This window comes from Nonomuraea monospora, from assembly GCF_039531895.1.
In the GTDB taxonomy this organism is placed as follows: Bacteria; Actinomycetota; Actinomycetes; order Streptosporangiales; family Streptosporangiaceae; genus Nonomuraea; species Nonomuraea monospora.
Genome location: NZ_BAAAQX010000034.1, coordinates 55,778 through 141,572, shown reverse-complemented (window position 1 = coordinate 141,572; position 85,795 = coordinate 55,778). Strand labels below are relative to the sequence as shown.

At 72.2% G+C, this 85,795-nt stretch carries 75 protein-coding genes and 1 pseudogene (1 of these 76 only partly in view); 38 read left to right on the top strand and 38 right to left on the bottom strand.

The window, feature by feature from the left end; genetic code table 11:
- The 3 genes and pseudogenes from ABD331_RS45330 to ABD331_RS45320 all read left to right on the top strand — a co-directional run.
- Positions 1–209: pseudogene (locus ABD331_RS45330) on the top strand (ABC transporter ATP-binding protein); the annotation flags it as partial.
- 61 nt (positions 210–270) lie between these two features.
- Positions 271–1,203 carry a hypothetical protein gene (locus tag ABD331_RS45325; RefSeq protein WP_344489786.1) on the top strand — a complete coding sequence of 311 codons (933 nt, stop codon included), beginning with the start codon at positions 271–273 and terminating at the stop codon, positions 1,201–1,203.
- 302 nt (positions 1,204–1,505) lie between these two features.
- A complete protein-coding gene (locus ABD331_RS45320; protein WP_344489783.1) occupies positions 1,506–2,519 on the top strand; it encodes a hypothetical protein in 1,014 nt (337 codons plus the stop codon).
- Between the two features lie 176 nt (positions 2,520–2,695).
- On the opposite strand, the gene ABD331_RS45315 is transcribed toward ABD331_RS45320, so the two are convergent.
- The 4 genes from ABD331_RS45315 to ABD331_RS45300 form a co-directional block, all read right to left on the bottom strand.
- Positions 2,696–3,022, bottom strand: coding sequence for a hypothetical protein (locus ABD331_RS45315; RefSeq protein ID WP_344489779.1), 327 nt, complete (start codon positions 3,020–3,022; stop codon positions 2,696–2,698).
- Positions 3,023–3,024: 2 nt separating this feature from the next.
- Complete coding sequence (locus ABD331_RS45310) at positions 3,025–3,936, bottom strand: NBR1-Ig-like domain-containing protein (RefSeq protein ID WP_344489776.1); 912 nt, start codon at positions 3,934–3,936, stop codon at positions 3,025–3,027.
- A 441-nt stretch (positions 3,937–4,377) separates the two neighbouring features.
- A complete protein-coding gene (locus tag ABD331_RS45305; RefSeq protein WP_344489772.1) occupies positions 4,378–6,840 on the bottom strand; it encodes an NPCBM/NEW2 domain-containing protein in 2,463 nt (820 codons plus the stop codon).
- A gap of 198 nt (positions 6,841–7,038) precedes the next feature.
- Positions 7,039–7,350: an EthD family reductase gene (locus tag ABD331_RS45300; protein ID WP_344489769.1), complete on the bottom strand. Its 312-nt coding sequence runs from the start codon at positions 7,348–7,350 to the stop codon at positions 7,039–7,041.
- Between the two features lie 129 nt (positions 7,351–7,479).
- On the opposite strand from ABD331_RS45300, the gene ABD331_RS45295 reads away from it, so the two are divergent.
- The gene (locus ABD331_RS45295; RefSeq protein ID WP_344489766.1) at positions 7,480–7,896 is read left to right on the top strand and encodes a hypothetical protein; all 417 of its coding nucleotides are present in this window, start codon (positions 7,480–7,482) and stop codon (positions 7,894–7,896) included.
- Here ABD331_RS45295 and ABD331_RS45290 read toward each other — a convergent pair.
- Together ABD331_RS45290 and ABD331_RS45285 are read right to left on the bottom strand one after the other, a co-directional pair.
- Positions 7,883–8,221 carry a hypothetical protein gene (locus ABD331_RS45290; protein ID WP_344489763.1) on the bottom strand — a complete coding sequence of 113 codons (339 nt, stop codon included), beginning with the start codon at positions 8,219–8,221 and terminating at the stop codon, positions 7,883–7,885. The two genes, ABD331_RS45295 and ABD331_RS45290, sit on opposite strands and share 14 nt — an antisense overlap.
- A 140-nt stretch (positions 8,222–8,361) precedes the next feature.
- Positions 8,362–9,966 (bottom strand): hypothetical protein, encoded by a 1,605-nt coding sequence (locus tag ABD331_RS45285; RefSeq protein ID WP_344489761.1) that lies wholly within the window; start codon positions 9,964–9,966, stop codon positions 8,362–8,364.
- Between the two features lie 43 nt (positions 9,967–10,009).
- Between ABD331_RS45285 and ABD331_RS45280 the strand changes: the two genes are divergently transcribed.
- Positions 10,010–10,792, top strand: a complete 783-nt coding sequence (locus ABD331_RS45280; RefSeq protein WP_344489759.1) for an SAM-dependent methyltransferase — start codon at positions 10,010–10,012, stop codon at positions 10,790–10,792.
- Positions 10,793–10,923: 131 nt separating this feature from the next.
- Here the strand turns inward: ABD331_RS45280 and ABD331_RS45275 are convergent, their stop codons facing one another.
- Genes ABD331_RS45275 through ABD331_RS45265 form a run of 3 tightly spaced genes read right to left on the bottom strand, consistent with a single transcriptional unit; the run spans position 10,924 to position 16,379 of the window.
- Complete coding sequence (locus ABD331_RS45275; protein WP_344489756.1) at positions 10,924–12,450, bottom strand: SLC13 family permease; 1,527 nt, start codon at positions 12,448–12,450, stop codon at positions 10,924–10,926.
- Between the two features lie 27 nt (positions 12,451–12,477).
- The gene (locus ABD331_RS45270) at positions 12,478–15,243 is read right to left on the bottom strand and encodes an FAD-binding and (Fe-S)-binding domain-containing protein (protein ID WP_344489753.1); all 2,766 of its coding nucleotides are present in this window, start codon (positions 15,241–15,243) and stop codon (positions 12,478–12,480) included.
- Positions 15,240–16,379: a pyridoxal-phosphate-dependent aminotransferase family protein gene (locus ABD331_RS45265; protein ID WP_344489750.1), complete on the bottom strand. Its 1,140-nt coding sequence runs from the start codon at positions 16,377–16,379 to the stop codon at positions 15,240–15,242. The genes ABD331_RS45270 and ABD331_RS45265 overlap by 4 nt, the downstream gene beginning before the upstream one ends.
- A gap of 88 nt (positions 16,380–16,467) precedes the next feature.
- Between ABD331_RS45265 and ABD331_RS45260 the strand changes: the two genes are divergently transcribed.
- A complete protein-coding gene (locus tag ABD331_RS45260; protein ID WP_344489747.1) occupies positions 16,468–17,178 on the top strand; it encodes an IclR family transcriptional regulator in 711 nt (236 codons plus the stop codon).
- 81 nt (positions 17,179–17,259) lie between these two features.
- On the opposite strand, the gene ABD331_RS45255 is transcribed toward ABD331_RS45260, so the two are convergent.
- Complete coding sequence (locus ABD331_RS45255) at positions 17,260–17,793, bottom strand: hypothetical protein (protein WP_344489744.1); 534 nt, start codon at positions 17,791–17,793, stop codon at positions 17,260–17,262.
- Positions 17,794–17,934: 141 nt separating this feature from the next.
- Here ABD331_RS45255 and ABD331_RS45250 point away from each other — a divergent pair, with 141 nt between their 5' ends.
- On the top strand, positions 17,935–19,263 hold the full coding sequence (locus ABD331_RS45250) for an MFS transporter (RefSeq protein WP_344489741.1): 1,329 nt from the start codon (positions 17,935–17,937) through the stop codon (positions 19,261–19,263).
- 49 nt (positions 19,264–19,312) lie between these two features.
- Here the strand turns inward: ABD331_RS45250 and ABD331_RS45245 are convergent, their stop codons facing one another.
- From ABD331_RS45245 to ABD331_RS45230, 4 genes are read right to left on the bottom strand one after another with little or no spacing between them, the layout of a single operon-like run.
- The gene (locus ABD331_RS45245) at positions 19,313–19,972 is read right to left on the bottom strand and encodes a GntR family transcriptional regulator (protein WP_344489738.1); all 660 of its coding nucleotides are present in this window, start codon (positions 19,970–19,972) and stop codon (positions 19,313–19,315) included.
- Between the two features lie 42 nt (positions 19,973–20,014).
- Positions 20,015–20,776, bottom strand: coding sequence for a fumarylacetoacetate hydrolase family protein (locus ABD331_RS45240; protein WP_344489735.1), 762 nt, complete (start codon positions 20,774–20,776; stop codon positions 20,015–20,017).
- An 8-nt stretch (positions 20,777–20,784) separates the two neighbouring features.
- Positions 20,785–20,979, bottom strand: coding sequence for a hypothetical protein (locus ABD331_RS45235; RefSeq protein WP_344489732.1), 195 nt, complete (start codon positions 20,977–20,979; stop codon positions 20,785–20,787).
- 52 nt (positions 20,980–21,031) lie between these two features.
- Entirely contained in the window at positions 21,032–21,388 is a 357-nt protein-coding gene (locus tag ABD331_RS45230; RefSeq protein ID WP_344489729.1) for a DoxX family protein, read from the bottom strand.
- A gap of 7 nt (positions 21,389–21,395) precedes the next feature.
- Between ABD331_RS45230 and ABD331_RS45225 the strand changes: the two genes are divergently transcribed.
- Positions 21,396–21,668 carry a winged helix-turn-helix transcriptional regulator gene (locus ABD331_RS45225; RefSeq protein ID WP_344489726.1) on the top strand — a complete coding sequence of 91 codons (273 nt, stop codon included), beginning with the start codon at positions 21,396–21,398 and terminating at the stop codon, positions 21,666–21,668.
- Here ABD331_RS45225 and ABD331_RS45220 read toward each other — a convergent pair.
- Together ABD331_RS45220 and ABD331_RS45215 are read right to left on the bottom strand one after the other, a co-directional pair.
- Positions 21,607–21,801, bottom strand: coding sequence for an ATP-binding cassette domain-containing protein (locus ABD331_RS45220; protein WP_344489723.1), 195 nt, complete (start codon positions 21,799–21,801; stop codon positions 21,607–21,609). The genes ABD331_RS45225 and ABD331_RS45220 overlap by 62 nt on opposite strands.
- Positions 21,802–21,834: 33 nt before the next feature.
- A complete protein-coding gene (locus ABD331_RS45215) occupies positions 21,835–22,713 on the bottom strand; it encodes an alpha/beta fold hydrolase (RefSeq protein ID WP_344489720.1) in 879 nt (292 codons plus the stop codon).
- A 127-nt stretch (positions 22,714–22,840) separates the two neighbouring features.
- Between ABD331_RS45215 and ABD331_RS45210 the strand changes: the two genes are divergently transcribed.
- The 7 genes from ABD331_RS45210 (at position 22,841) to ABD331_RS45180 (ending at position 35,411) form a co-directional block, all read left to right on the top strand.
- Positions 22,841–26,905, top strand: coding sequence for an ATP-binding protein (locus ABD331_RS45210; protein WP_344489717.1), 4,065 nt, complete (start codon positions 22,841–22,843; stop codon positions 26,903–26,905).
- A gap of 335 nt (positions 26,906–27,240) precedes the next feature.
- Entirely contained in the window at positions 27,241–29,598 is a 2,358-nt protein-coding gene (locus ABD331_RS45205) for a beta-xylosidase/alpha-l-arabinosidase (protein ID WP_344489714.1), read from the top strand.
- Positions 29,595–30,581 carry an ABC transporter permease gene (locus ABD331_RS45200; RefSeq protein ID WP_344489711.1) on the top strand — a complete coding sequence of 329 codons (987 nt, stop codon included), beginning with the start codon at positions 29,595–29,597 and terminating at the stop codon, positions 30,579–30,581. Before ABD331_RS45205 ends, ABD331_RS45200 begins: the two co-directional genes overlap by 4 nt.
- Positions 30,578–31,456, top strand: a complete 879-nt coding sequence (locus tag ABD331_RS45195) for a carbohydrate ABC transporter permease (RefSeq protein WP_262379883.1) — start codon at positions 30,578–30,580, stop codon at positions 31,454–31,456. Before ABD331_RS45200 ends, ABD331_RS45195 begins: the two co-directional genes overlap by 4 nt.
- A gap of 38 nt (positions 31,457–31,494) precedes the next feature.
- Positions 31,495–33,135, top strand: coding sequence for an ABC transporter substrate-binding protein (locus ABD331_RS45190; RefSeq protein ID WP_344489706.1), 1,641 nt, complete (start codon positions 31,495–31,497; stop codon positions 33,133–33,135).
- A gap of 75 nt (positions 33,136–33,210) precedes the next feature.
- Positions 33,211–34,710 carry a GH39 family glycosyl hydrolase gene (locus ABD331_RS45185; RefSeq protein ID WP_344489703.1) on the top strand — a complete coding sequence of 500 codons (1,500 nt, stop codon included), beginning with the start codon at positions 33,211–33,213 and terminating at the stop codon, positions 34,708–34,710.
- Between the two features lie 8 nt (positions 34,711–34,718).
- On the top strand, positions 34,719–35,411 hold the full coding sequence (locus ABD331_RS45180) for a DUF624 domain-containing protein (protein ID WP_344489700.1): 693 nt from the start codon (positions 34,719–34,721) through the stop codon (positions 35,409–35,411).
- A gap of 45 nt (positions 35,412–35,456) precedes the next feature.
- Here ABD331_RS45180 and ABD331_RS45175 read toward each other — a convergent pair whose 3' ends face one another.
- The 5 genes from ABD331_RS45175 to ABD331_RS45155 form a co-directional block, all read right to left on the bottom strand.
- Positions 35,457–37,562 carry an alpha-glucuronidase gene (locus ABD331_RS45175; RefSeq protein WP_344489697.1) on the bottom strand — a complete coding sequence of 702 codons (2,106 nt, stop codon included), beginning with the start codon at positions 37,560–37,562 and terminating at the stop codon, positions 35,457–35,459.
- A gap of 249 nt (positions 37,563–37,811) precedes the next feature.
- Positions 37,812–38,444, bottom strand: coding sequence for a response regulator transcription factor (locus tag ABD331_RS45170; protein WP_344489694.1), 633 nt, complete (start codon positions 38,442–38,444; stop codon positions 37,812–37,814).
- A 31-nt stretch (positions 38,445–38,475) separates the two neighbouring features.
- A complete protein-coding gene (locus tag ABD331_RS45165; RefSeq protein ID WP_344489691.1) occupies positions 38,476–39,606 on the bottom strand; it encodes a sensor histidine kinase in 1,131 nt (376 codons plus the stop codon).
- 3 nt (positions 39,607–39,609) lie between these two features.
- Entirely contained in the window at positions 39,610–39,780 is a 171-nt protein-coding gene (locus ABD331_RS45160) for a hypothetical protein (protein ID WP_344489688.1), read from the bottom strand.
- Between the two features lie 84 nt (positions 39,781–39,864).
- Positions 39,865–40,446 carry a hypothetical protein gene (locus tag ABD331_RS45155; RefSeq protein ID WP_344489685.1) on the bottom strand — a complete coding sequence of 194 codons (582 nt, stop codon included), beginning with the start codon at positions 40,444–40,446 and terminating at the stop codon, positions 39,865–39,867.
- 221 nt (positions 40,447–40,667) lie between these two features.
- Between ABD331_RS45155 and ABD331_RS45150 the strand changes: the two genes are divergently transcribed.
- The 5 genes from ABD331_RS45150 to ABD331_RS45130 all read left to right on the top strand — a co-directional run bounded on the left by ABD331_RS45150 (position 40,668) and on the right by ABD331_RS45130 (position 45,004).
- Positions 40,668–41,237, top strand: coding sequence for an RNA polymerase sigma factor (locus ABD331_RS45150; RefSeq protein ID WP_344489682.1), 570 nt, complete (start codon positions 40,668–40,670; stop codon positions 41,235–41,237).
- Positions 41,230–42,399: a hypothetical protein gene (locus ABD331_RS45145; RefSeq protein ID WP_344489679.1), complete on the top strand. Its 1,170-nt coding sequence runs from the start codon at positions 41,230–41,232 to the stop codon at positions 42,397–42,399. Before ABD331_RS45150 ends, ABD331_RS45145 begins: the two co-directional genes overlap by 8 nt.
- On the top strand, positions 42,396–43,271 hold the full coding sequence (locus tag ABD331_RS45140) for a hypothetical protein (RefSeq protein WP_344489676.1): 876 nt from the start codon (positions 42,396–42,398) through the stop codon (positions 43,269–43,271). Before ABD331_RS45145 ends, ABD331_RS45140 begins: the two co-directional genes overlap by 4 nt.
- Before the next feature lie 104 nt (positions 43,272–43,375).
- Entirely contained in the window at positions 43,376–44,383 is a 1,008-nt protein-coding gene (locus ABD331_RS45135; protein WP_344489673.1) for a LacI family DNA-binding transcriptional regulator, read from the top strand.
- 72 nt (positions 44,384–44,455) lie between these two features.
- The gene (locus tag ABD331_RS45130; protein ID WP_344489670.1) at positions 44,456–45,004 is read left to right on the top strand and encodes an isochorismatase family protein; all 549 of its coding nucleotides are present in this window, start codon (positions 44,456–44,458) and stop codon (positions 45,002–45,004) included.
- 53 nt (positions 45,005–45,057) lie between these two features.
- On the opposite strand, the gene ABD331_RS45125 is transcribed toward ABD331_RS45130, so the two are convergent.
- The 8 genes from ABD331_RS45125 to ABD331_RS45090 form a co-directional block, all read right to left on the bottom strand.
- A complete protein-coding gene (locus ABD331_RS45125) occupies positions 45,058–45,621 on the bottom strand; it encodes a hypothetical protein (RefSeq protein ID WP_344489667.1) in 564 nt (187 codons plus the stop codon).
- 14 nt (positions 45,622–45,635) lie between these two features.
- A complete protein-coding gene (locus ABD331_RS45120; protein ID WP_344489664.1) occupies positions 45,636–46,070 on the bottom strand; it encodes a hypothetical protein in 435 nt (144 codons plus the stop codon).
- A gap of 23 nt (positions 46,071–46,093) precedes the next feature.
- Positions 46,094–46,882, bottom strand: coding sequence for a hypothetical protein (locus tag ABD331_RS45115; RefSeq protein ID WP_344489661.1), 789 nt, complete (start codon positions 46,880–46,882; stop codon positions 46,094–46,096).
- 12 nt (positions 46,883–46,894) lie between these two features.
- On the bottom strand, positions 46,895–47,446 hold the full coding sequence (locus ABD331_RS45110; protein WP_344489658.1) for a hypothetical protein: 552 nt from the start codon (positions 47,444–47,446) through the stop codon (positions 46,895–46,897).
- A 21-nt stretch (positions 47,447–47,467) separates the two neighbouring features.
- Positions 47,468–49,003, bottom strand: a complete 1,536-nt coding sequence (locus ABD331_RS45105) for a phenylacetate--CoA ligase family protein (protein WP_344489655.1) — start codon at positions 49,001–49,003, stop codon at positions 47,468–47,470.
- Positions 49,000–50,502 carry a pyridoxal phosphate-dependent decarboxylase family protein gene (locus ABD331_RS45100; RefSeq protein WP_344489653.1) on the bottom strand — a complete coding sequence of 501 codons (1,503 nt, stop codon included), beginning with the start codon at positions 50,500–50,502 and terminating at the stop codon, positions 49,000–49,002. The genes ABD331_RS45105 and ABD331_RS45100 overlap by 4 nt, the downstream gene beginning before the upstream one ends.
- Positions 50,503–50,976: 474 nt before the next feature.
- Positions 50,977–52,890, bottom strand: a complete 1,914-nt coding sequence (locus ABD331_RS45095; protein ID WP_344489650.1) for a primary-amine oxidase — start codon at positions 52,888–52,890, stop codon at positions 50,977–50,979.
- Positions 52,891–53,035: 145 nt separating this feature from the next.
- Complete coding sequence (locus tag ABD331_RS45090; protein WP_344489647.1) at positions 53,036–53,644, bottom strand: TetR family transcriptional regulator; 609 nt, start codon at positions 53,642–53,644, stop codon at positions 53,036–53,038.
- Between the two features lie 245 nt (positions 53,645–53,889).
- Here ABD331_RS45090 and ABD331_RS45085 point away from each other — a divergent pair, with 245 nt between their 5' ends.
- The 3 genes from ABD331_RS45085 (at position 53,890) to ABD331_RS45075 (ending at position 56,166) form a co-directional block, all read left to right on the top strand.
- Complete coding sequence (locus ABD331_RS45085) at positions 53,890–54,915, top strand: TerC/Alx family metal homeostasis membrane protein (RefSeq protein WP_344489643.1); 1,026 nt, start codon at positions 53,890–53,892, stop codon at positions 54,913–54,915.
- Positions 54,916–55,216: 301 nt separating this feature from the next.
- Complete coding sequence (locus tag ABD331_RS45080) at positions 55,217–55,846, top strand: RNA polymerase sigma factor (protein ID WP_262379879.1); 630 nt, start codon at positions 55,217–55,219, stop codon at positions 55,844–55,846.
- Positions 55,847–55,926: 80 nt separating this feature from the next.
- On the top strand, positions 55,927–56,166 hold the full coding sequence (locus ABD331_RS45075) for an anti-sigma factor family protein (protein ID WP_344489637.1): 240 nt from the start codon (positions 55,927–55,929) through the stop codon (positions 56,164–56,166).
- On the opposite strand, the gene ABD331_RS45070 is transcribed toward ABD331_RS45075, so the two are convergent.
- On the bottom strand, positions 56,132–56,437 hold the full coding sequence (locus ABD331_RS45070) for a zf-HC2 domain-containing protein (protein ID WP_344489634.1): 306 nt from the start codon (positions 56,435–56,437) through the stop codon (positions 56,132–56,134). The two genes, ABD331_RS45075 and ABD331_RS45070, sit on opposite strands and share 35 nt — an antisense overlap.
- Positions 56,438–56,564: 127 nt before the next feature.
- Here ABD331_RS45070 and egtA point away from each other — a divergent pair, with 127 nt between their 5' ends.
- The 5 genes from egtA (at position 56,565) to ABD331_RS45045 (ending at position 62,122) form a co-directional block, all read left to right on the top strand.
- The gene (gene egtA / locus ABD331_RS45065; RefSeq protein ID WP_344489631.1) at positions 56,565–57,818 is read left to right on the top strand and encodes an ergothioneine biosynthesis glutamate--cysteine ligase EgtA; all 1,254 of its coding nucleotides are present in this window, start codon (positions 56,565–56,567) and stop codon (positions 57,816–57,818) included.
- Positions 57,819–57,845: 27 nt separating this feature from the next.
- A complete protein-coding gene (gene egtB, locus ABD331_RS45060) occupies positions 57,846–59,138 on the top strand; it encodes an ergothioneine biosynthesis protein EgtB (protein ID WP_344489628.1) in 1,293 nt (430 codons plus the stop codon).
- Between the two features lies 1 nt (position 59,139).
- Positions 59,140–59,847 (top strand): ergothioneine biosynthesis protein EgtC, encoded by a 708-nt coding sequence (egtC, locus tag ABD331_RS45055; protein WP_344489625.1) that lies wholly within the window; start codon positions 59,140–59,142, stop codon positions 59,845–59,847.
- A 17-nt stretch (positions 59,848–59,864) separates the two neighbouring features.
- Complete coding sequence (egtD, locus tag ABD331_RS45050; protein ID WP_344489622.1) at positions 59,865–60,845, top strand: L-histidine N(alpha)-methyltransferase; 981 nt, start codon at positions 59,865–59,867, stop codon at positions 60,843–60,845.
- A 71-nt stretch (positions 60,846–60,916) separates the two neighbouring features.
- Positions 60,917–62,122, top strand: a complete 1,206-nt coding sequence (locus ABD331_RS45045) for an aminotransferase class V-fold PLP-dependent enzyme (RefSeq protein ID WP_344489619.1) — start codon at positions 60,917–60,919, stop codon at positions 62,120–62,122.
- Positions 62,123–62,131: 9 nt separating this feature from the next.
- On the opposite strand, the gene ABD331_RS45040 is transcribed toward ABD331_RS45045, so the two are convergent.
- On the bottom strand, positions 62,132–62,839 hold the full coding sequence (locus tag ABD331_RS45040) for a TetR/AcrR family transcriptional regulator (RefSeq protein ID WP_344489616.1): 708 nt from the start codon (positions 62,837–62,839) through the stop codon (positions 62,132–62,134).
- A 77-nt stretch (positions 62,840–62,916) separates the two neighbouring features.
- On the opposite strand from ABD331_RS45040, the gene ABD331_RS45035 reads away from it, so the two are divergent.
- Both ABD331_RS45035 and ABD331_RS45030 read left to right on the top strand, forming a co-directional pair.
- Positions 62,917–63,600, top strand: a complete 684-nt coding sequence (locus ABD331_RS45035) for an NAD(P)-dependent oxidoreductase (protein ID WP_344489613.1) — start codon at positions 62,917–62,919, stop codon at positions 63,598–63,600.
- 58 nt (positions 63,601–63,658) lie between these two features.
- On the top strand, positions 63,659–64,894 hold the full coding sequence (locus tag ABD331_RS45030; protein ID WP_344489610.1) for a sialidase family protein: 1,236 nt from the start codon (positions 63,659–63,661) through the stop codon (positions 64,892–64,894).
- A gap of 105 nt (positions 64,895–64,999) precedes the next feature.
- Here the strand turns inward: ABD331_RS45030 and ABD331_RS45025 are convergent, their stop codons facing one another.
- Positions 65,000–66,529, bottom strand: a complete 1,530-nt coding sequence (locus ABD331_RS45025; RefSeq protein ID WP_344489607.1) for a ribosome maturation factor RimM — start codon at positions 66,527–66,529, stop codon at positions 65,000–65,002.
- A 132-nt stretch (positions 66,530–66,661) separates the two neighbouring features.
- On the opposite strand from ABD331_RS45025, the gene ABD331_RS45020 reads away from it, so the two are divergent.
- Positions 66,662–68,011, top strand: a complete 1,350-nt coding sequence (locus tag ABD331_RS45020; protein ID WP_344489604.1) for an NsdA family TPR-like regulatory protein — start codon at positions 66,662–66,664, stop codon at positions 68,009–68,011.
- A gap of 72 nt (positions 68,012–68,083) precedes the next feature.
- Here ABD331_RS45020 and ABD331_RS45015 read toward each other — a convergent pair whose 3' ends face one another.
- Both ABD331_RS45015 and ABD331_RS45010 read right to left on the bottom strand, forming a co-directional pair.
- Positions 68,084–69,979: a S41 family peptidase gene (locus tag ABD331_RS45015; RefSeq protein WP_344489601.1), complete on the bottom strand. Its 1,896-nt coding sequence runs from the start codon at positions 69,977–69,979 to the stop codon at positions 68,084–68,086.
- A gap of 112 nt (positions 69,980–70,091) precedes the next feature.
- Positions 70,092–71,627 (bottom strand): N-acyl-D-amino-acid deacylase family protein, encoded by a 1,536-nt coding sequence (locus ABD331_RS45010; protein WP_344489598.1) that lies wholly within the window; start codon positions 71,625–71,627, stop codon positions 70,092–70,094.
- A 62-nt stretch (positions 71,628–71,689) separates the two neighbouring features.
- Between ABD331_RS45010 and ABD331_RS45005 the strand changes: the two genes are divergently transcribed.
- Positions 71,690–73,315, top strand: a complete 1,626-nt coding sequence (locus ABD331_RS45005; protein WP_344489595.1) for an FUSC family protein — start codon at positions 71,690–71,692, stop codon at positions 73,313–73,315.
- A gap of 125 nt (positions 73,316–73,440) precedes the next feature.
- Entirely contained in the window at positions 73,441–73,944 is a 504-nt protein-coding gene (locus ABD331_RS45000) for a MarR family winged helix-turn-helix transcriptional regulator (RefSeq protein WP_344489592.1), read from the top strand.
- Between the two features lie 49 nt (positions 73,945–73,993).
- Here the strand turns inward: ABD331_RS45000 and ABD331_RS44995 are convergent, their stop codons facing one another.
- Together ABD331_RS44995 and ABD331_RS44990 are read right to left on the bottom strand one after the other, a co-directional pair.
- The gene (locus tag ABD331_RS44995; protein ID WP_344489589.1) at positions 73,994–74,722 is read right to left on the bottom strand and encodes a maleylpyruvate isomerase family mycothiol-dependent enzyme; all 729 of its coding nucleotides are present in this window, start codon (positions 74,720–74,722) and stop codon (positions 73,994–73,996) included.
- 36 nt (positions 74,723–74,758) lie between these two features.
- Complete coding sequence (locus ABD331_RS44990) at positions 74,759–76,222, bottom strand: carboxylesterase/lipase family protein (RefSeq protein ID WP_344489586.1); 1,464 nt, start codon at positions 76,220–76,222, stop codon at positions 74,759–74,761.
- A 186-nt stretch (positions 76,223–76,408) separates the two neighbouring features.
- Here ABD331_RS44990 and ABD331_RS44985 point away from each other — a divergent pair, with 186 nt between their 5' ends.
- From ABD331_RS44985 to ABD331_RS44975, 4 genes are all read left to right on the top strand, one after another.
- The gene (locus ABD331_RS44985; protein WP_344489583.1) at positions 76,409–77,734 is read left to right on the top strand and encodes an L-lactate MFS transporter; all 1,326 of its coding nucleotides are present in this window, start codon (positions 76,409–76,411) and stop codon (positions 77,732–77,734) included.
- Entirely contained in the window at positions 77,731–77,850 is a 120-nt protein-coding gene (locus ABD331_RS61135) for an MFS transporter small subunit (protein ID WP_425566206.1), read from the top strand. The genes ABD331_RS44985 and ABD331_RS61135 overlap by 4 nt, the downstream gene beginning before the upstream one ends.
- A 130-nt stretch (positions 77,851–77,980) precedes the next feature.
- On the top strand, positions 77,981–78,952 hold the full coding sequence (locus ABD331_RS44980) for a hypothetical protein (RefSeq protein ID WP_344489580.1): 972 nt from the start codon (positions 77,981–77,983) through the stop codon (positions 78,950–78,952).
- Between the two features lie 142 nt (positions 78,953–79,094).
- Positions 79,095–81,845: a S8 family serine peptidase gene (locus tag ABD331_RS44975; RefSeq protein ID WP_344489577.1), complete on the top strand. Its 2,751-nt coding sequence runs from the start codon at positions 79,095–79,097 to the stop codon at positions 81,843–81,845.
- A 143-nt stretch (positions 81,846–81,988) separates the two neighbouring features.
- Here the strand turns inward: ABD331_RS44975 and ABD331_RS44970 are convergent, their stop codons facing one another.
- Positions 81,989–84,220 carry an AfsR/SARP family transcriptional regulator gene (locus ABD331_RS44970; protein ID WP_344489574.1) on the bottom strand — a complete coding sequence of 744 codons (2,232 nt, stop codon included), beginning with the start codon at positions 84,218–84,220 and terminating at the stop codon, positions 81,989–81,991.
- 170 nt (positions 84,221–84,390) lie between these two features.
- The gene (locus ABD331_RS44965) at positions 84,391–85,305 is read right to left on the bottom strand and encodes an alpha/beta hydrolase (protein WP_344489571.1); all 915 of its coding nucleotides are present in this window, start codon (positions 85,303–85,305) and stop codon (positions 84,391–84,393) included.
- Between the two features lie 117 nt (positions 85,306–85,422).
- On the opposite strand from ABD331_RS44965, the gene ABD331_RS44960 reads away from it, so the two are divergent.
- Positions 85,423–85,795 carry the start of an FRG domain-containing protein gene (locus tag ABD331_RS44960; protein WP_344489568.1) on the top strand. It continues 482 nt past the right edge of the window, so only the first 373 of its 855 coding nucleotides appear in the window; its start codon is at positions 85,423–85,425; the stop codon falls past the right edge of the window.

Sequence of the window (85,795 nt, the reverse complement as noted above, 5' to 3'; positions counted from 1 at the left end):
AACACGCCCTGTTCGAACGCATCCGCCACCACGCCGACGGCCGCACCGTCCTGCTCATCACCCACCGCCTGGCCAGCGTCCGCTACGCCGACCGCATCTACGTCCTCGACCACGGCAAGGTCACCGAGCAGGGCGACCACGCCACCCTGATGGCCCTCGACGGCCTCTACGCCGACCTCTACACCCTCCAGGCCACCGCCTATCGCTGAGACCAGTTGAGTAGGGGGATACTCATGCCCTGCGGCGGCCGCCCTCCTAGCGTCACCAGGCATGAAGACCTGGACGGCCGCCCTCGCCCTCATGTCCTGCCTCGCGGTGACCGGCTGCGGCAGCGGCGCCCTCAACGGCCCCGCCTCCTCCTCTTCCGGCGGCTCCTCTTCCGGCGGCTCCTCCTCCGGTGTTGACGGCGAGGTGGCCACGGGCGGCGACGGCGAGGTGCCGGCCGGCGGCGACGGCGAAGTGGCGGGTGGCGGCGACGGCGAAGTGGTGGCCGGCGGCGGCGGCGACCCGACCCGCCCCTCCACGGGGCCCACCCGCAAGACCCAGTACGAGTTCACACTGCCGGTCGGCGAGACCTCGGTGGACGTGAACGAAGGGGAGGTCTACGCGGCGTTGTCGGAGGGCCGGTGCGACGACGCCCAGGCCCTGCTCGACCTGACCCAGGGAAACTTCCGGACCGAGCAGACCGTGCCGCTGTTCCAGGCCGGCGTTCACCTGTGCCGAGGTGACAGGGCGGCGGCCAAGGCCGCGTACGCGCGGGCGGTCTACGCGAACGAGGAGAACGTCTGGTTCATCTGCGCGTTGGATCGGGCGGTGGGGAGCGTGGTCCGCGGACGGCCCACGTCGACGCTCGGCACGTGCCCGCCGGTCATCCCACGCACCTCCACGCCAGAGCCCGAGTCTTCGCCTGAGACGTCAGCGGAGTCATCACCTGAGTCGTCACCGGAGTCGTCACCGGAGTCGTCAGGGGAGTCCTCGCCCGAGTCGTCGCCCGATTCCACGCCTGAGGCCTCTTCTGAATCTTCGCCGGATCCTGAGTCGTCGTCTGACACGGAGTCTTCGTCCAGATCGGAGTCTTCGCCTGATTCCGGGTCCTCGCCTGATTCCGGGTCGTCGTCGGAGTCCGGTGAGAGCTCGGAGTCCACGTCTGACACGGGGGCTGGGCAGGACTCCGACTCCTCTTCGGACTCCGACTCCGGATGAGCGACGAGCCGACCGTGGAAATCGCGGGAAGGCCAGCCCCTCCGAGGCCCCCTGCGGACGATGGTCGTGCGCCGCCGCTCACCGCCAACGGCCAACGTGAGCTGCCAGGGCAAGCCGCCGACCGCCCAACGCCCGCCGACCGCCCGACGGCCACCGCGTCCCTTGCGGACGCCCAGCCTGCAACGGACGCCCAGCCTGCAACGGACGGCCAGCCCGCAACAGCCGCTGACCGCCCCACCGCCGCCACGCCCCTGACGGTCGCTGAGCATCCGAGGGCGAGGTCGCTGCCCGAGCGTGACCCGTTGGCTGCCATGGCGGGCGAGGAGGACCCGTCGGCGGGCGAGGAGGCCGAGGGCGATGGCTTGGCCGGACACCCGTTGCTGCGCTGGGCCATCGGCTTGCTGGCCAATGTGACCGTACTGACCGCCCTGCTCGTCTACTTCGGCTGGCAGCGCAGCGAGATCCAGGCCCTGGAGCTGGGCCTCGACGACAGCGTCCTGGGCATGTCGCCCACGGACTACGTGCTGCGAAGCGTCCGCCAGGCCCTGACCCTGCTGCTGCTCATCGCCATCGGCGGGTTGGCATGGCTGCAACTCGACCACTTCCTCGCTCCCCGCGTGCGCAACCTCGGCACCGCGGGCCGGGAAGGCAGCACCGCCGGCCAGGAAGACGAAGTGGCGGGCCAGGAGGGCGGTCCGGCTGAGAAGGCAGGAGTTGCAGACTGCCGAGCCGGAAGCACAGGCGGCCAGACCAAGAGCACAGACCGGCTCGTCCGGTACTCGTTGCGCTTCATGTCCTGGGCATGGCTGGTGCTACCCGTCACCTTCTGGGCCCTGGGCTTCGTCGGCCCCCTGCTAGAGACAGCGTTCCTGATCTTCCCCTTCAGCATCGGCGTAGGCGCCCTGCTCACCCTGTACGGCACCCACCTCCGCTCCACCATCCCCGGCCAAACCCCGCACACCAACATGCCCCTGCGCTACGCCTTCACCGCGCTCATCGTGTGCGTATCGCTCTTCTACGGAGCAGGCAACTACGCCACCGTCCTGGGCGTCTCCCTGGCCGAGAACCTCCAGGTGGACAACCTGGCGATGGTACGCGTCTACAGCACCCAACGCCTGAACCTGGCGGCAGGCAAGGAGACGACCCTCCCCGGCTCCACTGGCAAGGACGACTACCGCTACCGCTACACGGGCCTGCGCCTGCTCCTGCACACCAGCAAGGGCTACTTCCTGGTCGCCCAGGACTGGCGACCTCAGCAAGGGGTCGTGATCATCCTTCAGGAGTCGTCCACGGTACGGCTGGAACTGGGCGGCTGAACGAGTCACCCGCGAAGTGCAGGACCAGGGAGGTGGGCGGTGGTGGCGTTCGCGGGCAAGGTGGGGCCGTAGGGGAGCGGCGTCCAGTCGTGCAGGAAGGAAGCCTTGCCGGGTTTCGAGCAGGCAGACGACCCTCAGGCGTGCCTCGGTGACGCGGCGGTGTTGCCGGTCGTCGATCAGCCCCAGCCGTCTGGCGTGCTCGTAGTCGTCCTCGTCCTTCCACACCTAGCGGGACAAGTCGGGCTCGGCGACCACCGGGCCAGCTCCCACGCACCCGAGGCGAGCTCGCGGATCGGGTGTTTCCGGTCGGCGGCGTCGCCGTTCGTGATGGTGTCGATCAGTGTGGTGGAGAGCAGGCCGCGCAGGCTGGGCCATCCGGCTACGACCAGGTAGTCGTCGGTGTCCTGGAGGACGCGGTACGGGACCGCCGTCCAGACCTCGCCCTGGCGGACGTGACGGCGCACCGCCGTGGTGCCCGGGGTGAAGCGTGGGGGAGGGTTCATGGTCAGGCGACGCTGACGTCCAGGAATATGGGTTTCTTGGCGGACAGGAGCGGGGCGCCGTGTTCGTCGGTCATCTTCCAGAAGATCTTGCAGCGGCCCGGGGAGTCGGCGGCGCGGACGCGTACGGTGATGTCGACCGACTCGCCCGGCAGGACCGGGCCGATCGCGACGTGCTTGGGCGCCTTGCACGGGGTGTCGTTCATGCGGGTGAGGTAGCGGTCCTGCCAGGGGAGGTTGCCCGAGTTGCGGATGCGCCAGGTCTTGTCGAAGGACGTGCCCGGCCGCACGACGGTGCCGTCAGGGTAGGTGACGTCCTTCTCGAAGATCGAGTCGTCGAACGGGGTGGTCGGCGGGGTCGGGCGGAGGGACGGGGCGCCTTCCGCGTCGTCCACGACGTGGGGGAGGACCCAGCCGATCAGGATGGCGCCCGCGCCGACCACGCCGCAGATCGCAGCCAGGATGGCGTGCCGCCTGCCCGATCGGGGCCGCTTGCCGGTGGGTGGTGGGTCGTCGGAGGGAGGGGGGTTGTCCGGTGTGGGTGGCTCGTCGGTGGTCGTGTGGCGGGTGTCGTACGCAGGGTGGGAGGCTTCCTTCCAGTACGTTCGCCACTCGCGTCTGACCTCGTGCTCGTCTCTGCCCAGCCGATCGACGGCCAGTACGCGGACGAACTCCCAGGTCGTCTCCCAGCTCGGCATCGTCGTGCCACGGGCTGCGGCGGCGAGGGAGGACTTGGAAGCGGCGGCTCCGAGACGGGAGGCCATATCGGCGAAGGACGGATCGCCCGCCTGCTCCTTCAGCTCCCACAGGCGGTGGGCGAAGAGCGCGACGGGGCCGGAGCCCGGGTCGGGCCGGACGGGGCGGCGGCCACGCCGCGCCCCCGTGCCCTCGTCCTGCGATCCGGGCGACTGCGCCATCCCACCTCTGCTTCGGTCGGCCGCCACGCGGCTCCCTGCCGCACGGCACCAAGACCAATGGAGGTTACCAAAGCTGACTGGGGTGTGGACCGTGAGTCACCAGGACCGGTATGGCGCGCTCGGCCGTGCGGCTCGGTGGGAGAACTTGGCCCAGGTCAAGTTGCCGGAGGAGGGCCCAGGTGGAGGGGCGGGAGGAGGGCCAGGTGGAGGGGCGGGAGGAGGGCCAGGCGGTGGGGCCAGGCGGTGGGGCCAGGCGGTGGGGCCAGGCGGTGGGGCCAGGCGGTGGGGCCAGGCGGTGGGGCCAGGCGGTGGGGCAGGTGAACGGGGGAGGGGGAGGTCGGATGGCTTGGGCCGGGCTGGAGGGAGGTCTGGGGTGAGATGCGCCATGGCGTCCGGGGCCCGTTCGTTCGGCGGGGAGCGAGCGGACGGGCCCCGGCGCGTTCACTCGGCCCTGATGTCGTCGATGAGCACCTCGCCTCCGGTGTTCAGGAACACCCACACCGCCCGGATGTCACTCCGATCGAGCGTCACCCCCACCGGACAGCTGATCTGATCGAACCGCTCGGTGACAGTCCTGCTGGAGTGCGGGTTGGTCCACGTCCACAGCCCGCCCTGGCACCAGGTGAACGACTCTCCGACCTGGACGGCGATCTCCCCGACGGTGCCGACGTCCCCCGCCTTGAGGTCGAACTTGAGCATCGTCCTGCCGGACAGGTCCACCGGCGCGGCCAGCGTCCTCCCGAACCAGTTGCCGGCGACCGGGGTGGACACCGCGAGGCCGTTCGCGCCCTGGGTGTGGAAGAGGGGTGATGGTGCGACGGTGCCGCCGTCGCCCGGGTTGGCGATGGTGAAGCCGTCGGTGCCGGATTCGAAGGAGAAGAGGGTTTGCGACTCGGGCAGCGTTGGGCTGTCGTCCGGGACGTCGCCGCAGGTCAGTATGGGGGTTGCCCAGTCGGCGTGGGTGCCGGGTGTCGGGGAGTCCGCCACCAGGCGCAGCCAGGCGGCGCCGGTCAGGTCGGCGGTGAGGGGCTTCGGGGCCTCGCCCGCGGCGACGGGGCCGCTGGTCGCGGCGGCGGTGTCGTCGGCGTACACGGTGAACGTGGCAGGGCCGCCCTGCGCCTCGTCGTCCACGCCCACGTCGGTGACCAGGCGCGAGCATCGGCCGCCGAGGTAGTAGCGCAGTTCGCTGCCGGTCGTGGTGCCCAGGCCGCGCTGGTGGACGTGGCCGGCGATGGTGATGAGGTTGCCGTCGTTCTCCAGTGCGCCGCCGTTGCTCTGGTCGGTTTCCACGGGGCCGGTGGCGTTGGCGGAGGTGACGGGGGAGATCGTGCTCAGGTGCCGGCGTCCGTCCTCGGGGGCGGTCACGACCGTGGCGATGATCTGGCTGGAGGTGGTGGCGGGGCGGTGGCGGGGGCCCCATCTGTAGGAGGCGGTGATGTCGATCGGGTAGTGGCCGGCGGGGGTGCCTGCCGGGACGTCGAGCCGCCAGGTCGTCCGCAGGGTGGCGTCCGTGGCGAGCCGGGCGCGTTCGGGAGAGGGGGTGGGGGTGGCGGTCCAGCCTTCCGGTACGTTCGCCGCGACCGACACGTCGCGGATGGCGCCGACGCCGCGGTTGGTCACGGTGGTCGTCAGCGTGCCGCCGCCGGTGGGACCCGGGACGACGGTGCCCAGTTCGGCGCCGACCGCGACCGCGGGCGCCACGCCGGCGGGGTCGCGCAGCGGACGTACGCGGTACACGACGGTCCCGTGAGCGGGCACGCCCGCCGAGATGGTGGACTTCACCTGCGTCTCGGCCCCGCTCCAAACGTCCGTCAGCCGGTACGCGCCCGCAGGCCGCAACCCGGTCAGGCCCGTCGCGACGCTCACGGTGGCCAGCGTGTCGGTGGAGTTGTACAGGGCGATGGCCCGGTCGCCGTTCGCGAGGGGCTTGTCGAGCACCATGAGCCCGTTGCCGTCCGAGACGACCGCGCCCTGCACGCCGAGCCGGTCCTGGTCGATGGCGATGAGCGCCCGGTTGCCGAGGATGGACAGCGTCTCGGCGGAGGCCGCGCGCAGGTCGGTGCCGATGATCAGCGGGGCGGCCATCATGGCCCACATGCTCAGGTGGGTGCGGTACTCGGTGGCCGTCATCCCGCCGTTCCCGATCTCCATCATGTCGGGGTCGTTCCAGTGGCCAGGCCCTGCGTACGGGGCCAGCGGCGCGTTCTGCCGGATGATCGAGCGGAGGCTGGCCCAGTTGTCGCTGATGTCACCCGTCGTACGCCACAGGTGGCCGACGCCTTTCGCCCACGTCCACGGCTGGGAGGTGCCCCACTCGCAGATGGAGTACACGATCACCCGGCCGGTCTTGTCGAGCGCCTGGCGCATGGCGGTGTAGCGCCGGATGTAGTCCTCCTGCGACCCGTCCGACTGGTTGTTGCAGTTGTCGTACTTGAGGTAGTCGACGCCCCAGTCCGCCCAGGTCTGGGCGTCGAGTTCCTCGTGTCCGAGGCTGCCGGGGTATCCGGCGCAGGTCTTGGTGCCCGCGTCGCCGTAGATGCCGAGCTTGAGGCCTTTGTCGTGGACGTAGTCCGCCACGCCCGCGATGCCGCCGGGGAACTTCGCCGGGTCCGGCACCAGCCGCCCGTCCGGGCCGCGTTCCCGCAGCGACCAGCAGTCGTCGATGTTGACGTACTGGTAGCCGGCGTCCTTGAGGCCGCTGGAGACCAGGACGTCGGCCGTCTCCTTGATCAGTCGCTCGCTGACGTCGCAGCCGAACGCGTTCCAGTTGTTGAAGCCCATGGGCGGGGTGGCCGCCGGCGCGGGAGGCGCCGCCTGGGCGGCGGCGGGGAGGGCGAGGAACGACCAGACGAGCGCCAGGGATGAGACGAGGGCCGCGACGGGCCGTCCCCGATTCCGCATCATGCGCCTCCAGAGGTGACATGCGGTCAGCGACTGTGGACGCTATAGACGCGTGTGACGGCCGTCAATATGCGGATTAACTGGTTCATCGACGCCTTGCGGCGTTGTCGAACTGTTTCGATTCGTGCGAGCTGGGCGGATCGCCGTGGGTTACGGCACCGTACGCTATGAATCGGTTAAGCGGCGACCCGCCCAGCCCGCTCAGACGACCATGCCCGCGGGGCCGGTCAGCAGCGTGACGCCCTTCCCCGCGAAGTTCGCCAGGTCGGCGACCGCCGCCTTGCCCTCCTCACTGGCAGCCGCCGCCTCGAACGCTTGCTGGTCGTCGAAGGTCAGCACCGCGACGAGGTGGTAGGGAGCCTGCTCGCCGCCGGTGGCGGCGGGCCGCATGGTCGAGTACGAACGCACGCCCGGCATGCGGGCCGCGAGCGGGGCGTGCGTCTCGTCGTAGTGCTTGTCGAACGCCGCGGCGTTCTCCGGCTGGTTGTAGAGCACGATGAGCTGGAAAGCCACTGTCGCCTCCGGGGCGGACGGGGATGTGCCCTTTGATGAAACCCCCGCCACGGCCTCGGCGATAGGGGCGGCGGCCCGGCCTTTGCCGTTCTACGGTGAACGGAGGAGACGGCCGAGTAGGGGGCGCGCATGGATCCGATCGTTCTGGCGGCAGGGACGGCTCTGGTGGCCGCCATGGCCACCGACGCCTGGCAGGCGGCCCGCGACGGCGCGGTGAACCTGTGGCGGCGGGCCAAGCCTGGCGAGGTCCAGGCCGTTGGGGCGGAGCTGGAGAGCGTACGCGGGCAGGTGCTGGAAGCGCGGGCCGACGGCGACGAGGACACCGAGCGGGCACTGGCCGGGTCCTGGCAGATCAGGCTGGCGGCGCTGCTGCGCGCGGACCCGGCGATGGCCGTGGAGATCCAGCGGGTGCTGGACGAGGTGCTGCGGCCCGCGCTGGCCACCGACGAGCAGGGGCGGGCCGGGTCCGTCGTGATGGAGGCCAAGGCGAGCGGTCAGGCCCGGATCTACCAGGCGGGGCGGGACCAGCACATCAACGAGCGCTGAGGTCGCCCCGGTCCAGCGTGAGCGGCTCGTCGTTCTCCTGCGACGCGAACGGCCCCTCCAGCTCTTCGAACCCGACGATCTCGTCCGCCGGCGGCGGTGTGATCTTCCAACGTGAGGTGAGGTCGTAGTCCCCGGCTCCCGAACTGCCCAACTCGATCGTGCCTGTGGTCCTCGTCGGCGGGAGGTCCTTGACCTTGGAGGTCTTGTCGCGGGTGGTCTCCGAGACCCGGACGCCGCGTCCCTCGGCGAACTGCTTGCGCAGGCTCTTGATCGGGTCGGGCGAGGCGTGGGCCTGGCCGGCGCCGGTGAGCACGCCGGTCGCCAAGGCTGTGGAGAGGAGCGCGGCCCGTGAGGCGCTTGTGCATGAGGGGTCCTCCGCTGTCGAGGGGACGCCGGAGCCTTCTGACCGTACGCGATCACGGACGGATCTCAGCCGGACGGGGAGCCGTGCTTGGCGGCGAGGCTTCAGTCGGACGGGGAGCCGTGTTTGGCGGCGAGGCGGAGGACGGCGGGGCGCATCAGGGCGGACGGCGGGTCCACGAGGCCCACCACGCGGGCGAACGCGATCGCGCACGACGGGTCCCGGGTGGCGGCGCGCTGGACGCGGGCCACGTACCGGCCGATCATCCGCGACAGCAGCGGCGGCTCGCCAGGCACCCCGGGGAAGGCCAGGTCGGCCTGGAGCGCGAGCTGCCAGACGGGGTCGGTGGCGCGCATCGCGGCGCGGAAGTAGCGGCGTTCGAGGTCGTCGCGGCCCTGGGCGAGCGTGTCGCGCAACGCGATGGCCTGGAGGGCGGCGGCGCTCATGCCCTGCCCGTACAGGGGATCGACGCTGCACGTCGCGTCGCCGACGGCGATCAGGCCGCGCGGTGGCCTGCGCAGCCGGTCGAAGCGGCGGCGGACCGCCTTCGGGAAGCGGGCGGGGAGGATCTCGTCCGGTAATCGGGCCGCGCGCAGGGCCGGGAGCACGTCCGGCATGGACGGCGGCACGATCGTGGCGACGTAGTCGAGGAACGCGGCCGGGTCGGTGGGCGGGTGGTCGCCGCACATGCCGCCCGCGCTGAGGATCCAGCGCTCGCCCTCGACCCGGAACAGGGCCATGCCGCGCGGGTTGGCCGGGGTGCAGCCGATGAGCACCAGGAAGTCGCCGCCCAGGGCGTCCTGCGGGAGGGTCAGGTAGCAGGTGCCGTAGCCGACGTTCACCTCGACCTCCTCCACCGGAGGGCGTTCGAGGCCCGCCTCGGTCAGCCAGGTCGCGGCTCTGCCTGCGCGGCCCATGGCGTCCACCAGGAGGTCGGCGGGCAGCGTGCGCTCCTCGCCTTGACGGCCGATCCGCGCGCCGGTGACGACGGCGTTGACGCGGGTGGTGGGGCCGGTGCGTCCGCTGGACTGGGCGGTGGTGCCGCTGGTGGAGGTGCCGGGAGGTGTAGTGGCGGTGGGGCTGGTGGCGGGGCCGGTGCGCCCGAAGGACTGGGCGCTGGTGCCGCTGGCGGAGGTGCCGGGGGGTGTAGTGGTGGCGGGGTCGGCAGGCGTGGCGGTGGTGGGGCTGGCGGCGGGACGGGTGGGGAGGGTGGTGGTGGGGTCTGTGACCGTGGGGTGGTGGGTGGTGGAGGTCGGGCTGCCGGTCCGGTCGGCGGTGAAGAGCGGGCCGATGGCGTCCCAGCCGTCGAGCAGTTCCACCGCGGGAAGCGCGAGCAGCCGCCGCCGTACGTGGTCCTCCAGGAACGGGCGGGTCAGCGCGAGGCCGCGGTCCGGCATCTCGGCGCGGCACATGCGCTGCCCGCCGAGCACCATGCGCGCTTCCTCAAGCGGCCGGTACGGCACCGCCCCCGCCGCCACCAGTTCCCCGGTCAGCCCGGGGAACAGCTCCTCGATGATCTGCTGTCCGCGAGGCAGCAGCGCGTGCGCGTGCCTGCCCTGCGGTACGCCCCGCCGGGGCCCCTCGGTGAGCCGGTCGCGCTCGACGATCGTGACCCGCTCGTACCGGTCGGCCAGCACCCGTGCGGTCAGTAGCCCCGCGAGTCCGGCTCCGAACACCACCGCGTGCTCCATCCGGACAAGATCTCTCATACAACCCGTGTCTGCCAAGACCCGATGATCTATTCTCGGCGATATGTCCGAGACTGAGCTTCCGGGAGTCGACTCGAAGACCCCGAACGCCGCGAGGATCTACAACTACTTCCTCGGCGGCAAGGACAACTTCGCCGCGGACCGGGACGCCGCCGAGGCGGTGCTGGCGATGGCGCCCGAGGTGCGCGCCGCGGCCATGGAGAACCGTGAGTTCCTGGTTCGCGCGGTCCGGTACCTGGTGGGGGAGGCGGGCGTCCGGCAGTTCGTCGACGTCGGCGCGGGGATCCCCGCCGAGCGGCCCGTTCACGAGGTGGCGCAGCGGATCGACCCGGACGCCAAGGTCGCGTACGTGGACAACGACTCCGTGGTGCTCGTGCACTCGCGGGCGCTGCTCGGCGGACGTCGGGGCACGCTCGTCGTGCCGGGGGACGCCCGGGAGCCGGAGGCGATTCTGGACTCTCCAGAGCTGGCCCTGCTGATCGATCTGGATCAGCCGGTCGCGGTGATTCTCATCGCGATCCTGCACTTCGTGCCTGATTCCGATGATCCGGCCGGGCTGGTGCGGAGGTTGCTCGATCGGTTGCCGTCGGGTAGCCACGTGGTGATCACCCATCTGTCGGACGGTGGGGTGCCGGATGATCCGCGCATCGCGCAGACGCGGGCGTTGTACAACGGTGGGCTGTACTTCCGGTCGCGCAAGGAGATCGAGGGGCTCTTCGAGGGGCTCGACATGGTGGAGCCAGGGCTGGTCGGGGTGGGGCAGTGGCGTCGTACGGCTGGGGACGACACGTCGTGGTGGCTCGGCGGGGTGGCCCGCAAGCCGTGATCGGTGGGTCGCGCTCTCAGCCCGAGCCGGCCCGGCTGTGGGCCTCGCTCTCAGCCGAGCCAGCCGGGCACGACCATTCAGCCGAGCCGGCCGGGCACGACCGCTCAGCCGAGCCGGCCGGGCACGACCATTCAGCCGAGCCAGCCCGGCACGACCAGGATGGCCCACGCGGCCAGCGGCCCCACCAGGACGATCACGCCGCCGTAGGTCAGCAGCTTGCGGTAGAAGACGTCCCGCTCCATCCCCCGCACGTTGGCCACCAGCAGCGCCCCCGTCGTCGAGAACGGGCTGACGTCCACGATCGCCGACGACACCGACAGCGCCGCGATCATCGCGATCGGCCCCAGGCTGCCCTGCGCCAGCAGCGGCACGGCCAGCGGCACCAGCGCGCCCAGGATCCCGACGGTCGAGGCGAACGCCGACACGACGCCGCCGACGTAGCAGATGAGCAGCGCCACCAGCAGCGGGATGCCGATCGCGGCCACGGCTGAGCCGACGTAGTCGACGGTGCCGATCTCTTGCAGGACGCCCACGTACGTGACGACGCCGCAGATCAGCAGCACGGTCGGCCAGGCCACCTTCTCCACGGCGCCCTTGTTGGACTTGGGGGAGGTGAGCATGAGGATGACGGCGACGGTGACGGCGGTCAGGCCGACGTCCAGCTTGAACGCCAGGACGGCCAGGCAGAGGCCGAGGATGCCGGCCAGGGTCAGGGCCTGGTGCGGGGTGAGCCGGAGACCCGCCGCGGTGGTGGAGGCCGTGGCGGGGGCGGTCTCTGTGGTGACCACGCCACCGCCCTCAGCACCGGACCCGCCGCCGGACCCGCCGCCGGACCCGCCGCCGGACGCGCCGCCGGACGCGCCGGAGGTGCGGGCTGCGGCGGGGGCGCCGGATGCGGCAGGCACGGTGCTGGACCCGCCGGTTGCGGTGGGCGTGCTGGAGGCGCCGGACGCTGCGGGCGGGGCGGTGGGCGTGCCGGACGTGGCGGGCGCGGTGCCGGGTGTGCCGGACGTGGTGGGCGTGGTGTCACCGGCCGTCGCGTGGGCGTCGCGCCCCATGAGCCGCCGCCCGCCGAACACGAAGAACACGATCAACGCCGCAGCAGCGTTGAACGCGAAACTGGACAAGAACAACACCAGACTGCTGCTGGGCAACCCAGCCTCCGCCGTGACCCCGTTGACGATGCCCCCCAGCACACTGATCGGCGAGAACGCCCCCGCCTGAGTCCCGTGCGCCACCATCAGCCCGATCAACATCGGATGGATCCGATAGTCGGCCGCGAACCCGAACGCGATCGGCGCCAGGATCGCCGCCACCGCGGGCGCGGGCGCCCCCACCGCCGTGAGCAGTGCCGAGATGACGAACACGACCACCGGGATGGCGGCCAGCCGCCCCCGTACGAGGTGCACGGCGGCCCGGACGAGCCAGTCCACGGTCCCGTTGTTGGTGGCGATGGCGAACAGCAGCGTCACCCCGACGAGGATCACGAACAGGCTGCCGGGGAAGGCGTCCAGGATGGTGTCGGTCTCCATGCCGGCGGCGAGCGTGCCGACGAGGAAGGCGCCGACGAGGGCCAGCGCGCCGAGGTTGATGGGGAAGATCGTGGCCACGACGAACATGGCGATGAGGGCGAGGATGGACAGGAGCTCTGCGGACACTGCGTTCTCCGATCTCCCCCGATGCTTTTATGGCAGGCCGGCCGCCCAGGCGATGAGTTCGACCGGATGGCGGGCGGCGCGTCCGGCGCCGTGTGCGATCTGCTGGCGGCAGGAGACCCCCGTGGCCGCGAGCAGGGTGTCGGGTGCGGATGCGGCGATCGCCGGGAAGAGCCGGAGGGCGCCGATCTTCATGGACAGGTCGTAGTGTTCGGCTTCGAAGCCGAACGATCCGGCCATGCCGCAGCAGCCGGCGTCGAGCTCCGTCACCTCCGCTCCGGGGATCCTGGTCAGCAGGGAGAGCGTGGCGGCGGTGCCGGTGACGGCCTTCTCGTGGCAGTGGCCGTGCAGCAGGATCCGGCGTCCGCGCAGGGCGTCGCCGAGCGGGAGCGAGCCGTCGTCGATGGCTTCGGCGAGGAGTTCGGGGACGAGCCGGGCGCGGGCCGCCACGGCCGCCACGCGCGGGTCGCCGGGCAGCAGGGCGGCGTACTCGTCCTTGAGTGTCAGCAGGCAGGACGGTTCCAGCCCGACGATGGGCGCGTCGGAGGCGGACAGTCGGGTGACGAGGTCGGCGGCCATCGCTCGCGCCCGGTCGAGCAGGCCCTTGGAGATGCTGGAGCGCCCGCAGCAGCCGTCGGCGGCGAGGTGGACGCGGTAGCCGGCGCGCTCCAGCAGCTCGACGGCGGCGCGCCCGATCGCGGGTTCGCTGAAGGTGGTGAAGGAGTCGGCGAGCAGGATGACGTCCCGGCGGCCCTGCTTGACGGGCCTGCGGGTGAACCAGCGGACGAGGTTGTCGCGGTGGAAGCGGGGCAGCGGGCGTTCCGTGCTGAGGCCGAGCGGGCGGCGGGCGGCGCCGGCCAGCCAGTTCGACAGGGGCGCGGTGGCGGAGCCGAGCCGGTTGAGCGTCCTGATCGCGCCGAACGCCCGCGCCCGCAGCGGCACGCCGTTGACCTGCTGGTACTGGTGGAGGAACTCGCTCTTCATGGCGGCCATGTCGACCCCGAGCGGGCACTCCGACTGGCAGGCCTTGCACTCCAGGCAGAGGTCGAGGATGCCGTGCACCCGTTCGTCGCCGAGCGCCTGCCGGGGGTCGGGTGACGACAGGGCTTTGACCAGGGCGTTGGCCCGGCCGCGGGTGGAGTGTTCCTCCTCGCGGGTGGCCATGTACGACGGGCACATGACGCCGGTGTCGTCCTTGCGGCACACGCCGACGTTCATGCACCGGTCGGCGGCGGCGTGCATGCCGCCGGCGAAGCTCAAGGTCGTCGAGAGCCGCTGCGGCGCGGGCATGGCGGGGTCGCGCAGGTGGTCGGTCATCGGCGGCGCGTCCACGATCTTGCCGGGGTTGAGCCGGTTGTGCGGGTCGAAGACCTGCTTGACCTGCCGCATCGCCTCGTAGACTGCCTCGCCGAACAGGCGCCGGTTGAACTCGGAGCGGGCCAGGCCGTCGCCGTGCTCGCTGGAGTTCACGCCGCCGTGCCGGGCGGCGAGGTCGGCGATCTCCTCGGCGACGGCCCGCATCGTGCCGATCTCGCCGGGCGAGCGCAGGTCGACGAACGGGCGTACGTGCAGGCAGCCGACCGAGCAGTGGCCGTAGAAGCCGGCCCGCAGCCCGTGCCGGTCGAGGATGCGGGCGAACTCCTCGACATAGGGCAGCAGCCGGTCGGGTGGCACGGCGGTGTCCTCGACGAACGCGAGCGGCCTGCGGCTGCCCACGCTGGAGGCCATCAGCAGGCCGAGCCCGGCCTTGCGCACCTTCAGCACGGCCGTCTGCTGCTGCCCGGTGACGGCGCGCAGCGTGTGGTAGCCGTGGCCGTTGGACTTCCAGATGGCGGCCAGCTTGTCGACCCGGTCGGCCACCTCTTCCTGGGTGTCGCCGAAGAACTCCACGAACAGCAGCGCCTCCGGGTCGCCCTCCAGGATGTCGCCGAGCCCGGCGTAGTCCACGCGCTGCCTGGACAACTGAAGGATGGCCTTGTCGAGCAGCTCGACGGAGGCGGCGTCGAAGGCGAGGGCGTCGGCGGTGGCGGCGATGGCGGCGGGGGTGGAGGTGAAGTGGCCGACGGCGATGGCCTTGGCCTTCGGCAGGTCCACCAGGCCGACCGTGGCCTCGGTCACCACGGCCAGCGTGCCCTCCGACCCGACGATCAGCTTCGTGAGGTCGCCGTGGACGGCCTGGTCGAGGCGGTAGCCGCCGGAGTGGCGCCAGAAGCGCGGGAAGCCGGACAGGTCGAGGCCGTCGAGGATGCCGGCGACCGCCGTCCGCAGCCGGGCGTCGGTGGCGAGGTCGGGGGTGGTGGCGTCGGCGAGCACCACGCGCAGCGCCTGGACGTGGTCGATGGTGGAGCCGTACAGGACGGAGTGGCTGCCGGCCGAGTTGTTGCCGATCATGCCGCCGATGGTGGCCCGGTTGCTGGTGGAGGTGTCGGGCCCGAACATCAGCCCGTGCTTGCGGGCCGCCCGGTTGAGCTGGTCCTGCACGACGCCGGGCTGCACGCGGGCGGTCCTGCCGTCGAGCTCCAGGATGCGGTTCATGTGCCGGGAGAAGTCGACGATCACTGCGGCGCCCACCGTCTGGCCCGCCAGGCTGGTGCCCGCGCCGCGCGGCAGCAGCGGCACGCCCAGCTCGCCGCACGCCACCACGAGGGCCTGCACGTCCTCGGCGTGCCGGGGGAAGGCGACGGCGAGCGGCTCGATGGCGTACATGCTGGCGTCGGAGGAGTACAGGTGCCTGGTGTACGGGTCGTCCCGGACGTCACCGGTGATCAGCGGGGCCAGCGTCCGAGCCAACGTCACTGGGTGACCTCCAGGTACGCCAGGGCCGCCCGCGCCCCGCCCTCCTTGATCGGCACCCCGGCCGCCGACAGCCCCATCTCGACCCCGCTCAGCGTGCCCGCCAGCGTGAGGTCGCCCAAGTGGCCGAGGTGGCCGATGCGGAACACCTTGCCCGCCAGCCGCCCGAGCCCGGTGCCGAGCGACATGTCGTACCGCTCCAGGATGAGCCGCCTGACGGCGTCGGCGTCGTGGCCGTCCGGCATCAGCACGGCGGTCAGCGAGCTGGAGTGCTCGCGCTCGTCGGCGCAGAGCACCTCCAGCCCCCAGCCGCGCACGGCCCGCCTGGTCGCCTCGGCGTGCCGGTCGTGCCGGGCGAAGACCGCGTCCAGGCCCTCCTCCTCCAGCATGAGGAGCGCCTCGCGCAGCCCGTACATGAGGTTGGTGGGCGGCGTGTAAGGGAAGAAACCCTGCCGGTTGGCGGCGATGATCGGCTCCCAGTCCCAGTACGACCGGGGCAGCCGCCCCCGGTGCGCCAGGGCCTTGCCGCTGACCGCGTTGAACCCCATGCCGGGCGGCAGCATCAGCCCCTTCTGGGAGCAGCCGACGGTCACGTCCACGCCCCACTCGTCGTGGCGGAAGTCCATCGAGCCCAGCGACGAGATCGTGTCCACCAGCAGCAGCGCGGGATGCCCGGCGCGGTCGAGTGCCGCGCGGATCTCGGGGACGCGGCTGCGCACGCCGGTGGAGGTCTCGTTGTGCACCACCATGACGGCGGCGACGTCCGGCGTGAGCCGGTCGGCCAGCGCGCCGGGGTCGGCGCCGTGCCGCCAGTCGCCCGGCACCACGTCCACGACCAGCCCCAGCCTGGCGGCCATCTCGCACCACAGCGAGGAGAAGTGCCCGGTCTCGAACGCCACCACCTTGTCGCCCGGCGACAGCGTGTTGACCAGCGCCGCCTCCCACGCGCCGGTGCCCGACGACGGGTAGACAACGACGGGGCCCGCGGTCTTGAAGACGGTCTTCAGCCGTTCGAGCAGCTCGCCCGCGAGCCGGGCGAACGCGGGCCCCCGGTGGTCGATCGTGGGCTGGGCGATGGCTCGCAGCACCCGATCGGGAACGTTGGTCGGCCCGGGAATCTGCAAGAAGTGCCGGCCCACTGTCTGACCACCTCCGTGCCATCACACGGCACGGCGTGCCGCTGTGCGGTTCATTAACATTAAAATCGGTCCGCAGAGGAGTCAATGCATGCAGAACGTGATCAACGCTCTCCGGGTGCTGGAAGAGGTCGCCGACCGCCAGCCGATCGGCGTCGGCGAGCTGGCGCGCGGGCTCGGCCTGCCCAAGAGCACCGTGCAGCGCTCGCTGAAGACGCTGCACGAGGCCGGGTGGATCAGGCCGGCCGGGGGCGAGGTCACGCGCTGGCAGGTGACCAGCAAGGCCTTACAGGTCGCCCGCCGCACCGAGCTGGGGCTGCGTGACGCGGCCGTGCCCGTGATGGAGGAGCTGCGCCAGCGCACCGGCGAGACCATCCACCTGATGGTGCCCGAGGGCGACGCGGTCGTGCTGATCGAGCGGCTGGAGACCGACAAGCCGCTGCGCATCGTGCTGCCGCTGGGCATCCGGCTGCCGCTGCACGCCTCCGCCAACGGCAAGGCCGTGCTGGCGCACCTGACCCGGCCGCCCGGCGAGCTGCCGGGCTACACCGACACCACGATCACCGACCCGCACGTGCTGCGGGCCGAGCTGGACGCCGTGCTCGCCCGCGGCTACGCCGACAACCGCGGTGAGTGGCGCTCCGACATCGCCGCCGTGGCCGCCGCCGTCCTCGGCCCGGCGGGCCCGGTCGCCAGCCTCAGCGTCTCGACCCCGGCCAGCCGCATGACGGAGGAGCTGCGTGCGGAGTACGGCAAGCTCGTCACCCAGGCGGCCGGAACGCTGGCCGGCATCCTGCACTGAGGGGTTTCGGCTCGGGCGTTGTCAACGTCCGTTCTTGACCGGGTTCCGCCGGCCGGTCACTCGCCAAGGGCGGGCGGCACCTCAACCCGTAGGGCTGGGCGAAGCGGTGGGCGGCGCGGTGGCGGGCGGCGCCGTCGAGGGCGCGCCCGACGGCGCGGCCGGCAGGTTGGCGAAGTGCCCGGTGCGCGTCTTGACCGGCACCAGCAGGCGCACCGGCTCGGCCTCGCGGAAGGTGAACGTCATCGGCACCACGTTGCCGCGCACCCCGTCGGCCGTGCCGATGGGCTGGTTGCCGGTGCCCACCGCCTGGTCGGGCGGCAGCGTGAGCGGCTGCCCGGAGAGCTGCACGGTGCCGCCGCCCTCCATGGTGACGCGTTCGAGCTGGTCGGGCTGCTGGGCGTCGTTGACGATCACCCCGAACAGCGCCTGCTGCGGCGGGTGCGACGCCGAGTCGGCGCCGCCCAGGAGGAAGAAGTTGCGCAGGCTCAGGCTGTCGCCCACGTTGGCGTTGGCCCCGTCGTTCTGCGGGACCCTGTTGGCCTCGTCGAACCCGGCGTTGGCACAGCCCGTGGCCGCCAGGGCCACGACCATCACAGCAGCGGCGACAGCTCGCATCACATGCCCTCCTCCCGCACCCGTAGTGGTTGCACTACCCGCCCCGGCACCGGCCCGAACCAGCGCTTTCAGCCCTGGTGACCATCGATGATGCATCATGTACCGTCACCGTTAACGCGTGACCTACCCCAGGAGCGGTAGATGGTCGATCAAGGACTCGACACGACAGGTCAGCAGAAACGACGGCAACTGGTCCGCGCGGTGGTCGCCTCCGCCGTGGGCACCTCGATCGAGTGGTACGACTTCTTCCTCTACGGCTTCGCCGCCAGCACCATCTTCGCGGAGCTGTTCTTCCCCACCACCGACCCGACGACGGGCCTCCTCCTGGCCCTCGGCACCTACTTCGGCGGCTTCGCCGCCCGCCCCATCGGTGCGGCGATCTTCGGCCATTACGGTGACCGCATCGGACGCAAGGCCACCCTCATCATCACCCTCATGACCATGGGCATCGCCACCGCACTCGTCGGCCTGGTGCCCACGTACGAGCAGATCGGCATCTGGGGCGGCATCCTGCTCACGCTCCTGCGCCTGCTCCAGGGCATCAGCGTCGGCGGCGAGTGGGGCGGCTCCGTGCTGCTGGCCACCGAGTGGGGCAAGTCCAAGGGCGGGCGGCGCGGCTTCCTCGGGAGCTGGCCGCAGTTCGGCGTGCCCGTCGGGCTCGTGCTCGGCTACCTGGCGCTGCAGGTGTTCGAGCCGATGGACCCGTACTGGGGATGGCGCATCCCGTTCCTGCTCAGCGTCGTGATGGCGGGCATCGGCCTGTACATCAGGCTCGGCATCCTGGAGACGCCGGTCTTCGCCAAGGTCGTCGCGGAGAACAGGGTCGAGCGGGTGCCCGTGCGGCAGGTGCTGGCCATGAACTGGCGGGAGATCGTGCTCAGCGCGCTGCTGCGCACCGGGCAGCAGGCGCCGTTCTACATCTTCACCGTCTTCATCCTGACCTACGCCACCAAGACGCTGGGCTTCGCGCCGAGCGACGTCTACACGTACGTGATCGCGGCCGGTGTGGTGTCGCTGTTCACCGTGCCGTTCTGGGGCTTCATGTCCGACCTGGTGGGACGCAGGCGGCTCTACATCATCGGCGCCGCCCTCATGGTGGTCTGGTCGTTCGTCTACTGGCCGCTGCTCGACACCCGCGTGCCCGCGCTGGTCTTCCTGGCCATCGTGCTGGCCGCGCCCATCCACGACATCCAGTACGGGCCGCAGGCCACGTTCATCGCCGAGAGCTTCACCGGGCGGCTGCGCTACAGCGGCGCCTCGCTCGGCTACCAGCTCGCCTCCGTCACGGCGGGCGGGCCCGCGCCGCTGATCGCGGTCTGGCTGTACGCGACGTACGGCACCTCGATGTCCATCGCGATCTACATGGCGATCTGCGCCGCGATCAGCGTCGTGGCGGCGTACCTGCTGAAGGACCGCTCGCAGCAGGACTACGCGGTCGAGTACGACGAACCGCGCGCCAAGGCCGGTTAGCCGAGCCGGCCGGTCAGGCGAGCCGTTCGAGGGCGGTCTTGGCGGCGTCTCAGGCGAGCCGTTCGAGGGCGGTCATGGTGGCGTCGAGGTGACGCAGCACGATCCGCACCGCCTCCTCGGCGCGCCGCCGCCTGAACGCCGTCACCAGCTCGCGGTGGTCGCGGTCGGCCTCGTCCCTGCGCGCGCGTTCCTGCCCGCGCAGGGACAGGCCCACGTAGACGGCGGCACCGTCACGCAGGCCCTTGAGTATCGCGCACAGCCGGGGTGAGCCGGCCGCGTCGCCGAAGACGGCGTGGAAGCGGCGGTTGAGCTCGACCCACTCCCCGGGGTCGAGCTCGTCGCGCATCTGCCGCAGCAGCCCCTCGGCCAGGTCGATCTCCTCGTCGGTGATGCGCTCGACGGCCTTGCGGATCGAGACGGGCTCCAGCATGCGGCGCAGCTCGTAGATCTCCCTGACCTCCGACAGGTCGAACTCGCGCAGCATCGCGCCCTTGTGCGCGTCGATCCTGATCAGGCCCTCGCCCGCCAGGTCGCGCAGCGCCTCGCGGACCGGCGTGATGCTCACCTTGAGCTGGGCGGCGATGTCGGCCTGCACGAGCCGGTAGCCGAGCGGCAGGTCGCCGCCGAGGATCGCGCGCCGGAGCGTTTCGTAGACGAAGGCGTGCGCGGTGCGCGCGGGCGGGCCGGGCTTGAGCACGACGGACGTCACGCTTGCCACTATAAGCGGCGCCTCACCGCCGTTCCTGCGAGGTCAGGCCTCCTCCGCCAGCACCGGATTGCTCAGCTCGCCCAGCCCCTCCACCGTCACGGTCATCGTGTCGCCCGGCTGCACCGGGCGCACCCCCGGCGGCGTGCCGGTCATGATGACGTCGCCCGGCTCCAGGGTGGAGAAGGCCGACACGTACGCGATCAGCTCGGGGATGTCGAAGATGAAGTCCCTGGTCCGGCCGTCCTGGCGCAGCTCGCCGTTGACCGCGCAGGTGACGCGCACGTCCGACGGGTCGAAGTCGGTGTCCACCCACGGGCCGAGCGGGCAGAAGGTGTCGAAGCCCTTGCCGCGCGTCCACTGCGGGTCGCTCTTCTGGATGTCGCGGGCCGTGACGTCGTTGCCGATCGTGTAGCCGAGGACCACCGACATCGCGTCCTCCGCCCGGACCCGCCGGCCCGGGCGGCCGATCACCACGACCAGCTCCGCCTCCGGGTCGAGCCGCCCCGACAGCGACGGGTAGACGACCGCGTCGCCGGGGCCGACGATCGACGACGGCGGCTTGAGGAAGATCAGCGGCTCCTTCGGCACCGGGTTGCCAAACTCCGCCGCGTGGTCGGCGTAGTTCCGGCCGACGCACACGATCTTGCTGGGGGTGACGGGCGCGCGCAGCCGCACCTCGCCGCCCACCGGGTCGCCGGGCACCAGCTCCGTGTACGGGTCTCCGGACGCGGCCCGCACCGTGCCGTCGGGATCCATCACCCCCCACCGCACCGTGCCCGCGTCGTCGTACCTGATGATGCGCATCTCGCTCCTCAGCAGCCGTTGTACTCGTTCGTCCAGAGGCGGCCCTCGGCCGCGTCTGCCTTCTCCTCCAGGATTTTCAGCCTGAGCATGACATCCAGCGTCCGCTGCACCACCGCCGGGTCGAAACACCCCTTGTCGGACAGCGCGGGGCTCTTCTCCTCGAAGACCAGGCCGATGAGCGCCGCCCTGCGCTCGCCCCTCATGCTGCGGCCTCACCGCCCGGCCCGCCCCAAGCGATGAAGCCGCGCTCCCGGCTCAGGAAGTCGCGAGCAACAAGGCCATGGTCGTTCCGGTGACCACGGCCAGCACTACGGGCGCCACGGCGTGGGAGCGATGGCGCCGGTGCGTGAAGTCGCGGGCGCGGAGGTGGAATCCCACCGCGCCGATCAACAGCAGCGTGAGACCGGCCGCGGCGGTGATGGCGAGCGGCTTGAACCAGAGGCCGGCCGCGAGCCCGAGCGCGCCGGCGATCTCCAGGGCGCCGATCGATCGCGTCATCGTCGAGCCGACGCCGAGCCTGAGCAGGTTGGCCGTCACGGGATCCCGTAACAGGACCTTCTGGACGCCGGCGAGCAGGAAGCGGACGTTCACCTGCGGTCCCGACGCGGCCATCGCCGTGATGGGAGGCACGTGGAAGGGGCTGATCCTTTTCGCGTTCCAGGATGGTCCCCTGCGCTTCGGGGAGTTGCGGCGCGCGGTGCCCGGCATCAGCGAGCGGGTGCTGATCCTGCAGTTGCGGGAGATGGAGGCCACCGGGCTGCTGCATCGTGAGGTCCATCACCAGGTCCCGCCGAAGGTGGAGTACTCGCGCACCGAGTTCGGTCACTCACTCAACACCGCGATGGCGCCGCCCGGGTCTGCGCCTCCAGGAGGCCGAACGGCTCGTCCATGAGGACGGCGTCGCTGCCGTAGACGAGCGTGCGGACGATCCCGGCCCGCTCGCGCATGCCGCCGGACAGCTCGTGGCGGTAGTGGTCCTCGAAACCCTTGAACGGCTGCGTCAGGCCGGGCAGGAGGTTGAGCACCGTGGACTTGCCGCACCCGGACGGGCCGACGGGTCAGGACGCGAGCAACCCGCGCAGCGCCTTGACCACCTCCGCCGGAGCCTCCTCGGCCATGAAGTGCCCGCACGACACCGTCCGGTGCTCCAGGTTCTCCGCCCACGCCCGCCACCTGCCGGCCGCGTCGAACCCGAGCGCCGCCCCCCAGTCCTGCTGCAACACCGTCACCGGCATGGCCAGTTTCCGGCCCGCCCGCCGATCGGCCTCGTCGTGCTCGACGTCGATGGTGGCCGTCGCCCGGTAGTCGGCCACGATCGACGGGACCGCCTCCCTGGACGCCTTCAGATAGGCGGCCCGCACGTCGGCGGGGATCGCGTTCGGGTCGTTGGCCCACAGATCCAGGAAGTACCCGAAGAAGGCGTCCGCCGCCCCGCCGATCATCGCCTCCGGCAGCCCCGGCGGCTGCGCCATCAGATACAGGTGGAACCCCACGGCCGCGGACCTGCCCTGCATCACCTCCCAGGAGTCGAGCGTCGGCAGCACGTCCAGCGCGGCCAGGTGCGTGATGACGTCCGGGTGGTCCAGCCCGGCCCGGACGGCGACCAGCGCGCCCCGGTCGTGCCCCGCCAGCGCGAACCGCTCGTGCCCCAGCGCCCTGGCCAGGGCGACGACGTCGGCGGCCATCGTGCGCTTGGAGTAGGCCTGCCCGTCGGTGTCGGCCGGCTTGTCGCTGTCGCCGTAACCACGCAGGTCGGGACAGATGACGGTGTGGTCGGCGGCCAGGTCGGCGGCCACGTGCCGCCACATGAGGTGGGTCTGCGGGAAGCCGTGCAGCAGCACGACGGGGGAGCCCGAGCCGCCTATGGCGACGTTGAGCGCCACACCGTCAGCCACGGTGATGCGGCGGCGGGCGAATCCGGTGATCTGAGGAGCCATGTCGGCATGCCCTTTCTGGTCGGTCGCGATCGTTCGGCGCCCAGCCTGCCGGGCGCCGATCAGCGCCTGATCAGCGACGACTCAGCCGCGACGGCCACCACTCACGGGCGGATAAATTGGGAGTCAAATGGTGACTTTCGGGGTGCTGGGGCCGCTGACGGCCGAGAACGAGCACGGCCCGGCACGGCTCAAGGGGCCGCGCCACCGCGCCGTCCTCGCCCGGCTGCTCATTGCCCGGGGCCGGGTCGTGCCGGTCTCGTGGCTGATCGGTGATCTCTGGGAGGCGCCACAGCCGGGCGCCCTCGGAGCGGTGCAGACCTTCGTCGGCGAGCTCCGGAAGGCCCTCGAACCCGCCCGCCCCCCTCGCACCCCGTCCCGCCTCCTCGTCACCTCCCCGCCGGGCTACGCACTGCGCGCCGACCCGGAGGCGGTGGACGCCTGGCGCTTCGAGTCCGCCCTCACGGACGCCACCCGCCTCCTCACCTCCGGCGCTCCCGACCAGGCCCACGCCCTCCTCGGCTCCGCCCTCGGTTTGTGGCGGGGGCCCGCTTACGCGGAGTTCGCCGAGCTGGACTGGGCTCGTGGGGAGGCCGCTCGCTTGGACGAACTGCGCCTGCTCGCCGTGGAACGCCGGGCCGAAGCCGCCATGGCCTGCGGCGACGCGGCCGGGTGCGTGCCCGACCTGGAGGCGCACATCGCGGAGCATCCGTTGCGGGAGGACGGGTGGCGGTTGCTCGGGCTCGCGCTTTACCGGGCGGGGCGGCAGGGGGATGCGCTGGGGCAGTTGCGGCGGGCTCGGGAGGTTCTGCGGGAGGAGCTGGGGGTGGATCCGGGGGAGGGGCTGCGGCGCCTCGAAAGCGACATCCTCACCCAAGCCCCACATCTCAACCCGCCCCCACACCCCCCGCGCCCACACCCCAGTGCGCCCCCGCACCTCAACGCGCCCTCACACCCCAGCCCGCGCCCGGACCTCAACGCATCCTCGCATCCCAATTCGCCCTCGCACCTCAGCCCGTCTGCGCCAGCTGCGCCGCAGCCCAGCCATGCCTCGCCGCCTGCTCCGTACCTCAGCTCGCCCCCGCCACCCGCCTCGCAAGCCGGGCCGTCTTCGCATGCCGGTCCGCATCCGCACGTCAGCCCGCCGCCCCCGCTTCCCGAGCGCCCGCCGGAGCCGGTGGCGTCAGCCGAGCACCCCTTCGTAGGGCGGGCCACCGAGCTGGCCGAGCTGGAGGCCGTGGCGGCGCACGTCACGGCGTCGGGACGGGCGCGGCTCGTGCTGGTGTCCGGCGCGGCGGGCGCGGGCAAGACGGCGCTGGCCAGAACGCTGACCCGGCGCCTGGAAGCCGACGGCTGGACCACCGCCTGGGGCACCAGCCCGGAAGTGCAAGGCGCCCCCTCCGCCTGGCCCTGGACCGAGCTGAGCGCCAGCCTCCCCACCACCGAGCCACCGGCCGCCATGTCAGACAATCCACGGCCCACACTGCCGGACGCGCCCTCGGCCACCCCGCTGACCACCCGCTTTAGACGCCACCGCGCCATCGCCACCCACCTGACCACCACCGCCGACCGAGCCCCCCTCCTCCTGGTCCTCGACGACCTCCACTGGGCGGACGAGGAAACCCTGGCCCTGCTCACCACCCTGGCCACCGACCTCGGCCAAGCCCCGGTGCTGCTCCTCGCCACCTACCGCTCGACGGAGATCTCCGCCGCGCTGTCCGACGCACTGGGCAGGGCCGCCCGAGCCGAGCCGGCCCGCGTCTACCTCGGCGGCCTCACCCACCAGCAGGTGCACGAGCTGGTCCAGGCCCTCACCGGCCGCCCGGCGAGCGACAGGGACGCCCGGACGATCCACACGCGCAGCGCGGGCAACCCGTTCTTCGTCCGGGAGCTCGTCCGCCTGTGGGAGAGCGAGGGCGACGCGGCCCTGCACACCGCCGTCCCAGCCGGAGTCCGCGATGTCATCCGCCACCGCCTGGCGGGCCTCACGGAGACGGCGCGCACGCACTTGCGGCAGGCCGCCGTCCTCGGCCAGGAGGTGGATCTGGACGTGCTGATCCCGCTGGCCGGCGACGAGGAGTCGGTGCTGGAGTCGGTGGAGTCGGCTCTGCTGGCGGGCTTCCTGGTGGAGCGGGACGCGGACCGGCTGCGGTTCGCGCACGCGCTGGTGCACGAGACGCTCTACGACGACGTCACGCTCGCCCGCCGTGCCCGCTGGCATGCCCGGGTCGCCGGGATCGTCGAAGGCATCCGTCCCGGTGACGTGGAGACCATCGCTCACCACTGCGTACGTGCGGAGGGCCGGGCGGGTGCCGCCCGTACCGCCCACTACACGCGGGCGGCGGCGCTGCGCGCGGAGGCCAGGTCGGCGCCGCACGAGGCGGCCCGGCTGTGGCGCGCCGCACTCACGGCCCTCGACCAGCTCCCCGGCCCTAAAGCCGCCCCCTCCCGCCGGGCACCCGGCTCGTCCGGCCCCGGATCCGGCTCGTCCGGCCCGGCATCCGACTGGTCCGGCCCGGGACCTGGCTCGTCCGGCCATGCATCCGGCTCGTTCGGCCCGGGACCCGGCTTGTCCGGCCCCGCATCCGGCTCATTTGGTTCCGGACCTGGCTGGTCTGATCCCGGACCCGGCTCGTCTGGTTCTGGGCCTGGCCCGTTCGGTCCTGGAGCCGGTTCGTCGGGCCCCGGTGGTGGGGCGGCTGCGCGGTTGGAGGCCGTTATGGGGCTGGTCAGGGCGCTGGCGGTGATCGGGGAGTTGCACGAGTCGCGGCGGTATCGGGCTGAGGCGGTGGACGCGGCGGAGGCGCTCGGTGATCCGCTGGTGACGGCCGGGGTGATCGGCTCCTTCGACGTGCCCGCCATCTGGACCACCAACGACGACCCGGCCCTGTCCGCCCGCCTCGTCGCCGCCGCCGAACGCACCCTGGCCGCCTTGCCCGCCGGGGAGGGGACGCCGGCCGGTGAGCGCACCGCTGAGGGGACGCCAGACGTCTCGCCTCCCCACATGCGCGACGCTGAGGGGGCGCCGGGCGTCTCGCCTTCCGGAGCGCGCGACGTCGGGCGGACGCTGGGCGCCTTGCCTTCCGGAGCGTGCGATGCCGAGGGTACGCCGGACAACTCGACTCCCCGCACGCACGATGCCGAGCGTGCCAGGCTCCTGATCACCATTGCCATGGAACGCCGAGCCGATCCCGGCCCGCGCGGTGACGAGGCGGCGCGAGAGGCTGAGGTGATCGCCCGTCGGCTGGGCGACCGCACGCTGCTCGCCTACGCGCTCAACGGCCGGTACATGCAGACGTTCCACCGGGCAGGGCTGGCCCTGGAGCGGGCGGTGATCGGTGAGGAGCTGGTGCGGCTGGCGGAGGGGGATGATGGGCTGGCGACGTTCGAGGTGCTCGGTCACCTGATCCTGTTGCAGTCGTCGGCGGCGCTGGCCGACCTGGAGGCTGCCGACCAGCACGCCGCCGCGGCCGATCATCTGGCGGAGCGGTATGACCTTCCGCTGGTCGGCGTGTTCACGACCTGGTATGCGGCCCTGCGCCGCACCATCACGGGGGACGGCACGGCCAGGCAGGCGTACCGTGCGGCTGCCGCCCGGTTGAGCGGCACCGGGATGCCGGGTGTGGAGGACGGCATGCTGCCGCTCGCCCTGCTGTGCCTGGAAGCGGCCCAGAACCGACCGCCGGAGGACGGCCCGTCAAGCGCCTCCTCGGCCCGGGAAGGCTCGGCGGGCACGGGTGCCGGTGCGGCTCAGGATGGGGCGGCGGGTGCGGGTGTGGCTTGGGTGGTGGGTGCTGACCTCGGCGATCTGGTGGATGCCGATTGGGGCCCCTACGAAGCCTGGGCCCGCCCCCTGATCCTCCTGGCCCAAGGCCACCGCGACGAAGCCACGGCCGCCGCCCGCGAGATCCCCGACTCCCCACACGACCTCCTGCTGGAGGCGAGAACCTGCCTGCACGCCCTGACCGCGCTGGAAACGGCGGCCGGCCACCGCACGTTGGAGCGCCTCTATGACAGGCTGCTCCCCGCCGAGGCGGAGCTGGCCGGAGCGGGCAGCGGCCTCCTCACCCTGGGCCCGGTCGCCGGGTACCTGGGCAGCCTGGCCACCGCCTTGGGCCGGCACAGCGAGGCGACGGAGCATTTCCGGCGGGCAGCGGCGCTCGCACGGAAACAGGCAGCAGGCAGCCCCATATGAGTACAAAAGCGACACGAAGCCTGCAATCGCTCCTTGCCGACCATCCCTGTAGTCTGCATGTCGACGTCCCGTCCCAGCACGGCGACCTCTCGCCCACCCTTCCGAAAGTTTCGGGAAATTTATCGCTCCGCCGAGCCGGATCAGCTCCGTGACAAGCCCGGACCGCCCATCGGCAGGATCTGCAACATAGCAGGTTGGCCCCACTCTTGACACGATTCAACCGGCCCCTTATGTTGCCGCAATATTAAACGGATCTGCTTGAAAGTTTCGGCGTCACCCCCGCGTAACACCCCCCGCTCTCGTCGCGGAGGCGCCGTCATGGCCGAAGGGATGGCATGAGGGGCCAGGAACCAATCGACACGAGCTCGACGCGCGGCGAGAGCGAGCCATGGCGGGACGCCCGGTTGTCGCCCGCCGAGCGGGCCGACGCGCTCATCCCGCTCATGACCCTGGAGGAGAAGATCGCCCAGCTCGTCGGGGTGTGGGTCGGCGCTGACGCGTCGGGCGGCGGCGTCGCGCCGCACCAGACCGACATGGGCACGGGCCCCGAGTGGGACGACGCGATCCGGCAGGGGCTGGGCCAGCTCACCCGCCCGTTCGGGACGGCCCCGGTCGATCCCGTGGCGGGGGCGCGCTCGCTGGCGGCGTCGCAGGCGGAGATCGTCAGGGCCAGCAGGTTCGGGATTCCGGCGCAGGTGCACGAGGAGTGCCTGACGGGCTTCGCGGCCTGGCGGGCGACCGTGTATCCGGCGCCGCTGAGCTGGGGCGCCTCCTTCGACCCCGAGCTGCTGGAGCAGGTGGCGGGCCAGATCGGCCGGTCGATGCGCCGCGCGGGCATCCACCAGGGCCTGGCCCCGGTGGTGGACGTGACCAGGGACTACCGCTGGGGCCGTACCGAGGAGACGATCGGCGAGGACCCGTACCTCGTCGGGACGCTGGGCGCCGCGTACGTGCGCGGCCTGGAGGGCGCGGGTCTCGTCGCCACCCTCAAGCACTTCGCCGGGTACTCCAACTCGCGCGGCGGCCGCAACCTGGCGCCGGTCGCGATGGGACGGCGTGAGCTGGCGGACGTCCTGCTGCCGCCGTTCGAGATGGCGCTGCGCCTGGGCGGCGCCCGTTCGGTGATGAACTCCTACGCCGAGATCGACGGCGTGCCGGTGGCGGCCGACGAGAGCATCCTGACGGGCCTGCTGCGCGACGAGTGGGGCTTCGAGGGCACCGTGGTCGCCGACTACTTCTCGGTCCGGTTCCTGGAGCGGCTGCACGGCGTGGCCGGCGACGGCGGGCAGGCGGCCGGGCTGGCGCTGAGGGCCGGCATCGACGTGGAGCTGCCGACGGTGGACACGTTCGGCGCCCCGCTGGTGGACGCGGTCAAGGCCGGTTCCGTGGACGAGGCGCTGATCGACCGCGCGCTGCGCCGGGTGCTGGTGCAGAAGGCCGAGCAGGGCCTGCTGGACGAGGGCTGGCAGCCGCTGCCCGGCCCCGCCGAGGACGTGCGGCTCGACGACGAGCAGAGCCAGGAGCTGGCCCTGCGGCTGGCCCGTGAGGCGATCGTGCTGCTGCGCAACGACGACGCCGTCCTGCCGCTGAGCCCCGCCGCGAAGGTGGCGCTGATCGGCCCCGTCGCCGACGACCCGATGGCGATGCTCGGCTGCTACGCCTTCCCCAACCACGTGGGCCCGCACCCGGAGCAGGGGCTCGGGCTGGACCTGCCGACGCTGCGCGAGTCGCTCGCCGAGCTGGTCCCCGGCCTGGCCTACGCCGAGGGCTGCACGATCACCGGCGCGGAGACGGGCGGCTTCGCCGAGGCGGTCGAGCTGGCGGGGAGCAGCGACGTGGTCGTGCTGGCCGTCGGCGACCGGGCCGGGCTGTTCGGGCGCGGCACCTCCGGCGAGGGCTGCGACGCCACCGACCTGCGGCTGCCCGGCGTGCAGGCCGACCTGGTGCAGGCGGTGCTGGCGACCGGCACCCCGGTGGTGCTGGTGCTGCTGGCGGGCCGCCCGTACGCGCTGGGCGACGAGGTGGCCGCGGCCAAGGCCGTGCTGTTCGGCTTCTTCCCCGGCCAGCGCGGCGGCCAGGCGCTGGCCGAGGTGCTGACCGGCGCCGTGAACCCGACGGGCCGCCTGCCTGTCGGCGTGCCGCGCGACGCGGGCGGCCTGCCGGCGACGTACCTGGCTCCGCCGCTCGGCCGCCGCTCGGACGTCTCGTCGGTGGACCCGACGCCCGCGTACCCGTTCGGGCACGGCCTGAGCTACACCGTCTGCGAGTGGAGCGACGCGAGCGTCAGCGACGCGGAGTGGGCGGTGGACGGCGAGGTGACCGTCCAGGTGACGGTCCGCAACGCCGGGACGCGCGCGGGCGCGGAGGTCGTCCAGCTCTACCTGCACGACCCGGTGGCGCAGACGACCAGGCCGGTGGTCCGCCTGATCGGGTTCGCCCGCGTCCCGCTGGAGGCGGGCGAGTCGGCGCGGGTCACCTTCACCGTCCCGGCGGACGTCACGTCGTTCACCGGGGTCAACGGCCGGCGCATCGTCGAGCCGGGCGACGTCGAGCTGCGCCTGGGCCGTTCGTGCGCGGACGCGGTGGCGACGCTGCCGCTGCGCCTGACCGGCTCAGAGCGCGAGGTCGGCCACGAGCGGCGGCTGCAGGCGCCGGCGCACATCGACCGCAACCCCCCGGAGGGCCGAGGATGAGCACACCCCAGACCCTGACCCCCACCGAGACGCAGCCGCCGGAGACGAAGCCGGCGGCGGGTCGCCGCCGGCGTCAGGGCGGCAGCTCGTGGGGGCGGGCGCTGCGCCGCGACTGGCAGCTCTACTCGCTGGCAGTCCTCCCGCTGCTGTTCTTCCTGGTCTTCCGGTACGCGCCGATGATCGGCAACATCATCGCCTTCAGGAAGTTCGAGCCCGGCGGCAACATCTTCGGTGAAGAGTGGGTGGGCCTGCGCTACGTGAAGCTGTTCCTGAACGACCCCACGTTCTGGAACGTGTTCACCAACACGCTGGTCCTCGGCGGGCTGACCCTGCTCTTCTGCTTCCCGCTGCCGATCGTGCTGGCCCTGCTGCTCAACGAGGTGCGCAAGCGCGCGCTCAAGCGGTTCCTGCAGTCGGTGACGTACCTGCCGCACTTCCTGTCGATCGTCATCGTGGCCGGTCTCGTCATGCAGATCACCTCGATCGACGGGCCGATCAACGCGCTCCTGGGTTACATCGGCAGCGAGAAGATCTCGTTCATGCAGGACCCGGACTGGTTCCGGACGATCTACGTCGGCTCGGAGGTCTGGCAGACCGTCGGCTGGGGCACGATTCTCTACCTGGCCGCGCTGACCACCATCGACGACCAGCTCTACGAGGCCGCCCGGATGGACGGCGCCGGCCGGTGGCGGCAGATCTGGCACGTGACGCTGCCGGGCATCCGGCCGACGGCGGTCACGCTGCTGATCCTCAACATCGGCACGTTCATGGCGGTGGGCTTCGAGAAGGTCTTCCTGCTGTACAACCCGCTGACGTACCCGACGGCCGACGTGATCTCGACGTACGTGTACCGGATGGGCCTGGAGGCGAGCAACTTCAGCTACGCCGCCGCGATCGGCCTGTTCGAGGCGCTGGTCGGCCTGGTGCTGATCCTCTCGGCCAATGTGATCTCCCGCCGCACAGTTGGGACGAGCCTGTGGTGACAACGCACGACATGACCCGGGGCTACCGCGTCTTCCAGTGGTTCAACGGCGTCGTCCTGGCGCTGGTCGTGGTGGTGACGCTCTACCCGTTCGCCAACATCCTGGCCCGCTCGTTCAGCTCGCAGAGCGCCATCGCCGCGGGTGAGGTGAACCTCGTTCCCAAGGGGTTCAACCTGACGACGTACAGGATCGTCGCGTCGGACCCGATGTTCTGGACGAACTATCGCAACACGGTCGTCTACACGGTCGTCGCGACGCTCATCGCGATGGTGATGACCACGTGCTACGCGTACGTGCTGGCCAAGAAGCACCTCAAGGGCCGCAAGTTCCTCGTCGGTGTCGCGGTCTTCACCATGTTCTTCTCCGGTGGCCTGATCCCGAACTACGTGCTGATCACCAGCCTCGGCATGAAGAACTCGATCTGGGCCATCGTCCTGCCCAACGCCATCAGCGTGTTCAACCTCCTGGTCATGAAGGCGTTCTTCGAGAGCCTGCCGCAGGACCTGGAGGAGGCCGCCGCCATCGACGGCCTGAACACCTACGGCATCCTGTGGCGGATCGTGCTGCCGCTGTCGAAGGCGGTCATCGCCACGATGATCCTGTTCTACGCGGTCTCGTTCTGGAACTCCTGGTTCTCGGCGTTCCTCTACATGGACCGCTCTGACCTGTTCCCCGTGACGGTCTATCTCCGCAACCTCATCGCCGGCGCGACCGGCGCGGACTCCTACGGCGCCGCAGCCGCCGAGGTGACGCAGGTGGGGGCCAACATCCAGGCGGTGACGATCGTGCTCACCGTCCTGCCGATCCTGGTCATCTACCCGTTCGTCCAGCGCTTCTTCGTCTCCGGCGTCATGCTCGGCGCGGTCAAGGGCTGACCTCCCGGCGCCTCCCAACCCCCAGAAAGGATCCCCCCATGCGCGACATCTCGCGGCGTCAGGCGATCATCGGCCTCGGTGCCTTCGCCTCCCTCGCCCTGACCGCCTGCGGCAGCGACAGCGAGACCCCTGCCAAGGCCACGGACGCGGCCAACAAGGCGGGCTCGATGGCGTCGTACGGCGTCGGCCAGCAGTTCAAGGCCACCGAGCCGCTGTCGTTCGACGTGCTCTACAACAACCACTCGTTCTACCCGAACAAGCCCGACTGGCTGTTCTGGTCGGAGCTGACCAAGCGCACCAACGTCACGTTCAAGCCGGTCGAGGTGCCGCTCAGCGACTACGAGAAGAAGCGCGGCCTGCTCATCGCCGCCGGCGACGCCCCGCTGATCATCCCGAAGACCTACCACCCGCAGGAGGAGGCGTTCGTCTCCTCCGGCGCGATCCTTCCGGTCAGCGACTACTTCAACCTGATGCCCAACTTCCAGGACAAGGTCGCCAAGTGGCAGCTCCAGCCGGAGCTGAACTCGATCATGCAGACGGACGGCAAGATCTACCTGCTGCCCGGCCTGCACGAGGCCGCCTGGGCCGACTACTCCTTCGCGGTGCGCACCGACATCCTGGAGAAGCTGAAGCTGGAAGTCCCCAAGACGCTGGACGACTTCTACAACATGCTCAAGGCGATGAAGGCCGAGTACCCGGACCTCTACCCGATGACCGACCGCTGGGGCGTGCCCACGCCCGGCGGTAACCTGATCAAGCTCATCGCGCAGGCGTACGGCACCAAGGGCGGCTGGGAGTACCAGCACGCGACGTTCGACACCGCTCAGGGCAAGTTCGTCTACACCGGCGCCATGCCGCAGTACAAGCAGGCCATCGAGTACCTGAACAAGCTGGTGAAGGAGAAGCTGCTCGACCCCGAGAGCTTCACCCAGCAGGACGAGGCCGCCAAGCAGAAGTTCATCTCCGGCAAGTCCTTCGTGATCAGCACCAACGCGCAGGTGCTGATCAACGACTACCGGGCGGCGCTGACCGAGAACGTCAAGGACGCCAAGATCGTCAAGATTCCGGTGCCGACCGGCCCGGCGGGCGACTTCAAGGTCGCCACCCGCCTGGAGAACGGCATCATGATCTCCAAGAAGGCACTGGAGAACAAGAACTTCGTCGCCATGATGCAGCTCATCGACTGGCTCTGGTACTCCGACGCCGGCCTGGAGTTCGCCAAGTGGGGCGTCGAGGGCACGACGTTCACCAAGGACGGCGACAAGTACAAGCTGGCCGACGACATCGACTACGTCGGCCTCAACCCCGGCGCGCCCAAGCACCTGCAGAAGGACTTCGGCTTCGGCAACGGCGTGTTCGCCTACGGCGGCCCCACCAAGCTGCTCCAGTCCACGTTCTCGGACGAGGAGATGGAGTTCCAGAACGTGATGAACGCCAGGAAGCAGTGGCCCGTCGAGCCCGCCGCCCCGCTCAGCGAGGAGGAGCGCGAGCAGGTCTCGCTCTGGGAGACGCCGCTGAAGGACCACGTCACCCAGAACACCCTGAAGTTCATCCTCGGCGAGCGTGACCTGGCCGAGTGGGACGCCTACGTCAAGGAGCTGGAGTCCAAGAACTCCACGCAGTACATCACCCTCGTGAACGGCGCCTACGACCGCTTCAAGAAGTCGCACGGCGGCTGATCACCCTCAGGCCGGGCCGTCTCCCTCCTGCCGGGAGGCGGCCCGGCCGCGTACTTGGCAAGGACTTCTCTTCTGATGCGTTACCCCGTACCCGCCGAGCCCTCCGGACGGCTGTCCGACGCCTGGCGCTTCTGCGTCGGCACCGGACGCTTCGACCTCGCGCTGCGGCGCGACTACCAGGACTCGCTGGCGCTCGTCCAGCGGGAGATCGGTTTCCGGCACATCAGGGGCCACGGCCTGTTCAGCGACGGCGTGGGCGTGCACCGGCCCTACGAGTACGAGGGCGCGCGGCGCGTGCTGCACTCGTTCACGTACCTGGACCAGGTCATCGACGCCTACCTGGAGCTGGGCATTCAGCCCTTCCTGGAGCTCGGCTTCATGCCGTCGGAGCTGGCCTCCGGCGAGCAGACCGTCTTCTGGTGGCGCGGCAACATCACCCCGCCCAGCTCCTGGCAGGAGTGGGCCGGCCTGGTCAGGGCCACGGTCACGCACCTCATCGACCGCTACGGCCTCGACCTGGTGCGCCGCTGGCCGATCGAGGTCTGGAACGAGCCCAACCTCGACGTCTTCTGGCTCGGCGCCGACGAGGCCGCCTACCACCGCCTCTACGAGATCACCGCCCGCACCATCAAGGACGTGGACACGTCGCTGCAGGTCGGCGGCCCGTCCATCTCGCCAGGCTCCGACGAGTGGATGCCGCGCTTCGCCGACTTCGTCACCGCCCGCGACGTGCCGTGCGACTTCCTCAGCCGCCACGCCTACACCTCGGGCCCGGCCCAGCACGTGCCCTTCGGCGTGCACCAGACGATGGGGCCCGCCTCCGGCCTGCTGGAGCAGTTCGCCACCACCCGCCGCCAGGTCGCCGGCGGCCCGCTCGCCGACCTGCCGGTGCACATCACCGAGTTCAACTCCTCCTACCGCCCCGACAACCCGATCCACGACACCGCCTTCAACGCCGCCTACCTGGCCCCCGTCCTGGCCGAGGGCGGCGAGCTGGTGGACTCCTTCTCGTACTGGACGTTCAGCGACATGTTCGAGGAGGCCGGGATCCCGACCTCGATCTTCCACGGCGGCTTCGGACTGCTCACCCACCGGCAGATCAAGAAGCCCACCTACCACCTGTACGCGTTCCTGGCCCGCATGGGCGACCAGCTCCTGACCAGGGGCGAGGACCACCTCGTGACCAGGGACGCCGCCGGCCGCGTCACCGTGCTGGCCTGGGCCCCGGTGGACGTCACGGGCGGCCCCGCCGTCTCCGGGCACACCGTGCGGCTGTCGATCCCGTTCCGCGGCGAGTCGGTGTTCATGCTGCGCTCGTCGGTCAGCGAGGAGATGGGCAACGCCTGGACGGCCTGGTCGGAAATGGGGCGTCCACGGTCACCTCATCCCAAGCAGCTCGATATCCTCCGGGAAGCGGCGGAACCGGTTCGCCGCCACCGGAGCCTGCCGGTCAACGGCGGGACGGTCGAGCTGGATCTGACGCTCGACCGGCACGAGGTCACGCTCGTCGAGCTCAGCCCGGTGGTGGACGAGACGCCGCCGTGGTGGGACGACAGCCGGATCCTCGGCCTGTAGGAGGGCAAGTGACCAGCGACGTGACGAGCACACGGAAGTTCGGCGCCGGCCCGCTCTCCCGGGCCTCCGCGCTCATCTACACCCTGCTGATCGTCGAGCTGCTGGTCCTGCTCACCGCCGTGCCAGGGCTGGCGGCGCTGGTCCTGCTCGACCGCTCCACCGGCAACGTGCCGCTGATGGCCGCCTGCCTGCTGCCCGCCGGGCCCGCGCTCTCCGCCGCCCTGTACGCCCTGCGGCACCGCAGCTCGGAGCTCACCGAACTGCACCCGGCACGGGCCTTCTGGCGCGGCTACAGGCTCAACTTCGGCGCCGCCCTGAAGATCTGGGTTCCCTGGCTCGTGGTGCTGGCCCTGGTCGGGACCAACCTGAGCAACTTCTCCGCCGCGGGCGTGCCGGGGTGGTGGGCCGCGCTCCTGGTCGTGCTGGCGGCCGGGGGGACGTTGTGGGTGGCCAACGCGCTGGTCATCACGTCGCTGTTCGCTTTCAGGGCGGTGGACGTGGCCAAGCTCGCGGCTTGGGGCCTGGGGCGGTTCCCCGGCGCCACCCTGGCGAACGCCTGCCTGCTCATCGTGGCCGGCGGGGTCACGCTGGTGGCCACCGAGGCGGGGCTGGCGCTGCTCGCCTCGGTGTTCAGCGCGACGCTGCTGTGGAACTCGCGTGCGATGGTCGGCGAGGTCGAGCGGCGCTTCACCCGCCAGTAGCAGCACAGCGCGGCGCCGCGGACCCGCGGCGCCGCGCGGCGGCCGTCAGTGGATGGGACGGCCGTGCGCGTCGGGCACCCCCGACTTGCGCAGGAAATAGGTGTTCACCTGGTCCCGCCACTCCTCAGCGCACCGGACCTGCTCGTCGAGCCGCTCCTTGACCCGCGCGTACAGCGCCTCGTCCACCGAGCCCGCCAGCTTCTCCCAGGCCAGCCGCATCGCCGCCGCCTCCTCGGCGCCCGCGAAGTGCGTGTCGTAGATGTGCTGGACGACCGTGCTGCCGCTCTGCAGCACGTGCTCGTAAGGCACGTGGTGGAAGAAGAGCAGCAGCTCGTCGGGGCACTCGGCGAGCGACTCGTACACCTCCGACCACGGCGCCGGATACTGCCCGGTGTAGCCGGTGCCGGTGGCGCGGGTGCGGTCCACGCCGACGCCGTCGCGGTCGGCGAAGTGGTAGGTGCCCCACGGCGTGTACTCGTACCCGTCCACGTCAGGGCCGTAGTGGTGGCCGGGGCGCACCATGAAGCCGACGCCGAGCGGCGCGGTGTAACGCTCGTACGTCTCCCACGAGCCGTCCATCATCTCGTGCAGCGTGGCGCGCACCAGGCCGGGGCCGCCGGGGAAGGTCAGGCCGATCCACTCGTCCAGGATCGCCGCCGGGTCGAGGTCAGGCGCCCAGGCGAGGCGGCCGAACGCGTACAGGTTGGCCTGGGCCAGCGGATGTCCCGTCCAGTACGGGTCGTCCCCCACGTTCGAGACCGCCGTCAGACCGCCGCCGGCCGCCACGTCGGCGACCGTGCGCTCGCCGGGACCCCAGAAGCGGAACCCGAGCACCTCGCTCCACATCGGGCCGAGATAGCAGACGTGCCGCTGCTGGCCCGTGTACTCCTGCGTCACCTGCAGCTCCACCGCGAGCCTGGTGCCCGGCATGGCGGCGATCACGGGGGAGACCGGCTCGCGCGTCTGGAAGTCCATCGGGCCGTACTTGACCTGCACGATCGCGTTGTCCCTGAACTGGCCGTCCAGCGGCGCGAAGTGGTCGTGGGCGGCGCGGGCGCGGTCGGTGGAGCGGTCGCGCCAGTCCTGGCGGTGGTTGTAGACGAACGCGCGCCAGAACACCACACCGCCGTGCGGGGCCAGGGCGTCGGCCAGCATGTTCGCGCCGTCGGCATGGCTGCGCCCGTACGCGAACGGCCCCGGCTGGCCCTCCGAGTCGGCCTTGACCACGTAACCACCGAAGTCCGGGATCGTCTCGTAGACGTGCGCCGTCGTGCGCGCCCACCACTCGCGCACCCCCTCGTCCAGCGGGTCGGCGCTGTCCAGGCCGCCGAGCACGATGGGGGAGGCGAAGTTCACCGACAGGTGCACGCGGATCCCGTACGGGCGCAGCTCCGCCGCGATCGCGGCGACCTCGCCGAGGCGGTCGGTCAGCAGGCGGGCCTCGGTGGCGTGCACGTTCACGTTGTTGATCGCGACCGCGTTGACGCCGGTGGCGGCCAGCAGTCGGGCGTACGCGCGGACCCGCGCCAGGTCCCCGCGCGCCGCGCCGTCCCGCCAGAAGATCGAACCGCCCGAGTAGCCGCGCTCGACCTGGCCCATCACCGGGTGGACGTCGATGTTGTCCCAGTGGTCCAGCATGCGCCGCCGCAGCGCCGGCCGGTGCGCCCTGGCCGGTCGGGCCTCGCCGAACGCGGCCTCGCCCAGCCGGACCACCTCGAACCATCCGTACAACAGGCCCGCGGGGTCGTCCGCCAGCACCACCGTGACGTCGTCATGGCGGGCCAGCACGAAACCCTCGGCGCCGATCTCCGGCTCCCGCACCGCCTGCGCCTCGGGGGGCAAGGCGTCGGCGGACGACAGCGCCAGCACCAGGTCGAACGGCTCGCCGGGCGCCACCACGGCGCCGCCGTGCCGTTCACAGGCCTCGGCCGCCTCGGCCCGCACGGTCGCGGCGAGCGCCTCGCCGCCGAGGTCTGCAACGGGGCCGGGGAGCGCCTCGCCACCGAGGTCCGCAACGGGGCCGGGGAGCGCCTCGCCGCCGAGGTCTCCAACGGGGTCGGTGAGCACGAGCACGCGGCGCGACCCGGCGGCGCGGAACGCCTCGGGAGGCAGCCAGGCCGGATGCACGCCGGGCAAGGGGGGAACGGTCACGGGGGCTCCTTCAGATTTCGGCGAGCGGGCGGGGAAACGCCGCCCGGCCACCCGCCGGCAGCGGGTGAGTGCACTCGCACGCAGCGGTTATGCACAAAATCTATCGGTTCCCGCCGAGCCGCCCCCCACCGCCTCACGCGGTCGCGTTGAACGGCGTGAGCCACAGCCTGATCGAGGCCGGAGCGTGGTCTGGATGGAGATGGACCAGTCGGCCACGTCGTCGCAGGGGTAGAGCTCGCCGAGGCCCGATCAGAGGAACCGGTCACGGACGTAGTTGGCGGCCTCGGTGCGGTTACGCACGCCGATCTTGGCGAACGCGTTGTTGATGTGCGTCTTCACCGTCGTCCCCGCGATGAACAGCCGGGCGGCCATCTCGGTGTTGCTGAGCCCGCGCGCGATCAGCCGCAGCACCTCCACCTCCCGCGCCGTCAACCCGTCCGGACATTCGGTCACCGGCTCGGCGGCACTCCGCGACAGCACCTCCACCAGCCGCTTCGCCGCCACAGGCGAGAACGTGGACTGCCCCGCGGCGGCCGAGCGCAGCGCCGCGGCGATCTCGGCCCGTCCCGCGTCCTTGGTCAGGTAACCGCGCGCCCCCGCCAGCAGCGCCGCGTCCACCGACCGATCGTCGTCGTACGTGGTCAGTACCACGACGGCCACATCCGGATACTCGCGGACGATCCGCCGCGTGGCCTCCACGCCGTCCATGACCGGCATCCGCAGATCCATCAGCACCACGTCCGGCCGAGACTCCGCCACCAGCCTCAGCGCCTCCTCACCCTGGCCGGCGTCCCCAGCGACCTCGACGCCGTCCATCAGGCCCAGCAGCGCCACGAGGCCTTCGCGCATCACCTGCTGATCGTCCACGACCAGCACCCTCACCCCGGCACCTCCGACCACAGCCTCCGCACTCTCACTCACGCACCTCCGGCAGCTCCGCCCGAACCTCCCACATTCCGCCGATCGGGCCGGCGGTCAACGTCCCGCCCGTCAGCACCACCCGCTCCCGCATCCCGGCCAGCCCGAACCTGGGCCGCTCCGCTGGATGTTCCGCCTCGTGCGCCTGGGCCGGAAGCGGGTTGCGGACCGTCAGGTGGACGGACCGCTCGCCGTAGGACAGGTCGAAGGTGACCGGCTGGGCAGGAGCGTGCTTGGCGGCGTTGGTGAGAGCCTCGCGGGCCGTGCGCAGGAGGCAGACCTCGGCCGCCGGGGTGATCGGCCGCCGCGTCCCGGTCGTCCGCAGCTCGGCTTGTACGCAGTGGTCCCGGCGATGTTCGGTCACCAGGAGGCCGAGGGCGTCCGGCAACGGGGGTACGTCCTCGCGCAGGGCCGCCACCGCCGCCCGCGCCTCCACCAGCCCCTCCCTGGCGAGCCCGCGCGAGCGGCGGATGCGGGCCGCCGCACCCGCCACGTCCCCCCGCTCGGTCAGCAGCGCCTCGGCCACGTCCAGTTGGACGCCCAGCGCTCCCAGCGAATGCGCGAGCACGTCGTGCAGCTCCCGGGCGATGCGGGCCCGCTCGTCCAGGGCCATGGCGCGGGCCCGGTCCTGCAAGGCGCGGCGGTACTGGCGGCGGTGCAGCGCGAACAGCACCACGCACACCAGCACCGCGCCCTGCACCACGATCGACGCGCGGGGCCGGTCGAACCAGGTCAGGCTTGCGGCCATCAACGCCAGGTCGATCGCGGTGACCAGGCAGATGGCCGTCATGCTCGGCGTGAGATGCGCCGCGTACAGCAGCAGCATCGCGAACAGGAACACCGTGGGCGCCGCCGACTCCGACCCCGCCACCGTGGCCGCCACGGCGGACCCGATCGCGAGCAGGGGCGTGGCGGGCGGCGAGAAGCGGCCGTCGAACAGGACGAAGGCCAGCCAGCAGGCCATCGAGACTGCCAGCGCCGACCACACCGGTGCCGCCGACCGCTCCGGCGAGGCGACCACCAGCGACCAGGCGAGCACCAGCGTCAGCAGGGCCCTGGTCAGCCGCCCCGTCTCGGGGTCGTCGGCGGCCAGCAGCCGCGTGACCCGCCCCCACACCTCGCGCATGAGCTACCGGGAGTCCCGCAGGCTGAGAATCATGTCCACCAAGATAAGGCGGAACGCCACGAACCCGATGACCACGATCACGGCCACCACGGCGACCGCGATCAGGAACTTCCCGTTCACTTTGCCTCCGTTGGCGTCCAGCAGGCGCTGCAGCAGTTGAAGCCCTTTGTCCATGCCAGGAACGCTAGGGAAGCGGGTGGGTGGAGCGGCACGTCGGAAAGGTGGAGATGGGGGTGGAGACGGCCGGCCGCCCTCCTCCTATTCGGAGTCGCCCTGGGAGCGGGCGGGGCCGTTTCCGCGGACCCTGCCCGGCGGCTGGCGGGTGCGGCTCGGAGTGACGCTCGCCGGGCTGGGGGCGACGGCCGGGGCCGGGGTCCTGTCCGGGCGGGCCGCCTGGGCTCCCTGACCGGCCGACGGTGAGACGGCCGGGCCGGGCTTCGACGCCTCACGCACGCCCGCCGACGGCGGCACCGCGCCCGCCTTGCGCACGGGGCTGCGACTGGGGCGTGGAGTGGCCTGCGAAGGGGATGGGGGAGCCGCGCCGGTGGTGGGCGCGATCGGGGCGGGGGCCGAGCGCGGGCTGGTGGGCGCGACCGGGGCGGGGGCCGAGCGCGGGCTGGTGGCGGCGACCGGGCGGCCGGTGCGGACGTCTTCGCGTGTCTCCCCGCGGGACTCCGCGCCGGCGCCCGGGGTGGGTAAGGGGTCGAACGAGGTGGAACTGCCGGGCAGGGCGATCAGGACGGCGGCGAGCGCCAGGTTCAGTACGCCCACCAGCAGGGTGGAGACCCGCAGGGCCAGCCCCCGGCGGCGGCGCCGCTCCTCGGCCTGGTCGGTCAGCACTTGCGGCACGTTCCTGCCGATGCCATGCGGGGGTGTCCTCCAGGGCGCGGGGCGGATGAGTCCCTCGATCTAGGCATGGATGGACTCGTGGGTCAAGCCCATCCTATGAAGATCACCGGCCTCGGGGCGAAGCCGGGTGTGAAAGGAATCAGGCCCTTCGGTTGAGTACAGGTGTGACTGCCAACATGACGGCTCCACGCCGGCTCACCCAACAGGGGGCGATGAGCGATGCGGAACTGCTGGAGGCGTCGTACCGCAGGCCGGAGCGGTTCGGCGAGATCTACGACCGGTACTTCGCCGAGATCCACGCCTATCTGGGGCGGCGGCTCGACCAGCAGGCGGCCGACGATCTCGCGTCCGAGGTGTTCCTCACCGCGTTCAGGAAGCGTGAGACCTTCGACGCGGAACGCGGCGAGGTACGCCCGTGGTTGTACGGCATCGCCACGAACCTGATCGGCCTGCACCGGCGCGCGGAGACGAGGAAGCTGGCGGCGCTGCGCCGCAGCTCGGCGGCCGGGGAGCGGCCCGAGCACGGCCACGAGGAGCGGGTCATCAGCCGCGTGGACGCCGAGAGCGAGCAGGCGCGGCTGGCGGCCGAGCTGGGGGCGCTGTCCGACGGCGACCGCGACGTGCTGCTGCTCAGCGCGCTGGGCGGGCTGAGCCACGACGAGGTGGCCACGGCGCTCGGCATCCCGTACGGCACCGTCGGCTCCCGCCTGTCCCGCGTACGCAGGAAGCTCCGTGCCGCCCTGGGCGGCGTCAACCCGCTGTCTGGAGGAAACGATGGATGACTACCGGGCGGTGCGCGACCTGCTGCCCGCGCCCCCCTTGGACCCCGAGGTGGAGAAGGCCGGTCGTGAGCGGCTGAACGCCGCGTTCGCCCAAGAGCGGGCGCCGGGCGGCGTGTCCGCGCAGGAGCGGGCGCTGGGCGGCGTGTCCGTGCGGAAGCGGGCGCTGGGCGGCGTGTCCGTTCGGAAGCGGGCGCTGCGCGGGAGGCGCTGGGCGGGCGCGGGGACGGCTCTGGCGGGCGCGGTCGCGGCGGCGGCCGTGGTGGTCGCCTCGGTGGTCGCCTCGGCCGCACCCGCGTCGCAGGTCGGCGAGCAGGCGGTGAAGCCGGTCGCGGTCGCGCCGCTGGGGGCGGACCGGATGTTGCTCGCGGCGGCCGAGACGGTCGCCAGGCAGCCGGACGAAGGCGCTTGGTGGGGCAGCACCCTGGTGAACGGGCGTGAGTTCGACGACCCAGGGCACCGGTACCGGCTGCGCCAGAGCGAGTCGGCCGAGGTGTGGATCCCCGCCGATCCCGAGACCCGCACCTGGTACCGCACCAGGTACCTGGGGGCCGAGCCCGTGAGTGAGCGGGACGCGGAGGCCTGGCGGGCGGACGGCTCGCCCGGGTCGTGGCGATACGGGGCGAACCCGCCCGGTCTCGTCACGGACGAGCGGGCGGACGGCGTCGTGAACGGCGCGGCGGGCCGGGCGCGGACGTGGTCGAGCGAGGACTGGGACTTCCGGGTGGTGCTCGCCGGCGAGCCGCTGACCAGGATGAACGACGTCCCGGACACGCCTGAGGGGCTGCGTGCCAGGTACGGGGCGGGCGTGGACGACCGCGCGCTGGTCGACCACGTCGTCCGGCTGCTGGTCTACGCGCCGGTGACGAGCGGGACGAGGGCGGCCGCGTACCGGCTGCTCGCCTCTCTGCCGGGCGTGACGGCCGCCGGAGCCGTGACGGACGTGCTCGGGCGGCCGGGGGAGGCGCTGGAGTACCGGTCGGACGAGCTGCCGGTCACCGGGTACGCGGGGGAGACCCGGACGCGGCTGGTGATCGATCCCGCCACGGGAAAGCCCCTGTCGATCGAGACGCGCACCGCCCCCGACGGGCGGCTCCTGGAGTACACGGCGATCCGGGAGAGCGTCTGGACGGATGACAACCCTCTGAAGAAGGAGTCGAAATGAGAGTTCTCGCAGTCGCGGTGGCGACGATGGCCGGCCTGGCGCTGGGCGCGGCGCCCGCCCGGGCGGCGGAGCCGGAAGGCGCGTACTGGCGGGTCAAGGAGATCCTGACCATGGACCACGGCCGCCCCGTGGGCAGCGGTTACCGGCTGGTGGAGCGGCGGGCGTCGGTCACCTGGACGACCAGGGACAACAGGTCGTGGTTCGGTTACCGGCCGCTGGGCGCCTGGCCGAAGACGCCGCAGGACGAGGCGGCCTGGAAGAAGGACGGCTCGCCGGACTCGTGGACGTACCGCACCGAGGGCATGAAGATCTCGCTGTCCACCAAGCCGGGCAAGGGCTGGGTGAAGAGGCAGAGCGCCCGTGACAGCGTGTTCATGCTGGGGGAGAGACCGATCACCTATCAGCAGCTCCAGGGGCTGCCCGCCGACGCCGCCGGCATCAGGGCGTTCGTCGGGAAGAGGGTGGATCAGTTCATCGACCAGGCCGTGGAGGACGCCAGGACCGACGCGCCGAAGGCCACGAGGAACGACTGGGTGGCCGAGAGGGACCGGTACGTGGCCGAGTACCTCGTCCAGCTCCTCTACCAGAGCCCGGTGGCGGAGCGGACGCGCGGCGCCGTGTACGAGGCGCTGAAGACCACCAAGGGCGTCACCGACCTCGGCCAGGCGAAGGACTCGCTGGGCCGCGCCGGTCAGAAGCTGAGCCTGCCGGTCACCAAGGACGCGGCGCGCACGCAGGTCATCGTGGACACCAAGGCCATGACGCTGCTGGCCCAGCACCTCGAGCTCACCGGCGGCAAGGCCGGGACCAGGGACACCACGTACGAGGCGGGCTGGACGAACGAGAAGCCCGCCGTGCCCGCCGCCGGCTGAGCGAGCGTACCCAAATCGTTCCAAACCCCCTTGAGCGGCTGCGCTATGATCACATCGGACAACACGCTCGCGCCGCTCACGGGACTCGAGGAACGATGTCGAGCATGAAAGAGGTCGCCCGGCTGGCCGGGGTCTCCGTCGGCACCGTGAGCAACGTGCTCAACCGGCCGGAGATGGTCGCGCCCGACACCCTGCGACGGGTGCGGGAGGCGATCGAGCGGCTCGGCTACGTGCGCAACGGCTCCGCGAGGCAGTTGCGGGCGGGGCGCAGCCGCATCATCGGGGTGGTCGCGCTCGACTTCGGCAACCCGTTCTTCATCGACGTCCTGCGCGGCGTGGAGACCGCCGCCCAGCGGGCGGACGTCACGGTGATGGTGTTCAACAGCAACAAGGACGCCCACCGCGAGGCGGGGCTGCTGGAGACGTTCGAGGAGCAGCGGCCGATGGGCGTGCTGATCACGCCGGTGAACGACAGCGGCGAGGAGGAGCGGCTGAGCAGGCTCGTCTCGCGCGGCATCCCGGTGGTGCGCTTCGACAGCTCGGCCAGCCACAGCGGCGGCTGCGCGGTCGCGGTGGACGACGTGCTGGGGGGCCGGCTGGCGGGCGAGCACCTGCGCGAGCGGGGGCACAGCCGCATCGCCTTCGCGGGCGGCCCGCTCACGGTCCGCCAGGTGCGCGAGCGGCGCGACGGCCTGGCGGGCGTGCTCGGCCCTGACGACACGCTGACCGTGATCCCGTTACCCGACCTGACGGTGGCCACCGGCCGCACGGTCGGCAAGGAGATCGCGGATCTGCCCCCCGGCGAGCGGCCCACCGCGGTCTTCTGCGCCAACGACCTGGTGGCGATCGGGGTGCTGCAGGAGATGACGCTGCGCGGCCTGCGGGTGCCCGCCGACCTGGCCATCATCGGGTACGACGACATCGACTTCGCCGCGGCGGCGGCGGTGCCGCTGTCGTCGATCAGGCAGCCGCGCGAGCAGCTCGGCCACACGGCGGCCACGCTGCTGCTGGAGGAGGCCAACCGGGCGGGCGACCACGAGCACCGCCAGGTCATCTTCCAGCCCGACCTGGTCGCCCGCGCCTCGACGACGGCGCGCGTCCGGGCGAATTAGTTTTCCCGGTTTTTCGTTCATCGCCCCGGGAATAATTCGTTCGGCAATTCGCCGACAGCTCGAAGGAGAAGCATGATTGCGCTCCTTGTCATCGATGCGCAGCAGGAATACTCCCGTTCCGGCTCACTGCCCGTCGAGAGATTCGATCAGGCGATCGGCAACATCAAACGCCTGCTGGAAACCGCGCGATCGAGTGACGTCGCCACGGTGGTGCACGTCCGCCACATCAGCAAAGTGCCCGGGGATCAGAGTTTCGACGCGGGCAGCCCGGGGATCGACTTCGTCGACAGTGTCCGGCCGCTGCCGGACGAATTGGTGGTCACCAAACATTACATCGGCTCGTTCTCGAATCCCGATCTGGACCGGTTCCTGCGCGCCCAGCAGGTGGACCGGGTGGTGATCTGTGGATTCACCTCGTTCATCTGCTGCGACACGACCTCCCGCGAGGCGGTGCAGCTCGGTTACAAAGTCTTTTACGTGGACGACGCGATCAGCGAATTCAGCCTGGGCAATATCACCGCCCAGGATCTGCATCGCACGGTCGCGGCCGTCCAGGGCGCGGTGTTCTCGACGGTGACCACCACCGAGGACGCCGTCGCGCTGCTCGCCGGCAAGGTGTGATGCCGGGCGGCGGACGGGTGGACGGCGCCGTCCACCCGTCCGCCGCCGGGCGCTCAGACGGGGATCACCCTGATCGACGGGTGTCCCTCGGTGTTGAGGTAGAGCCGTTCCTTCTTGTCCTCCTGCTCCAGCTCCACGACCAGCCGGTACCGGTAGGTGCCGGGCCTGAGGCTGGGCAGGACGGTGCCGGCCCAGTAGTAGTAGACGGGCGTCAGGTCGTCCCGCATGCGGTCGGGCGCACCGTAGATCTTCAGCTCGATGCACACCTTCTTCTCGGCGACGTCCTCCTCGTCACCCGCCTCGACGTCCAGGAAGACGATGTTGTTGATCTTCGGCATGGGCGGCCAGGTGCCGTCGCGGCGCCGTTCCATGTCGATCGGCCGGATGATCCAGTTGAGCACCTGGCCCGGCTTGCAGACCGTTTCGAGCCGCGCGGTGCCCTGGCCTGAGCCGCCCACGCTGTTGTCCACCATGTACATGGAGCCGGCCAGCGACTTGTGCTCGGTGGCCTTCTCCATGTCCACGAGCGTGACGATGTTGAGCTGGACGGAGTTGAGCTGCCCGGGGTTCTGCTTCTCGACCTTGCCGGAGCTCGCCCTGGTGGCTGGCATGACCATCGGCGTTGCCTCCTTCAGCCCACCAGCGTGGGCGACAGCGTGGTGACGATCGGCTCGGTGCGCGTTCCGACCAGGAACTTGATCCGGTACGGGACCACGTCGATGTCGTCCTTCTTGACGGTCCCGATCCAGTACGCGACGTCGGTGCCCGGATACACCTTGCGCTCCGGCTCGATCACGTCCTTGTCGACCTCGATGGCGGCGATCCCGACGAACGCCTCGCACTCCAGCGCCAGGCAGTTCCACAGGACGCGGTCCCCGGCGTGCACGCGGGTGCGCAGCTCCTCGGTGCCGAAGCCGGTGGAGCCGCCGGCCTTGTTGGTGTCGTACAGGTACAGGTGGCCGCGCACGCTGCCGGCGGCCAACGCGCCGACGGCGTCCAGGACGGCGGTGATCGAGATCGGGGCCCTGCTGCTGTTGTTGTCCCGCGTCTTCGCTCTGGGTGGCACGGTTCCTCCTCGGGGGGTGGGGTTCAGGCCGGCGGGATGGGCAGCAGGCCCAGGCCCGACTTGGTGAAGGCGTTGCGCTTGGGCTCCGAGACGATCCTGAGCTTGGACTCGCAGGTCAGGTCCACCGGCTCCCACGTCCAGTCGCCGCCCTGCATCAGCAGCCGGTGGAGCTGGATGGACATCGTGTACGTGTACGTGCCCGGCCGGGTCGAGTCCACGGTGGCCGACCAGTACCAGCCGTCGGTCACCATGTCGGGGGAGCCGTACTCGGCCGGATACATGATCTTCTTGTCGACCGCCTCGCCGTAGATGTCGGTGATCACGGGAGGCGGGTAGGTGTGCGCCGCCGCGCCGTCGTAGGAGATGACGTTGCCGGTCACGTCCAGGATCTTCTGAGTGGCGGGACCGCGCGTGCGCCTGGTGCTCTTGACGCGCGTGCCGAGCGTCTGCTGGAGGTGGCTGAGCTGCGCCGCCGCGTCGCCCCCCTGGTTGGCGGGCTTGTGCACCATGGCTTCGAGCTCGGTCAGCGCCTCCCGGTCGGTCTGGCGGGCCCGCTCGGCCTCGTAGCCGCGGGGCACGGTCGGCGGGATGGAGCCCAGGCTGTACGGCAGCCAGTTCAGCACCTGCTCGCTCGCCTGCGACCCGTCGCGCCAGTAGGAGCCGTGGATCGCGGTCACCAGCTCGCCGGTGCCCTCGCCCTCCGAGCCGTGCAGCTTCATGTTGTCGAACAGGTACGTGTTCCCCTCCAGCGTCTTCGTCTCCAGGGCGTTGGCGACGTCCACGAGCAGGATGATCGCGAGTTGCTGGGGCATGGGCTTCCTTCCCTAGATCCGCATCAGCGAGGGCGTCTCGACGTACAGCACGCTGTAAGGGCCTTCGTACATCTGGAACTCCAGCCGGTAGCGGTAGGCCACCCCCGGCACCATGTAGTACGGCACCACCCCGGCCCAGATCTCCAGGTCGAGCTTCTCGCTCTCCGTGGTGGGGGCGCCCGCCACGGCGGTGGGCCCCGGCGGGAAGGCGCCGGGACCGTGGCCCGCCGCCGCGTACGCGGGCTGGGCGGGCTGTGGCGCCGGAGCAGGGCCCTCCCAGCCGGCCTGCGGAGCCGGGTAGGCGGGCGCGCCGGGCGGCGGCTGCAGCCGGAGGAACTCGATGTTCTTGATCTCGACAGGCGTCTGCAGGTCCACCGCCAGCGCGGTCCACTGCACGACCTGGCCCGGCTGGACGATGGTGCACAGGTCAGGCGTCCCCTGTGCCCGGCTCGCGAACGAGCCGTCGTCGATCAGGACCAGGTTCCCGTTGAGCAGCGAGCGGTCGGACAGCGCCCCGATGACGTCCACCAGGGCGATGATGCTCACCTGCGGTTTCACGGCCACTTCCGATCTCCTTTCCGGGGGTCAGCCCCTGTCGCGGACCAGCGGCACCTTGCCGACGTTCGTCCGCTCGATCTCCGGGGACGAGCGCGGCACGAACCGCAGGTGGAACCGGTAACCGGTCTTCTCGATCGAGGCGGGGTTGGCCTCCCCCTGGTTGAACAGCGACAACGAGCGGGGCAGCGCGTTGACGAACACGTGGTGCGCGCCGTACGGGCCGATCGCCGCCTCCGTCGCGTACGTGAGCGCCGCGACGTCGTCCACGGCGGCCAGCAGCGTGATCGAGCGCTCCTCGCGCTGGTTGACGAACTGCACCTCGTGCGCCACCTCGTCCAGGTCCACCGGCGCGACCAGCCGCAGGTCCTCGCGTACCGCCTCGTAGGCCCGCGCGGCGGAGTACTGGCTGTCGGCGATGTGCAGCACGTCGCCGGTCCGCCCGGCGAACTCGAACCGCTCGGCGCGCGGGCCAGGCCCGCCGAGCCGGGGCCTGCGGATCATGCGGTCGCCGAGCTTGAGCCGCAGCAGCGGCGCCTCGTGCGCGTGCAGGCGGGTGACGACCAGCTCACCCTCCTCGTCGTCCCCGACCCAGCGGCCCTGCTCGTCCACGATCTCGACGAGGTGCAGGCCCGGCACCGCCGACAGGCACGGCGAGGACTCCTCCAGTTGCAGGCCGACGGTCTCGGCCTGGGTCGCGGCGAAGTAGCTGAGGATAGTCAGGTTGGGGTAGAGCGCCTTGAGCTCGGCCCGCTTGCGGTGCGCGAGCACGCCGCTGCCGTACAGCGCCACCCGGAAGCTCTCCCTGGCCTCACGCTTGAGCCCCTGACCGAGGTCGGCCAGGATCGCGATGCCGGCGCTGATCCCCATCAGCGCCTTCGGCCCCGGGTAGGAGAACATGTGCTCCAGCACCCCGGCGGTGACGGGCCCCGCGCCGATGTAGTTGACGCCGGGCACGTGCTGCAGCACCCCGCCGACCATGGTGCCGCTGCTCCACATCTGATAGTCGGCCAGCGTGGTGAACAGCCACTTCGGGCCGTCTTCCTGGAAGTGCCGGTCGAGCTGGTACGCGCCCAGGAAGCGCCCGGCGACCCGGTAGGTGTCGTGCAGCTCGCGCAGCGCGTACACGACCTCCAGCGGTGCGCCGCCGCTGGTGCCGCCGCTCGCCACGACCTCGAACCCGCCGTGGTCGAGCGGCACCACCAGGCCGGGCCGGCCCTCCATGTACAGGTCGCGCTGGACGTCCTTGTCGGCCATCGGGATGGCCTGCCAGTCCTCGTACGTGATCGGCCCGCCCCCGTCGGGACCCCAGGCGCGCAGCCGTTCGCGCCAGGCCGGGTTGAGCCGCACGGTGTTGACGAGCTGGCGCAGGCGGCGCAGCACCAGCGCGTCCTGCGTCTCGTGCGGCAGCTCGCTGTACGGCGTGCGGTAGGCCCGCTCGAACTCCCGCATCTTGCTCGCGAAGGACGGCAGCCCGGTCACCGCCTCCGCGGAGGCCGGCGCCAGCTCCTCCTCGGGGATCAGCTTGGCCGCCAGCGTGCGCGGATCCGGGGTCGTCCGGCTCATCGGCGTCCTCCCACGTGCTGCTGGTCGTCCTGCCGGCCGCCGGACAGCTCCTGGCCGACCGCCCTGATCTCGGCGAGCAGCATCCGGAAGTGCTCCTCGGTGATGAGGTGGTTCATCATCACGACGCGCAGCGCGGCGACGCCGCCGACGTCCACCTTGGAGATGAAGAACGTGCCCTGGAGCTTGATGCGGTCCCTGATCGTCACCTGGAGGCGGTGCACGTCCTCGTCGCGGACCCAGCCGGGGCGGTAGCGGAAGCACAGGATGTTCGACTCCGGGTAGTGCGCGGTCTCGAAGTCGGGCTCGGCCAGCAGGATGCGGTGCACGTCCCTGGTCAACCGGCACAGGTACTCGATCTTCTCGGCGAACAGGGCCCTGCCGTACATGGCCCACACGACCCACAACGGCATGATCATGGGGCGTTTGGTGCACTCGATGGTCTTCCCGCCGCTGTCCAGCGCGGCGTAGCTGTCCGGCTCCTCGTCGAAGACGTAGCTGGCGCGCTGGCGGAAGGCCCGGCGGCTCTTGTCCTTCTCGCGGTAGAACAACAGCGTGCACGGCGCGGGCGTGAACATCATCTTGTGCGCGTCCCAGGTCAGCGAGTCGGCCAGCTCGATGCCCTTGAGCCGGTGGCGGAGCTGGTCCGACACCAGCAGGCTGGCGCCGTGCGCGCCGTCCACGTGCAGCCAGATGTCACGTTCCGCGGCGACCCCGGCGAGCCGGTCGATGGGGTCGAACGCGCCGACCGACGTGGTGCCGGCCGAGGCCACGAGGCAGAACACGCGCAGGCCGCGCCGCTCCGCCGCGTCCAGCGCGGGGCGTACCCGGTCCATGTCGATCTGCTGCTCGTCGTTCAGCGGGAGGCGGACGATCTGCGCCTCCCCGATGCCCATGACGCCCGCCGTGCGGGAGACGCTGTAGTGCACGTCGTCGCCGACGGCGATGGCCGGACGGGCCTGGCCCAGGCAGGCGGCGCCGCCCTCCGTCCAGAAGCCGGGGAACCTGTCGTTCCTGGCGGCCAGCAGCGCGGTCAGGTTGGCCAGCGAGCCGCCGGACGTCGTCACCATCGCGAAGCTGTCCGGCGGCCAGCCGATGAAGCGGTTGAGCTCGTCGGCCATGATCTTCTCCACCACGTTGGGGAGCTGGCCGGCCTCGTAGAACGACGACGGCTGGTTCACCACGGAGCTGACGAAGTCGATGACGCCGGCGAGCGGCACGGTGCTGGAGAACTGCCGGCCCATGTAGCCCGGCGAGTGCACCTGGATGCCTGTTCTGACGTACAGGTCGATGATGGCGGCGAGCCGGTCCTCGTCGTGGCCCGCGATGTGCTCCCGCTCCGTCGTCATCAGGGCCCTGGCCGCCCGCGACAGCACGGCGGGCTCGGTCAGGGACAGACCTTTGATCGAGAGATCGGCCAGGTGTTTCTCCAGCTTGGCCACAGTCGTCTCGGAGCTCTCTCGGAACAACCGGACGTCGAACGGTTTGAGCCACTGTGTCAACGCAGCCTCCGTTTGAATGTTCACCCGAATTTCGCGCACGCCGAACTGGGCCATGGAAATCCGATATCCCGGCGGGAGAATGTGATTAACGATCGTTCCACCGGGCCCCAAGGGCGTGCGCGACCATGACGGTGCTCACCTGGGAAAGGCTCCTCCAATTCCCCCGGGCGGAGGTCCGGGCGGTACAGCAGGAAATCGCCGTACATCCTTACCGTGACCCGGCCAGTGGAGGGGAGAAGGCCGGCGTTGCAAACAAGCCGGATCAAAACATGAATCCGGAGGCAGCGCAATAGGTGTCAGGCGTGTCACAGGGAGTGGGATAATATCAAGCCCGCATACCCCTGCGTGGTCGCGCCAATACGACACGGTGAAACTTCTTTTCGGCCGCCGGAGTTTCCCGATGGCGCGGCCGAATAAAAAAGCCGGCCGGAGCGGTCCGAAAAGTGCGCGGAGCCGCTCCGGCTGAGTGGTAAGTCAGGCGCCGTGCCCGTGATGCGCGGGAACGTCCAGGGTCGGGTTGCGGTCGAAGAAACCATGGGGCTTGAGCGTGAATCCCGTGTGGTCCACCGGCATGACCGGCCAGTCCTCGGGCCGGGGCAGGTGGGTCAGGCCGAACACGTGCCAGACGACGAGCGAGCGGCCGTCGAGGTCGCGGTCTGCGGCGGCGAAGGCGGGCAGCCCGGCGCCGCCCGGATGCTGGTTGACCAGGAAACCGGCCGGGTAACGCTCGTCCGGGTCGTACGCGGTGACCCACAGGTGCCTGGTCGCGAACGCGGCCCGCGCCGCGATGGAGGAGCCGGGATCGGCCAGCAGCACCGGCTTGCCCTCGGGCTGCAGCACGTACGCCACCGGCCGCCCCATCGCGTTGAGCGAGGACGGGTTCGTGATGTGCCAGGCCCGCTGCACGGCCGGGTCGGCCAGGCGCTGCGCCTGCCCCTCCCGCAGCAGGGGAGTGCGCCGGAAGGTGAAGGCGTTGCCGCGCGGGTTGCCCGGCCCCATCGGGACGCGGGCCAGCTCGACCTCCTCGACCCGGTTGGCGGGCCCGTCCACGGCCATGTCGAGGCGGGCGCAGAACAGGTGCTGGTGGTAGGGCGCGGCCAGGCCGGGCGCGACCTCCGTGGCGTACGCCGACTCGCCCCGCGGGTAGGCCGAGGTGAACAGCACGCCGGTCGCCTTGGCCTCGAACGCGATGGCGCCGTCCAGGTAGAGGTACCAGTAGAAGCCGTAGTCGTAGTTGCCGACCGTGGCGAAGAACGACAACACCAGGCGGCGCTGGCGGCGCACCTCCGAGGAACCCGTCCACAGATCCGTGTGCTTCCACAGGATGCCGTGGTCCTCCTCGTGCAGGCAGATCGCGTTCGGCAGGGTGCGGGCGGCGCCGTGCTCGTCGGCGATGACGGCGTCGAGGTAGGTGATCTCGCCGACGCAGTCGCAGCCCCGCTCCAGGGAGTTGGCGTACTGGCCGAGGAGGTACTCGCCGACGTCGAAGTAGTTCTGCCAGGAACGGACGGGGGACGGGTCGGCGTAGGGCACGACCATCTCGGCGATCGAGGCGCGGTGCACGATCGGCCGATCGCGGCCCGCGTCGCGGTCGTGGAAGGCGATCTGGTGCAGGACGAGCCCCTCGCGTACGTCGAAGCCGATCCGCAGCGACCAGTTCTCCCAGCGCAGCAGGTTGCCGTCGAGGGTGAAGCTGGGGCCCTCCGGCTGGGTGATCTCGATGGGCCGCTGCGTGGTACGCGCGGGCCCCGTGACGGCGGCGTCGTCGAAGTTGCCGGACACCGACGGGATCGGCACCGGGCCGAAGTCGATCACCTGGTCCACCGTGCGGTTCAGCACGTCCACGTACGCGACGAGGCCGTCCACCGGGTGCGCCCAGGCGTGGTCCTTCTCGTGCTCCTGCACGAAGGCGAGCCCGCGCAGGATCCGGCGGCCCGCCTCGCCGGGGTACTCGCCGGCGTACACGCCCGCCGAGAGCGGCGCCACCCTGACCTTGGCGACGTCCAGCCCCCGGGTCTTGAGCGCGGCGATCCACCGCTCGTCGGTGGCCAGCACCTCCTCGACGATCCCGAACTCCGCGTCCAGCACGGGCGGCTGGCCGTCGAGCGCCGGATCCAGCGTGCGGTCGGACTCGATCGTCCCCCGGGTCAGCGAGACGACCACGTCGCGGGGCGCGGCCCCGGCGGTGTCGAGCAGCAGCACCCTGACCCTGCGGTCGGGCGGGGCGGCGGGCGAGTAGGTGAGCAGCGCGTCCTTGGGCGGCTCCGCGATCCCCGCGTACGCGAAGCGGGTGGTGTCCTTGATCAGCCCGGCGGCTGCCAGCACGGTCCGGGCGGCCGCGATCTCGCCTGGGGACAGCGGGTCGAGCGGGTGCGGCGTGGCGGTCATGGCTTCTCCCTCTGCCGACGAGTTCCGCCGACGAATACCGGCGAGGAACGTCGCCGTCAGCGAACACCACGACGGCGGTGATTTCCAGGGCCGTCGAGCCGGGCGGGCCGTGAGCGGCGTCCTGCCGGGGTCGTCGCGCGCCGGATCAGGGCTCGGGCCGGTCACCGCCTTGCGGGGCCAGGGCGTTGACGATCCTGGACAGGAGCGCCGCCCACTCCTCGTCCGCCACCCCGTGCAGATCCGGCGTGACCAGCGCGCTGCCCATCCCGAGCAGCAGGCAGAAGTGCGCCACCGCCTCCGGCGACAGCCCGGGGTCCAGCTCGCCGTCCCCCTGCGCGACCCCCACGAGGTCGGCGATCCACTCGGCCCGCTCGCCCACGTAGTCGCGCATCGACCCGGCCACGTCCTCGTCCCTGCGCGCCGCGACCAGCGCCTCGACCACCAGGTAGCCGAGGGGATCGCGCCGCCGGGTCAGCGTGCGGCCGATGGCGAGCAGCAGCTCCGTGGCCGACCGGTCGGGGTCGGCGACGAACAGGCTGGCGAGCTGGTTGCGCCCGTGCGCGCGCAGGGCCGCCACGAGCAGCTCGGCCTTCGAGCCGAAGTGCGCGTACAGGGCGCCGTTGCTCACCCCCGCGGCGGCGGCGATGTCCGCCACGCGCGTGCCGTCGTAGCCGCGCTCGGCGAAGACCTCGGCGGCGGCGCGCAGCAGCCGCTCACGTGTCTCCGCGGCGGTGACTCCCGCGATGCGTCCCATGGTCGAATTTAAAATTTCGTTCAATTATCTCGTCAAGAGCGGCTTCAGGGCCTCCTCGGGGTGGAGGGATGTCCCCGTTTGATCTACTCTGAACCGGCGAGGGGAGTACTTCCAAAGAGCCGGCCCGGTCAGTACGGACGTCCCGCGCGTCCCCGGACGGCCACCCTTTGGGTGAAGGAGACCTCGAACGGTTGGATCTGTTCGAGGGAGGTATTCCCATGTCCGCGGGGACATTTTCGCATGCCTTGGAGCTGCGCACCATCGCTTCACCCACACTCTGGATCATCACGGTCGCGGCCCTGTTGCTGCTGCTGGTGGTGGACATGCTGATCACTCGCCGGCCGCGCGAGGAGAGCATGCGCGAGTCGGTCGGCTGGTCGGTCTTCTACCTGCTGCTGCCCGTGTTCTTCGGCTTCTACCTGTGGGCCGGTCACGGCGGCGGCGTGGCGGTCGAGTTCTTCACCGGGTTCGTGGTGGAGAAGTCGCTGTCGGTGGACAACCTGTTCGTCTTCATGCTGCTGCTCGCGGCCTTCGCGGTGCCGTCCGCGCTGGCCAGGCAGGTGCTGCTGTACGGCATCGTCGGGGCGCTCGTGCTGCGGGTCGTCTTCATCTGGCTCGGCGCCGCCGCGCTGCAGAGCGGCACCTGGGCGTTCCTGCTGTTCGGCGCGATCCTCATCGTGACCGCCGGCAAGATCGTCCGGGACGTGCTGAAGGGCGGCGAGCAGGAGGTGGACATCTCCTCCATGCGGACCGTCCGGCTGGTGCGCCGCTTCGTGCCCGTCACCGACGACTACCGCGGCTCGCGGCTCGTCGTGCGCGAGCGGGGGCGGCTCGCGCTCACCCCGCTGGCGCTGGCCGCCATCGCCATCCTGGCCACGGACATCGTCTTCGCCGTCGACTCCGTGCCGGCCGTGTACGGGGTGACGGAGGACCCGTTCCTGGTCTTCGCCACGAACGCGTTCGCGCTGCTCGGCCTGCGGGCGCTGTACTTCGTCCTGCAAGGGGTGCTGACCAAGCTGCGGCACCTCAACCACGGGCTCGGCGTCATCCTGGCGTTCATCGGGGTCAAGCTGGTGCTGCACTGGGCTCACGGGATCTGGACGTGGGTGCCGGAGATCCCGACACTGGCCTCGCTCGGGGTGATCGTGGGGGTGCTGGTCGTCGTCACGGTGACGAGCCTGCTCGCCAACCGGCGTGACCGGCTGCGCGGCGCCGTCGCGGCGGGGGACGAGACGCCAGAGGCGATCCAGGAACCGGCAGGGGAGCGCTAGCCTTCCGCGTCCGGACGCGCCCGCGGGGCACTCGCACCCCGCCTCGCGGGCTCCCCGTTGGGACGGCGCCGCCACACTAGTGGCACCCGCCCGCCACGCAAGAGCACCGCTCGGGCGTCCGGCGGCGCGCCCCACGGCAGGCCACGCGACAAACCCGCCGGTCGAGCCCCTTGCCGCCCCGCAACCCCGTCCCCCACGCCAATGCGCGCGAGGCAGGGCTACACGGGGCGGCCCGGGGAAACGTCAGTGGGGGAGATTAATCTGTGCGCTGTCCCAGCGTTCGACCGGAGGGGGAGCGATCGTGGGGTCTTTCGAGGGCAGTGGGCTGCCCCCGGATGACGTCGTCGTCGGAGCTCTGCGCGCCGGCGACGAGGCGATGTTCGCGGTGCTGCTCGACACCTGGTCCCGGGGCATGCTCCGGGTCGCCAGGTCGTACGTGTCCACCGACCACTCAGCGGAGGAGGTCGTCCAGGACACCTGGCTGGCGGTGATCGACGGGATCGACGCCTTCGAGTCGCGTTCCTCGGTGAAGACGTGGGTGTTCCGCATCCTGGTCAACACCGCCAAGAAGCGCGGCGTCCGCGAGAGCCGCACGCTGCCGTGGAGCACGTTCGAGCGGGACGGCGGCCCGTTCGTCGAGTTCGGCGCGGCCAGGGGCGGCCGGTTCGACGGCGCGGCGGCGTGGCCGACGCCCGAGGGCGAGGCGCTGGCGGCCGAGGTGCGGGTGCTGATCGCCGAGGCGCTCGGCCGGCTGCCTCCCCGGCAGCGGGTCGTGATCACCTTGCGTGACGTGGAGGGATGCACCTCCGACGAGGTGTGCGAGATCCTGGAGATCTCCGCGGCCAACCAGCGGGTGCTGCTGCACCGCGCCCGCACCGCGGTACGCGGCTGGCTCGCGGACTACTACGAGGCCGTCAAACAGCCCGAGTGAGGTCGCGCGGCCCCATCGGGCCCGTGCAGCGGCGACAATGAGTGAAACGGTTCATCCCAGAGACGAGGGCGGTCAACGTCGTGAAGCGGTTCACCTGCGACGAACTGGCGGAACAGCTCACCGCCTACCTTGAGGACGCCCTCGACCAGCCGTCCCGCGACGGCATCCGGGCGCACCTCGCCTGCTGCGAGGGGTGCGGGCGCTACCTCGAGCAGTTCCGCGCCACCATCAAGGTGCTCGGTGACCAGCCGCCGGAGAAGCTGTCGGCGCCGGTTCGCGACCGGCTCATGTCCGCCTTCCGCGACCGCCGTCCCCGGTAGGGACGTCCCCCGAGCACTCACGTTCGTCCCGAACGCCCAGAACCCCGAAACTCTCCCGCAGCGCGGCCAGCACCGGCGCCGAGATGACCCCGTCGCGCAGGCAGCCCAGAGCCGCGATCGTCGCCAGCACCTGCGACACCCACGCGGAACACCCCGCACACGCGCCCAGATGCCCCGCGACGGCCCGATGCCGGCCCGGCGGGAGCGCGCCGTCCAGGTAATCCGTGACCAGGCCGAGCACCTCCGCGCAGCCCAGTGAACCCTGCTCCATGTCACACAGTGCCTTCCGCGCCCCGTCCGTTACGCGGAAATTCGGGTGTAACGATCGAGCGCCTCCCGGGTCTGTAGTCCCGTGCGCACCAGTACGACCCGCGCGCGGTGCCGGCGAAAGGGAGACGATGATCGGGGTCACGGCCGAGAGCACGCCGTTGCGCGACGTCACGGAGGTGGCGGAGTACGCGCGCCGGTGCTTCCGCCCCGCCGCCGCCCGGGTGGGCGTCGAGCTGGAGTTCCTCGTCTTCGACCGTACGGATCCCGGCGAGCACGTCCCGATGGAGCGGACCCGGGGGGCGCTGCCCGAGCACCTGCCGGGCGGCAGCCGGGTGACGTTCGAGCCGGGCGGCCAGCTCGAACTGTCGGGTCCCGCGGGCCCGCTGCCCGAGACGGTGGCCCGCCTGACCGCCGACGTGGCCGCCGTCCGCGACGGCCTGCGCGCCGCCGGGCTGGCGCTGGGCGCGGTGGGGCTCGATCCGGTGCGCGCCCCGTGCCGTCAGCTCGGGCTGCCCCGCTACGAGGCGATGGCCGAGTTCCTGGGCGCGCCGTACGGGGCGCTGATGATGTGCTCCACCGCGTCCATCCAGGTCAACCTGGACTTCGGGGGCGAGCCCGCCGTCCGCTGGGAGCGGGCGCACGCGCTTGGCCCCGTGCTGCTCGCCGCCTTCGCCAACTCCCCGCTGAGCGGCGGCAGGCCGCACGGGTGGATGTCGGGCCGCCAGGACGTCTGGAACAACCTCGACCACAGCAGGACCCGGCCGGTGCCCGTCACGGGCGACCCCGCCGCCGACTGGACGGAGTACCTGCTCGACTCCCGGCTGATGCTCGTCTGGGAGGACGCCGAGCGCTACCGGCCGATCCGCGACGGCTCGACGTTCCGCGACTGGCTGGAGGGCGGGGGCGAGCGCAGGCCCACCCCCGAGGACCTCGCCTACCACGCCACCACCGTCTTCCCGCCGGTCCGGCCCAGGGGATGGCTGGAGATCCGCTACCTGGACGCGCTGCATCCGTCCGACTGGCCGGTGTGCGTGGCCGTGACGCACGCCCTGATCACCGACGACCGGGCCGCCGACGCCGCGATGGCCGCCGTCGAGGTGCGGCGGCCTGCCCCGTACCAGGAGGACTGGGACCGGGCGGCCCGGTGCGGGCTGGCGGACCCGCGGATCAGGAACGCCGCCGAGGCGTGCTTCCGCGCCGCGCTGGAGGCGCTGCCGCGACTCGGCGCGGACGCCGCCCTGGCCGGCGCCGTCGCCGCCTTCGCCGACCGCCACGTGAGCACCGGCCGCTCACCCGCCGCCTACCTGATCGACCAGACCCCCGGCTCGACCGGCCGCGCGTGGCTCGACCACGACTCCCACCACCGGCCCGACGGCCACTGACCAGACGACGACACAGCAAGGACGCGCATGACTGACATCAAGGAACGCATCGCCAAGGAGCTCATCGCGGTGCGCGACCGTTCACTCACCTACACGGACGCCGAGGACGACCTCCTGGTACGCCAGCACTCCCCGCTCATGTCCCCCCTCGTCTGGGACCTGGCGCACGTCGGCAACTACGAGGAGCTGTGGGTCCTGCGCGCCGCGGCCGGCATCACCCCGCTCCGCCCCGAGATCGACGACATCTACGACGCGTTCAAGACCCCGCGCAAGGACCGCCCCGGCCTGCCGTTCCTGCGCCCCGCCGAGGCGCGCGGCTACATCGAGGGCGTGCGCGGCCGCGTGCTCGACGTGCTCGACGAGATCGACCTGGAGGGCCCGTCCCCGCTGCACCGCGACGGCTTCGTGTTCGGCCTGGTGATCCAGCACGAGCACCAGCACGACGAGACCATGCTCGCCACGCTGCAGCTCTCCGGCCGGCCCGGCCTGGTCCGCGACGGCCACCTGCCGCCCGGGCGCGCGGAAGGGCCCGAGGAGGTGCACGTCCCGGCGGGGCCGTTCCTCATGGGCACCGACACGCTGCCGTGGGCCTACGACAACGAGCGCCCCGCCACCTGGGTGGACCTGCCCGGCTACTGGATCGACCGGCTCCCCGTCGGCAACCGCGCGTACCTGGCGTTCATCGAGGACGGCGGCTACGACGACCCCCGCTGGTGGACGCCCGAAGGCTGGGAGTGGCGGCAGCGGCGCGACATCACCGCCCCCCTCTTCTGGACCAGGGACGGCGGCGCCTGGCACCGCAACCGCTTCGGCCGCGTCGAGCCCGTCCCCATGGACGAGCCCGTGCAGCACGTGAGCTGGTACGAGGCCGACGCCTACGCCCGCTGGGCGGGCAAGCGGCTGCCCACCGAGGCCGAATGGGAGAAGGCGTGCGGCTGGGACCCGCAGGAACGCCGGTCCAGGCGCTACCCGTGGGGCGAGGCCGACCCCGGCCCCTCCCTGGCCAACCTCGGCCACCTGTCCTCCCACCCCGCCCCGCTCGGCGCCTACCCGCAGGGGGCCAGCGCCTACGGGGCCGAGCAGATGCTGGGCGACGTGTGGGAGTGGACCGGCTCCTGGTTCCACGGGTATCCGGGGTTCCGCAGCTTCCCGTACAAGGAGTACAGCGAGGTGTTCTTCGGCGAGGAGTACCGCGTGCTGCGCGGCGGCTCCTGGGCGGCCGACCCGGCGGCGGTGCGCACCACGTTCAGGAACTGGGACTACCCGATCCGCAGGCAGATCTTCACCGGCTTCCGCTGCGCCCGGTCGGAGCTGGTCTGAGGTGTGCAGGCACGCCGCCTGGCTGGGCGCCGAACGCCCGCTCGCCTCGCTGATCGACGAGCCCGAGTACGGGCTGCTCAAGCAGTCGTACGCGCCGCGCCGCCAGCGGGCCGGGCTGATCAACGCCGACGGGTACGGCATGGGCTGGTACGTCGCCGGCCGTCCAGAACCGGTGCGTTACCGCCGTTCCGTGCCCATCTGGACCGACGCCAACCTGCCCGGCCTCGCCGCGACGGCCCGCTCCACCTGCCTGCTGGCCGCCGTCCGCTCGGCCACCGTCGGCATGCCCATCGAGGAGAGCGCCACCGCGCCGTTCACCGACCGCACCTGGCTGCTCAGCCACAACGGCCGCGTCGCCCGCGACGCGGTCAAGGACCTCTGCGACGGCGCCGAGAGCACCTGCGACGCCGCCTGGGTGGCCGCCGCCGTCTTCCAGCGCGGACGCGCCGGCGCCGGCCTGGGCGAGGCGCTGGCCGACGTCGTCGTACGGGCCGGGGAGAAGGACCCCGCGGCCCGCCTGAACCTGCTCGCCTCCGACGGCACGGCCATCTCCGCGACCGTCTGGGGCGACACCCTGTTCCACCACCGACTCCACGACGGCGTGCTGGTGGCCAGCGAACCGCTCGACGACCTGCCCGGCTGGCAGGCCGTGCCCGAGCGGAGCCTGCTCACCGTCACCCGCGACGACGTCGTCGTCCAGCCGTTGTGACTCATCTAGGAGATCTCGTGCCCGTCACCCAGTCCACCGTGCGTGTGATCAGCCATCTTGACCGCGACTACCTGCGCCAGGCCCTCGAACACGACGTCACCACCGGCCTGACGTCCAGCCCCAAGTGGCTGCCGCCCAAGTGGTTCTACGACGCCGCCGGCAGCGACCTGTTCTCCCGTATCACCCGATTGCCCGAGTACTACCCGACCCGCCGCGAGCTGGCCATCCTGCGCGCCCGCGCCGCCGACCTCGCGGCCGTCTCCGGCGCGGACACGCTGGTCGAGCTGGGCTCCGGCACCAGCGAGAAAACCGTGCTGCTGCTGGACGCGCTGTCCTCGGCGGGCACCCTGCGCGGCTACACGCCCGTGGACGTGGACGCCGTCACCCTGGAGGCCGCCGCCCACCGGCTCGCCGGCCGCTACCCGGGGCTGACCGTGCAGGCCGTGTGCGCCGACTTCGAACGCCACCTCGCCCTGCTGCCCCGCAACGGGCGGCGCATGGTGGCCTTCCTCGGCGGCACCATCGGCAACCTCGAACCGGCCGCCCGCGCGGTGTTCCTCAAGGAACTGCGGGCCACGCTGCGGTCGGGCGACACGTTCCTGCTGGGGGCCGACCTGGTGAAGGAGCGGGGGAGACTGGTGGCGGCCTACGACGACAGCGCGGGGGTGACGGCCGAGTTCAACCGGAACGTGCTGCGGGTGATCAACCGGGAGCTGGACGCCGACTTCGAACCCGAGTCGTTCTCGCACGTGGCCGTCTACGACGAGCGGCACGACTGGATCGAGATGCGGCTGCGGGCTTCGCGCGCCATGCGGGTGCGGGTCGGCGGGCTCGGGCTGTCCGTGTCGTTCGAGGAGGGGGAGGAGATGCGGACCGAGATCAGCGCCAAGTTCCGGGAGGACGGGCTGCGGGCCGAGCTGGCGGCGGCTGGGTTCGGGGTGCGGCGGCATTACACGGATCCTGAGGGGGACTTCGCCCTGGTCCTGGCCGAGGCGTGAACCCCCGCGCGACCCCCGCCTCCGATGCTCTGGTCGGGGGGAGAGGTGCTACGGAGGCGGGACGGGCGCGCGTGGCCGAGTCGTGGCGGGCGGCGCGCACGGTGATGCCGCCCGGGCACCTCGACGCGGCCGGGTGCAACGTGCCCAGCGATCGGGTGCTCGACGTGATGACGGCGCACCTGCGGCTGGAACGCGAACGCGGCGGCTACGGCGCCGCCCCCGACCTCGCCCCCGCCCGCACGGCCCTCGCCGCCCTGGTCGGCGGCGCGCTGAATGACGGCGCGCTGAATGACGGCGGGCCGGGCGACGGCGGCCCGTCGGGTGGTGGCGGGCCGGGGCGGGTGGCGTTCTTGGAGAGCGGGACGGCGGCGATGGCGGCGCTGCTGGGCGGCTGGCGGCTGGGCCCCGGCGCCCGCATCGGGTGCGCCCCCACCGAGTACGGCAGCACGCTGATGCTCCTGCGCCACCTGGCCCCCCAGCGCGGCTGGCACCTCATCGACCTCCCCGTGGACGGCGACGCCCGCATCGACCCCGACGCCGTACGAACCAGGCTCGCCGCAGGCCTCGACCTGGTGATCGTCTCGCACGTCGGCTCCCACCACGGCGTCGTCCAACCGGCACCCGAGATCGGCGCCCTGTGCGGGCAGGCCGGGGTGCCGTTCGTCCTGGACGTCTGCCAGTCCCTGGGCCACGTGGACGCGCGCGGCACGGGAGCCACCGCCTACGTGGGCACCTCCCGCAAGTGGCTGGCCGGCCCGCGCGGCGTCGGCTTCCTGATCGTCCCCGGCCTGACCCCCGCCATGGACGCCCCCGCCCCCACCCTCAGCGGCCACCTCTGGGACGACCCGTCGCTCGACGGCGGCGAGGTGACGCCGGTTGAGGGGGCGGCGCGTTACGAGAGCTCGGAGGGCCCCATCGCCGCCAGGGCGGGCCTCGGCGCGGCGGTCCTGGAGCACCACGAGCTGGGCCCGTCCGCCGTCCACGCCCATCTGGCCGAGCTGGGGCGCACGGCGCGCGGCCTGCTCGACGGGGCGGGCGGCTGGCGGGTGGCCGAGCCGCTCGACGAGCCTTCTGCCCTGGTCACACTCGTCCCGCCGCCCGGGGACACGGCCGAACGCGCCGCCGCCCGCGCGGCGCGGGCGTCCCTCATGGTCGGCGTAGTCCCCACGGCGCGCGCCCCGCTGCACCTGCGCGAGCCGGTCCTGCGCGTCTCCCCACCACCGGGCACCCCGCTGGACACCCTGGAATCCCTCGCCCGCACCCTCGCCACACCCTGACCTATCCCATTACTTCGCGGCGGGCAGCCCCAGCGACGCGACGAGCTCGCGCATCTCCTCCCGATACAGCTTCTCCGGATGCCGCGCCTGCGCACGCAGATGCCCGTGCACCTCCAGCGCCACCAGCCCGTGCATCCGCCCCCAAACCCGCAGCGCCATCGCCACGGCGGCAGGCGGCAGCCCGGGGTGGGAGGCCCGCACCTCGTCGGCGAGCCCCGGCCCGAAGTCCGCCCAGTCGTGATCACCCTCGCCCTGCCGAGCACCCATGTACGGCCAGGCGGCGGCCACCAGCGACACGAGCCCCGCACAGGCCCGCCGCGCGGCCTCAGGGGCGGGCCCACCGGGCGGCGGCCGGTAGTCGGGGACGGGCTCCCCGTAGACGAGCCGGAACCCTTCGGGATTGCCGGTCGCCCACGCCCGGAACGTCTGCGCCCACGCCATCAGCCGCCCCGCCGCGTCGTCGGCGGGCACGGCGGCGCAGGCCTGGTCGATCTCGTCCATGAGCGCGGTGTAGACGTCGTCGATGAGTGCTGTGAGCAGGTCGTCGCGGGTGGCGTAGTAGCCGTAGAGCGCGCCCGCCGTCATCCCCATCCGGCGGCCGATGGCGCGCAGCGTGACCGCGCCCGGCCCGCCTTCGGCCAACAGCGCCATGGCGGTCTCCTTGATCTCCTGGACCGTCTGAGCCCTGAGCCGCTCCCGCCTGCTGCCTTCGACCATGTTGACACCTTACTGGGTTCAGTGTCTAATCGGCGTTCAGTTACTACACACCGTTCAGTAAACATGAGGAGCTTGCCATGCGTGTTGGAGTGTTCGGAGCCACAGGCGTCATCGGGTCGCGCGTCGTCGCGGAAGCCGTGGGGCGGGGCCACCAGGTGACCGCGTTCACCAGGGACGCCTCCCGCGTCCCCGCCGACACGGGCGGGATCACCTGGCAGGTCGCGGACGTCCTGGACGTCCCCGCCGTGACGAGCGCCATCACCGGCCTCGACGTCGTCGTGAACGCGCTCAACGCCGGACGCGACATCCCCGACACGATCGCCAACGCCCACGTGCTGCCCGCCACCGCCCGTTCGCTGCTGGAGGCGCTGGAGTCGCACCCCGCCGCCAGGCTGATCGTGGTCGGGGGCGCGGGCAGTCTTGAGGTACGTCCTGGGCTGCAGGTGGCCGACACCGAGGGCTTCGCGAAAGGGCTGCCGGAGCGGCTCGGCGTCCCCGAGGAGTACGTCAAGGTGGTGCTGGCGCACCGCGAGGCGCTGGGGCTCTACCGCCTGTCCAACCGCAACTGGACCTACCTGAGCCCTTCGTCGGGCCGCGTCGATCCCGGCGTCCGCACCGGCAGGTTCCGGGTGGGCGGCGACCAGCTCCTGGTCCGTGAGGACGGCACCAGCGACATCTCCGCCGAGGACCTGGCCGTCGCCGTCCTCGACGAGGCCGAGCTGCCCCGGCACGTGCAGCGACGCTTCACCGTGGGTTATTGAGCAGAACGTTGATCGCGACGCCCGGCGCGGAGATCATGACCGCGAAAGGGAGGCACACATGCGGAGATTACGCACGCTGGGCGCCGCGATCGGCGCCGTCGTGGCCGTCGCGGTCACGACGGTCACGACGGCGACGCCCGCCGCGGCGGCTCAGCCGCCCACCCACACCTGGCACAAGCAGACCCTGTGGAAGCAGTACACCGGCACCGACCCGGCCACCGGCGCGACGGTCACCACCTGCTACCGGCTCCCGGCCGTCGTCAGGACCAGGAACGACGTGCTGCTCGCCTTCGCCGAACGGCGCAACAGGAACAACTGCGCCGACCACGGCGCGTTCGACGTCGTCATGCGCCGCTCCACCGACAACGGCGTCACCTGGGAGGCGAGCAGAACCGTCCTGGCCGGCACGGCGGGGGCGGCACTCCAGGGGAACGCGACCGTGGTGGCCGACTCGTCCGGGCCGGTGTTCCTGTTCACGACCTCGGAGCCGACCGCGACCCAGACCACGCCCCGCGTCCCGAAGGTGCAGGTCAGCAACGATGACGGGCGTACGTGGTCGGCGCCGCGCGACCTGTCCGCCGACATCAAGGCCCCGGCGGGGGCGGGCGACTGGTTCGCGACAGGACCCGGGCACGGGATCCAGCTCACGCGCGGCGCCCACGCGGGACGGCTGGTCGTCCCCGTCTACTTCGCCGTGGGCGACCGGCAGAGCGTGCGGCTCGTCTACAGCGACGACCACGGCGCCTCCTGGCGGATCGGCGCGACCGCCACGTACGACAAGACCGTGCTCAAGCTGGGCGAGCAGACGCTGGTCGAGCGGACCGACGGCAGCATCCTGGTGATCGCCCGCAACGGCGCCGTCCCCGACGACCAGACCTCCGTCCACGGCCTGGCCAAGGGCGTCAGCAGCGACGGCGGGCTGACCTTCGACGGCGGCTTCCGCGCCGACAACGCCGTCACCGCCCCGCCGACCCACCCCGCCCTCCTCCGCCAGCGCTGGGACGGCGGCCCGTACACCCGCATCCTGCTGTCGGCGCCCGCCACCCCCAAGACGAACAACAACCCGGTCGGGATGAACGTGCGATCGTCCTTCGACGAGGGCGCGACCTGGCGCGACTACGACGGCAGCACGGGCAACGCGGGGGTGCGGATCGACGGGGACCACGCGGGGTACTCCGACATGACGCTGCTGGGCAACGGGGCGATCGGGGTGTTGTACGAGGCGGGGGCGGCTCGGTTCCGTGACGAGATCCGGTGGAACTGGTTCTGGGAGAGTGCCATCGGCCTGCGCTGACCACCGTCCGACGCGCGCGCCGTACCGCTCACGGGCTCACTTGGTGGCGCAGGGCTGGGCGACGGCGGGTTCGCTCTGCGGCGCGAGGGCTGGGCGACGGCGGGCTCACTGGGTGACGCAGAGGCGTTCGACGGCCGCCGCCACCCGGCGGGTGAACGGTGACGCGCTGGCCGGGCCGTGGAAGGGCTGGGTGGCGCCGTCCGTGACGGCCTCGACGGTGGCCAGGTCGGCGCCGGGGTGGCAGACCACGTCGGCCGACGGCAGGTCGGCGAGCAGGAACTCGCCCTGGTCGGCGCGGGCCGATGCCGGGTGGGCGGCGCGCCGCACCCACAGCAGGCGGTCGTCGCGGTCCAGCCGGTACACGCCAGGCCCGCGCCCCGCCGCGACCCGTACGGCGGAGCCGCCGCGCAGCCGTACCCGCAGCGAGAAGGGACCGCCGCGCTGGGTGGCGCGCAGCAGGCTGACGTGGTTGAACTCCTGCGGATCCGCCAGCCAGCTCACCCGCCCGCCCAGCATCACCATCAGATGGGCCAGCACGAACGGCGGCACGCCGACGGCCTGCTGGTTGAGCGCCGACACCTCGGTGCTCTCGTCGCAGTGCCACCGGATGGCCGACAGGTAGACCCGCTCGCCCGGCGTGATCAGGGCGCGCAGGCTGAACAGCCCCGCGACGCCGTACCTGCGCCAGCCCCAGACCGCGATGCGCTCGGCGCACTCGATGAGCAGCGCGGCGGCGGGCACCGGCCAGGGGCGCGACCAGTCGTGCCCCGCGCTGCACAGCGGGCCCACGCCCAGCTCCTCGACGCCGGTCGTCTCGTGCGAGGGACGGTCCACGTACACGCTGACGCCGCCCGAGCCGTCAGGGACGCTGAGCACGGTGACGGCGCACGGCCAGCCGTCCACGAACGCCGCCACCCGGTACGGCCCCAGCAGCCGCACGGCCCTGGCCATGTCGTCGTCGCCCGACACGATCACCGTGCCGCGCCCGCCTGACACGCTGCCCGCCTGCACCACCACCCGCTCGGTGCCGACGGCGCGGCGCAGCTCCGCCAGGCTCGGCAGGCGTTCGGCGGGCACGCAGCGGATGCGCGCCACGGCCGGCACGCCCGCCGCCCGCAGCAGGTCGTCGAACAGGTGCCTGGCCTCGATCGTGGCCCGCACGCCCGGGTCGATCGCCGCGACAGTCCCGCCGGGGCCTGCCAGCTCCTGGAGCTGGGCGCCTGTGTGGCAGGTGGCGATGACGGGCGGGCGGTCCAGTTTGACCAGGTGGCGGGCGGCTTCGTGGCGTACGCGCCGCAGCCAGCCGCGCCGCTCGGGCACGGAACGGCTGCCGGTGTGCTCCTCCGCCGCGACGACCATGCCGGGCAGCGCCGGGTCCCACGCCCGGTAGCAGCCGATGCCCAGTGCGGGACGCAGCGCCTCGACGGGCGCGGGCCCGGTGTACCCGGTGCGCAGGGCGGTGCTGCACCGGTCGACGACGACCAGGGGCCTGCCCGCCAGCGCACCCAGCAACTCGGCGTGAGCCGCCTCGGCCGCCGCCCCGTCAGAGCGGGCCGCCTCGGCCGCCGCTCGGTCGGCGTGGGGCGCCTCGGCCGCCGCCCCGTCGGCGTGGGGTGCCTCGTCCGTGCCTGCCATCCGGCCTCCCTGTCGTCCGCCTGCCTCACCGTCCGCTCTCTTGACGGTGCTCTGCGTACGGCGCATCGTCGAGGGCACCGCGATGTGAAGCGATGTGAAGCTGAGATGCCGCCACGGCGCACCCGCCCCGTCGTGAACCGCTCCCTGGCCGCACTGATCGAGCAGGCAGGCTGGACGCACGCCGCCACCGCGCAGCACGTCAACGCCGTCGCCGCGGAGAGCGGTGAGCGCCTGCACTACGACCGCTCGGCGGTGGGCCACTGGCTGACGGGAACGGTCCCCAGGCCCGAGGCGGTGCACGCCGCCGTGGAGGCGTTCCGCCGTCGGCTGAACCGGCCGGAGCTCGTCCCGCGCCACCTCGGCTGGCCTGACGCCGCCGTCACCCCGCCCCCCGACGACCCCTGGGACGGCGACCCGGTCGCCCGGCTGGCCACGGTGGGCGAGGACGACCTGCTCAACCGCCGTACCGTGCTGACGGCGGGCACGTTCACGCTGGCCGCGCTCTCCGGCCTGGCCGCGGGGCGCGGAATCCCGCACGCGCGGGACCGTCCCCCCTGGGCGGGCGCGGGGCCGCACGCGCGGGCGGGCGCGGGCGACGTGGTCCGCGTACGCGCCGCCACCGCGGCCTTCGCCGACCTCGACGACCAGTACGGCGGCGGCCACGCCCGCGCCGCCGTCGCCGCCTACCTGGCGCGCGAGGTGACACCCCTGCTGCGCGGGGCGAGCGGGCGCGGCAGGCCCGACCTGTTCACGGCGGCGGCCGAGCTGAGCTACCTGGCCGCGTACATGGCCATGGACGCGGGCGCCAACGCCCTGGCCCAGCGCTACTACATCAGCACCGTCCGGCTCGCCGACGAGGCCGGCGACCTGCTGCTGCGCGCGACCGCGTTACGCAGCATGGCCGTGCAGGCCGCCGAGCTGGGCCACGACGGCGAGGCGCTCGCGCTGGCCGACGCCGCCGCCTCGGCCCTCGGCGGGCACGGCCCCCGGCGTACGCTCGCCTGGATCACCGGCATGCGCGCCGAGGCGCACGCGGCGGCCGGCACCCGCTGGGACGCGCTCAACCTGCTGCACCGCACCGAGACCCAGCTCGAACGCGCCGACTCCCCGCCGGAGACCGAGTGGCTCGGCAACTACCGGCGCGAATCCCTGGAGCACCAGATCGGGCTGACCCTCACCCAGCTCGGCGACCACGCCACCGCCGCCCGCCACTTCACCGCGTCCATGGCGGCGCGGCGGCCGGTGGAGCTGCGCACCCGTGTCCTGATCGGGCTGCGGGCCGCGCACGCCCACCTGCGGGCCGGCGACCCGGACCAGGCCGCCGTCACCGCGCTGGGCCTCGGCGACGACGTACGGCTGATCGCCTCGGCCCGGGTGCACGACGAGCTGCGCCGCCTGCGGGCGGGCTGGCAGCGGTACCGCGCCAGCCCGCTCGTCGCCGAGGCGGACAGCGCCGTGTCGGGCCGCGATCCCACCGGCTAGCTCACAGGAGTGTCCGGTGGGCCCGTCGGACGGTCAGGGCCGCGTGATCGTCCGGCGAGGCCGTCGGGACGGTCAGGGTCGCAGGATCGTCCGCGCCGCGACCAGCTCGCCGCCCTGGAACCCCTCCACCCTGATGACGTGCGCCGCCTCGGCGCCCGGCGCCGGCACGGTCGTGACCTGCTGCGTCACGTCCACCGACGCCACCGGCCGGCCGTCCAGGTAGACGTCGGCCCGATCCACCAGCGTGGTCGTCAGCGTCACCTGCGCCGCCCCGACCTGCACGTCGAGCCGCCGCACCGGCTGCCCGGCGAGGATCTCGCCCGCCCGCGCGAGCAGGTCCTCGTTGCCCTGCAGCACGTCCCTGCGGGTCATCCGGTGGCGGAAGTCGGGCACCACCCCGAGGTCCTCGACGGGCGTGCCGGCCAGGTCGTGCACGCGCAGCGTGCGCCGTACCGACACCCGCATGCCCGCCCCGCCCGGCAGCGGCTTGTACGGGGTCTCCGGCGCGGGCGAGGGCAGCTCCAGCAGGAGCTTGAGCAGCTCGTGCGTCCACACGTTGGCGCCGCCCGCGCCCGTGTTGTCGTCCGTGCCGAGCACCTTGCCGATCTTGTGGTCCTGGAAGCCGGCGGCGAAGATGTCGGTCGCCGAGTAGCAGAGCGCGTTGGTGATCAGCACGACGGGGCCGAAGTACTGCTGGCCGAGCGCGTTCGCGCCGCCGGGCGGGGTGATGGAGAACGCGCCGGAGAAGACGGCGCCCGTCTCCAGCGCCTGCTCCATGGACGGGCACCAGGGGCCCAGGTCGATGCCGGACGGGTTCTCCTGGTGCTGGCGGCAGATGCGCAGGTTCAGGTTGGACGTGATGAACTGCGTCGGCTCCGGCACGATCGGGCGCGGCGTCATCGTCTGCAGCAGGAACTCGCTGGCGAAGATGTGCCCGCCGCCGTTGTCGCGCACGTCCAGGACGAGCCCGTTCTGCGGCAGCAGCCCGATCAGCCGGCAGAACTCGCGGACGAACGCGTCCGGGTCGTTGACGCTGAAGCTGAACACCCTGATGTGCCCGAACGTGCCCGACGGGGTGACGACGCTCCTGGCGCGGAAGAAGGCGGGCATGGACGTGGGGAGGTCCGCGCCGGCCTCGGCGGGCTCGGCCGTCAGCTCGGCGCCGCCCAGGCTCTCCTGCGGGGTGACGGCCTCCGGCACGTACAGGAGCTTGATCGCCCGGGAGATCTCGTCCGCGCCCAGGTCGAGGCCCTGGGCCGTGGCGGCGACGGACAGCTCGTCGGCGTTCACGAACGGCGGCAGGTTGTCGCTGACGCGCCAGGTCTCGCTCAGCTCGCGGCGGATCCCGTCCTGGCCGACGTAGGTGAGCACCACCCACGACTCGTCCGGCGGCACGTGCACGCGCAGCGGCCTGATCGTCATCGACTGCAGGCCGCGCGCGTGCCTGGCCGCCGGGTTGCTGCCCGCGAACCTGGACGCGTTGATGTCCACCGCGCGGTCGATCGGGATGCCGTTCCAGTGCGTCACCTCGACGCCGGGGCCGAAGCCGGGGGCGGAGAAGCCCTGCAGCGTCTTGGTGACCACGTAGTGGCGCTGGTCGCCGTCGTAGTGCTCCTCGACGAGGTACGGGAGGAAGGCGATCTTGCCGGAGAACGGCAGGGGCAGCAGGTAGTTCGTGTGCAGGTCGCGTACCGAGTGGAAGATCTCGGACAGCTCGGCGTGGAAGCGCCATTCCGGGCCCATCGTCTGCGGGGTCTGCCTGCTCAGGCGCACGGCGAGCAGCCGCAGCCGCTGCACCGGGTTCACCGCGTGCATCGCGGCCTTCAGCGGCAGATGCACGTAGTTCTGCTCGATGAGCACCAGCGCCTGCTGGACCAGGAGTCTCCTGTCTTCGAGTGTGAGTTTGTCCGCCGCGCGCAGGAAGTCATTCAGTTCCTGCTTCGCGACCCCGCTCGTGGGCTCGGTCATCTTCGTCCACCCGTTCCGGTCGTACGCGCGCCAAATCGCTGCCGCGCTCGAATACCGGCACGCTCCCACCGCGGGCGGAAGGGCCGCCACGGGAGGCGTCCTAGGGGTTTCCCTAGCCGGCGGGGTTCCTCCGCAGCGCCCGGCCGGGACGGGCGCCGGTGGGGACGCCGTCCGCCAGCACGACTTCGCCGGACACCAGCACGTGCCGCGCGCCCGCCGCGTACCGCCACGGATCGCCGTAGGTGGCCAGGTCCGCCGTGCTCGCCGGGTCGAACACCGCCACGTCCGCCACCTGCCCCGGCGCGACGGTGCCGCGATCGGTCAGCGCGAGGCGGGCCGCGGGCAGCGAGCTCATCTTCCGTACGGCCTCCGCCACCGGCACCACCCCCTCACCACGCGCGCTCGGCCCGAGGACGCGGGCGAACGTGCCGAAGTTACGCGGATGCGGATGCCCGTCGCCGGGGGCGCGCAGCACCCAGCCGTCGCTGGCCACGGCGCTGCGGGGGTGCCGCAGCACGGCCGTCACGTCCCGCTCGGCCATCGCGTGGTTGACGATCATCACCTGGGCGCGGTGGGCCGCCAGCACGTCCAGGACGGCTTCTGCGGGCTCCACGCCCGTGTCCCCGGCGATGGCGGCGATGCTGTCGCCGACGCGGTCCGCGTACGGGCCGGGGGACAGCTCGGCGAGGATCACCCCTTCCGGCAGGAACGTCCGCCCGACGGCGGGTCGCAGGCCGGCCAGCACGCGCTCGCGGTCGGCGGGGTCGGCCAGGCGGGCGAGCAGGGCGGCGGTCCCGCCGTCCATGGCCCAGTCGGGCAGGCGGGAGGTCAGCGTGGTGGAGGAGGCGGTGTACGGGTAGACGTCGCAGGCCACGTCGAGCCCCTGCGCGGCGGCGGCGTCCATCAGGGCCAGCGCCCGCTCCACCTTGCCGTGGTTGGCCGGGCCCATGGCCTTCAGGTGCGAGATCTGCAGCCGTACGCCCGACGCGCGCGCCACCGACAGGGCCTCCTCGACCGCCTCGACGAGCCGGTCACCCTCGTCGCGCATGTGCGTCGCGTACAGCAGGCCGTGCCTGGCAGTCTCGGCGGCCAGCGCCTCGATCTCCTCCGTGGCCGCGAACGAGCCCGGCGCGTAGATCAGGCCGGTGGACAGGCCGAACGCGCCCTGCTCCGCCGCCTTGGCGAGCAGGCCGCGCATGCGCTCCAGCTCCGCGCGGTCCGGGTCGCGGCGCTCCTGGCCGAGCACGGCGGCGCGCAGGGCGCCGTGGCCGACGAGGAGGGCGAGGTTGACGGCGGGACGGGCGTCGTCCACGGCGGCGGCGAACGCGGCCAGGTCGGCACCGTCGTCCGGGCCGGGGAACGGGGACATGCCGCAGTTGCCGGTGACCAGCGTGGTGACGCCCTGGTGGAGGCAGGCCTCGGCGGTGGGGGTGTCGAGGATGGTGAAGTCGGCGTGGGAGTGGAGGTCGATGAGGCCGGGGGTGACGATGAGGCCGGTGGCGTCGATCACCTGGGTGGGCGTGCCTACGCCGGCGTGGGCGATGCGGCCGGAGCTCACGGCGACGTCGGCGTGCCGGGGCGGGGCGCCGGTGCCGTCGATCAGCAGGCCGCCGGTGATGAGGACGTCCGTGTTCAGCGCATGTCGCATCCCTGATCATGCCATACCGGGTTGGACGTTTTACGAGTAAAACATCTGCTAAACTTGTAGGGATGAGTGTTCTCCCTTTTCCGCAGTTCAGGCCCCGTGTCCGCATGCCCGTCCGCGCCGCGCTGCGCCTCGCACCCCTGGGCGACATCTGGCACAAACCCGCCCTCAGTGGGGTTGCCGCGCTCGCCGTGGTGCTGGTCACGCTGCTTCTCGCGGGGCGGCTGGACCTGACCCTGTACGCCTCCGCCGGGGCGATGTGCGCCTTGTACGGGCATGGGCTGCCGTACGCCGCCCGGGCCAAGGCGCTGGGGTGGGTCGTGGCCGGGATGCTGGCCGGCACCACGGTCGCCCTCGTCACGGCGGCGCTCACCGAGTCGGTCGCCGTTCGGGTGGCTGTGGCTGCCGTGCTGGCGGGGGTGCACAAGGCGGCCTGCGACGCCAGCCGCATCGGGCCGCCCGGGAACGTCGTGCTCACCTTCGTCGCCGCCAGCGCCGCGTTCGTGCCGGGGGAGCGGCTTGCCGACGTGCCGGTGCATGTGGGGCTCGGGGTGCTTGGCGGGGTTGTGGCGTGGGTCGTGGGGATGGCGCCGGGGGTGGTCCGGCCGGACGGGCCTGAGCGGGTCGCGGTCGCGCGGGCTCTGGAGGCTACGGCGCGGTTGGTGCGGGCGGGGGGTTGCTCGGCGGGGGATGAGGACGCTCGGCAGGCGCGGCATGCTGCTGCGACGGCGGTCAACGCGGCCTGGCAGACGTTGCTGCGGTCCGGTGATCGGCGCGAGGGGCTGCGGCGGTTGCTGGTGCGTGCTGAGTCGGCTGCTGCGGCTTGCGCTGGTGGGCGTGTGCTGGACGAGTGCGCGCCGGGTGGGCGTGTGCCGGGTGGGCGGGTGCGGGGTGGGGCCGATGCCGGCACGCTGGCGGGCTGGGCGCATGAGCTGCGCAAGGGCCGTCCCGTGCCTGAGCCGCCGATCTGCGACGCGCGGACGGAAGCCGCCGAGCGGGCGGAGCTGAGCGGGATCGCCGCCGAACGCGACGCTGCCACTGCCGGTGCGGCGGCGCGGTGGGCGTTCCTCGCCCGCTGGTGGCGGGTGGTGGCGACGGTGGCCGCCGGTGCGGCGCTGGCGGGCTGGGTTTCGATGGCGCTGGGCGTCGGCAGACCGTACTGGGCGGTCGTGACGGCGGCGGCCGTGTTCGCCGCCAACACCACCATGTCCTGGAGCCGGGCACTCCAGCGCGTGCTCGGCAACCTCCTGGGCGTGGCCCTGTTCACCGCGCTGGTCCCGCTCACCCGCTGGGGCGCGGTGGCGCTGATCGTGGCCGTCCTGGTCATGCAGTTCGTCACGGAGGCGGCCATCACCCGCAACTACTGGCTGGGCAGCGTGTTCGTAGCTCCGATGGCCATGCTGATGACCGAGTTCGCCGGAGCCGAGCCGGTGTCCGCGCTGGTGGCCGACCGGTGGCTGGACACCTGTCTGGGGGCCGCCGCCGGATTGCTGGCGTGTGTGCTGCTGCCCGACCGGAGGGCCGCTGACCGCGTACGGGATGGGCTGGAACGGTTGCGGGGCGCGCTGGTGGAGTTGCGTGAGGCGGCCGACCTCGCGGCGGGTGAGTGGTGGAGCGCGGCGCTGCCGCAGGAGCGCATCGCCGCCGCCGAACGGGCCGGGCACCACAGGCTCGCCGAGCTGACCGCGTAAACGGCCCGGCCGTGAGTGGCGGGCGCACGAACGGCGGGCATGCGGGCGTGGGTGGCCCGGCCGTGGGTGGCGGGGGCGTACGATCGGAAGCCACCGCACACCCCAGGCACAGGAGGATCGGGCACGTGGAGGACGCCGTGGCGGTCGCGCTGCGCCAGTGGCGGAAGGTCCTCCCGGACGCCGACCTCGACACGATCGCCGTCATCGGCCGCCTCAACCGGTGTACGGCGCTGTTGCACCAGGCCACCGACGCCCCGCTCGGCCGTGCCGGGGTGAACCGGGCCGAGTACGACGTGCTGTGCGCCCTGCTGAGGGTGGGCGGCGAGCTGACGCCTGGGCGGCTGGCCCGTGAGACGTTCGCCTCGGGGGCGGCGGTGACGAAGCGGGTGCGGCGGCTGGAGGAGATCGGGCTGGTCGCGCGGCGGGTGGACGATCGGGACCGCCGGGTGGCGCATCTGTCGCTGACGGAGCAGGGCAGGGAGTTCATCATGCGGTTGCTGCCCGAGCAGCTCGAGTACGAGACCGCGCTGCTGTCCGGGCTGTCGACCGAGAAGGAGCGGGAGCTCGCCGGGTTGCTGGGGGAGCTGCTGCTGATGCTGGAGGGCCGCCTGGGCGGGATGCTCGGCTGACGACCCAAAGCGGCCCGCGCAAGGCGCTCGCTCAAGGCGCCCGTGAACCCTAGAAAGCGTAGTTGCGCAGGACGGTGAGGGCCTCGGCGCCGTGCGGCCCCGTGGCCTTGAGTGACGAGTCGGCGGGTGCCAGCCGCCGCGCCCCCACCCGGCAGAAGTCCCCCGCGGGCCCGGTGATGACGGACGCCGCGTCGGGCTCGCCGAAGTACCACGTGTCACCGTTGGGCGCGGTCAGCTCGCAGTGGACGGGCCCGCCCGCCACCCCCTCCACGTCGAACGCGTACGGCAGCGTGCGGTGCCCGAGCCACGCGATGTGCCGCAGCCGCGCCGTGTCCGGGTAGGGGATGCCGAGCGGGGTGGTGATGTCGAGGGCGTGCGCCCAGTGTTCGGCCAGGCGGGTGGTGGCCAGGGTGGCGGGGGAGAGGGAGGCGGCGACCCAGGGCAGTCGGCTGCCCCTGGGGTGGGCGCGCAGCGCGGCGGGCATGAACGCGGTGGCCGCGCGCCAGCGGGCCAGCAGGTCGCCGGGGGAGATGTCGCGTTCGGCGGCCACGGCGCTGTCGGCCATGGCGTCCACCTCGCCGCGGGCGCGCGGGCCGCCCAGCTCGCCTCGGATGGAGGCGGCGGCGAGCTCCTCGGTCTGGGCGAGGTGGAGGACGACGTCGGAGACGGTCCAGCCGTCGGCGGCCGACGGGTGCGACCACTGCCTGGGGGTGAGGGCGGCAAGGACGGTGTCGAGTTGCTCGTACTCGGCCTGGAGGTCATCGAAGATGTCCGTCATGCCCCACCACACTACAGAACAACATTCGGTTTGGCCTCAGTTGAGAAGCGGAAGCTCGCCGAACGTGTGCGCGGCCCAGATCCGCCTGGACGCCTCCTCCGGGTAGGGCACCGTCGCGGGCTCGACGTCGAAGAGCCTGGTCAGCCGCTCCTCCGGCGTATACGGCTGCCAGCCGGGCCCCTCGCCCGCCGCGAAGCCCGTCCACGAGCGCCGGAAGGCGGCCGACACGGCGGCGGCCTCCGGCGGGGTGCTCCGGCCGAGGAAGAACGTGCCCATCCCGCTGTCCAGGTTGCCGAACACCAGCGGCACGTCCAGCCCGTGACACGCCCCGCCGATCACGGGAGTGGCCCAGGTCAGCTCGTACGCCCACACCCGCCCGCCCCCGGCGGCCTGCGCGTCGGCCAGCCGCAGCGACGGCATCCGGAACAGCCAGTCCGACTGCACCAGCTCGTCCAGCAGCTCGGGCCCCGCCGAGGGGAAGGCGTCGCGGTAGGCCTGCTCCCGTCCTGGCGCGAACACCCCCAGCAGCTCCTCGCCCTGGACCCGTCCCATCTGGGTGAACAGCCGGTACTCGTCCCGCGTGTGCCCCACGACCAGCTCGACGTCCCTGGCGGCCCCGCCCGCCAGCGCGCTCCACGGGTCGCGCGGCAGCACCTCGCCGTCCACGACAGGCGAGAACGGCGTCACGGTGTACGAGACCGCGCCCCAGCGGTCCTCGTACCGGCGCATCTTGGCGGTCGCCGTCTCGGCGGCCTCGACGAGACGGCCGGGCTCGACGGCGGCCAGCGCCTCGGCGGCGGGCGGCAGGCCCAGCTCCCCGGCCAGGACGGCGCCGAGGTCGGCGGCCAGCGCCGCCGAGAAGTACGTGCCGGGGACGCTCTGCGCGATCGCCCGCCCGAACAGCCCGGCGGCGCGCGGCATGGCCATGAGCGCGATGAGCGACCCGGCCCCCGCCGACTCCCCGAACACCGTCACCCGCCCGGGATCGCCGCCGAACGCGGCCACGTTCTCCCGCACCCACTCCAGCGCCGCCACCTGGTCGAGCAGCCCCCGGTTGGCCGGAGCGCCCTCGACGTGCGCGAACCCCTCCATGCCGACCCGGTAGTTGAAGGTGACGACGACCACGTTCCCCTCGCGGGCCAGCACCGCGCCGTCGTACACGGACTCGCCGGACTCGCCGGCCCGGTACGCGCCCCCGTAGATCCACACCATCACCGGCAGCCCCGCCGCCGGGCCGGGCGACGGCGACCAGACGTTGACCGTCAGCCAGCTCTCCCCGCTGTGCCCCTGCACAGGGGAGGCGACGGTGGACTGCTGGGGTGGCGGCGGGCCGAACGCCACGCAGTCGCGCACCCCGTCCCACGCCTCGGCGGGCTCGGGTGCGCCGAAGCGCGGCGGCCGGGCGTACGGGATGCCGCGGAAGACGGCCACCCCGCCCTCGGCGCGGCCCCGCACGCGCCCTGTCGCGATCCTGACCTCCGGCTCTGCCGTGGTGCCCATGCTCAGCCCGCCTCTCTTAGAACGACCCTCCAAGATTACGGGTCCGTTCGCCGACAAGATCGGACCGCTCGGCGTAAAGCGCGGACGCATGCCAAATACTGCATACCGTATGTGTGGTAGCCGTGATGCGTGTCAGTCAGTACGAGGTTCGCGAGTCCCACAGGTTTCCTCAGTCGTTCCCGTACCGTGGCGGCCCCCACCTGGAGCCGATGGCTCGTGCCGCCCGCGGCGCTCTCCGTGCACCTGGCGATCGGGCAGGCGTACGCGTGGAGCGTGTTCAAACCCCCGCTCGAATCCGCGCTCGGGCTCACCGGCACCCAGAGCGCCCTGCCGTTCCAGCTCGGCATCGTCATGCTGGGACTGTCGGCCGCCTTCGGCGGCACCCTCGTCGAGCGCAACGGGCCCCGATGGGCCATGTTCGTCTCGATGACCTGCTTCTCCTCCGGCTTCCTGCTGTCGGCGCTCGGCGTGTTCACCCGGCAGTACTGGCTGGTCGTGCTCGGCTACGGCTTCGTCGGCGGCATCGGCCTCGGCATCGGGTACATCTCGCCGGTCTCCACCCTGATCAAATGGTTCCCCGACCGGCCCGGCATGGCCACCGGCATCGCGATCATGGGGTTCGGCGGCGGAGCGCTCATCGCCTCACCCTGGTCGGCGCAGATGCTGGCCACCTTCGGGCCCACCACGACCGGCATCGCCACCACGTTCCTCGTGCACGGCGTCGTCTACGCCGTGTTCATGTCGATGGGCGTGCTGCTCGTCCGGGTGCCGCCGGACGGCTGGGCCCCCAAGGGCTGGACACCCGCCGCCGCGCGGGCCCGCCCGCTGATCACCACGGCCGACGTCTCGGCGCGCAACGCCATCCGCACCCCGCAGTTCTACTGCCTGTGGGTCGTGCTGTGCTGCAACGTCACCGCCGGCATCGGCATCCTGGAGAAGGCCGCCCCGATGATCACGGACTTCTTCGCCGGAACCCCCGCCGCCGTCGCGGCCGGAGCGGCGGCCGGGTTCGTGGCGCTGCTGTCGCTGGCCAACATGGCGGGCCGCTTCGTCTGGTCCTCCACCTCCGACCTCATCGGACGCAAGAACATGTACCGCGTCTACCTGGGCGTCGGCGCGCTGCTGTACCTCGCGATCGCGCTGGCGGGCGACTCCTCCAAGCCGCTGTTCATCCTGTGCGCGATGGGCATCCTGTCCTTCTACGGCGGCGGCTTCGCCACCGTGCCCGCCTACCTCAAGGACCTCTTCGGCACCTACCAGGTCGGCGCCATCCACGGCCGCCTGCTCACCGCCTGGTCCACGGCCGGCGTGCTCGGCCCGCTCATCGTCAACGCCATCGCCGACGCGCAGAAGGCCGACGGCCGCTCAGGCCCCGACCTCTACACCACTTCGCTGTTCATCATGATCGGGCTGCTCGCGGTGGGCTTCGTCGCCAACGAGCTGATCCGCCCCGTCCACGACAAACACCACGAACGGCCCGCGCGGGCGCTGGAGGAGGGACAGAACGCATGAGCACCGGGACGGAACGGCGCACCGGGCTGATGGTGCTCGCCTGGATCTGGGTGGGGCTGCCCTTCGCGTACGGGGTGTACGAGCTGTTCCTGAAGCTCACCCAGCTCTTCGCCTGACGGGCGCGACGCCGTACCGAAGCGAAAACTAAGCGGCGGCAGAGGTCTGCCCTCAGCGTCGGCTAAGCGGGGCGTGCCAGGTTGACGGGCACGCGGGACAGTGAGCCCGCCCGACGCGAGGGGCAGATCAATGTCGATCACCGACGTGAGGACCGCCACGCATCAGCAGATCGCGGACCTCCAGCCGAACCAGGAGACCAGGGAGCTGCTGGCCGACCAGCGGATCCAGCAGGTCATGCGGGAGGCCGTGGCCAGCCTCGACCACTTCACGGCGCAGTACAGGCAGAAGTACCGCGAGCTGGCCGACAAGGCCGCCCGCGGCCAGTTCGCCGACGTCCGCGAGCAGCAGCGCCAGTCCGAGTCCTCCCGCTCCGCCGAGTACGCGCGCGCCCCCGAGTACGCCCGCGCCGCCGAGTTCTCCCGCTCGGCCGAGCAGCAGCGCGCCCCCGAGCAGCAGCGCCAGGCCGAGCAGCTCCCCACGGCCGAGCAACTGCGCGCGCCCGAGCAGCAACAGCAGCGCGGCCCCGAGCAGGGCCGCATCCAGCAGCAGGGCGACACGCGGGCCGCCACCCCCATCACGCCCACCCACCCGCCGTACCTCTGGTTCGACCTCATGGCCATGGGCCCCTACCGGGAGCCCTACTTCGGCGGGCCGCTCCAGCCGGCCAGGGTCGTCCACTACGGCGAGAACGTCTACCTCTTCGCCGTGCTCTGGCGCAACCCCATGTCGCTGCTCGGCGGACCCTCGGCGGCCGAAGTCATGGCGCCGTTCATCTACCAGGTGCGCGGCGTGTCCGTCGAGCTCAACTCCGTCACCCCGGGCCCGACACTCAACCCGAACCCCGCGGCGTTCGGCCCCGACTACATCAACATCATCCCGATGCGCATCCCGACCGACCCCAGGCCCGCCGAGGGCCGGCCGCGCCCGCTGGAGATCCACCTCACCGTGGACATCCTCGGCGTCGGCGTCGGCCTGCCGCCGTTCGCCGGCTTCGCCAGCCGCTGGTACCGGCCCGACCTGCAGCCGGGCTTCCTCGGCCTGCCCGACATCCTGCCGGGGATCGTCGAGGAGACGCCGGTCAGGATGCTGGTCTACTCCTGATCACGGTGACTGCGCGGTGAGCCAGGAGGGTTCCTCCTGCTCACCGCCGTCCGCCGGGCCGCACGCGACTCCCCGGGAGTCGCGCGTGGCCCGGCATGAGGGTGTACGGAGGCCGGCACTAGACGCAAGGGCAGGGAGAAGCATGAGAACGCTGGACGCACGCCTGCGGCACCTCCTCGCGCGGGCCCGGGAGCAGGCGGGGATCGAGGGCACGGCGCTGGCCGAACGGGTGGGGTGGCGGCCGGGGGCGGGGGACGAGACCACGGCGGACGGCACGGTCGAAGTGCTGATCAGCGCCGCCGACCGCCGGTGGTCCGACGACGTGGCCGGAGTGAAGATCCACGTCAGCCCGCCCGACGCAGGCGGCCTCTTCGTCGCCCGCGTGCCCCTCACCAGGCTGGACGAACTCTCCCGGCACGCCTCGATCCTGCGCGTCGAGGCGTCCAGACCCCTGTTCCCCGAGCTCAACATCTCCCGCCGCGACGTACGCGCCACCGTCGAACCCCCCACCGGCTCAGGACCACTCCACGGCGAAGGCGCCATCGTCGCGATCATCGACTCCGGCATCGACTACACGCACCCCGCCTTCCGCCACCCCGGCGGCACCTCCCGCATCCTCCACCTCTGGGACCAGTCCGCCACCGCGACCGCCGGCGGCTCCGTCCCGTACGGCGCCGAGTACGCCAAGGAGGACCTCGACAAGGCGCTCGGCGACCCGCGCCCCACCGACATCGTCCCGCACGAGGACGCGCCGGGCGGGCACGGCACCCACGTGGCCGGCATCGCCGCCGGCGACGACACCCACCTCGGCGGCGCCTACCAGGGCATCGCGCCGCACGCCGACCTCATCGTGGTCGCCCTCCCCGCCTCGCCCGGCGGCGCGCTCGGCCGCTCCACGCAGCTCGTCGCCGCCGTCGACTACGTCGTACGGCGGGCCGAGGGCCGTCCCGTCGCCGTCAACGTCAGCGTGGGCACGAACGCCGGCGGCGAATCCCTCCTCGAACGGGCCCTCGACGCCTACGCCCGCCGCCCCGGCGTCGTCATCGTCACCTCGGCCGGCAACGAGCGGGCCCGGCGCGCCCACGCGGGCGGCACCATCGGCGAGGGCGAGGTCGTCACCCTCGACCTGGTCGTTCCGCCGGGGGACGGCGAGGACGACGTCGTGGAGGTGTGGTTCGACGGCGAGGACCAGATCAGCGTGGGCGTCGCGCCGCCCGGCGGGCCGCAGCCCGCGTTCGCCGCGCCGGGGGAGGAGCAGACGTTCGCCACGCGGCGTGGGGATCGCGTCCTGATCGACAGCGAGAGCGACGTCTCGGGCAGCGGCGACACCGCCACCACGGTCATCCTCACCGGGCGATCTGGCCAGGGCGTCTCTGGGCAGTCCGGCCAGGGCGTCTCCGGGCGGTCTGGGCAGTCCGGCCAGGGCATTGAGCCGGGTGTCTGGCGGCTGTTGCTGCGCGGCGGGACCGTCCGGCATGGGCGTTTCGACGTGTGGATCGAGCGCGCGCCGCGCGACGAGGCGTCGCAGACCCGCTTCACGGACGCCTGCGCCGACCCGGCCCGCACCATCACCGCCCCTGGCACGTCCCGCCGCCTCGTCACCGTCGGCTCGTACGCCACCCGCCCCGCCGACTGGGGGCCCGGACACGGCGGGCTGTCCGCCTTCAGCAGCCACGGCCCCACCCGGCTCGGGGACGCCAAACCCGACCTGACCGCGCCCGGCGAGACCATCGCCTCGGCCCGCTGCGCCAACAGCGCCCTCCCGCCGCAGCCCGACCTGCTGCACACGCTCATGGCGGGGACCAGCATGGCCGCGCCGCACGTCTGCGGGGCCGTCGCCCTCATGACGGCCGCCCGCGCCGCGAACCGGCTCGGGGGGCTGACGAGTGAGCAGGCGGGCCAGCTCCTACGCCGCGCCGCCCGCCCCATCGAGGGCCGACCACCAACGCCGCCGCCGACAGCGATTGGCGCGCAGGAAGTCGAGGCACCTGACGCCGATCTCGCGCGGGGACGCGAGGCGGCGGGCTCCGCTCGGGAACGCGAGGCGTCGGACGCCGACCCCGCGCGGGGACGCGAGGCGGCGGACCTCGCCTCGGAACGCGAGGCGTCGGATGCCGCGTGGGGACGCGAGGCGGCGGATGCCGATCCCGCGTGGGGAGCGGGGAAGCTGGACGTGGCCCGCGCCGTCGAGATCGCCGCCACCGCCGCCTTCCCCCGCGTCATCGGCCCGCGCGTCGAGGGCGCCGCGCTGGTGTGGGAGACGGACGTGGACTGCTCGTGGCGCGTACGCTGCCACACCGCCCCCGCCCGCCTGGCCATCGGCAGGCACGTGGCGGAGCGCGCCGAGACCGGCTTCGGCCGCGAGCACCGCGCCGACCTGAGCGACCTGCCACCGGGCCGGTACTGCTGCGAGATCCTCGTCACCGACCGCTCCGGCCTGTGGACCCGCGACGACAACGCGGGCCTCGGCCACCAGGTGCCCGTGGAGGGCGCCGCGCAGGCCCCGGCGCAGGACGACTTCCAGCGGGTCAAGGGCGTCGGGCCGAAGACGTCCGCACTGCTGAACAAGGCGGGCGTCACCACGTTCGAGCAGCTCTCGGCCCTGACGGTCGAGGAGCTCGCGGCCATCATGCAACCGGCGGGCATCGGCGCGGAACGGCTGACCAAGCAGGACTGGATCGGCCAGGCCGCCAGGCTGGCCGCCGACGAGCGGAGGGCGGTGCCGGAGCGGCACACGTTCACGCTGACGGTGACCGCCGACAGCGGCAGCAGGGAGGTGCTGAACTGCGAGATCCGCCACCACCAGACGGACGACGTCTCGCGGGTGCGCGGCTGGGACGTCGAACGGCTGCTGGCCTTCATCGGGGAGCGGGCACGACTACGCGACCGGTGACGTGACGGCGGTGGCCCCAGCGGTGGCCCAGTGGTGGTCTCGGTGGTGGTCCTGGCGGTGGTCCGGGGCGGCGGTCTGGGCGATGGTCCTGGCGGTGGTCCGGGGCGGTGGTCCGGGCGGCGGCCCGGCGGTGGCCTGGTGCTTCAGACGGCCAGGTGGCGGCGTACCGACTCGTACAGGGCGTGCGTCTCGGGGCTGGGGGTCATGCCGAGGACGGCGTCCAGCTCCCTGCGGCAGGTCTCGTACTGGGCGAGCGCCTTGTGCGGCTGGTTCTGGCGGGCGTGGCAGCGCATGAGCAGGCGGTGGGTCTGCTCGCGGCAGGAGTCCCTCGCCAGGACCTGCCGGCAGGTGTCGACGCACTTCGCGTACGCGCCCGCCTCCAGGTAGAGGACGGCCAGGCCGTCGAGCAGATCGACGTGCGCCGCGCTCAGCCGCTCCCGCTCCGGCACCACCCAGTCCAGGTACGGGGCGTCCTCCAGCAGGTCGCCCTCGTACAGCGCCCTGGCCGCCTCGTGCCGGGCGATGGCCTCCTCCCGCCGGTCCTCCTCCGCCCTCAGCCGGGTCGCCGTGGCGCAGCCGCCGGTGAACGCCTCGATGTCCAGCCAGATCGACAGCTCGGGGGACAGGGCGTAGGTCTCCCGTTCGTACACGATGAGCTGCCTGCCGGGGGAGACCTTGCGGAGGTCGGCGCGCAGGGCGTGCATGGTGGCGTTCAGGCGGTTGCGGGCGGCGTTCTCGGGGACGCCTGGCCAGATGGCGTCTATGACGGCGTCTCGGCGGATGGGCTTGGGGTGGGACAGGAGGAGGTACATCAGGACGGATCTGCCCAGCTTGCCCGACCACCCGACCACCGGCTGGCCGTCCACCCGGATCCGGAAGGTGCCCAGCAGCCAGGCCTCGACGTCGGCACGGGCACCTCCGCCGTCCCCGCTGTGCCCGTCGCGCTCGTGCGGCGCCGCGCCGGGTGCCAGGGCCGTGACCGGGGCGGTGATGTGTGGCAGGGCGGCGGCGTGCGGTGGGGCGGTGCTGTGCGCTGGGGCGGTGGTGTGCGGCGGGGCGGGGGTGTGTGGCGGGATGGTGGTGTGCGGTGAGGTGCCGGGCTGGGCCGAGGCGGTGGACTGGGCCGAGATGCCGGGCTGGGGCGAGGTGGTGGGCTGGGCTGAGGTGGTGGCCTCCAGCGCCTGCAGCAGCAGCACCATGCGCTTACGAGCCGACCGCGCCCGCACAGCCCGCCGCATGAGCCGCAGCGCGTGCCGAATCCTCTCCCCGTCCCCCTGCCCCGCCGCCAGCTCGTGCGCACGCCGCCCGTACCGAAGCGCCTCCTTCAACTCCCCGGTGACGAGCGCGGCCCTGGCTCGCCGCCACGCCTCGTGAGAGTCCCCCAGAACTTCCGCCTCCACCCCCGCCTCCTCACCGAGGTCCGTCTCTGCCAGCAGTTCGGCCACCAGCTCCCGGTCCCCGGCCCGGCGCGACAGCTCCACCGCCTCCCGCGCGGCGTGCGCTCCCACCAGCTCTCCCGCCACCACCGCCAGCCGCTGGCGAAAGGCAGGGGACCGATCGGGCCGCAGGGCACAGAGCGCGGTGGACCAGAACGGCAGCATCCGGTACCAGCCACCGGCGAGCGGCTCCCACCAGGGCTCCTTGTCGGGCTCACGCAGCGCGGGCCGCAGCGCGGACAGGTCGTCGTGCGCGTACCCGAGCCGCGCCGCCAGCCCCAGCGCCTGCAGCCGCGCGGGCTCGGCGTCCCGCAGCAGCCACAACGTGACAGCGGCGACGAGCGAGGCCAGCCCGTCGGCACGCATGACACACTCACCGATCCCGCCACCGCCGCCGAGCCCAGCGCGCCCGCTGAACACGCCACTGCTGCCGAGCTCTCGGCCGCGCGCCGAGGCAGCTCGCAGCACCGAGTCGATGACCGCCGACCGCCCTCCCGTCACGGCCACCAGCCGGTCGACGACGTCCCGTCCCAGCGGGCAGTCCAGCTCCCCGGCCGCCGCGACCGCCGCGTCAGACGACACCGCCAGCCCCCGGTCGCCCGCGCACGGCGACAGGACGACCTCGCTGGCGGCCAGCGCCGGTGACGGGCCGCCGAGTTCGGTGGTGTCCGCGAGCGGCTGCTGGATGACCACGGTCCCGGCCGGCTCGCTCGCCGCCGCCAGGCGCCGCAGGTCGTCGGCCCCCAGCTCGTACGGTTCCGGCCGCAGCCACCCGAGCCCCTTGCCCGCCCGCAGCAGGTCGGCGGCCAGCCGTCCCTCGACCAGGTAGCCCTCGGGGACGAGGAGGTGCAGCCGGGCCCTGTCACCGAGCCCGTCGAGCGAGAACTGCGCCGGCCACCTCAGCTCCGGCATCGGCGCGGCCACCTTGGCGAGGAGCATCGTCGCACCTCCGGGGACGGAAGGTCCGCGGAAACGATAGGCGGCGCCGCAGGGGCCGACAACAGGGGGACGGCCAGGGTTCTCCCTAGGGCGGACGGCCGGTGACATCAGGCTTACCGCCCTGGGCGGTCACCAAGTGACGCCGGGCCTGCCGCCCTCAGCCGCGAGGCTCACTCCAGCCGCTGCCCCACCCGCTCGGCGACCAGCTTTAGCGCGGCGGCACTGGCGGGCAGCACGTTCACCATGGTGAAGAACACGTGCATCTGCCCATCGAACCGCTTCAGCTCCACCGGCACCCCCGCCTGCCGCAGCCGTTCCGCGTACTCCTCGCCCTCGTCCCGCAGCACGTCGTGCTCGGCCGTCAGAATCAGGGCGGGCGGCAGGCCGGACAGGTCGGCGGCGCGCAGGGGTGAGACGTCGGGGTTGGCGCGTTGGGCAGGGTCGGGCGCGTAGTGGTCCCAGAACCAGACCATGGCGTCGCGGGTGAGCATGAGCTGGTTCTCGGGGTCCTGGTAGGAGGTCCTGTCGAGGTCGCAGTCGGTGACCGGGTAGACGAGCACCTGGAGCGCGATGGACGGGCCGTTCTCGTCCCTGGCGCGCTGGGCCACGACGGCGGACAGGTTGCCGCCGGCGCTGTCGCCCGCGACGACGATGGGCATGCCGGGCATGCGGTCGGCGACCCAGCGCAGCGCCGTGTAGGCGTCGCGGGCGGCGACCGGGTAGCGGTGCTCGGGGGCGAGCCGGTAGTCGGGCAGGACGACGGTGCAGCCGGTGCGGGCGGCCAGTTTCCTGCCCAGAGTGTCGAACTCGTCGAGCGCGCCGAGCACCCAGCCGCCGCCGTGGAAGTAGAGGATGACGCCACGCGGCGTGCCCATGGGGACCAGGACGCGGGCCGGGAAGGAGCCGCCGTCCTCGGTCGCGATGGTGGTCTCCTCGACGCGGGCCATGGCGGGGCCCTTGCCGTACAGCTCTCCGAGGAAGGTGCCGAGGGCGCGGGCCTCCGGAACGGTCATCTCGTGCAGCGGCTTGCCACCCATGTCGGCGAGCTGCTTGAGGAAATCGGTCGTCGCGTGGTCAAGGGCCATGGGACGTCACCTCACATCGGGGGGAACGACGTAGGTCAAACCCGAACGTAGGGGGCGCTGCGGAAGTTGTCGAGACCGGCGCGTGTGAAGCGAATGACCTGGGGCAACGCAACGAGGATGAAGGTGGTTACGGTCTCGTCGTGGCGGGAGCTGGACGACGCGGTCGGCGAGGCGGGGCGGTGTGACGGCGCCGGGCACGCGCATTCGACGCTGGTGTTCCGCGGGCTGGCGCGGAGCGCGTACACGCACATGTCGGGCCTGGCCCGGCTGCGTGGCGACTACGCGGCCGTCGAGTCCCACCTGATACGAAATTTCCGGAAATATGCCCACCGTCAGACGCCCGGACCGACCATCTGGGACTGGCTGGCGCTCGGCCAGCACCACGGCCTGCCCACCCGCCTGCTCGACTGGACGTTCTCCCCCCTCGTCGCCCTGCACTTCGCCACCGCCTCCTGGCCCCAGGACGACGGCGTGCTGCTCTCCATCGACT

Bases quoted from the DNA above. Each gene is read 5' to 3' on its own strand.
- egtB (WP_344489628.1), top strand. From the start codon at position 57,846: ATGACTGACATCAAGGAACGCATCGCCAAGGAGCTCATCGCGGTGCGC.
- ABD331_RS45135 (WP_344489673.1), top strand. From the start codon at position 43,376: ATGAAAGAGGTCGCCCGGCTGGCCGGGGTCTCCGTCGGCACCGTGAGC.
- ABD331_RS45130 (WP_344489670.1), top strand. From the start codon at position 44,456: ATGATTGCGCTCCTTGTCATCGATGCGCAGCAGGAATACTCCCGTTCC.
- ABD331_RS45030 (WP_344489610.1), top strand. From the start codon at position 63,659: ATGCGGAGATTACGCACGCTGGGCGCCGCGATCGGCGCCGTCGTGGCC.
- ABD331_RS44980 (WP_344489580.1), top strand. From the start codon at position 77,981: ATGTCGATCACCGACGTGAGGACCGCCACGCATCAGCAGATCGCGGAC.
- ABD331_RS45090 (WP_344489647.1), bottom strand. From the start codon at position 53,644: ATGGGACGCATCGCGGGAGTCACCGCCGCGGAGACACGTGAGCGGCTG.
- ABD331_RS45105 (WP_344489655.1), bottom strand. From the start codon at position 49,003: ATGAGCCGGACGACCCCGGATCCGCGCACGCTGGCGGCCAAGCTGATC.
- ABD331_RS45190 (WP_344489706.1), top strand. From the start codon at position 31,495: ATGCGCGACATCTCGCGGCGTCAGGCGATCATCGGCCTCGGTGCCTTC.
- ABD331_RS45035 (WP_344489613.1), top strand. From the start codon at position 62,917: ATGCGTGTTGGAGTGTTCGGAGCCACAGGCGTCATCGGGTCGCGCGTC.
- ABD331_RS45040 (WP_344489616.1), bottom strand. From the start codon at position 62,839: ATGGTCGAAGGCAGCAGGCGGGAGCGGCTCAGGGCTCAGACGGTCCAG.
- ABD331_RS45150 (WP_344489682.1), top strand. From the start codon at position 40,668: ATGAGCGATGCGGAACTGCTGGAGGCGTCGTACCGCAGGCCGGAGCGG.
- ABD331_RS45165 (WP_344489691.1), bottom strand. From the start codon at position 39,606: ATGCGCGAGGTGTGGGGGCGGGTCACGCGGCTGCTGGCCGCCGACGAC.
- ABD331_RS45305 (WP_344489772.1), bottom strand. From the start codon at position 6,840: ATGATGCGGAATCGGGGACGGCCCGTCGCGGCCCTCGTCTCATCCCTG.
- ABD331_RS45115 (WP_344489661.1), bottom strand. From the start codon at position 46,882: ATGCCCCAGCAACTCGCGATCATCCTGCTCGTGGACGTCGCCAACGCC.
- ABD331_RS45210 (WP_344489717.1), top strand. From the start codon at position 22,841: ATGGTGACTTTCGGGGTGCTGGGGCCGCTGACGGCCGAGAACGAGCAC.
- ABD331_RS45315 (WP_344489779.1), bottom strand. From the start codon at position 3,022: ATGAACCCTCCCCCACGCTTCACCCCGGGCACCACGGCGGTGCGCCGT.
- ABD331_RS44990 (WP_344489586.1), bottom strand. From the start codon at position 76,222: ATGGGCACCACGGCAGAGCCGGAGGTCAGGATCGCGACAGGGCGCGTG.
- ABD331_RS45310 (WP_344489776.1), bottom strand. From the start codon at position 3,936: ATGGCGCAGTCGCCCGGATCGCAGGACGAGGGCACGGGGGCGCGGCGT.
- ABD331_RS45145 (WP_344489679.1), top strand. From the start codon at position 41,230: ATGGATGACTACCGGGCGGTGCGCGACCTGCTGCCCGCGCCCCCCTTG.
- ABD331_RS45240 (WP_344489735.1), bottom strand. From the start codon at position 20,776: ATGCGCATCATCAGGTACGACGACGCGGGCACGGTGCGGTGGGGGGTG.
- ABD331_RS45005 (WP_344489595.1), top strand. From the start codon at position 71,690: ATGAGTGTTCTCCCTTTTCCGCAGTTCAGGCCCCGTGTCCGCATGCCC.
- ABD331_RS44970 (WP_344489574.1), bottom strand. From the start codon at position 84,220: ATGCTCCTCGCCAAGGTGGCCGCGCCGATGCCGGAGCTGAGGTGGCCG.
- ABD331_RS45015 (WP_344489601.1), bottom strand. From the start codon at position 69,979: ATGACCGAGCCCACGAGCGGGGTCGCGAAGCAGGAACTGAATGACTTC.
- ABD331_RS45260 (WP_344489747.1), top strand. From the start codon at position 16,468: ATGCAGAACGTGATCAACGCTCTCCGGGTGCTGGAAGAGGTCGCCGAC.
- ABD331_RS45095 (WP_344489650.1), bottom strand. From the start codon at position 52,890: ATGACCGCCACGCCGCACCCGCTCGACCCGCTGTCCCCAGGCGAGATC.
- ABD331_RS45280 (WP_344489759.1), top strand. From the start codon at position 10,010: ATGTCCGAGACTGAGCTTCCGGGAGTCGACTCGAAGACCCCGAACGCC.
- egtA (WP_344489631.1), top strand. From the start codon at position 56,565: ATGATCGGGGTCACGGCCGAGAGCACGCCGTTGCGCGACGTCACGGAG.
- ABD331_RS45185 (WP_344489703.1), top strand. From the start codon at position 33,211: ATGCGTTACCCCGTACCCGCCGAGCCCTCCGGACGGCTGTCCGACGCC.
- ABD331_RS61135 (WP_425566206.1), top strand. From the start codon at position 77,731: ATGAGCACCGGGACGGAACGGCGCACCGGGCTGATGGTGCTCGCCTGG.
- ABD331_RS45230 (WP_344489729.1), bottom strand. From the start codon at position 21,388: ATGGCCGCGTCGGGACCGCAGGTGAACGTCCGCTTCCTGCTCGCCGGC.
- ABD331_RS45025 (WP_344489607.1), bottom strand. From the start codon at position 66,529: ATGGCAGGCACGGACGAGGCACCCCACGCCGACGGGGCGGCGGCCGAG.
- ABD331_RS45325 (WP_344489786.1), top strand. From the start codon at position 271: ATGAAGACCTGGACGGCCGCCCTCGCCCTCATGTCCTGCCTCGCGGTG.
- ABD331_RS45225 (WP_344489726.1), top strand. From the start codon at position 21,396: ATGGGAGGCACGTGGAAGGGGCTGATCCTTTTCGCGTTCCAGGATGGT.
- ABD331_RS45250 (WP_344489741.1), top strand. From the start codon at position 17,935: ATGGTCGATCAAGGACTCGACACGACAGGTCAGCAGAAACGACGGCAA.
- ABD331_RS45205 (WP_344489714.1), top strand. From the start codon at position 27,241: ATGAGGGGCCAGGAACCAATCGACACGAGCTCGACGCGCGGCGAGAGC.
- ABD331_RS44995 (WP_344489589.1), bottom strand. From the start codon at position 74,722: ATGACGGACATCTTCGATGACCTCCAGGCCGAGTACGAGCAACTCGAC.
- ABD331_RS45070 (WP_344489634.1), bottom strand. From the start codon at position 56,437: ATGGAGCAGGGTTCACTGGGCTGCGCGGAGGTGCTCGGCCTGGTCACG.
- ABD331_RS45255 (WP_344489744.1), bottom strand. From the start codon at position 17,793: ATGCGAGCTGTCGCCGCTGCTGTGATGGTCGTGGCCCTGGCGGCCACG.
- ABD331_RS45235 (WP_344489732.1), bottom strand. From the start codon at position 20,979: ATGAGGGGCGAGCGCAGGGCGGCGCTCATCGGCCTGGTCTTCGAGGAG.
- ABD331_RS45200 (WP_344489711.1), top strand. From the start codon at position 29,595: ATGAGCACACCCCAGACCCTGACCCCCACCGAGACGCAGCCGCCGGAG.
- ABD331_RS45140 (WP_344489676.1), top strand. From the start codon at position 42,396: ATGAGAGTTCTCGCAGTCGCGGTGGCGACGATGGCCGGCCTGGCGCTG.
- ABD331_RS45160 (WP_344489688.1), bottom strand. From the start codon at position 39,780: ATGGACAAAGGGCTTCAACTGCTGCAGCGCCTGCTGGACGCCAACGGA.
- ABD331_RS45125 (WP_344489667.1), bottom strand. From the start codon at position 45,621: ATGGTCATGCCAGCCACCAGGGCGAGCTCCGGCAAGGTCGAGAAGCAG.
- ABD331_RS45295 (WP_344489766.1), top strand. From the start codon at position 7,480: ATGGATCCGATCGTTCTGGCGGCAGGGACGGCTCTGGTGGCCGCCATG.
- ABD331_RS45010 (WP_344489598.1), bottom strand. From the start codon at position 71,627: ATGCGACATGCGCTGAACACGGACGTCCTCATCACCGGCGGCCTGCTG.
- ABD331_RS44975 (WP_344489577.1), top strand. From the start codon at position 79,095: ATGAGAACGCTGGACGCACGCCTGCGGCACCTCCTCGCGCGGGCCCGG.
- ABD331_RS44965 (WP_344489571.1), bottom strand. From the start codon at position 85,305: ATGGCCCTTGACCACGCGACGACCGATTTCCTCAAGCAGCTCGCCGAC.
- ABD331_RS45285 (WP_344489761.1), bottom strand. From the start codon at position 9,966: ATGAGAGATCTTGTCCGGATGGAGCACGCGGTGGTGTTCGGAGCCGGA.
- ABD331_RS45215 (WP_344489720.1), bottom strand. From the start codon at position 22,713: ATGGCTCCTCAGATCACCGGATTCGCCCGCCGCCGCATCACCGTGGCT.